79 protein-coding genes and 2 pseudogenes (1 of these 81 running past the window's edge) are annotated in these 115,343 nt (G+C 72.9%); 51 read left to right on the forward strand and 30 right to left on the reverse strand.

Going from position 1 to position 115,343, the window contains the following annotated elements:
* Nucleotides 1-17 precede the first annotated feature (17 nt).
* From ACZ4QV_RS25750 to yczE (ACZ4QV_RS25765), 4 genes are all read right to left on the reverse strand, one after another.
* On the reverse strand, nucleotides 18-401 hold the full coding sequence (locus ACZ4QV_RS25750) for an RNA polymerase-binding protein RbpA (RefSeq protein ID WP_031000331.1): 384 nt from the start codon (nucleotides 399-401) through the stop codon (nucleotides 18-20).
* Nucleotides 402-794: 393 nt separating this feature from the next.
* Nucleotides 795-1,616, reverse strand: coding sequence for a glycerophosphodiester phosphodiesterase family protein (locus tag ACZ4QV_RS25755; protein WP_361153744.1), 822 nt, complete (start codon nucleotides 1,614-1,616; stop codon nucleotides 795-797).
* A gap of 197 nt (nucleotides 1,617-1,813) precedes the next feature.
* Nucleotides 1,814-2,740, reverse strand: coding sequence for an LLM class F420-dependent oxidoreductase (locus ACZ4QV_RS25760; RefSeq protein WP_361153742.1), 927 nt, complete (start codon nucleotides 2,738-2,740; stop codon nucleotides 1,814-1,816).
* Nucleotides 2,741-2,923: 183 nt separating this feature from the next.
* On the reverse strand, nucleotides 2,924-3,634 hold the full coding sequence (yczE, locus tag ACZ4QV_RS25765; RefSeq protein WP_361154000.1) for a membrane protein YczE: 711 nt from the start codon (nucleotides 3,632-3,634) through the stop codon (nucleotides 2,924-2,926).
* Between the two features lie 127 nt (nucleotides 3,635-3,761).
* Here yczE (ACZ4QV_RS25765) and ACZ4QV_RS25770 point away from each other — a divergent pair, with 127 nt between their 5' ends.
* Nucleotides 3,762-5,264, forward strand: coding sequence for an SCO1417 family PLP biosynthesis transcription factor (locus ACZ4QV_RS25770; protein WP_361153739.1), 1,503 nt, complete (start codon nucleotides 3,762-3,764; stop codon nucleotides 5,262-5,264).
* 403 nt (nucleotides 5,265-5,667) lie between these two features.
* Here the strand turns inward: ACZ4QV_RS25770 and ACZ4QV_RS25775 are convergent, their stop codons facing one another.
* Both ACZ4QV_RS25775 and ACZ4QV_RS25780 read right to left on the reverse strand, forming a co-directional pair.
* Nucleotides 5,668-7,452 (reverse strand): ABC transporter ATP-binding protein, encoded by a 1,785-nt coding sequence (locus ACZ4QV_RS25775; RefSeq protein ID WP_361637395.1) that lies wholly within the window; start codon nucleotides 7,450-7,452, stop codon nucleotides 5,668-5,670.
* Between the two features lie 83 nt (nucleotides 7,453-7,535).
* Complete coding sequence (locus ACZ4QV_RS25780; RefSeq protein ID WP_030019622.1) at nucleotides 7,536-7,730, reverse strand: hypothetical protein; 195 nt, start codon at nucleotides 7,728-7,730, stop codon at nucleotides 7,536-7,538.
* 335 nt (nucleotides 7,731-8,065) lie between these two features.
* Here ACZ4QV_RS25780 and ACZ4QV_RS25785 point away from each other — a divergent pair, with 335 nt between their 5' ends.
* Together ACZ4QV_RS25785 and aac(3) are read left to right on the forward strand one after the other, a co-directional pair.
* Nucleotides 8,066-8,977: a DMT family transporter gene (locus ACZ4QV_RS25785; protein WP_467763457.1), complete on the forward strand. Its 912-nt coding sequence runs from the start codon at nucleotides 8,066-8,068 to the stop codon at nucleotides 8,975-8,977.
* 77 nt (nucleotides 8,978-9,054) lie between these two features.
* Nucleotides 9,055-9,921, forward strand: coding sequence for an aminoglycoside 3-N-acetyltransferase (gene aac(3), locus ACZ4QV_RS25790; RefSeq protein WP_467763458.1), 867 nt, complete (start codon nucleotides 9,055-9,057; stop codon nucleotides 9,919-9,921).
* A gap of 578 nt (nucleotides 9,922-10,499) precedes the next feature.
* On the opposite strand, the gene ACZ4QV_RS25795 is transcribed toward aac(3), so the two are convergent.
* Complete coding sequence (locus tag ACZ4QV_RS25795; protein ID WP_361153729.1) at nucleotides 10,500-11,501, reverse strand: alpha/beta fold hydrolase; 1,002 nt, start codon at nucleotides 11,499-11,501, stop codon at nucleotides 10,500-10,502.
* 178 nt (nucleotides 11,502-11,679) lie between these two features.
* Here ACZ4QV_RS25795 and ACZ4QV_RS25800 point away from each other — a divergent pair, with 178 nt between their 5' ends.
* Complete coding sequence (locus ACZ4QV_RS25800) at nucleotides 11,680-12,249, forward strand: TetR/AcrR family transcriptional regulator (RefSeq protein WP_361153726.1); 570 nt, start codon at nucleotides 11,680-11,682, stop codon at nucleotides 12,247-12,249.
* A 46-nt stretch (nucleotides 12,250-12,295) separates the two neighbouring features.
* Here the strand turns inward: ACZ4QV_RS25800 and ACZ4QV_RS25805 are convergent, their stop codons facing one another.
* Both ACZ4QV_RS25805 and ACZ4QV_RS25810 read right to left on the reverse strand, forming a co-directional pair.
* Complete coding sequence (locus ACZ4QV_RS25805; RefSeq protein ID WP_467763459.1) at nucleotides 12,296-13,435, reverse strand: cytochrome P450; 1,140 nt, start codon at nucleotides 13,433-13,435, stop codon at nucleotides 12,296-12,298.
* Nucleotides 13,436-13,683: 248 nt separating this feature from the next.
* A complete protein-coding gene (locus ACZ4QV_RS25810; protein WP_467763460.1) occupies nucleotides 13,684-13,830 on the reverse strand; it encodes a hypothetical protein in 147 nt (48 codons plus the stop codon).
* 77 nt (nucleotides 13,831-13,907) lie between these two features.
* On the opposite strand from ACZ4QV_RS25810, the gene ACZ4QV_RS25815 reads away from it, so the two are divergent.
* From ACZ4QV_RS25815 to ACZ4QV_RS25850, 8 genes are all read left to right on the forward strand, one after another.
* Nucleotides 13,908-14,138: a cold-shock protein gene (locus tag ACZ4QV_RS25815; protein WP_361153720.1), complete on the forward strand. Its 231-nt coding sequence runs from the start codon at nucleotides 13,908-13,910 to the stop codon at nucleotides 14,136-14,138.
* A 264-nt stretch (nucleotides 14,139-14,402) separates the two neighbouring features.
* Nucleotides 14,403-16,361 carry a SpoIIE family protein phosphatase gene (locus tag ACZ4QV_RS25820; protein WP_467763461.1) on the forward strand — a complete coding sequence of 653 codons (1,959 nt, stop codon included), beginning with the start codon at nucleotides 14,403-14,405 and terminating at the stop codon, nucleotides 16,359-16,361.
* A 283-nt stretch (nucleotides 16,362-16,644) separates the two neighbouring features.
* Entirely contained in the window at nucleotides 16,645-17,121 is a 477-nt protein-coding gene (locus ACZ4QV_RS25825) for a DNA-binding protein (protein WP_467763462.1), read from the forward strand.
* A 119-nt stretch (nucleotides 17,122-17,240) separates the two neighbouring features.
* Nucleotides 17,241-19,379, forward strand: a complete 2,139-nt coding sequence (locus ACZ4QV_RS25830) for a hypothetical protein (RefSeq protein ID WP_467763463.1) — start codon at nucleotides 17,241-17,243, stop codon at nucleotides 19,377-19,379.
* 14 nt (nucleotides 19,380-19,393) lie between these two features.
* Entirely contained in the window at nucleotides 19,394-21,022 is a 1,629-nt protein-coding gene (locus ACZ4QV_RS25835; protein WP_361153711.1) for an ABC transporter substrate-binding protein, read from the forward strand.
* A 357-nt stretch (nucleotides 21,023-21,379) separates the two neighbouring features.
* The gene (locus ACZ4QV_RS25840) at nucleotides 21,380-22,207 is read left to right on the forward strand and encodes a 2OG-Fe(II) oxygenase (RefSeq protein ID WP_361637407.1); all 828 of its coding nucleotides are present in this window, start codon (nucleotides 21,380-21,382) and stop codon (nucleotides 22,205-22,207) included.
* Nucleotides 22,208-22,298: 91 nt separating this feature from the next.
* A complete protein-coding gene (locus ACZ4QV_RS25845; RefSeq protein WP_467763464.1) occupies nucleotides 22,299-43,853 on the forward strand; it encodes a non-ribosomal peptide synthase/polyketide synthase in 21,555 nt (7,184 codons plus the stop codon).
* A complete protein-coding gene (locus ACZ4QV_RS25850; protein ID WP_361153705.1) occupies nucleotides 43,850-44,071 on the forward strand; it encodes an MbtH family protein in 222 nt (73 codons plus the stop codon). Before ACZ4QV_RS25845 ends, ACZ4QV_RS25850 begins: the two co-directional genes overlap by 4 nt.
* An 87-nt stretch (nucleotides 44,072-44,158) precedes the next feature.
* On the opposite strand, the gene ACZ4QV_RS25855 is transcribed toward ACZ4QV_RS25850, so the two are convergent.
* Nucleotides 44,159-44,347: a hypothetical protein gene (locus tag ACZ4QV_RS25855; RefSeq protein ID WP_361587870.1), complete on the reverse strand. Its 189-nt coding sequence runs from the start codon at nucleotides 44,345-44,347 to the stop codon at nucleotides 44,159-44,161.
* Between the two features lie 192 nt (nucleotides 44,348-44,539).
* On the opposite strand from ACZ4QV_RS25855, the gene ACZ4QV_RS25860 reads away from it, so the two are divergent.
* A complete protein-coding gene (locus ACZ4QV_RS25860) occupies nucleotides 44,540-44,890 on the forward strand; it encodes a hypothetical protein (RefSeq protein ID WP_361615500.1) in 351 nt (116 codons plus the stop codon).
* A gap of 25 nt (nucleotides 44,891-44,915) precedes the next feature.
* Here the strand turns inward: ACZ4QV_RS25860 and ACZ4QV_RS25865 are convergent, their stop codons facing one another.
* The gene (locus ACZ4QV_RS25865; RefSeq protein ID WP_361153697.1) at nucleotides 44,916-45,116 is read right to left on the reverse strand and encodes a hypothetical protein; all 201 of its coding nucleotides are present in this window, start codon (nucleotides 45,114-45,116) and stop codon (nucleotides 44,916-44,918) included.
* A 431-nt stretch (nucleotides 45,117-45,547) separates the two neighbouring features.
* Here ACZ4QV_RS25865 and ACZ4QV_RS25870 point away from each other — a divergent pair, with 431 nt between their 5' ends.
* The 3 genes from ACZ4QV_RS25870 (at nucleotide 45,548) to ACZ4QV_RS25880 (ending at nucleotide 48,414) form a co-directional block, all read left to right on the forward strand.
* Nucleotides 45,548-46,828, forward strand: a complete 1,281-nt coding sequence (locus tag ACZ4QV_RS25870; protein ID WP_361587874.1) for a serine hydrolase domain-containing protein — start codon at nucleotides 45,548-45,550, stop codon at nucleotides 46,826-46,828.
* 106 nt (nucleotides 46,829-46,934) lie between these two features.
* The gene (locus ACZ4QV_RS25875; RefSeq protein WP_361587876.1) at nucleotides 46,935-47,903 is read left to right on the forward strand and encodes an SGNH/GDSL hydrolase family protein; all 969 of its coding nucleotides are present in this window, start codon (nucleotides 46,935-46,937) and stop codon (nucleotides 47,901-47,903) included.
* A 97-nt stretch (nucleotides 47,904-48,000) separates the two neighbouring features.
* Nucleotides 48,001-48,414 (forward strand): YchJ family protein, encoded by a 414-nt coding sequence (locus tag ACZ4QV_RS25880; protein WP_361153689.1) that lies wholly within the window; start codon nucleotides 48,001-48,003, stop codon nucleotides 48,412-48,414.
* 77 nt (nucleotides 48,415-48,491) lie between these two features.
* Here the strand turns inward: ACZ4QV_RS25880 and ACZ4QV_RS25885 are convergent, their stop codons facing one another.
* The gene (locus ACZ4QV_RS25885; RefSeq protein ID WP_361153686.1) at nucleotides 48,492-48,869 is read right to left on the reverse strand and encodes an RNA-binding S4 domain-containing protein; all 378 of its coding nucleotides are present in this window, start codon (nucleotides 48,867-48,869) and stop codon (nucleotides 48,492-48,494) included.
* A gap of 66 nt (nucleotides 48,870-48,935) precedes the next feature.
* Nucleotides 48,936-50,042, reverse strand: a complete 1,107-nt coding sequence (gene ku / locus ACZ4QV_RS25890) for a non-homologous end joining protein Ku (protein ID WP_361153684.1) — start codon at nucleotides 50,040-50,042, stop codon at nucleotides 48,936-48,938.
* 41 nt (nucleotides 50,043-50,083) lie between these two features.
* Between ku and ligD the strand changes: the two genes are divergently transcribed.
* From ligD to ACZ4QV_RS25910, 4 genes are all read left to right on the forward strand, one after another.
* Complete coding sequence (ligD, locus tag ACZ4QV_RS25895) at nucleotides 50,084-50,971, forward strand: non-homologous end-joining DNA ligase (protein WP_361153681.1); 888 nt, start codon at nucleotides 50,084-50,086, stop codon at nucleotides 50,969-50,971.
* A gap of 275 nt (nucleotides 50,972-51,246) precedes the next feature.
* The gene (gene snpA, locus ACZ4QV_RS25900; RefSeq protein WP_361153678.1) at nucleotides 51,247-51,912 is read left to right on the forward strand and encodes a snapalysin; all 666 of its coding nucleotides are present in this window, start codon (nucleotides 51,247-51,249) and stop codon (nucleotides 51,910-51,912) included.
* Nucleotides 51,913-52,425: 513 nt separating this feature from the next.
* Nucleotides 52,426-53,733, forward strand: coding sequence for a lycopene cyclase family protein (locus ACZ4QV_RS25905; protein ID WP_361587879.1), 1,308 nt, complete (start codon nucleotides 52,426-52,428; stop codon nucleotides 53,731-53,733).
* Nucleotides 53,714-55,330: an FAD-dependent oxidoreductase gene (locus ACZ4QV_RS25910; protein WP_361587881.1), complete on the forward strand. Its 1,617-nt coding sequence runs from the start codon at nucleotides 53,714-53,716 to the stop codon at nucleotides 55,328-55,330. Before ACZ4QV_RS25905 ends, ACZ4QV_RS25910 begins: the two co-directional genes overlap by 20 nt.
* A gap of 54 nt (nucleotides 55,331-55,384) precedes the next feature.
* Here ACZ4QV_RS25910 and ACZ4QV_RS25915 read toward each other — a convergent pair whose 3' ends face one another.
* From ACZ4QV_RS25915 to ACZ4QV_RS25940, 6 genes and pseudogenes are all read right to left on the reverse strand, one after another.
* Nucleotides 55,385-55,945 (reverse strand): cysteine hydrolase family protein, encoded by a 561-nt coding sequence (locus ACZ4QV_RS25915; RefSeq protein ID WP_361153670.1) that lies wholly within the window; start codon nucleotides 55,943-55,945, stop codon nucleotides 55,385-55,387.
* A 106-nt stretch (nucleotides 55,946-56,051) separates the two neighbouring features.
* Nucleotides 56,052-57,059: a DUF5914 domain-containing protein gene (locus ACZ4QV_RS25920; protein WP_361153997.1), complete on the reverse strand. Its 1,008-nt coding sequence runs from the start codon at nucleotides 57,057-57,059 to the stop codon at nucleotides 56,052-56,054.
* A 9-nt stretch (nucleotides 57,060-57,068) separates the two neighbouring features.
* Nucleotides 57,069-58,019 (reverse strand): annotated as a pseudogene (locus tag ACZ4QV_RS25925) (phytoene/squalene synthase family protein); the annotation flags it as partial.
* Complete coding sequence (gene crtI / locus ACZ4QV_RS25930) at nucleotides 58,016-59,605, reverse strand: phytoene desaturase family protein (RefSeq protein WP_361587883.1); 1,590 nt, start codon at nucleotides 59,603-59,605, stop codon at nucleotides 58,016-58,018. The pseudogene ACZ4QV_RS25925 and the gene crtI, both read right to left, overlap by 4 nt.
* Nucleotides 59,602-60,825: a polyprenyl synthetase family protein gene (locus ACZ4QV_RS25935; RefSeq protein ID WP_361153664.1), complete on the reverse strand. Its 1,224-nt coding sequence runs from the start codon at nucleotides 60,823-60,825 to the stop codon at nucleotides 59,602-59,604. The genes crtI and ACZ4QV_RS25935 overlap by 4 nt, the downstream gene beginning before the upstream one ends.
* A 517-nt stretch (nucleotides 60,826-61,342) precedes the next feature.
* Nucleotides 61,343-61,564: a helix-turn-helix domain-containing protein gene (locus tag ACZ4QV_RS25940; protein WP_030021569.1), complete on the reverse strand. Its 222-nt coding sequence runs from the start codon at nucleotides 61,562-61,564 to the stop codon at nucleotides 61,343-61,345.
* 463 nt (nucleotides 61,565-62,027) lie between these two features.
* On the opposite strand from ACZ4QV_RS25940, the gene ACZ4QV_RS25945 reads away from it, so the two are divergent.
* From ACZ4QV_RS25945 to ACZ4QV_RS25960, 4 genes are all read left to right on the forward strand, one after another.
* Nucleotides 62,028-63,314, forward strand: coding sequence for an MFS transporter (locus ACZ4QV_RS25945; protein ID WP_361153662.1), 1,287 nt, complete (start codon nucleotides 62,028-62,030; stop codon nucleotides 63,312-63,314).
* Nucleotides 63,311-66,721, forward strand: a complete 3,411-nt coding sequence (locus ACZ4QV_RS25950) for a type I polyketide synthase (RefSeq protein WP_361587887.1) — start codon at nucleotides 63,311-63,313, stop codon at nucleotides 66,719-66,721. The genes ACZ4QV_RS25945 and ACZ4QV_RS25950 overlap by 4 nt, the downstream gene beginning before the upstream one ends.
* Nucleotides 66,718-74,793 (forward strand): MupA/Atu3671 family FMN-dependent luciferase-like monooxygenase, encoded by an 8,076-nt coding sequence (locus ACZ4QV_RS25955; RefSeq protein ID WP_467763465.1) that lies wholly within the window; start codon nucleotides 66,718-66,720, stop codon nucleotides 74,791-74,793. Before ACZ4QV_RS25950 ends, ACZ4QV_RS25955 begins: the two co-directional genes overlap by 4 nt.
* 305 nt (nucleotides 74,794-75,098) lie before the next feature.
* On the forward strand, nucleotides 75,099-75,524 hold the full coding sequence (locus tag ACZ4QV_RS25960) for a cold-shock protein (protein ID WP_361153654.1): 426 nt from the start codon (nucleotides 75,099-75,101) through the stop codon (nucleotides 75,522-75,524).
* Between the two features lie 406 nt (nucleotides 75,525-75,930).
* Here the strand turns inward: ACZ4QV_RS25960 and ACZ4QV_RS25965 are convergent, their stop codons facing one another.
* Nucleotides 75,931-76,902 (reverse strand): NADP-dependent oxidoreductase, encoded by a 972-nt coding sequence (locus tag ACZ4QV_RS25965; RefSeq protein WP_361153651.1) that lies wholly within the window; start codon nucleotides 76,900-76,902, stop codon nucleotides 75,931-75,933.
* Between the two features lie 109 nt (nucleotides 76,903-77,011).
* Nucleotides 77,012-77,548, reverse strand: a complete 537-nt coding sequence (gene yczE, locus ACZ4QV_RS25970; RefSeq protein ID WP_361587891.1) for a membrane protein YczE — start codon at nucleotides 77,546-77,548, stop codon at nucleotides 77,012-77,014.
* A gap of 431 nt (nucleotides 77,549-77,979) precedes the next feature.
* Between yczE (ACZ4QV_RS25970) and yczR the strand changes: the two genes are divergently transcribed.
* The 6 genes from yczR (at nucleotide 77,980) to ACZ4QV_RS26000 (ending at nucleotide 83,381) form a co-directional block, all read left to right on the forward strand.
* Nucleotides 77,980-79,467: a MocR-like transcription factor YczR gene (yczR, locus tag ACZ4QV_RS25975; protein WP_361153646.1), complete on the forward strand. Its 1,488-nt coding sequence runs from the start codon at nucleotides 77,980-77,982 to the stop codon at nucleotides 79,465-79,467.
* Nucleotides 79,468-80,111: 644 nt separating this feature from the next.
* Nucleotides 80,112-80,603, forward strand: coding sequence for a hypothetical protein (locus ACZ4QV_RS25980; protein ID WP_361615524.1), 492 nt, complete (start codon nucleotides 80,112-80,114; stop codon nucleotides 80,601-80,603).
* Nucleotides 80,600-81,010 (forward strand): transcriptional regulator, encoded by a 411-nt coding sequence (locus ACZ4QV_RS25985; RefSeq protein WP_361587895.1) that lies wholly within the window; start codon nucleotides 80,600-80,602, stop codon nucleotides 81,008-81,010. Before ACZ4QV_RS25980 ends, ACZ4QV_RS25985 begins: the two co-directional genes overlap by 4 nt.
* Before the next feature lie 38 nt (nucleotides 81,011-81,048).
* Complete coding sequence (locus ACZ4QV_RS25990; RefSeq protein WP_361153995.1) at nucleotides 81,049-81,906, forward strand: ABC transporter ATP-binding protein; 858 nt, start codon at nucleotides 81,049-81,051, stop codon at nucleotides 81,904-81,906.
* Nucleotides 81,903-82,778, forward strand: a complete 876-nt coding sequence (locus ACZ4QV_RS25995) for an ABC transporter permease (protein WP_361587897.1) — start codon at nucleotides 81,903-81,905, stop codon at nucleotides 82,776-82,778. The genes ACZ4QV_RS25990 and ACZ4QV_RS25995 overlap by 4 nt, the downstream gene beginning before the upstream one ends.
* 153 nt (nucleotides 82,779-82,931) lie before the next feature.
* On the forward strand, nucleotides 82,932-83,381 hold the full coding sequence (locus ACZ4QV_RS26000) for a nitroreductase family deazaflavin-dependent oxidoreductase (protein WP_361153635.1): 450 nt from the start codon (nucleotides 82,932-82,934) through the stop codon (nucleotides 83,379-83,381).
* 309 nt (nucleotides 83,382-83,690) lie between these two features.
* On the opposite strand, the gene ACZ4QV_RS26005 is transcribed toward ACZ4QV_RS26000, so the two are convergent.
* Entirely contained in the window at nucleotides 83,691-83,960 is a 270-nt protein-coding gene (locus tag ACZ4QV_RS26005; protein WP_361153632.1) for a hypothetical protein, read from the reverse strand.
* 162 nt (nucleotides 83,961-84,122) lie between these two features.
* Nucleotides 84,123-84,917: an aminotransferase class IV gene (locus tag ACZ4QV_RS26010; RefSeq protein ID WP_467763466.1), complete on the reverse strand. Its 795-nt coding sequence runs from the start codon at nucleotides 84,915-84,917 to the stop codon at nucleotides 84,123-84,125.
* 276 nt (nucleotides 84,918-85,193) lie between these two features.
* Here ACZ4QV_RS26010 and hemC point away from each other — a divergent pair, with 276 nt between their 5' ends.
* Together hemC and ACZ4QV_RS26020 are read left to right on the forward strand one after the other, a co-directional pair.
* A complete protein-coding gene (hemC, locus tag ACZ4QV_RS26015) occupies nucleotides 85,194-86,129 on the forward strand; it encodes a hydroxymethylbilane synthase (RefSeq protein WP_361587902.1) in 936 nt (311 codons plus the stop codon).
* 128 nt (nucleotides 86,130-86,257) lie between these two features.
* Entirely contained in the window at nucleotides 86,258-86,812 is a 555-nt protein-coding gene (locus ACZ4QV_RS26020) for a hypothetical protein (RefSeq protein ID WP_361153625.1), read from the forward strand.
* Between the two features lie 43 nt (nucleotides 86,813-86,855).
* Here the strand turns inward: ACZ4QV_RS26020 and ACZ4QV_RS26025 are convergent, their stop codons facing one another.
* Both ACZ4QV_RS26025 and ACZ4QV_RS26030 read right to left on the reverse strand, forming a co-directional pair.
* Complete coding sequence (locus ACZ4QV_RS26025; RefSeq protein WP_467763467.1) at nucleotides 86,856-87,746, reverse strand: CPBP family glutamic-type intramembrane protease; 891 nt, start codon at nucleotides 87,744-87,746, stop codon at nucleotides 86,856-86,858.
* 326 nt (nucleotides 87,747-88,072) lie between these two features.
* Nucleotides 88,073-89,008 (reverse strand): D-alanyl-D-alanine carboxypeptidase family protein, encoded by a 936-nt coding sequence (locus tag ACZ4QV_RS26030; RefSeq protein ID WP_361877481.1) that lies wholly within the window; start codon nucleotides 89,006-89,008, stop codon nucleotides 88,073-88,075.
* A 327-nt stretch (nucleotides 89,009-89,335) separates the two neighbouring features.
* Between ACZ4QV_RS26030 and ACZ4QV_RS26035 the strand changes: the two genes are divergently transcribed.
* From ACZ4QV_RS26035 to ACZ4QV_RS26090, 12 genes are all read left to right on the forward strand, one after another.
* Nucleotides 89,336-91,003 carry a sigma-70 family RNA polymerase sigma factor gene (locus tag ACZ4QV_RS26035; RefSeq protein WP_361877478.1) on the forward strand — a complete coding sequence of 556 codons (1,668 nt, stop codon included), beginning with the start codon at nucleotides 89,336-89,338 and terminating at the stop codon, nucleotides 91,001-91,003.
* A gap of 775 nt (nucleotides 91,004-91,778) precedes the next feature.
* A complete protein-coding gene (locus ACZ4QV_RS26040) occupies nucleotides 91,779-92,795 on the forward strand; it encodes a ParB/RepB/Spo0J family partition protein (RefSeq protein ID WP_361153613.1) in 1,017 nt (338 codons plus the stop codon).
* A 42-nt stretch (nucleotides 92,796-92,837) separates the two neighbouring features.
* Entirely contained in the window at nucleotides 92,838-93,530 is a 693-nt protein-coding gene (locus tag ACZ4QV_RS26045; protein WP_361877475.1) for a nucleotidyltransferase family protein, read from the forward strand.
* Nucleotides 93,523-94,260, forward strand: coding sequence for a phosphotransferase (locus ACZ4QV_RS26050; protein ID WP_361153610.1), 738 nt, complete (start codon nucleotides 93,523-93,525; stop codon nucleotides 94,258-94,260). The genes ACZ4QV_RS26045 and ACZ4QV_RS26050 overlap by 8 nt, the downstream gene beginning before the upstream one ends.
* A gap of 450 nt (nucleotides 94,261-94,710) precedes the next feature.
* Entirely contained in the window at nucleotides 94,711-95,397 is a 687-nt protein-coding gene (locus ACZ4QV_RS26055; protein ID WP_361637095.1) for a TetR/AcrR family transcriptional regulator, read from the forward strand.
* A gap of 155 nt (nucleotides 95,398-95,552) precedes the next feature.
* Nucleotides 95,553-95,765 (forward strand): epoxide hydrolase N-terminal domain-containing protein, encoded by a 213-nt coding sequence (locus tag ACZ4QV_RS26060; RefSeq protein ID WP_361637092.1) that lies wholly within the window; start codon nucleotides 95,553-95,555, stop codon nucleotides 95,763-95,765.
* A 102-nt stretch (nucleotides 95,766-95,867) separates the two neighbouring features.
* On the forward strand, nucleotides 95,868-96,185 hold the full coding sequence (locus ACZ4QV_RS26065; protein ID WP_467763497.1) for an alpha/beta fold hydrolase: 318 nt from the start codon (nucleotides 95,868-95,870) through the stop codon (nucleotides 96,183-96,185).
* Between the two features lie 122 nt (nucleotides 96,186-96,307).
* Nucleotides 96,308-96,583, forward strand: coding sequence for an alpha/beta fold hydrolase (locus ACZ4QV_RS26070; RefSeq protein WP_361637089.1), 276 nt, complete (start codon nucleotides 96,308-96,310; stop codon nucleotides 96,581-96,583).
* A gap of 125 nt (nucleotides 96,584-96,708) precedes the next feature.
* On the forward strand, nucleotides 96,709-97,626 hold the full coding sequence (locus tag ACZ4QV_RS26075; protein WP_361637086.1) for an SGNH/GDSL hydrolase family protein: 918 nt from the start codon (nucleotides 96,709-96,711) through the stop codon (nucleotides 97,624-97,626).
* A 293-nt stretch (nucleotides 97,627-97,919) separates the two neighbouring features.
* Nucleotides 97,920-99,188 carry an acyltransferase family protein gene (locus ACZ4QV_RS26080; RefSeq protein ID WP_361637083.1) on the forward strand — a complete coding sequence of 423 codons (1,269 nt, stop codon included), beginning with the start codon at nucleotides 97,920-97,922 and terminating at the stop codon, nucleotides 99,186-99,188.
* Between the two features lie 238 nt (nucleotides 99,189-99,426).
* A complete protein-coding gene (locus ACZ4QV_RS26085) occupies nucleotides 99,427-100,011 on the forward strand; it encodes a TetR/AcrR family transcriptional regulator (protein ID WP_361153595.1) in 585 nt (194 codons plus the stop codon).
* 54 nt (nucleotides 100,012-100,065) lie between these two features.
* Nucleotides 100,066-100,758, forward strand: a complete 693-nt coding sequence (locus ACZ4QV_RS26090; RefSeq protein WP_467763498.1) for a nitroreductase — start codon at nucleotides 100,066-100,068, stop codon at nucleotides 100,756-100,758.
* On the opposite strand, the gene bla is transcribed toward ACZ4QV_RS26090, so the two are convergent.
* The gene (bla, locus tag ACZ4QV_RS26095) at nucleotides 100,759-101,658 is read right to left on the reverse strand and encodes a class A beta-lactamase (RefSeq protein ID WP_467763499.1); all 900 of its coding nucleotides are present in this window, start codon (nucleotides 101,656-101,658) and stop codon (nucleotides 100,759-100,761) included. It lies immediately after the preceding gene.
* Between the two features lie 678 nt (nucleotides 101,659-102,336).
* Here bla and ACZ4QV_RS26100 point away from each other — a divergent pair.
* The 5 genes from ACZ4QV_RS26100 to ACZ4QV_RS26120 all read left to right on the forward strand — a co-directional run bounded on the left by ACZ4QV_RS26100 (nucleotide 102,337) and on the right by ACZ4QV_RS26120 (nucleotide 106,760).
* Nucleotides 102,337-103,857, forward strand: coding sequence for an ATP-binding protein (locus tag ACZ4QV_RS26100; RefSeq protein WP_361587919.1), 1,521 nt, complete (start codon nucleotides 102,337-102,339; stop codon nucleotides 103,855-103,857).
* 66 nt (nucleotides 103,858-103,923) lie between these two features.
* Nucleotides 103,924-104,310, forward strand: a complete 387-nt coding sequence (locus ACZ4QV_RS26105) for a roadblock/LC7 domain-containing protein (RefSeq protein ID WP_361153986.1) — start codon at nucleotides 103,924-103,926, stop codon at nucleotides 104,308-104,310.
* Nucleotides 104,307-104,678 carry a DUF742 domain-containing protein gene (locus tag ACZ4QV_RS26110; protein ID WP_361587921.1) on the forward strand — a complete coding sequence of 124 codons (372 nt, stop codon included), beginning with the start codon at nucleotides 104,307-104,309 and terminating at the stop codon, nucleotides 104,676-104,678. Before ACZ4QV_RS26105 ends, ACZ4QV_RS26110 begins: the two co-directional genes overlap by 4 nt.
* Complete coding sequence (locus tag ACZ4QV_RS26115; protein WP_361153586.1) at nucleotides 104,659-105,282, forward strand: GTP-binding protein; 624 nt, start codon at nucleotides 104,659-104,661, stop codon at nucleotides 105,280-105,282. The genes ACZ4QV_RS26110 and ACZ4QV_RS26115 overlap by 20 nt, the downstream gene beginning before the upstream one ends.
* Nucleotides 105,279-106,760: a cytochrome P450 gene (locus ACZ4QV_RS26120; protein ID WP_361587924.1), complete on the forward strand. Its 1,482-nt coding sequence runs from the start codon at nucleotides 105,279-105,281 to the stop codon at nucleotides 106,758-106,760. The genes ACZ4QV_RS26115 and ACZ4QV_RS26120 overlap by 4 nt, the downstream gene beginning before the upstream one ends.
* Before the next feature lie 107 nt (nucleotides 106,761-106,867).
* Here ACZ4QV_RS26120 and ACZ4QV_RS26125 read toward each other — a convergent pair.
* The 3 genes and pseudogenes from ACZ4QV_RS26125 to ACZ4QV_RS26135 all read right to left on the reverse strand — a co-directional run.
* A pseudogene (locus ACZ4QV_RS26125) lies at nucleotides 106,868-108,025 on the reverse strand (pyridoxal phosphate-dependent aminotransferase); the annotation flags it as partial.
* A gap of 5 nt (nucleotides 108,026-108,030) precedes the next feature.
* Nucleotides 108,031-109,137: a tryptophan dimethylallyltransferase family protein gene (locus ACZ4QV_RS26130; protein ID WP_361587926.1), complete on the reverse strand. Its 1,107-nt coding sequence runs from the start codon at nucleotides 109,135-109,137 to the stop codon at nucleotides 108,031-108,033.
* A 363-nt stretch (nucleotides 109,138-109,500) separates the two neighbouring features.
* Nucleotides 109,501-110,118, reverse strand: coding sequence for a hypothetical protein (locus ACZ4QV_RS26135; RefSeq protein ID WP_361587928.1), 618 nt, complete (start codon nucleotides 110,116-110,118; stop codon nucleotides 109,501-109,503).
* Between the two features lie 255 nt (nucleotides 110,119-110,373).
* Between ACZ4QV_RS26135 and ACZ4QV_RS26140 the strand changes: the two genes are divergently transcribed.
* Together ACZ4QV_RS26140 and ACZ4QV_RS26145 are read left to right on the forward strand one after the other, a co-directional pair.
* On the forward strand, nucleotides 110,374-111,525 hold the full coding sequence (locus ACZ4QV_RS26140) for a sensor histidine kinase (RefSeq protein ID WP_361587930.1): 1,152 nt from the start codon (nucleotides 110,374-110,376) through the stop codon (nucleotides 111,523-111,525).
* On the forward strand, nucleotides 111,522-112,172 hold the full coding sequence (locus ACZ4QV_RS26145) for a response regulator transcription factor (RefSeq protein WP_361153571.1): 651 nt from the start codon (nucleotides 111,522-111,524) through the stop codon (nucleotides 112,170-112,172). Before ACZ4QV_RS26140 ends, ACZ4QV_RS26145 begins: the two co-directional genes overlap by 4 nt.
* 62 nt (nucleotides 112,173-112,234) lie before the next feature.
* On the opposite strand, the gene dnaE is transcribed toward ACZ4QV_RS26145, so the two are convergent.
* Nucleotides 112,235-115,343 carry the 3' portion of a DNA polymerase III subunit alpha gene (gene dnaE / locus ACZ4QV_RS26150; RefSeq protein WP_361587932.1) on the reverse strand. It continues 491 nt past the right edge of the window, so the window shows 3,109 of its 3,600 coding nt (coding positions 492-3,600); the start codon falls outside the window, past its right edge; it ends in the stop codon at nucleotides 112,235-112,237.

Consider the following 115,343-nt stretch of genomic DNA (forward strand, 5'->3'; position numbering starts at 1 on the left):
GTTCGCGCGTCCGTTCGTCAGGCGGACTTGCGATTGTTGTTGTTGTCGCGCGGATGCACGGCAATGTTCATGGTGCCGGAGCGCAGGACGGCCAGCCGTTCGGCCAGCACTTCCTCCAGCTCCTCGCGGGTGCGCCGCTCCATGAGCATGTCCCAGTGCGTACGCGCGGGCTTGCCCTTCTTTTCCTCAGGGCCATCGCCATCCACCAGGAGGGCTTGTGCACCACAAACCTTGCACTCCCACTCGGATGGAATCTCGGCCTCTACCGAGAACGGCATCTCGAATCGATGTCCGTTCTGGCATGCGTACTCCACCGCCTGGCGCGGGGCCAGGTCGATGCCGCGGTCGGTCTCGTAGCTGGTCACCACAAGTCGCGTGCCGCGAAGAGCTCGCTCACTCATGAATCGTGCCTCCCGGGCTTGTCGCCCACAGGACAGGTGTCGCTGTCGTCGTCATCCGGTCAACGTCCGGTCGGCGGTGAAGATTCCCGTCACCGGGAGATGTGCCCACTCGTCGCCCACCACCGCCTGATGGAGGCGCTGCGCGCCGCTGCCTTCCTTCGTGCCGCCCCTTGTTGTACCCACCAATGCCCGGTTTGTCACATCTGGCAGCAGATGTCACCCAGCGCTTTCCACAGTTCAGCGCGCAGTAACGGTCCGCCTGGTGAGCCAAAGGCGTACACTACCGGCCCGCAGCCCCCACGCCTAAATCAGGGTCCCCCTCGGCGCGACCGCCCCACTCCGGTAACGGCTCGTCAGGGCGGTGCGGACGGCCCTTCCGAGAGGGTGCGGGCCTCACTCCGCGGGCCAGGACCCCCGGGCGGTGAGCACCTCCCGCAGGGCGCCGATGTCGTCGGTCATGATTCCGTCGACGCCGAGGTCCAGCAGGGCCGCCATCTGCCGTGGATCATTCACCGTCCACACGTGCACCTGCAAACGCCACGCGTGCGCGGCCCGGATCAGCAGTGGATCGACCACGCGGATGCCGGACTGCCGCTCCGGCACCTGCACACACACCGCATTGCGCCGGACCGCAGCCCCCAGCAGCCGGTCCAGGGGCACACCCCGGCCGTACGAGCGCATCCGCAGCCCCAGTACGCCGCGCGTGCCGAGCGAGGTCGCCAGCCGCGGGCCGGCCAGCCGCTGGGCCCGCGCGACGCGGGCCTCCGAGAACGAGCCGACGCACACCCGGTCCCAGGCGTCCGTACGGCGCAGCAGGTCCAGCAGTGGCCGGAGCGCCGCCTCCGCCTTGATGTCGACGTTCCACCGGGCCCGCGGAAACTCCTCCAGCAGCTCCTCGAAGAGCGGCAGTGGCTCCCGGCCCGCCACCCGGGCCCGGCGGACGGTCTGCCAGGGGAGCCGGCCGATCGCCCCGCCCCGGTCGGTGACCCGGTCCAGCGTGGCGTCGTGGAACGCCACGAGCCGGCCGTCCGACGTGGCGTGCACGTCGGTCTCCAGGTAGCGGTAGCCGAGCGCCACCGCGCGCCGGAAGGCCGCGGCGGTGTTCTCCAGCCCGTCCGCGGCGCCGCCCCGGTGGGCGAAGGCGAGCGGGGCCGGGTGGTCGAGGAAGGGGTGCCGTACGGGCAACCCGCGGGTGGTCAACTGCTGGGAGCGCATTGGCCAGAGGATATACAGGACGGGCCGGCCGGCCGTCGGCAACCGGCCACGGCCTCGGCCGGTCGGCGGTGGTGCGGCTCGGTGGGCGTACGCCGTGCTGCCTGCGTGGCGTGCTCCCTGCGCGGCGCGGCGTGGCGCACGCGCGGTACGGCGCCGGGGCGCCCGCCGTCCTCGCCCGCCGCCCCGGCCCGCCGCCCTCAGCGCAGCGTCTCACCCGGAAGATCGAGGATGCGCTCCGCCGCCGTCTCCAACTGGGCGAGGTCGTGCCGGGGGCTCTCCTCGGGCGGAACCGGACCGGCGTAGCTGGACAGGAACGTGTCGAGAACGACGTACGGGACGCCCAGCTCCGCCAGCGCCTCCAGGTCGGCGCGTACCTGGTCGACCGTGCCGTGGCCCGGCAGCCGGGACTCCGACTCCACCGGCCGCTCCGTGAGGTGCAGGGCGATCCGGGGTGTCACCGCGGGCGTCGGCCGGCCGGCCGCTTCCGCCGCGGCCTCCAGGACCGGCAGCCGCTCGCGGATCGTGTCCGCGCCCAGCGTGTACGGATGCCAGGCGTCCCCGAACCGCCCGGCCCGGCGCAGCGCGGCGTCGCTGAGGCCGCCGACCCAGACCGGCGGGTGCGGGTCGCGGACCGGGCCGGGTCCTGTGGTGATGTCCGTGTAGGCGACGTGCTCACCCTGGAAGGAGACCACCGGCCGCGTCCAGTGTTCCTTGATGCAGGCGAGGTACTCGTCGGTGATCCGGCCGCGGGACGCGTAGTCGACGCCGAGCGCCGCGTACTCCTGCTGCGACCAGCCGAGGCCCACGCCGAACACCAGCCGCCCGCCGCTGAACCGGTCAAGGTTCGCGGTCACGCGTGCGGTCTGCAAGGGGTGGCGGTACGGGAGGACGACGACCGTCGTGCCCAGCTCGATGGTGCTGGTCCGGCCCGCGAGCCAGGCCAGCGTGGTGAACGGGTCGTAGAACGGCGGCGGGAAGGCGCCCGCGACCTCTGGGGGCAGCGTCACATGGTCGGAGATCATCGCCAGGTGGTAGCCCAGCTCCTCGGCGCCGCGCACCCACGTCTCGATGCTTTCGGGGGTGGTGCCCTCCCCGTAGTTGAGGACGTTGATCCCGATCTTCACAGTCGCTCCCCTCGGTTGCTGCACCCCTCGTCGCCGGGCAGTAAAAGGCCAGGTCAGAGGGGTGGTTGATAGGGGGAGCGTAACAGTCGGCGCGGGCGGGGCCGGGGACGTGAGGCGATAAATCGGTACAAGGGTAAGGGAGTTGCGCCCAGGAGGCTGCGACGGTGGCGGAGGGCCGTGGGGTCAGGGGCGGGGCGCGGGCGCGGAAGCGGCAACGGGCTCGGACGACGCCACCACGCGGCCGCGCTGCCCGCCGATCGTGAAGAAGCGCAGCGAGAACTGGGCCAGCGGCCCGATGGCCAGTGCGTACAGCACGGTGCCCACACCCACCGAGCCCCCGAGGAGGAAGCCGACGGTGAGCACCGCGACCTCGATGCAGGTACGGACGAGCCGCAGCGGCCGGCCCGTACGGCGGTGCAGGCCGGTCATCAGGCCGTCCCGCGGGCCGGGCCCGAAGCGGGCGGAGATGTAGAGCCCCGTCGCCATGCCGTTCAGCAGGATCGCGAAGACGAGCAGGGGGATGCGGGCGGCGAGCGTGGTGATCTCCGGTACGAGGGTGAGCGTCGCGTCCATGACGAGGCCGAGGATCACGACGTTGGACACCGTCCCGAGCCCGGGACGCTGCCGCAGCGGAATCCACAGCAGCAGGATCAGTACGCCGGAGACGATCGTGACAGTGCCGATCGACAGGCCGGTATGCCGGGAAATGCCCTGGTTGAGGACGCTCCACGGCTCCAGGCCGAGTCCGGCGCGCAACTGTAGTCCCATGCTGAGGCCGTACAGGACCAGTCCGGTGTAGAGGTGGACGAGGCGGCGCGGCAGTCGCCGACCGGGCGTGGGGTCCGCGCGGCGGCCGGACGTCGCGTCCGCCTTGCTGTCGCTCGCGCCCTCCATGGCGCCGGACCTCCGGGTGCTGAACAAAATCTTCCCCCTCCTGGCATGATTGGACTGGCTCGTGACACTCTGTGGCTCGGAGATGATCAGTTTCCAGGGCCAATCCGGGAAAGGTGGACTGCTCACGATGGCGCAGTGGACTTCAGCGGTGGGGGCGTCGCAACTCGCCCGGCTGCTCCGGTCGCAGGACACCCGCGACGCCGTGGCACCGGCCGGCCGCCGCATCCCCGCCTACCGCGGCCTCGCGGACGGCGTCCGCCTCCTCGTCCTGGAAGGCCGGGTGCCGGTCGCCGCCCGTCTGCCCGCGGAACGCGAACTGGCCGCCGCGCTCTCCGTGAGCCGCACCACCGTCGCCGCGGCCTATGAAGCGCTGCGCGCCGAAGGGTTCCTGGAGTCCCGCCGAGGCTCCGGCAGCTGGACCGCCGTCCCCGCGGGCAACCCGCTGCCCACCCGCGGCCTGGAACCGCTGCCCCCGGAGGCGGCCAGCTCCATGATCGACCTCGGCTGCGCGGCCCTCCCGGCCCCCGAGCCCTGGCTGACGCGCGGTGTGCAGGGCGCCATGGAACATCTCCCGCTGTACGCGCACACCCACGGCGACTACCCGGCCGGCCTGCCGGCCCTGCGCCAGGCGCTCGCCGACCGCTACACCGCCCGCGGCATCCCCACGATGCCCGAACAGATCATGGTCACCACCGGCGCCATGGGCGCGGTGGCCGCCATCTGCCGCCAGATCACCCGGCCCGGCGAACGGGTCGCGGTCGACTCCCCGTCGTACGCCAACATCCTCCAGCTGATGCGCGACGCCGGCGCCCGGCTCGTCCCCGTCGCCCTCGCCGACCGCCTCGCCGGCTGGGACATCCCGGCCTGGCGCCAGGTCATGCGGGACGCCGCGCCCCGTATGGCGTACGTCGTCGCCGACTTCCACAACCCGACCGGCACCCTCGCCACCGAGGACCAGCGCCGCCGCCTGGTGGACGCCGCCCGCGCGGCCGGCACGGTCCTGGTCGTCGACGAGACCATGGCCGAACTCCGCCTGGACGACATCGGGATGCCGCGGTCCGTCTGCGCCTTCGACCCGGCGGGCAGCAACGTCATCACGGTCGGCTCCGTCAGCAAGGCGTTCTGGGCGGGGATGCGCATCGGCTGGGTACGGGCCGCCCCCGACCTCATCCGCAGCCTCGTCGCCGCCCGCGCCTTCGCCGACCTCGGCTCGCCGGTCCTCGAACAGCTCGCCATCGTCTCGCTCCTGGAGGGCGACGGCTGGGAGCAGGCCGTGGAGATCCGCCGCGACCAGGCCCGCGAGAACCGCGACGCGATCGTCGCCGCGCTCCGACGCCACCTGCCCGACTGGGAGTTCAGCGTGCCGGACGGCGGCCTCACCCTGTGGGCACGCACCGGCGGCCTCTCCGGCTCGCGGATCGCGGAGGCGGGGGAGCGGCTCGGTGTACGGGTGCCCTCGGGGCCGCGGTTCGGCGTGGACGGCGCGTTCGAGGGTTTCGTCCGGCTGCCCTTCACCGTCAGCGGAGCCGTCGCCGACGAGGCCGCGTCCCGACTGGCCGCCGCCGCCCGGCACGTGGCGAGCGGAACGGCCGCCGGCGAGGTGGAGACGCCGCACAGCTTTGTGGCGTGAGGCGGTGCGGGCACGGTCCCGCCCCTGGCGTGGTCAGCGGTCATCTCGTGCCGGTACGCCGGTCCGTGGCCACAGGTCGAGGGCGGTGAAGTCCGCGTCGGACATCCAGGGAGTGGCCCCCGCCGGAGCGCACGGCAGGGCCGTCGGCCGGGGCCCATGAGCCGGATCGATCCTGCTGATCGGCGGATTCGTGCCGGCCCCCCGGGGCCGCCCCGGGCCGTACATCGGACATCCGTGGGGAAAGTCCCGGCGAGAGCGGGACGGCGGGTGCGGTGGGGCGACGGCCGCTTCAGCAGTGCCCGCGCCGTGTGCGGCGGGGCGCCGGTCGCTGGGCGGCGTGGCTGAGGCGCGGTCGCTGACCGGGCCTCGGCGGGCGTCGCCGGCCGTGCTGCCGGCGACGCGCTCAGCCCTCCGCGCGCCCCGCGTCGGCCGTGCGGTGTGCCGGTGCCGGCCCGGACGGCTCGGTGATCTCCTCGGGGGCGGACGGCGCGGCCGGACCGACGGTGCCGAACAGGACGTCCACCCCGACGGCGCCACCCACGCCGGTCCTGCCCTCCGGGCCCGGGACGGTGCCCCCCGTCCCGCCCGCGACGGCGTCATCCGGCCCGCCCGTGCCGTCCGACCTGGCCAGGCCGGCTGCCGCGCTCAGGTCTTCGGTCGCGTCCTCCTCCATCGGAGCCGCGGGTTCCGGAAGCAGGTCCAGTACGGCCTGCCGGTGCGTCTCGCTCGTGGCGTCGTCGTACGGGTCGGGTGTGGCCGGGACCTGGAGGCGGAGCACCGGTCCGGTGCCCAGCCGCGCGTAGCCGCGCCCCGGCGGTACGTCGGTGGCCGGTGTGGTGTTCGGCGGCGCGCCGAGCACCGCCTGCACGTCCTCCGGCGTGGCCGGTCCCAGTACGACTCTGGCCCGGGTGTGCGTCAGCACCGGCTCGCTCAGCAGTCCGGCACTGTCGAGCTGGTCGGCCACCACCACCGTGACGTAGGCCGCCCGGCCGTGCCGCAACGGCACATGCAGCAGGTGCTGCGGGTCGTCCCGCCCCTCGGCCACCGCGAGGTGGGCCAGTGCGGTGGGCCGGTCCAGAAGAATCCACAGCGGCCAGCGGGTGTCGTCCGGAGCCTGCCGCCCGGCCTGCCGCGCGCGGTTGGCGGCGATCAGCCGCCGCTCGGTCTCGTGCGCCGCCCACTCCAGCGTCGCCAGCGCCCCCGACAGCCCGGACTCGACGCCCATCACGCCGGTCCGCCCCGCCAGACACGCGTACTCGCCGGTCCCGCCGCCGTCGATCACCAGGACGTCGCCGTACGGCAGCGCTTGCAGCGCGATGGACCGCAGCAGCGTCGTCACGCCGACGCCCGGCTGCCCCAGTACGAGCAGGTGCGGCTCGGTCGACCGCAGGCCGGTCCGCCACACGACGGGCGGCACGTCACGCGTCTCCTCGCCGGCCTCCACCGGCAGCGTCCGCTGGACGGCGCCGGCATCGGTGAAACCGAGGACCGTCTCGCCGTGCGTCGTCACGAACCGCTGCGCCGCGATGTCGGTCGGCAGCGGCGGCAGCACCGTCAGCGTCAACTGGTTCGACTCCTCGTCCCACGCGAAGTGGTACTCCCTGCCGCGCCCCGACTTCGCGTACAGCACCTGCTCGATACGGGCCCGGGACGCCGCGTCGCCGTCGGTGAAGTACGCCGGGTACCGCAGCGTCAGCCGGGCCGGGCGCCCGGCCTCGTCGAACGCGTACTCGGTGAAGGCGCTCTCCCAGTCCCCGTCGTGGGCGTACAGGGGACTGGGATCGCCCTCGATCGCGAAGTACGGCACCAGCGCCTCGTACAGCGCCTGCAGGCGGCCGGTCTCCGCTTCCCCCGGACCGGCGGCGGGCTCCTCGGCCGGCTGCTGCTCCCGGCCCGCCCAGGCTGCCGCCGCCATCACCGTGACCAGCGCGAGCACCGGCCCGTACGGGACGAGCGCCACCGCCAGGACGCTGCCGGCGGCGACGAACAGCAGCGAGCCGCGCCGCTCCTTGGGCGTGTCGGACCAGCGCCGGCGCCCGGCGGCCAGCAGCCGGCGCAGCCCCCGGCTGATGGTGATCAGCGGGTGGAACACGTCGGCCGCACCGTCCGCCGCGGTACGCGCGAACTCGCGCCCGCGCGCGATCGGCGCGCTGTCGGTCAGGATGCGGGGCAGTGGACGCCGGGCCACATCATCTCCTGGGGGATCGTGCGGAGGCCGCTGCGCCCGCCGGGCGCCGCCCGCCGGACGGGCGCGGGGGAGCGGACCGGAGGTCAGAGCTTGATGCCGCCCAGGAGGTTGGCCAGGCTCGCCCCGCCGGCCTTGATGCTCGGGGCGATCGCGGAGCCCGCGAGGTAGAAACCGAACAGGGCGCAGACCAGGGCGTGGGACACCTTGAGCCCGTCCTTGCGGAAGAACAGGAAAACGATGATGCCGAGCAGAACGACGCCGGAGATGGACAGAATCATGGAGTTCTCTCCTCGGTGGTGGGGACGGTCACCATGAGTCCTTCCAGCCTCACAGCAAGTATCAAGCCGCAAAAAGCCGCGAACGGGTGATTCACCGGCGAAACCCCCCGGCCGGCGCAACACAACTGCCCGGATGGCCCCCAAGGGCCACATAATTGCAGGTCAGGTCGCTAGTGGCGGAGACCGCAGCGGGCTGGACGGGTGGGGCCGTCCGGTGGGCGTGGCGGCGCGGACCCGGGGCTCGCGGTGGCGCGGTACCGGGCCGGGCGGCGGGTCTGGCACCGTGGGGGCAGCGGCGGCCGGTGACCGCCCGCGCCGGACAACAGGAGCCCTCCGTGACAGCTGTGCTCTCCGCGCTGTTCGCCCTGTTGACGGCCGTGGCCAACGCCACCGGCACCGTGCTCCAGCGGATCGCGGCCCGCAAGGTGCCGCCGGGCGACGCCTTCAGCGTCCGGCTGTTCCGGCACCTGTTGCGCAGCCCGGCGTGGCTGGGCGGGATCGCCGTCATCGTCGGCGCCGCGGCGTGCCAGGCCCTGGCGCTGACACTGGGTTCGCTGTCGCTGGTGCAGCCCATCCTCGTCACCGAGCTGCCGTTCACGCTGCTCGTCGCCAGTGCGGTGGCGCGGCGGCGGTTGCCCGCGATCGGCTGGGCGGCCTCGGTCATGGTGGCCGCCGGCCTCGGTCTGGGGCTGGCCGCGGCCGCCCCGTCCGGCGGCAGCACCGAGGTGCCCGCCGGGAAGTGGGTGCTGACGCTGCTCGTCTCCGGGGGCGTCATGGCCGCCTGCGTGCTGGCCGCCCTGCCGAGGCCCCGGGGCAAGGCCCGTGCGGCCCTGTTCAGCTCCGCCTCCGCGATCGGTTACGCCCTGACCGCGACGCTGATGAAGGCGGCGACCGACACCTTCGACCGGCACGGGCCCGGCGCGTTCTTCGCCGGCTGGCAGACGTACGCCTTCGTGGCGGCGGGCGCGTGCGCACTGTTCCTGCTGGCCAACGCCATGGAGTCCGGCCCGCTGGTGGCGTCGCAGCCCGCACTCACCCTGGGTGAGGCGCTGGTCAGTCTGGCCCTCGGGATCGTGGTGTACGGGGAGCGGGTCCGCACCGGCTGGTGGCTGATCCTCGAAGGGCTCGGAGCGGTCATGGTCACGTGGGGTGTCGTGGTGCTGCCCCGGGCCGACACGGAGGGAGGGGACGGGGAAGGGGGCGGCGAAGGGAGAGAGGCGTCCGCGGACGGGCGGTCCGGTGACTGACCGGCGTGCCGGGACGGCCGGGGGCGGACGCGGAAATGCGGTGCCGCGGACCGTGGGGGACGGCTACCTTCCCGTCCATGGACGAACTCGCCTTGCTCAAGCGCTCCGACGGCCCGGTCACCCGGGCCCGCCTCGCCCGGGACCTGACCGCGCTCGGCCTCGGCGAAGGTGACACCGTGATGTTCCATACGCGGATGTCCGCCGTCGGCTACGTGGCAGGCGGGCCGGAGACGGTCATCGGCGCCCTCCGCGACGTCGTGGGCGAGCGGGGAACCCTGATGGTGACCTGCGGCTGGAACGACGCCCCGCCGTACGACTTCACCACCTGGCCGCAGGCCTGGCAGGACGCCCTGAGGGCCGAACACCCGGCGTACGACCCCGTGCTGAGCGAGGCGGACCACAACAACGGGCGCCTTCCGGAAGCGCTGCGCCGCATGCCCGGAGCCGTCCGCAGCCGCCACCCCGACGCGAGCTTCGCGGCGCTCGGCGCGGCGGCCGCCGCGTTGATGGCCGACCACCCGTGGGACGACCCGCACGGCGCCGACAGCCCGCTGGCGCGGCTGGTCGCGACGGGCGGCCGGGTGCTTCTGCTGGGCGCCCCGCTGGACGCTCTCACGCTCCTGCACCACGCCGAGGCCCTGGCCGAAGCGCCCGGCAAGCGGTTCGTGGACTACGAGCAGCCGATCCTCGTCGACGGGGAGCGGGTCTGGCGGCGGTTCCACGACATCGACTCGGAGAACGGGGCGTTCGACTACTCCGCCCTCGTGCCCGAGGGAACGGAAGCGTTCGACATCATCGGGCGGGACATGCGCGCCGCGGGCATCGGACGCAGGGGGACGGTGGGGGCGGCCGACAGTCATCTCTTCGAAGCCCGTGACGTGGTGGCCTTCGGCGTGGCCTGGATGGAGGAGAAGCTGGGCCGGGCGAAGGGGCCCGGCGGATGATCACATGGCGTCGGGTCACCGAAGCGGACTTCCCGTCCTGCGAAACTGACCGGCGCAGCCGCACGTGGCCTGGTGGCGAACCGCGACACCTCGGCGGGGGGCGCGCGACTTCTGCCCGGTGACCAGGGACGAGGAGCTCGCGGAGGACCTGCTCGTCCTCCTCGACGACCGGCCCTGGGCCTGGTCCAGCGGTCCCGGTTCGCCGACTGCCCCGACCACCGGGACGAGTTGGCCGCCGTCACCGAGGTGACCGGCGAGACGACGACTTTCGACCACCTCATCGGCGATCCGGGACAGAGGGGGCGGGGACACGGTCCGCGCATGAACCGGCCCCCTCCGGGCGACCTGGCGCGACCACCCGTACGCCCCGGCCGCCCTGATCCCCGTACCGGTCGCCAGCCGGGCTTCCTGGCGGGCCCGGGAGAAGGCCGGGCTGTGCCGTGCAGCGGAGGGCGAGCCCCGCCGCCGGCCGCGCGCACTGTGTCCACGGTGCGACGCGGCCGGCTCAGCCGACGCGAACGGACCGTGGGTGACGCGCGGACGGGCGGCGGAACTACCCGGCCGGACAGCGGGTGACGTCAGCCCTGGACCGGTGACGGGCCGGGCAGGTGGCCCAGGAAGTCGAGCAGCGCGGCGTTGACTTCGGCGGGCCGTTCCTGCTGGGTCCAGTGTCCGCAGCCGGGGAGGGTGATGCTGCGGTGCAGCTTCGGCGCGACCGTCTTGAGCGAGGCGAGGAGTTCGCCGATGCCGTGCAGCGACATCACCATGTCGCGGTCCCCGCCGACGTACAGCGCGGGCTGGTCGATGCCGCGGCCCCGGAAAGCGGCCAGCAGCTCGTTGTTCCGTCCGATGTTCCGGTACCAGTTGAGGGGGCCGGTGAACGCCCGCTCCCCGTGGCCCGCGTAGTCGCGGACGAACGCGTCGATGTCGTCCGGGGTGAGCCAGGCGGGCAGTCGCTCCGGTTCGGGGACCGAGTCGATGAGGGTCACGCCGTCGGGAACGATCCAGGGGCGCGGAGCGGTGGTGGCGGGGTTGTCGCCCGAGCCGCTGGCCAGGATGCGGCGGAACGTCGAGGCCGGGTCCCGTGCCAGCTCCGCGTCGGCGACGCCCGGCTGCTGGAAGTAGCACTGGTAGAAGCCGTCTCCGTAGAGCCGCCGCGTGACCTCCGGCGGTGCCATGCCCGCGGGCAGGATGGGCGGCACGCTGAGCCCCGCCACGGCCCGTACGACATCCGGGCGGAGCATGGCCGTCACCCAGGCGACGGGCGCGCCCCAGTCGTGGCCGACGACGACGGCCCGTTCCTCGCCGAGGGCGTGGATCAGGGCGATCACGTCGCCGGCCAGGTGCAGCAGGCTGTACGCGTCGGGGTCGTCGGGCTGCTCGCTGCGGGCGTAGCCGCGCTGGTCCGGCGCCACCACCCGGTATCCGGCCGCGGCGAGCGGGCCGAACTGGTGGCGCCAGGAGTACCAGCTCTCCGGGAACCCGTGCAGCAGCAGGACCAGCGGCCCCTCGCCCTGCTCGGCGATGTGCAGTGTGACTCCGTTGACTTCCACGGAGCGGTGCTTGACGGTGACGGTCACGTGTCCTCCGGCAGCTCGGGGCGTCGGCTGACGCCGTCGCCTGTCGTCCAGCGGAGGAAACCGATCGGTTTCCTCAGGAGAACCGTAGACCGTCGGATGCCCTGGTGCTGTACTCGGGGGTATACCGGTCAGTTTCCACGCGGCACGGTCGGCGCGACCGACGCGGTACTCTCCTCGTATGTCCAGTACCGGCACAGCGTCCACCCGGGACCGGCTGCTCGACGCGGCGGCCGAACTCTTCTACCGCGAGGGCGCCTCCATCGGGGTCGAGGCCCTGTGCAGGACGGCCGGGGTCTCCAAGCGCTCGATGTACCAGCTCTTCGACAGCAAGGACGAGGTCTTCGCGGCCAGTCTGCGGCGGCGCGCCCCCGCCTACGAGGAACAGCTCGCCCTGCGTACCGTCGAAGCGGGCCCGCCGCGCACACGGATCCTGTACGTCTTCGAACGGCTCGAAAAGCTGGCGGAGACGGCCGACTACCGGGGCTGCCCCTTCCTGGCCGCACAGGTCGAACTCAAGGACCCCGGACACCCGGCGAGCATCGTCGCCGAGGAAGTGAAGCGGCATCTGACCGACGCCTTCCGTGCCGAGGCCGAGCGGGGCGGGGCGCGCGACCCCGAACTGCTGGCGCGTCAACTGACCCTGGTCTTCGACGGCGCGAGCGCGCGCGCCGGGGCACGGGTGGAGAGCCTGGCCGGGCTGGCCGTGACCACGGCGGCCGCACTGCTCGACGCGGCGGGCGTGGCCTGACCGGCCGAGGCGGGCGGGAGGCGGCGCGCCCGCGCCGGCGGGGACGTCACCAGTCGACCGGCAGGGTGAGCGGCGACTTGGCGGGGGATGTGTCGTCCCAGGTGGGGCTCTGTCCCGCCGCCAGGTGCAGGTGCGGGAAGCGGTCCAGCAGCGCTTCCAGGCCCACGGTCAGCTCCGCACGCGCCAGGTGCGCGCCGATGCAGTTGTGCGCGCCCCGGCCGAACGTGAGGTGCGGGTTCGGCCGCCGGCCCAGGTCGAGCCGCTCCGGAGCGGTGAACACGGTCTCGTCGAGGTTGGCGGAGGCCAGCGCCGGAAGGACCGCGTCCCCCGCCCGGATCGTCTGCCCGCCCACTTCGAAGTCCTCGACGGCCTGCAGCACCACCACACCGTTCATCACCGGTACGTAGCGCAGGAACTCCTCGACCGCACTGGGCAGCAGAGCGCGGTCGTCCCGCAGGCGGGCGTACTGTTCCGGCTCGGCCAGCAGCGCCACGACGGCGTCGGACAGGAACATGGTCGTGGTCCGGTAACCGGCGACGAGCATCGACAGCCCGAAGCCCAGCACGCTCTCCTCGTCCAGCTCACCGTGGTCACACCGGCGGACCAGATCACTGAGGATGTCGCCGGCGGGCTCCCGCCGCTTTCGGACGATCAACGACCGGACGTAGTCCCGCAGCAGCGGGGTGACCCGCCGCGCCTCCGCCAGGGTGAGCAGCGCTCCCAGTGCCACGTCCGCCAGGGGGAGGTAGTAGTCGCGGTCCTCGTACGGAATGCCCACCGACTCGCACATCACCAGGAGCGGGAACGGCTCGGTGTACCCGGCGACCAGATCGGCGGGCGGGCCCCCGTCGGTGAACGTGTCCAGCAACCGCTCGGCGTCCGCGCGGAGCCGCGGCAGACGGCGCCGCACGGACCGGGCGTTGAACGCCTCGGACAGGGCCCTGCGCAGGGCCCTGCGCCGCGGGCCCTCCATCTCCATCATCGTGATCAGTTCCGGGCCGTCCGGCCGGTCCTGCTCCGGCTGGAAGGACCAGCCGTTGATGGTCGGCCTGATCAGCCGCGCGTCCCCGATGACCGCCCGGACGTCGTCGTACCGGGTCAGGAACCAGCTTGGCGTGTCCTCGTCGCGCAGCCGCGCCACGGGGCACTCCCGGCGCAGCCGGACGTACTCCGCGGGCGGTCCCATGGTGCCCGGCGGCGGCAAGGGCAGTTCGATCGAGGGGGGCGGGTGCCGGGGCGGCGCGGGATACCGTCGGACGACTGCGGCGTGCTCTGCACCGGGTTCCGCCTTTCCTCCGTGACGTCTCGCGCTTTCCTCCGTGACGTCTCACGGCGTCGCGTCCACCGCTGCCCCGGCCGCAGCCGCAACCACTCACGCAACGCCCCGTCCCTGACAGCTATTTCCCCTTTGTCGCAGTAGTTCACACAGTCTGTTCACACGCCGGGGGTGTTGCGGACCGTGGGCGGTACGGACATCGCCGCGCTGCGGCGGCCGGGCTCCGGCACAGACTCCGGCGCCAGGACGGCGTGCGCCTGGGTGCGGGCCGTGCCGGGCGCCGGGCCCGAGCTACGTGCGCCCACGAATGCGCCCCCTTAACCACCGGTGAGAGGGCACCCGTGGGATGTCCCGCCCGCTCCACCCGACAGAGGTGATTGCTGTGCCCCATGGCGTCGTCAAGTGGTTCGACCACGAACGAGGTGCCGGCCTGGTCGCCCAGACCGGCGGAGGACCGGACGTCCTCGCCTACCGTTCGGCGATCCAGGGGGACGAACCGGCCCGCACCCTGACGACGGGGGAGCGCGTCTCCTTCAACCTCGTCGAGGACTTCGAGGGCATCCGGGCGGAGAACATCTACCGTCTCCCGGGCCGCTGCCGTTTCCCCGGCTGACGGTGGCCGTCCGGCTGCGCTGTGCGACTGCCTCACGATTTCCAGCGCAACCGGGCGGGAAAGCAGAAAGGTGCAGTCCAGTGTTGTCCAAAAGCGAACAAAGCTGATGGCGCTGGACGGCGCATGCTCCAATATCCGCACTCTCGCAGGCAAGGGTTTGCGGGACACGGCGGCGGGGCGTACTCGGGCCGACTGCGGGTGCCGTGACGGGAGGTCGTCACTCTCGTTGCCCGGGGCGTCGATGCGTCATGAAGTGAGGCACGGATGACGGCAGTGGAGGCCCCGCGGAACGGCGCGGGCGAGCAGGAGCTGTTCCGGGGGCTGGTGGAGTGTTCGCAGGACGCGATCCTGACCAAGACGCTGGACGGGCAGGTCACGTTCTGGAACGCGGCGGCGCAGCGGTTGTACGGGTACCGGGCCGAGGAGATGGTCGGCCGGCACATCGGGCTGCTGATCCCGCCGGGTCTGAAGGACGAGGAGGCCGGTCTGCTGGAGCGGATCGGCCGGGGTGAGCGGATCGAGCACCACAAGACGCGGCGGGTCACGAGCGGCGGCCGGGTGCTGGACGTGGACGTGTCCCTGTGGCCGGTCCGCTCCCGGCGGGGTGTCGTGCACGCCGCCTGTTCCATCACCCGGGACATCACCGACCGCAAGAAGGCGGACGTGCGGAGCGACGAGCTGGCGGTGGTGGTGGAATCGTCCCAGGACGCGATCCTCATCAAGAGGCTCGACGGCCAGATCACCTTCTGGAACACGGCGGCGCAGCGGATGTACGGCTACCTGGCCGGGGAGGTGGTGGGGCAGCACACCGGGCTGCTGATCCCGCCGGAGCTGAAGGACGAGGAGGCCGGTCTGCTGGAGCGGATCGGCCGGGGCGAGCGGATCGAGCACTACGAGACCCGCCGGGCCACCGGCGACGGCCGGATGCTGGACGTCGACGTGACCCTGTGGCCGATCCGCAACCGGGACGGCGTCATCACCGGCGCCTGCTCCACCATGCGGAACATCACCGACCGCAAGAAGGCCGAGCGGGAACTCGCCGAACTGTACGCGCAGCAGCGGCACATCGCCCTGGCCCTGCGGCTGATGGGCGCCTCCGAGCAGATCCCCGGAGCCCGCGCCGCCACCCGCTACCTCCCCTCCACCCAGGGGCAGGGCGTGGGCGGCGACTGGCTCGACCTGATCGACCTGGGCGCCGGACGGGTCGGCGTGATCATCGGGGACGTCATGGGGCGCGGCCTGGACGCGGCCGTGGTCATGGGCCAGCTCCGTTCCGCCGCCCGGGCGCTGGCGCTCGCCGGAACGCCGCCGTGCGAGCTGATCCAGACGCTCGACACGTTCACCCGCGGGCTGCCGGAACAATTCGTCACCTGCACCTACTTGGAAGCCGACCCGGCACTCGGCGAGGTGACCGCCTGCTCGGCCGGGCACCTGCCGGTCTGGCTCGTCGCCCCGGACGCGACGGTCGGCGCGCTGCCGGTGCCGACCGGCATCCCCCTCGGCGTGGGCGGCGTACCGCACCAGGAGGTCCGCCTGCCCCTGCGGGCCGGTACGACGCTGGCCCTGTACACCGACGGCCTGGTGGAGACGCCGCGCAGCGACATCGGGACCCAACTGGACCTGCTCACCGCCACCCTGGGCGAGGTCTTCACCACCACGGTGGACCTGGAGGAGGCCGCCGACCGCGTCCTGCACACCCTGCTCCCGGACACCGCCACGTACGCCGACGACGTCACCCTCCTGTTGGTCGGCTTCCCTGCCGCGCCGCTGGACACTGCCGCGGTGGACCTGCCCGGCACGCCGTCCTCGGTCCCGGAAGGCCGCCGCTTCCTGCTCCGTACCCTGCGGGCGTGGGGCCTGGCGACGCTCGCCGACACGGCGCTGCTGCTGTCGTCGGAACTGCTGACCAATGCCGTCTGCCACGCGCGGGGGCCGCTGACGCTGCGCGTCTGGTACAGCGCCCGGGAGTTGGGCGTGGAGGTCGTGGACGGCAGTACGCCCCGGCCCCGGGCCCGGGTCGCGGACACCGCCGAGGAGAACGGCCGCGGCCTGATGCTCGTCGAAGCCCTCGCCGACGCCTGGGGCACGCGCCCCGACGCCGTCGGCAAGACCGTCTGGTTCACGCTCCGGATTGCTCCGGCCCTGGCCGCCGGTGCCCGGCAACGCGACATGGACGCGGGCGGCGGGCACGAGGTGTCGGGAGTGGCCGAACCCGCCTCCTGAGGGCGGGAGCAGGGCAGTTCGGCGGGCTGCGCCGACCGGGTGATCGTCGCGGTCGTACGCATGGGGCGTGGGGCGGTGGGCAGTATCGACTCGCCTCGTTCCTCGGGGAAGATGAACGAGGCCCCAGGCGGGCCGGGGTCGTTCGGCGGCGGAAGGCCGGTGACGACGGCGCCCCGGCCCGCCCACTCCGTGACAGCGCCGACCGTGCCGGCATCAACGCGGGCAAACAAGTCGTTCACAATAAAGCGTTGACGTGTTTTCGTGTCGGTCCCATGCTGACTCCATGACATCGGCCTCCGAACAGCCCGGACAGCCCGGACAGCATCCCGACACGGACCCCTTCCCGCTGCCGGACGCGCAGCAGGCTCGTGCGCAGCGGGTGCACGCGGCGCTGTTCCGGGTCGCGGAGCGGCACGCGGCCACCGAGGAACAGCGGGCGCGGCAGCGGCATCCGTCCGTCCTCGGCCCGCACGAGGCCGTACGGCTGGTGGCGTTCCTGATGAGCGGGGCGGCACGGCTCGAAGAGGGCGAACCGGAGGTGGACCGGGCGGACATCACCGCGGCGTTGAGCCTGCTGCCGCTGGTGCGCGGCGAGCTGGACGAGCTGGAGGCCGGCCTGCTGCGGATGGCCCGCGGACGCGGCATGACCTGGCCCGAGGTGGCCTTCGGGCTGGGGCTGGGCACCCCGCAGGCGGCCCGGCAACGGTACGAGCGGCTGTCCGGCCGTGTCCGCGACACGGGAGAGACCGAAGAGGAGTAGCGGACGGCGGCGGCCGTGCCGGAGGTTCGGCCGGGAGCAACCCTCCCTGAAGGCCGGGCCTCTGCACTAACCTGACGTGGCATCACCAGCGGTACGGTCGGTGACACATCGGGGGACCCGTGCCTGACGATCTCGGATTCGACAAGCTGCTCGACGACGACGGTTTGGTGGCCAGGCTGCTCGGCAAGACCCGTGCGGGCCGCAACCGCAAGCCGCTGCACGGTCCCGACCTGCCCGTCGTTCTGCTCGTCGGCGGGCCCGGCACGGGCAAGGGCCGGTTCCTGCGGTGTGTACGGGGCGAATTCGGCCGCCACGTACCGACGGCGCACATCGACTGCGGACTCCCGGTGTACCGGGAGCAGGCGGAGCAGCACCCGCAGACGCGCTCGGTGCCGACGGAGGTGCTGCGCGAGGTGGCCCAGCAGTTCGGCGCCTGGCAGGGCGACGGCGGAGCGGTCGCCACCCCGCGCCTGTACGCGGGCCTCGCGGCGGTCGCGGCCAGCGATCCGCTCGCCGACACCGCCACCCTGGTCAGCGAGGTGCAACGGCACGACAAACTGCTGCCGCGCGGCTCCTTCTGGCGGGGGGTGCTGAACCGGGCGGGCAGGGCCTACGTAGGCGTCGTCGCGGGGCTGGTGGCCCACCCGGGGGCCGTACCGTTCATCAACGCTGTACTCGACGAACTGCTCGCCCGCACCTCACAGGAGGGCAAAGCCCTGCTGGCGGCGTGCTACGGCGAGTACACGGGCGCGGGCGGCCATCCGAAGCTGGGGCTGCACTCGCTGGCCTCGCACTTCCAGCAGGGCGGTGAAGCACGCGAGGTCGCCGAGGGCTTTCTCTTCCGCGCGCTGCGGCAGGACATCGAAGCCGCGTACGTGTCGCTGCTGGGCCGGCTGTCCCGGGCCGGGCGGCCCGCCCTGCTGCTCGACCACGCGGACAACGCCCTCGGCAGACGGCTGCTGAGACCGGTGCTGGAAGACCGCGAGCGGGGGCATCACGACCGGCTGGTGGTCATGGCGACCGCCCGGCGGGAGGACGGCGGGCGCTTCCTGCACCACGTCGGAGGCGCCGGGGGTACGGACGACGACGCGCCCGTCAGCTGGCGGCCCTCCGACGGCGGCCTGCCGCGGTGGAGCCGTCCCTCCGGCGGTGTACCCGGTCTGACGCCCCTGTCGCGCGGCGTCCTCCTGGTCCGGATGCCGATGCTCACGCGCGACCAGCAGTCCAGGGAGACGGCCCGCCTCCAGGTCCGGCGGGCGCTGGGTGACAACGCCGCCCAGCTCCGCATCGACAGCGGCATCCACCGGCTGAGCGGCGGGCGCCCGCTGTTCGTGACCCGGCTGGGCGAGGCGACCGCGGCGCTGACGTTCCGGGAGCCCGGCGCGGACACCGACTGGGCCCTGCTGGAGGCGCGGGTGCGCGCCGGGGAGGACGCCGAGGGACGCCCGGTCGCGGACCTCCTGCTGGACGACCTCGTCGTCCGGCAGCCTCCGGAGGATCTCCCGCCGGAGCAGCGCGGGCACTGGCTCGACCTGCTCAGCCACCTGTCGGTGGCCCACGACGCGGAGTGCGCCCAGACCCTGATGCACGAGGTGCAGGCGGGCCGGGACGAGCGCCTGTCCGCCTACCGCATCGCCGAGCTGCTGCGGGACAGTGGCTGGCCGCACTGCCCCCGGCACTTCATCGGCGACCTCGGCCTGCGCCGCTTGCTCATGCGGCGCCTGCACCGGCTGCGCGCGAACGGCGCGGCCTGGCTCGGCGACCACACCCTGCTGCGGGACCACTACCGCGCCCTGGAGGCCGACGAGGCCGACGAACTCTTCGGCTCCGCCGCCGCGCACGGCATGCACCACCACCTGGCGGTCGGCGACGCCGAGGCGGTCACGGACTACCTCGACCGCACCTTCCTCACCCGCAGCGCACGGGTCTGGTGCGACGAACTCCTGGCCATCGCCGAGGCGCCGCTGCTCGGCCGTACCGACGACCGGATCGCGCGGGCACTGGGCGAGGCAGAGGTGGCCGGTGACGTGCGGCACAAGCGCGTCGACCGGCTGCTGCACGCCGTACGGCTCTGTGAGGACCGGACGGAACCGCTCGACGAGGCCGTGGCCGACGCCCTGCCCAAGCTGCTGGAACGGCTGGGGGAGGAACCCGCCGCCGGGGCCGGCACGCTGACGCAGACGGCCCGCGACTGGCGGGACCGGCTCGCCAACAAGCAGCCGCTCAGACCGTGCACCTGCACGAGACACATCGGCTAAGGGAGGGTGCGGCGTTGCTGAACTGGCTGTACAACACGTTCTGGGCCACCTGGATCCGCAAGGCCTGCACGGTGCTCGTCGTACTGGCCGTGGTCGTTCCCCTCGCCGTCATCATTCCGGGCCGGATCGGGGCCCCCGAATTCTGCGCCGAGGGAGTCGAGCGGAGCGCCGGTGAATGCATCGGTGTCAACGGCTCCGGTTACGACTTCGGGACCCCGGAGATCCATCAGGTGGCCGACGCGATCGGCCGGGAGAACAAGCGCATCGCCGGGGAATCGGACATCGTCAGTATCGCGATGATGCTGCCGTTGCAGCCGAAGACCGACGCTGAAAGCGCCCAGCTCCGCAGCGAACTGCAGGGCGCTTATCTGGCGCAGTACCGGGCCAACCGCTCGGAGAACAAACCGCTGCTGCGCCTGGTGCTGGCCAATCCCGGTGCCGATTACGCGCAGCAGGAAAAGGTGGTGGACCGGCTCGCGGCGATGGCGGACTCCCCGCGCGACAACCTGCGTGCCGTCACCGGCTTCAACCTCAGCCTCGACCACACGAAGAAGGCCGTCGCCCGGCTGACCGGCACACTGCGGATTCCGGTGCTCGCCAGCAGGGTCAGCGCCGATGACCTCGCCAATCCCGACGACCGAAGCGGCTCGCTCCCGTATCCGGGACTGGCCCGGGTCATTCCCACCAACCGGCAGCAGGCGGCCGCGCTCGCCAATTTCCACGGCGGACTCCGGGACGCGGAAACCGTCCTGGTCAAGGACCTCCGCCCGAACGACATCTACGACGAGTCGCTCGCCAAGGCGTTCAGCCGGCCGGAACCCGGACCGCCCGGCCCGAAGGACCAGCCGTTCACCTCGCCCGGCATCAACGACCTGGGCGACACCGGAAACGACTTCACGACGATAGGGCACAACATCTGTGCGTCCGACGCGCGGGTCGTCTATTTCGCGGGGCGCCCGGCCCATCTGCGGCTGTTCGCCCTGAAACTGGCCGAGGTCCCGTGCCACGGGAAGAAGTACACCGTCGTCAGCGGATCGGGTGCGGCGACGCTGGACCGGTACATGAGCCGGGGCGACTGGGAGGCACTGCGCGGCGACGACGGGGCGGGCGCCACGATCACCGTGCAGTACGCGGCCCCGGGGCACCCGGACGCCTGGGACGCGTCCCTGCGCACCTGGGAGAAGGAACGGCGGGCGGACACCGGCAAGGCGCCGGCGGCCGGGGACCGGCCGGCGTACCTGACGGAGCCGCAGGGCGAGCTGCGGGAACTCCGCCGCCTGATCGATCGGCAACCCGGCGGTGACATCGGGCCGGTGACCCTGGAGGACTCCCGCACGATGCTGGTCCACGACGGCGTACGCACCATCGCCTCGGCCGTCTTCCTGGCCAACGCCCAGGCCGTCGGCACGGCGGTGCCGACACGGGAACGCGTCGCCGCCCAGTGGCCACGGCTGGAGGCCCGGTACCGGGTGCGGGGCACGAGCGGCTGGATCTGCCTGACCAACGGGGGCAACGCCTACGACAAACCGGTGGCCGTCGTGAAGCTCGACCCGGGCACCCGCCGGGTGGCGTTCGTGGGGCTGGGCTGGCCGGAGAGGAAACCCCAGCCGGCCGACTGCGCGGTGCCCAGCGGCACCGGCTGAGGAGGACCGGCCCGGCCCCGGACGGACCGGGTCGGGCTTTCCTTCATCTCCGCAGTTTGTCGGAACGTCGTTCCACCGGCACTCGTCCAGAGCCGGTTCGCGGGTTCCCCCGATGGGGCGGGCTGCCGGTGAGCGCGGTGTGGCGGGCCGCGCGCCGGGAGAACCTGGTCCCGGACGTGCCCGCGGTTTTCCGGAAGCGGTGTGCAGGCGATCGGGCGCAAAAAGGCCAGGGGCAGTGCTCATATCCTCCCGCACAACCCCGGTATTCCCGTTGCCGGGGCCGGGGCGGCCGTGCGGCGTGGTGCCGGACGGCCGACGGAGTCCCCGGCTGTGCACCGCTGAGTGGAGTGTGACGATGTGACTTCGACTGTTTCCGGGCCCGGCGCAGGCGTCGCGGGTGCCGCCGCGGAAGGTGACTTCGCCCGTGAACTGACCCGGGATTCCCTGCTGCGGCTGGCTCGCCGGGAGATCACCGCCATTCACGTACCCGGCTTCTGCGACCGGCGGATCGCGGCGGAAGCGGCCCGTAAAGCCGTGCGGCACAAAGCGCTGGGAAATTATCACAAGAAATGGACGAGTACGGTGGGACGCGTGCACCTGCCGCACATCGACACGGCGTGGAATCCCGAACTGACGGCCCGTTACCACGATGCCGCGCTGCCCTCGATCCACGAGGTACGCGCGCTGTTCGCGCCGTATCTGTCCCCGGTGGACCAGGTACGTCTGCTGCTCCAGGAATGCTGGCCGGCCGGCGCCGACCTGCTCCACCTGCGCGGCCGGCCGTGTTTCGTCGGCGCGCTGCGGGTGTTCCACCCGACGACCTCGGCCTTCCTTCCGCACAACGACCGCATCGAGCAGGAGACGGACGCCCCGGAGATCGCGGGGGTGACCGAGCAACTGGCCGCCAACGTCTATCTCCGGGTGCCCGAGGAGGGCGGCGACCTCCAGCTCTGGCGGCGCGAGCCCACGAGCGCGGAGACCCGTACGATCCTGGAGGTCGAGGGGCTGGATCCGGCGACCGTGGAACCCCCGGTCCACGTGATCCGCCCACAGGCGGGCGACCTGATCATCTTCAGCTCCCGGATGCTGCACGCCGTCACCCCGGCCCGGGACGGGCACCGCGTCGGCATGGCGGCGTTCATCGCCTGCAAGGGGACCGACGAGCCCCTGCGGTACTGGAGCTGACCGGCCGGGGCCGCGGGCCCCGCCGCGCCCGGCACCGCCGGCGGCGAAGCGCCTTCCCGACACGCGCCCGTTGTGCGAGAGGTCTACCGAAGTGACGTTCGAAGAGCAGGCCGGCCGGCTGCCCGGCGCAGTGCCGGGCGGTGCCTCGGGCACCGGCCAGGGTGCCCCGCCGGCGACGCTGGGCGAGCTGTTCACCCGGCAGGCGGACCGGACGCCCGACGCCGTCGCCGTGGCGGACGAGGCCGTACGGATGACGTACGCGCAGGTGGAAGCCGCCGCCAACCGGCTGTCCCGGGTGCTCCTCGGCCGGGGCGTCGGCCCCCGGCAGGTGGTGGCGCTGGCGCTGCCGCGTACGGCGGACCTGGTCGTGGCCGTCCTGGCGGTGCTCAAGTGCGGTGCGGCCTACCTGCCGGTGGACCCCGGGTACCCGGCCGAGCGGATCGCGTTCCTGCTGCGGGACGCGGCGCCCGCTGCCGTACTGACGGCGCGTGAGGTGGCGGGCGCGCTGCCCGCCACGAGCGGCGTCCCCGTGGTCCTGCTGGACGACGACCGTACGCGGCGTCTCCTGGACCAGGCTTCGCCCGCGCCCGTCACCGACACCGACCGCGGCGGACGGCCGGACCCGCGCGACTGCGCGTACGTCATCCACACATCGGGCTCCACCGGCACCCCCAAGGGCGTCGTGGTCACCCACGCCAACGTCGTCCGGCTGCTCACCTCCACCGCGCACTGGTTCGGCTTCGGCCCGGACGACACCTGGACCCTCTTCCACTCCTGCGCCTTCGACGTCTCGGTGTGGGAGATGTTCGGCGCGCTGCTGACCGGGGGGCGGCTCGTGATCGTGTCGTACCGGGTCGGCCGGGTGCCCGCCGAGTTCCTGGCACTGCTGGCCCGCGAGCGGGTCACCGTCCTGTGCCAGACACCGACCGCCTTCGCCGCGCTGATGACCGCCGACGGCGAGCGCCCCGACGTCCTGCGGGACGCGCCGCTGCGCGTGGTCGTCCTCGCCGGAGAGGCACTCGACCCCGCCCGGCTCGCCGGCTGGTACGACCGGCACCCCGACGACGCGCCGCTGCTCGTCGACATGTACGGCACGACCGAGACCACCGTGCACGCCACCTACGCCGCCTGTGACCGGGCCGGCGCCCGCCCCGGCGCGCCGAGCGTCATCGGGGAGCCGGTTCCGGACCTCACGCTGTACGTGCTGGACGACCGGCTGGGCGAGGTGCCGCCCGGCGGCACGGGCGAACTGTACGTGGCGGGCGGCGGGTTGGCGCGCGGCTACCTGAACCGTCCCGGACTGACCGCCGGACGCTTCGTGGCCTGCCCGTCCGGCCCGCCCGGCGCGCGGATGTACCGGACCGGCGACCTGGTGCGGCGCGGGCCCGGCGGCCGTCTGGAGTTCGCCGGCCGCTCCGACGACCAGCTCAAGATCCGCGGCTTCCGTGTCGAGCCGGGGGAGGTGGAGTCCGCCCTCGCGGCCCACCCGGACGTCGCCCAGGCCGCGGTGGCCGTACGCCGGGACGCGGACGGAGGGCCCAGCCTGGTCGGTTACGTCGTGCCGCAGCCGTACCCGCGTACGAAGTCGTACCACGGGGGCACCGGGCGCGCGGCGGACACCGACGCGGCCCTGGCGGCCTGGCGGCAGGTGTACGACGACCTGTACGCGGCCTCCGGACGCCGGCCCGCTGCCCTGGGCGAGGACTTCGCGGGGTGGCGGAACAGCGCCGACGGACGGCCGATTCCGCCGGAGCAGATGCGTGAATGGCGGGACGCCACCGCCGACCGGGTGCGGGCCCTGCGGCCCCGGCGGATCCTGGAGATCGGCGTCGGCACCGGGCTCCTCCTGGCCCGGCTCGCCCCGCACTGCGAGAGCTACCGGGGCACCGACCTGTCCGCCGAAGCCGTCGCCGGACTGCGCGGCGCGCTCGCGGCGGACCCCGCACTGGCCGCCCGCACCACCCTGACCTGCCAGGCCGCCGACGACCTGCGAGACCTGCCGGAGGGCGGCTTCGACGTCGTCGTACTGAACTCCGTCGCCCAGTACTTCCCCGACGCGGACTACCTCCTCGCCGTGCTGCGCGGCGCCCTCGACCGCCTCGCGCCCGGTGGCGCCCTCTTCGTCGGCGACGTGCGCGACCTCCGGCTGAACCGCCACTTCCACACCGCACTGCAACGGCGACGCGCGGCGGCCCGAGGCGCGGCCCCGGACGACGCGGAACTGGCCGCGGCGGCCCGGCGGAGCCTCGCGCGCGACCAGGAACTGCTGATCGCCCCCGGCTTCTTCACCGCCCTGCCGCACGGGCCGCTGCCCGGGGTGAGCGCGGTGGACGTCCGCGTCAAACGCGGGCGGCACCACAACGAGATGAGCCGCTACCGGTACGACGTGGTGCTGCGCAAAGGCCCGGCCCCCGTGGTCTCCCTCGCCGACGCGCCCCGCGTGCGGTGGGGGAGCGAGGTGCCCGGCCTGCCGTCGCTGGCGAAGCGGCTGCGCACCGGCCGCCCCGGAGCCCTGCGGGTGAGCGGTATCCCCAACGGGCGCTTGGCCGCATACGGTCCGGCCGGCTCCGGACGAGAGCCCGCCGTCGATCCGGAAGAACTGCACGAGCTCGCGGACACGGCGGGTTACCAGGCGCTCGTCACCTGGTCCGAGGCGGACGACGGCAGCCTGGACGCCGTGTTCCTGCGGGGCGGGGAGGAGGGCGGGAGCGCGCCGTCCGGAACGGCACCCGTCGTGGCGTACACCGATGTCCACCTCCCGGCGGTACGCGCCCGCGGCGACCTGCGCTCCCTGCGGGCGCTGACCGGCGAACCGGCCCGGCGCCGGGCCGACGCGGCGCTGGGCACCGCCGTACGCGACACCGTCGCGGCCCGGCTGCCGCACCACCTGGTCCCCTCCACCGTCCTGGTCCTCGACGCGCTGCCGATGACGGTGAACGGCAAGCTGGACCGGCGGGCGCTGCCCCAGCCGGACACGGACGTCACCCACCGTGCCCCCGGCGGACGCGCACCGCGCGACGCCCGCGAGGACATCCTGTGCGGTCTCTTCGCGGAGACCCTGTCCCTCGCCGAAGTCGGCCCCGACCAGGATTTCTTCCGCCTCGGCGGGCATTCGCTGCTGGCCACCGGGCTGGTGAACCGGGTGCGGTCGGCCTTCGGTACGGAGCTGGGCCTGCGCGCGGTGTTCGAGTCACCGACCCCGGCGGGCCTGGCCGCGCGGCTCACCGGCGGGTCTACCTGCCGTCCCGCGCTGACGGCCCGGTCCCCGCGCCCCGCCGAGCTGCCGCTGTCCTTCGCCCAGCGCCGGATGTGGTTCCTGCACCGCCTGGAAGGACCGCGCCCCACCCACCATGTGCCGCTCACCCTCGGACTCTCCGGACGGCTCGACCGGCAGGCACTGGAAGCGGCGCTGCGTGATGTCGTGACGCGCCACGAGGCCCTGCGCACGGTCTTCCCGGAGGACGGCCGGGGGCCGCGTCAGTCCGTACTGCCCCCGGAGGCCGTGCGGCTCAGGCTGACCGTCACCGGGACCACTCCGGATGCCGCGCACCGCCTGGTCGACGAGGCCGCGCGCCAAGGGTTCGACCTCGCGGCCGAACCGCCCGTACGCGCCTGCCTGTTCGTCCTGGGTCCGGAGGAGCACATCCTGTCCCTGACGCTGCACCACATCGCGGCGGACGGCTGGTCCCTGGCCCCGCTGTGGCGCGACCTCTCGCACGCCTACGAGGAGCGCCGGCACGGACGCCCGCCGTCCTGGGCCCCGCTGCGCGTGCAGTACGCCGACTACACGCTGTGGCAGCGCGACCTGCTCGACGCGGACGACGGAACCGGCAGCACCACGGCCGCCACCCAACTCGCCTACTGGACGAAGAAGCTGGCCGGACTACCGGACCGCATCGCCCTGCCCTGCGACCGGCCGCGCCCGGACACGCCCACCGGGCGCAGCGGGACCTGCCGCTTCCAGTGGGACAGCGGGCTTGCGCAAGCGGTGCGCGCGCTGGCGCGGGAGTGCGGCGCGACCCCGTCCATGGTGGTGCAGGCGGGGCTCGCCGCACTCCTGACGCGGCTGGGCGCGGGCGAGGACATCCCGGTCGGCACCCCCGTCGCGGGACGCACCGACGAGGCGCTGCACGACCTGATCGGCTTCTTCGTCAACACGCTGGTGCTGCGCGTCGACACGTCGGGCGCGCCGGACTTCCGTACGCTCCTCACCCGGGTACGCGAGACCGGCCTGGAGGCGTACGCCCACCAGGACGTGCCCGTCGAACGGGTCGTCGAGGCCCTGCGCGCGGACCGTCCGGGCGACCGCCACCCGCTGTTCCGGACGATGCTGGTCTGGCAGCACACCCCGGCCGCCGCCCCCGCCCTGTCCGGTGTCACCGCCGAGGCACGGGAGCTGGACACCGGCACCCTCGTCACCGACCTGGAGATCAGCGTCACGGAGACGCCCGGCGCACCCGCCGGGACGGGCACCCTGACCGGCGTCGCCCACTTCGACGCCGACCTCTTCGACCACGCCACGGTGGAAGCCTTCCTGGAACGGCTGCGGAACCTGCTGGCGGACGGGACAGCCGACCCCGACCGGCCGATCGGTGACCTGGACGTACGCACGGCAGAGGAGTGTGACACCGCCACCGGCCCGTACGGCCGGCACGCCCTGCTGCCGGAGCTGTTCGCGCGCCAGGCGGCCCGTACACCCGGCGCCCCGGCCGTGACCTTCCGCGACACCACCCTGACGTTCGGCGCGCTCGACGCCGCCGCCAACCGGCTGGCACGGGCGCTCATCGAGCGGGGCGCCGGGCCCGAACAGTTCGTGGCACTGGAGCTGCCGCGCTCGGCGGACCTCGTCATCGCCGTACTCGCGGTGCTGAAGACCGGTGCGGCCTACGTGCCCCTGGAACCCGGCCACCCCGCCGAACGCAACGACAAGATCCTGCGTGCCGCCCGCCCGGTGCTGCTGCTCACCACCCGCACCCCGGCGGCCGTGCCACCCGTGCCGCACCTCACCTGGGACGGCCCGGAGCTTACCGACGCCCTCCGCCGGTGCTCCGACGCCCCCGTACACGACCACGAGCGCGCCTGCCCGCTGCTGCCCGCCCACCCCGCCTACGTCATCCACACCTCCGGTTCCACCGGCGAACCCAAGGGCGTGGTGGTCCCGCACCGTGCCGTCGCCCGCCTCTTCCGCGACGCCCCGCACCTGGACTTCCGCGCCGACGACGTCACGGCGCTGCTCCACTCCCACACCTTCGACCTCTCGGTCTGGGAGATGTGGGGACCACTCCTGCACGGCGGACGCCTGGTCGTGGTGCCGTACGAGGAAAGCCGTTCCCCGGGGGAACTGCTGCGACTGCTCGTGCAAGAAGGCGTCACCCAGCTCCACCAGACGCCGACCGCCTTCGGGCAACTGACGCACGCCCTCCGCGAAGAGCCCGGCCTCGCCGGAGAACTGGCCTTGCGCCGGGTGGAACTGGGCGCCGAAGTGCTGCTGCCCCGCACCGCGCGGGAGGGCCGGGAACTGCTGCCCGGCGCGCGCTTCGTCCACGCGTACGGCCCCACCGAGACCACGGTGTTCGCCCTCACCGGATTCCTCGACGGGCCCCTGCCGGACACCCGGGCCCTGCCGCTCGGCCGGCCACTGGGCGGCACCCGTGCCTACGTCCTGGACGACGCGCTGCGCCCGGCCCCACCGGACGCGGCGGCGGCACTGTACCTCGCGGGCACCGGGGTGACGCGCGGCTACCTGGGCCGGAGCGCGCTCACCGCCGAGCGCTTCGTGGCCTGCCCGTACGGGCCGCCGGGGGAGCGGATGTACCGGACCGGGGACGTGGTCCGCCGACGCGCCGACGGTTCGCTGGAGTTCGTGGGCCGCGCGGACGAGCAGGTGAAGGTACGGGGCATTCGCATCGAACCGGGGGAGGTACGGGCCGCGCTGACGTCGCACCCCGCGGTCGGCACGGCAGCGGTCGTCGCCCGCGAGGACCGGCCGGGCGACCGGCGACTGGTCGCGTACGTGACCCCTGCCGCCGGACGGGCCGCCGACCCGCGGGAGCTGCGACGGTACACGGCCGGACGGCTGCCGGACCACATGGTCCCCGCCGCGGTCGTCGTCCTCGACGCGCTGCCGCTGACCACCGCGGGCAAACTGGACCGCGCCCGCCTCCCACGGCCCGACCACACGGCGGCCTCCGCACACCGGGCGCCCCGGGACGACCGCGAGCGGACCCTGTCCCGCCTCTTCGCCGAGGTGCTCGGCCTCGGCACCGGCACGGCAGGCGCGGACGAGGACTTCTTCGAGCTCGGCGGCGACAGCGTCATCGCCGTCCAGCTCGTCGGCCGGGCCCGGCGGGCGGGGCTCGCCCTGACCCCGCGTGACGTCTTCCGCCACCGCACCGTCGCAGGCCTCGCCGCACGGGCGGGCGCGGCGCGGCCCGCACCCGCCGTACCCACCGGCCACGACAGCGGCCCGCTGCCCCTCACTCCCGTCATGCACGCTCTCCGGGAGTCCGGCGGGCCGGTGGCGGGCTGTCACCAGTCGGTCCTGGTGCAGGTGCCGCCCGGTCTCGGCATCCGGCACCTGGCCACCGCGCTGCGCACGGTGATCGGCCACCATGACGCGCTGCGGCTGCGGTTGAGCCGGGTGGGGGGAGTGGCGTGGACCGTGGAGGTCGCCCCGCCGGGAGCGGAGTCCGGTACGGCCGGGAGCACCGGAGCGGGCACCGGCACCGACACGGTTACCGACGCGGATCTCGTCCGCCGCGTCGACGTCACGGAGCTGGACGACGCCGCGCTCGACGCCGCCGTACGCCGCCACAAGGACGCCGCGCGGGACCGCCTGGACCCGGAGTCGGGACGGGCCGGGGGCCTCCTCCAGGCCGTCTGGTTCGACGCCGGTCCCGCCAGGCCGGGGCAACTGCTGCTGACCGTCCACCACCTCGCCGTCGACGGCGTCTCCTGGCGGGTGCTGCTGCCCGACCTGCGCGCCGCCTGGGAAGCCGCCGCGGCCGGCCGCCGCCCCGCGCTCGAACCGGTCGGCACCTCACTGCGTGCCTGGTCCCAGCGGCTCACCGACCTCGCCCAGCAGCACGACCGGCTCGCCGAACTCCCCCTGTGGACCGGCATGACCGGCACCGCCGAACCACCCCTGTCCCGCCTCCCGTACGACCCGTCCCGGGACCTGACGAGCACGGTGCGGCGGCTGACCCTGACCCTGCCGCCGGAGCAGACGGCTCCGCTGCTCGGCCCGGTGCCCGCCGCCCTCCACGGCACGACCGACGACCTTCTGATCACCGCTCTCGGTCTGGCTGTCACCGAGTGGCGCCGACGCCGTACGGGCTGCCCGGACACCACCGTCCTGCTCGACATCGAACGGCACGGCCGTGAGGACCCGGGGGACGGGAGGGAGGCGGACACCGGTACGGCGGAGACCGTCGACCTGGCGCGGACCGTCGGCTGGCTCACCAGCGTCCATCCCGTACGCCTCGACCCGGGCACCACCGACGCCGCCCGGCTCCGCTCCGGCGGACCCGCACTGGACCGGGCCTACCGGCGCGTCAAGGAACAGCTGCGCGCCGTCCCCGGCAACGGCCTCGGCTACGGCCTGCTGCGCCACCTCAACCCCCAGACGGCCCCGGCCCTCGCGGGCGGCGCGCGCCCCCTGATCGCCTTCAACCACCTCGGCCGCCTCCCGCAGCAGCCCGGGGACTGGGCGCCGGTCCCGGGCTCCGGCGGCATCACCGGCGGCGCCGACCCCGGACAGCCCGCCACCCACCTCCTGACGCTGGACGCGCTGACCGAGGGCGGCCCCGGCGGGCCGGTCCTGACGGCGACCTGGTCCTGGCCCGGCGCCCTGTTCACCGAGGACGAGGTACGCGACCTCGCGGACACCTGGTCCGGCCTGCTCACCGCGCTCTCGGAGCGGGCCGCGGCACCGGACGCGGACGGCCGTACGCCCGCCGACTTCCCCCTCGTCCCCCTCACCGAGGACGAGACCGCACGGCTGACGCACGACTGCCCCGGCCTCGCCGACGTCTGGCCCCTCACCCCGCTCCAGGAAGGGCTGCTCTTCCACGCCCTGTACGACGAGCAGGCCCCGGACGCCTACACCAGCCAGCTCGCCGTGGACCTGCACGGCCCCCTCGCTCCGGGCGCGTTGCGCGCGGCGGCACAGGCCGTACTCGACCGGCACCCCGCCCTGCGTGTCGCCTTCCGGCACGACGGTCTGCGCACCCCCGTCCAGGTGGTGCCGCACCCGCGAGCCGTGCCCCTCCCGTGGACCGAGCACGACCTCACGGACCTCACCGGCGACGGACAGGCCGTCCGCGCGGACCGCATCGCCGCCGAGGCCCGCGCCACCCGCTTCGACCCGGCCCGCGGCCCGCTGCTCCGGTTCGCCCTGCTGCGCCTCGGACCCGCCCGGCACCGGCTGCTGCTGACGGTCCAGCACCTGATCCTGGACGGCTGGTCCGGGCCGCTGGTGCTGCGGGACCTGCTCGCGGTCCACAAGGCGGGAGGCGATGCCTCGGGTCTGAGCGACCCGGTGCCGTACCGGGAGTATCTGCGCCGGGTCGCCGGACAGGACCGTACGGCGGCCGAGGCCGCCTGGCGGCAGGCCCTCTCCGGTGTGGAAGGCCCGACCCTCGTGGCGCCCGGACGGGCCGCCGACGCGAGCGCGCGACACGGACACGTCCAGGCCACGCTGTCCACCGGGCTGACCACGTCCCTGCGCGCGCTGGCCCGCCGCCACGGCCTGACGCTGAACACCGTCCTGCAAGGAGCCTGGGCCGTGGTCCTACGCGGCCTCACCGGGCAGGACGACGTCCTCTTCGGCGCCACGGTCTCCGGACGGCCCGCGGACATGCCGGGCGTCGAGGGCATGGTCGGGATGTGCAACAACACCCTGCCGGTACGGGTGCGTCTCGACCCGGCCCGGTCCTTCACCCAGATCCTGACCCGCCTCCAGGACGAACAGGCCGGGCTGCTGCCCCACCAGCACATCGGCCTCACCCGACTGCACCGGCTCTGCGGGCACGACCAGCTCTTCGACACCCTCCTCGTCTTCGAGAACCTCCCGTCCGGCCCCCTCGGCACCGGTACGGGTCCGCTGCGGGCCTCGGCACCCCGGATCACCTCCGGAACCCACTATCCGCTGAGCCTCGCCGTCCTCCCCGGAGAACGGCTGGGCCTCCGGCTGGGCCACCGCTCCGACCTGTTCGACAGCAGGGCCGTGACCGCCACACTGCACCGCCTGGTACGTGTCCTGAAGGCAGCGGCGGACGACCCGGACCGGCCCGTGGGAGAGCTCCCCGTCCTCTCGCCCGGTGAGCACACCCGCGTCCTCCACACCTGGAGCGCCGCCCCGGAACCCGCCCCCGCACCGCGGACCTGGCCCGCTCTCTTCGCGGCTCAGGTGGCACGGACCCCCCGGGCCACGGCGGTACGGAGCGCCGGTACCACCCTCACCTACGCCGAACTCGACGCGGCAGCCAACCGGCTGGCACGTCTGGCCGTCCGGCACGGCGCGGGCCCCGAGCGGGCGGTGGCCCTCGCCCTGCCACGCTCCGCCGGACTGATCGTCGCGGTCCTCGCCGTCCTGAAGGCCGGAGCCGCCTACGTACCCCTGGACCCGGCCCACCCGGCCGAGCGGATCACCTGCCTGCTGCGCGACACCCGGCCGGTGCTGCTGCTCACCGACGCCGCCACCGCCCGAACCCTGCCACCGGGCCCGGAACCCCGTCTCGTCCTGGACGGCCCGGACACGCGAGCTCTGCTCGACAGCCTCCCGGACACCCTCGTCCGGGACTCCGAGCGCACCGCGCCCCTGCGGCCCCGACACCTCGCCTACATCCTCCACACGTCCGGCTCGACCGGCGGGCCGAAGGGCGTGCAGGTCCCGCACGAGGGCATCGCCGCACTCGCGGCAGCACAGACCGCGCGCTTCGGCACCGGACCCGGCAGCGTCGTCCTGCTCTTCGCCTCGCTGAGCTTCGACGCCTCGGTGTCCGACCTGTGCACCGCGCTCCTCTCCGGGGCCACCCTGGCGATCGCCCCCTCCGGCACGCTCCTCGCGGGCGGGGAACTGGCCGGCGCCGTGGCGCGGTTCGGCGTGACCCACCTGAAGCTGCCACCGAGCGTGCTCGCCGGACTGCCGTCCGGTGCGCTGCCGCGGAGCGTCGCGCTCGCGGTGGCCGGTGAGCCGTGTCCCGCGGACCTGGCGGCCCGGTGGGCCGCCACGCATCGCCTGGTGAACGTGTACGGGCCGACGGAGGCGACGGTGTGCGTGACGATGACCGGGCCGCTGACGGTGGGTGGTGCGCCGGCTGTCGGGACGCCGATCGCCGGTACGCGGGTGTATGTGCTGGATGCGGGGTTGCGGCCGGTGGCGCCGGGTGTGGTGGGGGAGTTGTACGTGGCGGGGGCCGGGCTGGCGCGCGGGTATCTGAACCGTCCGGGGTGGACGGCGGAGCGGTTCGTGGCGTGTCCGTTCGGGGTGGCGGGGGAGCGGATGTACCGGACGGGTGATCTGGTGCGGTGGCGTGCCGACGGGCAGGTGGAGTTCGTCGGGCGGGCCGACGATCAGGTGAAGGTGCGGGGTTTCCGGATCGAGCCGGGTGAGGTGGAGGCGGTCCTCACCGCCCATCCCGGTGTCGCGCGTGCCGCCGTCGTGGCGCGCGAGGACCGGCCGGGCGACCGGCGGCTCGTGGCGTACGCGGTGCCCGCGCCCGGGCACACTCCGGCGCCCGGCGCACTGCGCGAGTACGTGGGCGAGCGGCTGCCCGCGTACCTGGTGCCCTCCGCGGTCGTCGTCCTGGACACGCTGCCCCTCACCACCCACGGCAAGCTGGACCGGAGTGCTCTCCCCGCGCCCGGCGGGACCAGCACGGGGCGTGGCCCGCGCGACGCCCGTGAGGAGATCCTGTGCGGTCTGTTCGCCGACGTGCTCGGCCTGCCGGAGGTGGGAGCCGAGGACGACTTCTTCGCACTGGGCGGGCACTCCCTCCTCGCGACCCGGCTCGTCAGCCTGGCCCGCGCGGCGCTGAGCCGGGAGCTGCCCCTCCGCGCCCTGTTCGAAGCGCGTACCCCGGCCGCGCTGGCGCGGCGCGTCGGCGGCGCCGCGGCCGCCCGGCCCGCCGTCGTACGGGCCGAACGCCCTGCCCGGCTGCCGCTGTCGTCGGCGCAGCGACGCCTGTGGTTCCTGCACCGGCTGGACGGGCCCGACGCGACGTACAACGTGCCGCTGGTGCTGCGGCTGCGCGGCGCGGTGGATTCCGGGGCGCTGGCCGCCGCGCTGGGCGACGTGGTGGGGCGGCACGAGGCGTTGCGCACGGTGTTCGCCGAGGCGGCGGACGGCGAGCCGTACCAGGTGGTGCGCGACCACGACGCGGAGCGGCCGTACCTGACGGTGACGTCGGTCGGCAACGTGGCAGCCGACGCGCCCGAGGTGGCCCGTTCGGTGCGGTACGCCTTCGACCTGACCCGTGAACTGCCGTTCCGCGCCGAGCTGTTCCGGGGCCCGCAGGGCGAGTCGCTGCTGGTCCTCCTCGTCCATCACATCGCGGCGGACGGCTGGTCGCTGGCGCCGCTGTGGCGGGACGTGGTGACGGCGTACGAGGCGCGGACGGGCGGGGGAGCGCCGGACTGGCGCGCGCTGCCGGTGCAGTACGCGGACTTCGCGCTGTGGCAGCGGGACGCGCTGGCGTCCGGTGGTGACGTGATGGCGCGGCAGACGGCGTTCTGGCGGCGGGAATTGCACGGCCTGCCGGAGGAACTGGCCTTGCCGTACGACCGCCCGCGCCCGGCGGCCACCGACCACCGGGGCGCGGTGGTCCGGTACCGGTGGGACGCGGAGTTGCACGGCCGGGTGGTGAAGCTGGCCCGGGAGCGCGGGGCGAGTGTGTTCATGGTGGTGCAGGCCGCGCTGGCGGCGCTGTTCACCCGGCTGGGGGCGGGGACGGACATTCCGCTGGGGGTGCCGGTCGCGGGCCGTGGTGACGCGGCGCTGGACGAGGTGGTCGGCTTCTTCGTCAACACACTGGTGCTGCGTACCGACACCTCCGGCGACCCGTCGTTCGGCGCCTTGGTGGACCGGGTGCGGGAGACGGGCCTGCGGGCCTACGACCATCAGGACGTACCGTTCGAGCGGCTGGTCGAGGTGCTGAACCCGGACCGCTCGGCCGGCCGCAACCCGCTCTTCCAGGTCGCCCTCGCGGCGAACGGGACGGATCGTGCCGGGTACGGCCTCCCGGGCGCCGAGGCCGAGGAGGTCCATGTCTCCACCGGCACCGCGAAGATGGATCTGACCGTCACCGTACGGGAGTGCCGGGACGCCGGGCGGGCTCCGGCCGGAATCGAGGGGGAGGCGGAGTTCCGCACGGCCCTGTTCGACCGGGCCACCGTCGAAGGGCTGCTCACGCGCCTGCGCAGACTGCTGGAAGCGGCCGTTACGGATCCTGACCGGCCCATCGGCAGCCTGGAGATCCTGACCTCCGCCGAGCGGGACGCACTGCTGGGTACCGCGGACCACACCTCCCGCGCCCTGCCCGCCGCGACGCTGCCCGAACTCTTCGAGGCCCAGGCGGCCCGCACCCCCGGCGCACCGGCGGTCACCTCACCGGACGCCCGGCTCACCTACGCGGAACTGGACGCCCGCGCCAACCGCCTGGCCCGGCTGCTGGCCGCCCGGGGCGCGGGCCCGGAAGGCGTGGTGGCCCTGGCCTTGCCGCGCTCCGCCGACCTGGTCACAGCCGTGCTCGCCGTCCTCAAGACAGGCGCCGCCCACCTCCCCCTCGACCCCGCCCACCCGCCCGCGCGCATCGCCTTCCTGCTCCGCGACGCGGCCCCCGCCCTCCTGATCACCGACCACGCGACCGGCGCCGCGCTGCCCGGCACGTCCGTACCCCGCCTCCTCCTGGACTCGGACGCCACGGAGCGTGCCCTCGCGGACCTGCCGGACACCGGCCTCACCGACGCCGAGCGGACGGCCCCCGCCCTCCCCGACGGCCCCGCCTACGTGATCCACACCTCCGGCTCCTCCGGGACGCCGAAGGGGGTACTGGTCTCCCACCGCGGCGTCGCCGCCCTCGCCGCGACGCAGCGCGAACGCCTCGGCGCGGGGGTCGGCAGCCGGGTGCTGGCCTTCGCCTCGCCCAGTTTCGACGCGTCGTTCTGGGAACTGTGCCTGGCCCTGCTCACGGGCGCCTGTCTCGTCACCGTGCCCCCGGACCGCCTGCTGCCGGGCACCCCCCTGGCCGCGACCGTGGCCGCGCACGGCGTGACCCACCTGACCCTGCCGCCCTCGTCCCTGGCGGCGCTCGCCCCCGGCAGCCTCCCCGAGGGCGTCACGCTCGTGGCGGCGGGCGAGACCTGTCCCGCCGCACTGGTGGAGCGCTGGGCGCCGGGCCGCTCGATGGTCAACGCGTACGGGCCGACGGAGGCGACGGTGTGCGTGACGATGACCGGGCCGCTGACGGTGGGTGGTGCGCCGGCTGTCGGGACGCCGATCGCCGGTACGCGGGTGTATGTGCTGGATGCGGGGTTGCGGCCGGTGGCGCCGGGTGTGGTGGGGGAGTTGTACGTGGCGGGGGCCGGGCTGGCGCGCGGGTATCTGAACCGTCCGGGGTGGACGGCCGAGCGGTTCGTGGCGTGTCCGTTCGGGGTGGCGGGGGAGCGGATGTACCGGACGGGTGATCTGGTGCGGTGGCGTGCCGACGGGCAGGTGGTCTTCGTCGGGCGGGCCGACGATCAGGTGAAGGTGCGGGGTTTCCGGATCGAGCCGGGTGAGGTGGAGGCGGTCCTCACCGCCCATCCCGGTGTCGCGCGTGCCGCCGTCGTGGCGCGCGAGGACCGGTCGGGCGACCGGCGGCTCGTGGCGTACGCGGTGCCCGCCGACGCCACCCCACGGCAGCCGGACGGCAGCGCGCCGGACCTCCCCGACGTGCACGCCTTCCTCGGCGCCCGGCTTCCCGGCCACCTGCTCCCGGCCGCGATCGTGTTCCTGGACGACCTGCCGCTGACGGCCAGCGGCAAGCTGGACCGCAGGGCCCTGCCGGCCCCGGACGCCGGCGACCGGCCCGCCGGCCGTACCCCCCGTCCTTCCCGCCCGGCCCGCACACCCGAAGAAGAAGTGCTCCGCGGCCTGTTCGCCGAGGTGCTCGGTGTGCCCGAGGTCGGCGCCGAGGACGGCTTCTTCGCGCTCGGCGGCCATTCCCTGCTCGCCACCCGGCTGGTCAACCGGGTCCGCACCGTCCTGGGCGCGGAACTCGGACTCCGCGCCGTCTTCGAGACGCCCACCCCCGCCGCCCTGGCCACCCGGCTCGGCGCCGTGGCCCGGCGCCCGGCGCTCCGCCCGCTGCCCCGGCCCGCCCGCGTGCCGCTGTCGTCCGGCCAGCGGCGGCTCTGGACGCTGCACCGGATGACGGGTCCCGACGCGACGTACAACGTCCCGCTGGTGCTGCGGCTGCGCGGCGCGCTGGACGCCGACGCGCTGGACGCGGCGCTGGGGGACGTACTGGAGCGGCACGAGGTGCTGCGGACGGTGTACGCCGAGGCGGCGGACGGCGAGCCGTACCAGGTGCCGCGCCCGGCCCGCGGCCCTTTCCTCGTCCGGACGCCGGCCGCGCACCGGTCCGCCGACGCGCTGGCGCGAGCGGTACGCCGCGCGACGCGCCACGCGTTCGACCTGGCGAAGGACCACCCGTTCCGCGCCGAGCTGTTCTCGTGCGCCGGAGACGAGTCGGTGCTCGTGGTCGTGGTGCATCACATCGCGGCGGACGGCTGGTCGCTGGCGCCGCTGTGGCGGGACGTGGTGACGGCGTACGAGGCACGGGCGGCCGGCCGCGCCCCGGGCTGGGACAGGTTGCCGGTGCAGTACGCCGACTTCGCACTGTGGCAACGGGAGGCGCTGGAGGACGGCGGGAGCGCGGCACGGCACGTCGAGTTCTGGCGGGAGGAACTGCGCAATGCCCCCCACCAGTTGACGCTGCCTTACGACCGTACGCGTCCGGCTGCCACCGGCCACCGGGGCGCGGTCGTGGCGTTCCGCTGGGACACGGAACTGCACGGCCGCGTCACGGAGCTGGCCCGACAGCACGGGGCGAGCGTGTTCATGGTGGCGCAGGCCGCCGTCGCGGCCCTGCTGACCCGGCTCGGAGCAGGGACGGACGTACCGTTGGGCACCCCCGTCGCCGGCCGGACCGACGCCGCGCTGGACGATCTCGTCGGCTTCTTCGTCAACACGCTGGTGCTGCGCACCGACACCTCCGGCGACCCGTCGTTCCACGAGCTGGTACGGCGGGTACGGGAGCGTGACCTGCGGGCCTACGCGCACCAGGACGTGCCCTTCGAACGGCTCGTCGAGGCGCTGAACCCGGACCGTGCCGCCGGCCGCAACCCGCTCTTCCAGGTCGCCCTGGCCGTGGAGGCGGCATCCGGCGACGCGCTGACCCTCCCCGGAGTCGCGGTCCGGCGCGACGAGGCGCACACCGGCACCGCCAAGTTCGACCTCTCCTTCCGCCTCACCGAACGGCGGGGGCCCGGCGGGCGGCCCGCCGGGATCGACGGTTCGGTGGAGTTCGCCACCGCCCTCTTCGACCACGGCACCGTCGAAACCCTGGCCGTACGGCTGCGCCGGCTCCTGACGGCGGTCCTCGCACGGCCCGAGCGGCCCATCGGCGAGGCGGACATCCTCTCCGCGGGCGAGCGCCGACTGCTGCTGCACCGGTGGAGCGGCCCCGCCCGCGGACTGCCGACGGGGCTGCTCCCCGCGCTGTTCGAGGCACGGGTCGCCGGGGACCCCGACGCGCCGGCCGTCGTCGAAGCGGACCGGACGACGACGTACGCGGCGGCCAACACCGACGCCAACCGCCTTGCCCACCTCCTGATCCGCCACGGCGCGGGCCCGGAGCGCGTCGTCGCCCTCGTCCTGCCGCGGTCCGCCACGGCCGTCCGCGCCGTCCTGGCGGTGGCCAAGACGGGCGCCGCACACCTCCCCGTGGACCCCGCGCTGCCGCACGAGCGGATCGCGTACCTGCTGCGGGACGCCGCCCCCGTACTCGTCGTGACCACCGCCGACGCCGCCCGCAGGCTGCCGCCGGACGGGCCGCCGTGCCTGGTCCTGGACGCCGACGCCACACTCCGGTCCCTCGCCGGGCAGCCGGACCACGACCTCGCCGACGGCGACCGGCGCACACCGCTCCTGCCCGCGCACCCGGCCTACGTCATCCACACCTCCGGCTCGACCGGCCCGCCCAAGGGCGTCGTGGTCACCCACACGGGCCTGCACGCCCTCGCCACCGCCCAGGTGGCCCGCTTCGGCCTGCGACCCGGCAGCCGGGTGCTCCAGCTCGCCTCGCCCGGCTTCGACGCGTCGCTCATGGAGACGCTGATGGCTTTCGCGTCCGGCGCCGCCCTGGTCGTGCCGCCGCCCGGTCCGCTCGGCGGCGACGCGCTCGCGGAGTTCCTGGCCCGGGAGCGCGTCACCCACTGCCTCGTCCCGCCGTCGGTGCTGGACACCGTCCCGTACGCGCCGCTGCCCGACCTGGAGACCCTGGTCATCGGGGGCGAGGCGGGCACGGCCGGGCTGGTGGCCCGCTGGTCGCCCGGCCGCCGCATGATCAACGCGTACGGCCCGACCGAGGCGACGATCTGCGCCACCCTCAGCGAACCCCTCTGCGGCGACGGCATCCCGCCGATCGGCGCGCCCGTCACGCACAGCCGGGCCTACGTGCTGGACGCGGCGCTGCGGCCGGTACCGCCGGGCGTCGCGGGGGAGCTGTACCTGGCGGGCGCCGGACCGGCGCGCGGGTATCTGAACCGTCCCGGGCTGACGGCGGAGCGGTTCGTGGCGTGTCCGTTCGGTGCGGCGGGGGAGCGGATGTACCGGACGGGCGACCTGGCGCGGTGGCGCCTCGACGGTCAGCTCGAGTTCGTCGGGCGGGCCGACGACCAGGTGAAGGTACGGGGCGTCCGGATCGAACCGGGCGAGGTGGAGGCCGCCCTCACCACGCATCCCGCCGTCGCCCGCGCCGCCGTCGCCGTCCGTACGGACGCGTCGGGCACCGCGCGGCTCGTCGGATACGTGGTCGCCGCACCGCGGCACCCGGCTCCCGCACCGGGCGCCCTGCGGGAGTTCCTGCGCGCCCGGCTGCCCGAGCACCTGGTCCCGGCCGCCGTCGTCCTCCTGGACACGCTCCCGCTGACGGCCGCCGGCAAGCTCGACCGGCACGCCCTCCCCGGCCCCGCCTTCCCTCCGTCACTCGCCGGACGTGCGCCGCGCACACCCGAGGAAGAGGTGCTGTGCGGCCTGTTCGCCGAGGTGCTGCGGCTGCCCTCGGTCAGCCCGGACGACAGCTTCTTCGACCTCGGCGGTGACTCCCTGCTGGCCACCCGGCTGGCCGGACGCATCCGCTCCGCCCTCGGCACCGAACTCGACCTCCGCACCTTCTTCGCCTCCCCGACCGTCGCCGGTACGGCCGGACGGCTGCGCACCACCCGTCGGGCCCGGCCCGCACTGCGCCGGATGCCCCGGCCGGAGGCGGTACCGCTGTCCCCCGCACAGCGCCGCCTCTGGTTCCTGCACCGCATGGAGGGACCGAGCGCCACGTACAACATCCCGCTGGCCATGCGGCTCACCGGCCCGCTGGACGCCACCGCGCTGCGCACCGCGCTGGTGGACGTGACGGAACGGCACGAGGTGCTGCGGACCGTACTGCCCGAGACCGACGGCGTACCACGGCAGACGGTGCTCGGCCGGGACGCCGCGCTCGCCGTCGTGACCGTCACGGACGCGACCGGCTGGGACGAAGCCGAGGTGACGGAACGGGTCAGCGCGGCGGCCCGCCGCTCCGCCGACCTGACCCGCGAACTCCCGCTCCGCGCCGACCTGCTCGTCCTCGGCCCCGAGGAGCACGTCCTGCTCCTCGTCCTCCACCACATCGCCGCCGACGGCTGGTCGCTCGGCCCCCTGTGGCGCGACCTGGCCCACGCCTACGCCGCCCGCCGTGTCGGCCGCCCGCCCAGCCTGCCGCGCCTGCCCGTCCAGTACGCCGACTACGCCCTCTGGCAGCACGAACTCCTCGGCGACCCCGCCGATCCGAACAGCCTCCTCGCCGAACAGCTCGCGTACTGGACCGAGCACCTGCGCGGCCTGCCCGACCAGCTCACCCTGCCCACCGACCGGCCGCGCCCGGCCGTCCCCGCGGGACGCGGCGAGGTGCTGGCCTTCTCCTGGGACGCGACCGCTCACCAGCGGCTCGCCGCACTCGCCCGGGACTGCGGGGCGACCGTGTTCATGGTCGTCCAGGCCGCGCTGGCGGCGCTGCTGACCCGGCTGGGTGCCGGTACCGACATCCCCCTCGGCACCCCGGCCGCCGGGCGGACCGACCAGGCGCTCGACGACGTCGTGGGCTTCTTCGTCAACACCCTCGTCCTGCGGACCGACACCTCCGGCGACCCGACCTTCCGCGAACTGATCACCCGGGTACGGGAGGTGAACCTCGCCGCGTACGCCCACCAGGACGTCCCCTTCGACCGTGTCGTGGAAGCGCTCAACCCGCCCCGCACGGCCGCCCGCCACCCGCTCTTCCAGACGCTGCTGACCTGGCAGCCCGCCACCGTCCGTGAACGGGAACTGCCCGGCGTCACCGTCACACCGCTGCCCGCCGGCACCGGGACCGCCCGGCTCGACATGGAGATCAACGCCACCGAACACCGCGCACCCGACGGCACCCCCGCCGGTGTCGAGGCGAAGATCGAGTTCAGCACCGACCTCTTCGACCGCCCCACCGTCGAAGCCTTCGCGGCCCGGCTGCGCCGGATCACCGACACCGCGGCGGACGACCCCGGCCTGCGGATCAGCCGGGCGGAGCTCCTCACCACCCGCGAACGGCACACGCTGCGCGCCCTGAACGACACCGCGCACGGCGTCCCCGACCTGGTCCTGCCGCGCCTCTTCGAGGACCAGGCGGCCGCCACCCCCGACGCGCCCGCCCTGATCTGCGACGACCGCACCCTCACCTACGCCGGGCTGAACGCCTCGGCGAACCGCCTGGCCCGCCTGCTCGTCGCCCGCGGAGCCGGGCCCGAAAGCGTCGTCGGGCTGGCGCTGCCCCGCACCCCCGCCATGGTCACCGCCGTCCTCGCCGTGCTCAAGGCGGGCGCCGCCTACCTGTTCCTGGACCCCGGCTACCCCGCCGGACGCCTCGCCTTCATGCTCGGTGACACCCGTCCCGTCCTCCTGGTCACCGACCGCGCCACCGCGCCGGGGCTGCCCGTCACGGACGTCCCGCGCCTCGTCCTGGACGACGCGGCGGACGGCGATCGCGACGACGGGCCGGCCGGGGACGCCGACCTCACCGACACCGACCGGCGCGCCCCCCTCAAGCCGCTGCATCCCGCGTACGTCATCTACACCTCCGGCTCCACCGGCACCCCCAAGGGCGTCGTCGGCCTGCACCGGGGATGCGTCAACCGCCTGCTGTGGTGCGGCCGCACCTACCCCTGGCATGCCGGGCAGCCGGTGCTCGCCAAGACCACCCTGAGCTTCATCGACGGCACCACCGAACTCCTCGGCGCCCTGCTGCACGGCGCGCCGGTCGTCCTCGCGGACTCCCTCACCGCCCGCAGCCCGGCCGGACTGGCCTCCCTCGCGGCCCGCCACCGCGCCACCCGCATCACTGTCGTGCCCAGCCTGCTGGCTGCCCTCCTGGACGGCGACACCGGCCTGCTGACGACCTGCCGCCTGTGGGTGACCAGCGGCGAGACCCTGCCGCCCGCCCTCTCCCAGCGGTTCGCCGAAGCTCTCCCGGACGCCCGTCTGGTCAATTTCTACGGCGCGTCCGAAGCCAGCGGCGACAGTCTGCACGCCGTCGCGCACGGCCCCGACGTAGCCGCCGGACGGCCCGTCTGGAACACCCGCGTACACGTCCTGGACGCCGCCCTGCGCCCGGTTCCGCCGGGTGTACCGGGCGAGATCCACCTGACCGGCGCCGGTCTGGCCCGCGGCTACCTGCGCCGCCCGGCGCTCACCGCCGAACGCTTCGTCGCCGATCCGTACGGCCCGCCCGGCGCACGCATGTACCGGACCGGCGACCTGGGGCGGTACCGCCCGGACGGTGTCGTGGAGTACCTCGGCCGGGTGGACGACCAGGTGAAGATCAACGGTGTACGGATCGAGCTGGGTGAGGTGCAGGCCGCGGTGCTCGCCCACCCGGACGTGGCGCGTGCCGCCGTGGCCGTCCGCGAGGGCAGCCCCGGCCGCCGGCAGCTCGTCGCGTACGCCGTGCCCGCTCCCGGTACGGAGCCGCACCCCGCCCGGGTACGGAGCTTCCTGCGGGAACGGCTGCCCCGGTTCATGGTTCCGGCCGCCGTCGTCCTCCTGGACGTACTGCCGCTGACCGCCAACGGCAAACTGGACCGGCGCGCGCTGCCCGCCCCCGTCTTCACCGCGACGGAGGGCGGCCGGCCGCCGGGCACGCCGCCCGAGGAGCTGATGAGCGCGCTCTTCGCCGAAGTACTCGGCCTGCCCTCCGTGGGCCCGGACGACGGCTTCTTCGACCTCGGCGGCGACTCGCTGCTGGCGGCCCGCCTCACCAGCCGCGTCCGCGCGGTCTTCGGCGCCGACCCGGGCCTGCGCGCCCTGTTCGCGGCCCAGTCACCCGCCGGACTGGTACGGGCCCTGGACGCGGCGGACGGCGGGGGAACGGCGGTGGACGGGGGCACTGCGGCGGGTGAGGGTACGGCGGCGGACGGCGGGGCCGCCTCGACCGCCGGTGCCCTGGACGTCCTGCTGCCGCTGCGCCCACGTGGCAGCCGCCCGCCGCTGTTCTGCGTCCATCCCGCGTCGGGCATCAGCTGGCCGTACGCCGGACTCATGCGCCACCTGGACGACCGTCCCGTCTACGGACTCCAGGCACGCGGACTGACCGAACCCGGCGCCCGCCCGGCGACCATCGCGGACATGGCCGCCGACTACCTGGAGCAGATCCGCACCGTCCAGCCCACCGGCCCCTACCACCTGCTCGGCTGGTCCTTCGGGGGCGCTGTCGCCCACGCCATGGCCGTCCGCCTCCAGGAACAGGGCGAGAACGTGGCCTTCCTGGCCCTCCTGGACTCCGCGCCCCTTCCCGTCGACCCCGGCCGTGCACTCCCGCACCACACGGCCCAGGACGTGGCCGCCCTGTTCGTCGACTCGGTCGGCTGCGCCGACACGCGGGAGGCGCCCGACGCCGCCCGGGCGGCGGAGATCCTGCGCGGCCAGGGCAGCGCACTGGCCGCCCTGCTGGCGGAACCCCTGGTGACGGCCTTGGCGGAGACCCTGACCGACAACACCCGGCTGCGCTGGTACACCTTCCGGCCCGCCGTCTTCGAGGGCGACCTGCTGCTCTTCAAGGCGGAGCCCGAACGCGGCGAACCGCACTGGTCGGCGGAGGGCTGGCAGCCGTACGTCTCCGGTGCCGTGCTCACCCACGACGCATGCTGCGAGCACGGGCACATGATGCAGCCGCACGCCCTCGCCCGGATCGGGCCCGTGATCGCCACCGCACTGGACAGGGCGACACGGCCGTACGACCACCCGGACGGACCCTGTCCCGAAGAACGACCGGTCCGTGACCGCACCCCGACACACCCGCCAAGGAGCCGCACGCCATGACCAACCCGTTCGAGAACCCGGACGCCGCCTACCTCGTCCTCGTCAACGACGAGAACCAGTTCTCCCTGTGGCCCGCCGCGGCCGAGCTGCCCGGCGGCTGGACCGTCGTGCACGGTGAGGACACGCGGCAGGGCTGCCTGGACCACGTGACGGAGCACTGGACGGACATGCGCCCGAAATCCCTCGCCGACAGGATGGACGCGGCCACGCCGGACTGACCGGTACGGATCCCCGGCGGACCGACCGGTACGGGCCCGCGCCGGACGGCACAGGGGCAGGGGCTCAGCCGCTCGCCGGCCCCCGCCTCACTCCCGCCGCTCCGAGGACTCGTGGTCCTCCCGGGGGTCGAGCCCCAGGGCGTCGATCAGCATCGCCAGGTCCGCCGCACTCTCGGCGCGCCCCGCGAGCACCAGACGTGCCCGCCGCCGCTCCCGGTCGTGCGTACGCCGGGCCGCGTCCGGCGCCGGACCGGTGGTGTGGATGTCCTCGTCCATGCGGGCCATGATCGGTGATCGGACTGCTTCGGCGCGTGTCGGACGGGTCACTCCGGCCGGGTCTCTTCTGCGGCGCATGTCCGTGGGCCACCTTTCCTTCCGCGGTCCCCGCCCGCATTCCCCCGGCCACTGTGAGACACGACTCGGCGCGACCGCTGGCCCGGACCCGTACCCGGTTGTTAGGGAGGGAACATGAATACGGAGAACGAGAACACGACGGGAACCGACATACCGACGACGACCGACGTAAAGACGACGGACGGCACACCGGTCCCCGCCGACGTGCCGCCCACCCTGACCGTGACGGCCGTCAGCACCATCGAGCCGACCGCTCCCGACGACCGCGGTTCCGACGCGTGGATGGTCATCGAGACCGCCGAACAGGGCCAGCTCCTGCTCAACCTGCCGGGTCCGCTGTCCCAGGCCGTCAAGCAGGCCACCTACCTCCCGTCGCACCTCGCGGGCGACGGCCGGCTCCCGCTGAGCCGGGAGGACAGCGCCGCCTACCGTGCGCGCGTCGCCGCCCTGGTGTCACCGAACTGAGCGGTACGCCCCGCTCGCGGCACCGCTACGGCAGATACCGTTCGATCGCCGCGGCCCCCTTCTCCTCGATGAGCTTGCGGGCCTCCTCGACCCGCTCCGGCGTCGGTTCCAGTCCCCTGGCCATGACCAGGTCCTCCGGATCGAACGGGCGCTCTCCGCCCGTGTACAGCTCCCGCAGCCTCGCCGCGCGGGCCTCGTCGGAGCCCGGAGTGCTGTCCTTGCCCATGGCGCCTCCCGAAAGATCGCTCGGGTCCGGAGAGTCCCGCCGGCCGGCAGTGCCTCCGCTGCTTCCATCATGGGGCCGGTCCGGCAGCGCCGCACGGCGTGCCGATCAGGACCGGCCCGGGACCGCGCAGGGGAGAGGCACCCGGCGGGCAGTGCCCGCCGCCGCACCCGCGCGCTCGCCGGCAGGCCGTCGGCCGCGCTGTCCGCACCCCCGTAGCAGGGCGCCCCGCTCCGCTCCGCGTTCCCGGGCTCCCCGCCGACTCCGTACCCGCGCCGTCCACCGGTGAGCTGTCCGGGCTTGTCCGGGACAGGGTCCGCACGCTTCCGGACACGGCGCCGGACGCCGCCCCGCACGGTCAACCTCCGCTGTCCCCTCGGCGTCATTGACGCCGCAGGGGGCGCGTGGCCCCTTCGGCTCCCGGAGGCTGACCGATGACGCAGCGGACCGTACGGACCGTTCTGACCGCCCTGGCCACTACTGCGGCGGTGGGCGTCCCGGGATCGGCGCCCGCGTACGCGGCGGAGTCCGCCGCGCCGGGGCACGGGCATGTGCACGGGCATGCGCACGGGCACGCGGCGACCCAGGAGGCGCTGCGCCGGCTGGTGGACGTGGCCGGGCTGCCCGGTGTGGCGGCCGAGGTCCGGGACGGCGGCCAGCGGTGGTTCGGTTCGGCGGGTGTCGCGGACACCGGTACGGGGCGGGCCCGCTCGGCCGACGACCGTTTCCGGGCGGCGAGCATCACCAAACCGTTCATCGCCACCGTCCTCCTCCAACTGGAGGCGGAGCGGAGACTGCGCCTGGACGACACCGTGGAGACGTGGCTGCCGGGCCTGGTGCGGGGCCGGGGGAACGACGGCCGCACGATCATGCTGCGTCAGTTGCTCCACCACACCAGCGGCCTGCCCGACTTCACCGAGGACCCGGACTTCCGGACCAACTCCTCCGGCAGCCGCTTCCCCGAACACCGCTACGACAACCACACGCCCCAGGAGCTGGTGGCCATAGCGATGACGTACCCGCCGACGTCCGCGCCGGGGACGCGGGCCCGGTACTCGAACACCAACTTCGTCCTCGCCGGCCTGGTCATCGAGAAGGTGACGGGCCGTTCGTACGCCCGGGAGGTGACACGCCGGGTCATCGAGCCGCTGAAGCTGCGCGGTACGTCGTTCCCGGGGAGCCGGGCCACCATGCCGGACCCGCACCCCGTCGCGTACACCCGGCTGCACGACCCGGCCCCCGACGCGCCGGTCCACGACGCCACCGAGCAGAACATGACCTGGCTGGGGGCGGCGGGCGACATGATCTCCACCCTCGGCGACCTCAACCGGTTCCACCGGGCCCTGCTGGGCGGCGCGTTGCTGCCTCGCGCGCAGATGACGGAACTGCTCAGCGAGGTGCCGGCGGGGGAGGGCGTCGGCTTCGGGCTCGGTGTGGAGACCGCCGTGCTGTCCTGTGGCGTACAGGTGGTCGGCAAGACCGGCAGGACCAACGGCTCGATGTCCTTCTCGCTCGGTACGCGGGACGGCGGCCACCAACTGACGTTGAACATGAACGGTGACTGGCTGACGGACGAGACGCTGTACGTGAACGTGATCGAGGCGGAGTTCTGCGGCAAGGCACCCGCATCCGCACCGGCACCCGCACTCGCACCGGCATCCGCGCCGGCCGGGCAGCGGCCGGACCTCCGGCTGCCGGCCGCCCTCTTCGGGTAGCGGTCTTCTCCCGTGGGGCGCGGTGTGCTTGGCTGGTCTGCCCGTGCCGGTTGTGCAGTGCACCTGACATGAGCCACCGGCCGTACGCGCGAACAGGGGCGGCCCGATGACCCAGCGCTGGGTGGTACCGCTGCTCGGTGTGCTGGCCCTGGCCCTGGTCGGAGCCCTCGGCTGGAGTGTCGTCTTCGCCTCCGACCCCACGGACACGCCCTCCGGCCCGCGCCCGGCCGTGACCACCCCGGCACCCGGCGGCAGCGCCACCACGCCGCCGCCGGACGGGGCGGCGCAGAGCGCGCGGCCCGGACCGCCCGCCCGCGCCGTCCCCGCGATCTACCTCGGCGACTCCCTGGCCGTGGAGAGCCAGAAGGCACTCGCGGAACGGCTCCGCGCGAGCGGCCGGGTGCAGTTGCACAGCGCGCCGCACCCCGGCACGACACTGTGCGACTACCTGACGGCCTGGCGGGGAAAGTCGCTGGTCCCCGCCGGGGACAAGGCGGCCGCACTGGTACGGACGGTGCGCCCGCGCGTCGTGATCCTCCAGTTCTGGGGAAACGCCTGGGGCTACACCCCCTGCATGGCGGGCGCCACCTACGGTACGGCGGGCTACTACGACCGGTACGCCGCCGACGCGCGGGCGCTGACCGAGGAGATCGCCACGGCCGCCCGGGCAGTCGGCCTCGCCCGCCCGAAGATCGTCTGGGCCTCCCAGGCACCCGACGCCTTCCATCCGGACCGGATACGCAGGGTGAACGCCGTCTACGCCGACCGCGCCGCCGCGTCCGGCGACCTGTACGCGGACGCGGGCCGCACGCTCAGCCCCGCCGACGACCGCTACCGGTGGACTCGCCAACTGCCCTGCGACGCCTACGAGCGCGCGCAGCCCGCGTACTGCACCCACCCGGCCCCCGGCGGCGGCGTCACCGACCTGCACCGCACCGACGACGCCCTGCACTTCTGCCTGGCCCCGACCACCACCACACCCCGCCCGTGCCCCGTACGGTCGCCGGGCATCGACCGCTTCGCACGCGCCGTGACGGCCACGGTCGACGGCTGGCTGCGGAGCACGGCCGGCTGACGAGAGAGCTGTGCGAGACAGGCGGGAGAGCCGGGTGCGGGGCAGCTCAAGGGGGGGTACCGGTCGTGCGGCCTCCCGTAACGGTCACAATCTAGGAGTGTCCAAGAACCACGCGCGCCGACGAACGGCGATCGACCCCTCCGCCCCCTGCCCCTGCGGACTCCAGGCGTCCTACGGAGAGTGCTGCGCCCGCTTCCACCAGGGACAGGCGGCCGCCCCCACCGCCGAGCGGCTGATGCGCTCGCGCTACAGCGCCTTCGCGGCCGGTGACGCACCGTACCTGCTGCGCACCTGGCACCCCGCGACCCGCCCGGCGGACCTGGACTTCGAGCCGAAGCAGCGGTGGACGCGACTGGAGATCGTCGCCACGACGGGCGGCAGCGCCTTCCACAGCGAAGGCACCGTCCGGTTCCGGGCGCACTACACGCTGAACGGAGAGCCCGGCGTCCAGGAGGAGAACAGCCGCTTCGTGCGGGACGAGGGCGCCTGGGTGTACCTGAGCGAGCTGTGAGCGCGCCGGGCGGCCGTACGGCAAGCCACTGAGCCCTCCCGTACCGCTGCCCGGCGGCGCATCCGTCCCCGCCGGGCTCAGCGGCTGCCGCGCAACTGCTCCAGCTCGCGCCGGTCGCGCTTGGTGGGCCGCCCGGCGCCGCGGTCGCGGTGACCGACCGCGGCGATCTCCTCACGGGGCGGCGGCGGGGGACTGTTGTCGACGAAGCACTCCGCGGCGACCGCGGCGCCGACCCGCTTGCGCACCAGGCGCGAGACCACCACGACGCGCTCGCGCCCGGCGTGCCGCAGCCGGACCTCGTCGCCCGGCCGCACCGCCTGGGCGGCCTTTGCCCGCTCCCCGTTGACCCGTACATGTCCGCCACGGCAGGCCGTCGCGGCCGCCGAACGCGTCTTGGTCAGCCGGACGGACCAGATCCAGCTGTCGACGCGCACCGTTCCCTCGTCTGAAGCCATGCACCGACCTTAAGGCCACCGGGGGCCGCCGGAGGACCCCTGTCGGAACCGCTCGCGCGGGGTGTCTCAGGCCGACGCCTTCTTCCCGCTCCGCTTGGCGCTGCTCTTCTTCGCGGCGGACTTGGCCGTGGACGGCTTCGCCGCGGTCTTCTTGCCGCCCGAGCCGCCGTTCCCGGCCGTCTTCTTCGTGCCGGAACCGCCCGACGCCTTGCCGGAAGCGGTCTTCTTGGCGGCCGGTCCGGACGTCTTACGGGCCGCTGCCGTCTTCTTGGCGCCGCTGCCGGACGCAGCCTTCGCCGCGGTCTTCTTCGCCGTCTTGCGGCTCCCGATCGGCGTGACCGACGCCGACTCCTCGTCCTGCTCCGCCTCGGCCCCGCCGCCCCCGCCCTCCCCGCGCGATTCGCGCGCCGCGCGGACGCTGTTCTCCAGCGCGGCCATCAGGTCGATGACCTTGCCGCCGGCGCCGGGCGCGGCCCGGGGAGCGGTCGGCTCGCCGCCCTCCAGCTTCGCGGAGACCAGCTCCTCGACGGCCTCCCGGTAGTCGTCGTGCAGCTCGGACTCGTCCAGGTCGCCGAGCGAGTCCATCAGGGTCTCGGCGAGGGTCAGCTCGTTCTCCCGGATCTCGACCTTGTCGCTCGGGGCGACGGTGCGCGCCGAGCGGACCTGGTCCGGCCAGAGCAGGGTGTGCATGGCGATCGCCCCGTCGTGCGACCGGAGCATGGCCAGCGTCTCCCGCCCGTGCATGGCGACCTTGCCGATCGCGACCTTCTCCTGGTGCTCCAGCGCGTCCCGCAGCAGGGCGTACGGCTTGGCGGCGGCGACGCCGTTGGGCCCCAGGAAGTAGGACTTGTCGAACTGGAGCGGGTCGATCTCGTCCGCGCCCACGAAGGCCAGGATGGTCAGGGTCTTGGTCGTCGGCAGCGGCAGCTTGGCCAGGTCCTCGTCGGTGATCGGCACGATCGTGTCGTCCGCGGCCTGGTAGCCCTTGCCGACCTCCTCGTTGGGGACCTCCTCGCCGTCCAGCTCGCACACCTTGCGGTAGTGGATCCGGCCGCCGTCCTTCTCGTGGATGCGGACGAACGAGACGGAGGCGGTGCGCTCGGTCGCGCTGTAGGTCTTCACGGGGATGCTGACCAGCCCGAAGGAGATAGACCCGTTCCAAACAGATCGCATGTCTCATCCTTGCCGTGGCATTTGTATGGGATGGTCATCGTATGTCGCCAATCACCGTCGTGGAGGGGCGGCGGCTGTCGCTCACCAACCTGGACAAGGTCCTGTATCCGCGGACCGGCACCACCAAGGGCGAGCTGCTGCACTACTACGCCACCACCGCGGGCGCCCTCCTCGCCCACGTCCACGACCGGCCCGTCTCCTTCCTGCGGTATCCCGACGGGCCCGACGGCCAGCAGTTCTTCACCAAGAACGTGCCGCCCGGGACGCCCGCATGGGTGAAGACCACCGAGGTGCCCGGCAGCACGGCGAAGTCCCGGCAGCAGGTGCTGGTCCGCGACGTACCGACCCTGATGTGGGCCGCCAACCTCGTCGTCGAGCTGCACACCCCGCAGTGGACCGCCGCCGCGCCCCGCATCGCCGACCGCCTGGTGTTCGACCTCGACCCGGGGGAGCCGGCCACGATCGTGGAGTGCTGCGGGGTGGCCCGGTGGCTGCGCGAGCGCCTGGCGGCCGACGGCCTCAACGTCTACGCGAAGACCAGCGGCTCGAAGGGCCTGCACATCCTCGTGCCGATCGAGCCGACGCCCTCGGACGACGTCACGGCGTACGCCAAGGCGATCGCCGTCGAGGCGGAGCAAACCCTGCCCGGCCATGTCGTGCACCGGATGACCAAGGCCCTGCGGCCGGGCAAGGTCTTCATCGACTTCTCGCAGAACTCGGCCTCCAAGACCACCGCCGCTCCCTACACGGTGCGCGCCCGCGAGCTGCCGACCGTCTCCGCCCCCGTGACCTGGGACGAGATCGAGGCCTGTACGGACCCGGAGCAGCTCACGTTCCTCTTCGACGCCGTCGCCGAGCGCCGTGAGCGCCACGGCGACCTGCTCGCGCCCCTGCTCAACCTCAATCGGGCGCGTCCGCTGCCCTGCTGACGTCCGGGCCCGCGCCCGCGTCGAACGCGTACGGAATACGTCATTCGACGTAGCCGGTGATGACATGGGCAGGTGCCACATTCCCATGCCAACGGTGTGAACGGCGCCTTCGCCCTGTCATGAACCTTGGGTGACAAGGGAGTTGCGCCCGCCCGCGCACCCGGACACCCGGGGCGATGTCACGGCACTATCACCAAAAGCTGTCATCCGCAGCGGACCTTGATTCCTTCACAATCCCGGTACCAAATCCCTCCCACGGATGACGAGGTTCCCCCATGAGACCCACCCGTACGGTCCTCACCGCCGTGCTCGGCCTCGGTCTGGCCGCCTCCCTCGGTACCGTCCCCGCCACCGCCGCCTCCGCGCCGGCCGCCCCCTCCGGCGCGAGCGTCTCCACCCCGGCCTCCATAGCCAAGTACACCGGCTCGGCCGAGGAGTCCGCGGCCAACAAGGCGTTCTTTCAGGCTGTCATGAAGGCAGCCGCCGCCAAGCGCGCGGCGACGCCCGGCGTCAAGGCCGTCACCGTCACGTACAACGCGAGCAGCGCCCCCACCTTCCGCAGCCAGATAGCGCGCAGCACGCAGATCTGGAACAGCTCGGTGAACAACGTGAAGCTCCAGGAAGGCTCCAGGGGAGACTTCTCGTACCGGGAGGGCAACGACCCCCGCGGCTCCTACGCGAGCACCGACGGCCACGGCCGGGGCTACATCTTCCTCGACTACCGGCAGAACCAGCAGTACAACTCGACCCGCGTGGTGGCCCACGAGACGGGTCACGTCCTCGGCCTGCCCGACCACTACTCGGGCCCGTGCAGCGAGCTGATGTCGGGTGGCGGCCCCGGCCCCTCCTGCCAGAACACCAACCCGAACGCGCAGGAGCGCGCCCGGGTGGACGCCCTGTGGCGCAACGGCCTGGTGGCGCAGCTCGCCCCGGTCTCCTGACCCCTGACCTGCTGATCTCCTGATCTGCTGACGACTGCCGCGCGGCGGGGACCGGCCCCTGCCGCGCGGCAGACGCATGCGTACGGGACGTACGGGCGTACGGACGGCCGGGTGCACCGGGTGTGACCGGCGGGGAGCGATATGCGTCACAACGATCTGATTTGGTGTAGAGGGCATCGATGCTTTATTGTTCAATTGATCACGGGCCGTGCGGACCCTTCGTCGATTCGTCGACGATGACCGGTGTCCCCGCCCGTTCCGGACCGCCCCGGCCAGCTCCCCCCGTCTGGCCGGGGCTTTCTCCGTTTCCGTACGGACGCCCCGGGCCCGCCGCCGCGCGTGTCACGGACCGGCCGCCGCCCGGCCGGCGTGGTAAGGATCATGACGAAGATCCCCGGCCCGGAGCCGGCGGTCGGAAGGTGGCCCCGGGGCCGGTGGAACCCGGCCGGGCGGGCACCCGCAGACGTGACGGACCCGTCGATGCGGTGCCGGGCGGTACGGGAGGGAGTCGGCGTGTACGACACGGAGGTGGCCGTCGTGGGCGGCGGCGCCGCGGGACTCTCCCTCGCCCACCGGCTCTGCGCCCCGCCGCCCGGTGCCCGCTGCCCCCAGGTGACCGTCGTGGACGCGCCACCGGGACCGCTCAGGCCCCCCGAACGCACCTGGTGCTACTGGGAGCGGCCGGACGGCGAGTACGACGGCGTGCTGGCGGCCTCCTGGGACCGGCTCCGCGTCCACGGGACCGACGGAGCGCCGCTGACCGGGCGCCCGGCACCGCTGCGGTACAAAATGCTGCGCTCCGGCGCGTTCGAGGAACTGGTCGGTGACCGGCTCGCGGACACCCCCTCGGCACGCCGGGTGACGGCCGTCGTGGACGACGTGCGTACGCTGCCGGGCGGCGCCGAGGTCCGCGGTACGACGGCGGAGGGCGCCCCCGTACGGCTCCGGGCCCGCTGGGTCTTCGACTCCCGGCCGCTGCCCGCCCTGCCGCCCGCCCGCACCACCCTGCTCCAGCACTTCCACGGCTGGTTCGTCCGCACCGAACGGCCCGAGTTCGACCCCGCGACCGCCGACCTGATGGACTTCCGCACCCCACAGCCGGACCACGGGCTCTCCTTCGGCTACGTCCTCCCGCTCGGCCCGCACGAGGCGTTGGTCGAGTACACCGAATTCTCCGCCGCCCCGCTCGACGAGGCCGCCTACCACCGTGCGCTGCGCCACTACCTCACGGAGGTCCGCCCGCTCGGCCCGTACCGGATCACCGCCTCCGAACAGGGCGTCATCCCGATGACCGACGCGCGCTTCCCCCGCGGCGCGGGGCCCGGCGTCTTCCGGATCGGTGCCGCGGGCGGCGCCACCCGGCCGTCGACCGGCTACACCTTCGCCGCCGTCCAGCGCCAGACCCGGGCCATCGCCGCCGCCTTCCACCGGGGCCGCGCCCCGGCCCCGCCGCCTCCGCACTCCGCGCGCTCCCGGCTGATGGACGCCGTCCTGCTGCGCGCCCTCGACCGCGGACGCATCGACGGCGCCGACTTCTTCACCGGGCTGTTCCGCGGCGTACCGATGGAACGGCTGCTGCGCTTCCTGGACGGCGGCACCCGGCTGCGCGAGGACCTGTCGATCGGTCTGCACACCCCCGTCCTGCCCATGCTGCGCACCGTGGCCGAGCTGCCGGGGCTGCGCCGCCGTCCGTCCGTACGCCCGGCCCGTACGGAGAGCGGCACGCCGAAGACCGCACCGGCCGTCGCCCCGACCCCCGCGCCGGACACCGCCCCGGCCCCGCACAGGAACGGACCGTCCGATGACGACCCTCCCGGATGAAGCCGCCCCGGCCGTACTCCCGGCCGCCGCCCGGCGTCCCCCCGCCGCGCCGCGCCGGGGCCGGGACCGGCGCGCCCGTGTCGTGCCGCCGGCGCCGGGCCGGGCGAGGATCACCGGCGAGGCGCCGCACGCCGCGGTGATCGGCGGCGGCATCGCCGGACTGGCCGCGGCCACCGGACTCGCCGAACGGGGCGTCCGGGTCACGCTGTACGAGCGGGAACCGGGGCTCGGCGGCCGGCTCGCCGGACGGCCGGTCCGCCTCGCCGACGGCTCCGGGGCGACCATGACCCGCGGCTTCCACGCCTTCTTCCGCCAGTACTACAACCTGCGCGGACTGCTGCGGCGCGCCGACCCGGCGCTGGCCGCGCTCACCGGGCTGCCCGACTATCCGCTGCGCCACAGCAGCGGCCTCCAGGACAGCTTCGCCCACGTCCCGCGCACACCCCCGTGGAGCGCCGTCGGCTTCGCCGCGCTCAGCCCGACGTTCACCCTGCGCGAGATGGCCCGGATGAACCCGCGCGCCGCCCTGCCGTTGCTCGACGTACGGACCCCCGGCGTGTACGAGCGTCTGGACGGCGTCAGCGCGCGCCAACTGCTGGACCGCATCCGCTTTCCCGAGGCCGCGCACCACCTGGCGTTCGAGGTGTTCTCCCGCAGCTTCTTCGCCGACCCCGGGGAACTGTCGGCCGCCGAGATGGCCCTGATGTTCCACATCTACTTCCTCGGCTCCAGCGAAGGGCTGCTGTTCGACGTCCCCGGCGAGCCGTTCCCGCAGGCACTCTGGGAACCGCTGGGACGTTACCTGACCGGGCACGGCGTCACCCTCCGGACCGGATGCGCGGTGGAGTCCGTGGAGTCCGGCCCGGGCAGTGCGGGGGTGACCGTACGAGGCGGCCACGGCGCTACGCGCCACGACGCGGTCGTGCTCGCCCTCGACGTGACCGGGCTGCGCCGCCTGGTCGCCGCCTCACCGGGGCTGGGCGACCCGCGATGGCGCGCACGGATGTCGCGGCTGCGTACCGCACCGCCGTTCCTCGTCTCCCGGCTCTGGCTCGACCGCCCGGTGGCCCCTGACCGGCCCGGTTTCCTCGGCACCAGCGGCTACGGCCCGCTCGACAACGTCAGCGTGCTGGAGCGCTGGGAAGGGGAGGCGGCCCGGTGGACCTCCCGTAACGGCGGCTCGGTGGTGGAACTGCACGCGTACGCGCTCGCCACGGACACCGCCCGGCAGGCGCAACAGGACCGGCTGATCGGCCAACTCCGGCGCGTCTACCCGGAGACGGGCCGGGCGAAGGCCGTCGACGCCCGGCACGAGTGGCACGCGGACTGCCCCCTGTTCCCGGTGGGCGGCTATCACGACCGTCCCACCGTACGCACCCCCGACCCGGCCGTGACGGTCGCCGGCGACCTCGTACGCACCGACCTGCCGGTGGCCCTGATGGAACGCGCGGCCACCACGGGCTTCCTCGCCGCCAACACCCTGCTGGAGCGGTGGGGCGTGCGCGGCCAGACCCTGTGGACGGTCCCGGACCGCGGCCGCTCGGCGGTGCTGCGCGGACTGGCGCGACTGCTGGGCGGGAGGAGCGGGAGACCGTGAACTCGGCAGCGTCCGGTGCCGGAGCGGACCGAAGACGCCCTTCGGCGCCTGCCGCTACCGAGGAGCGATCGCCTTGACCCAGTCGTCGACGGTGACGACATCCGCCCACTGCGGGAACAGCCGCTCGACGAGGACCCGGTGCAGCTCCGGATCGGTGTCCAGACAGGCGTCGGGCAGGACGGTGAGGCCGAAGTCCAGGTCGTTCGCCTGGCACAGGGTGGACAGCACCACGGCGCTGGTGGCGATGCCGGTCAGGACGAGGCTGTCGATGCCACGCGCCCGCAGCACCACGTCGAGATCGCTGCCCGAGAACGCGCTCGCCCGCCGCTTGGTGACCACCACCTCGCCCGGCCGGGGCGCCACCTCGGGGTGGATCTCGGTGCCCGGCGCGCCCTCCACGAACAGGCCGGCCTCCGCGATGGCGGCCAGCGGCCGGTTCCGCGTGCCGACTTCGGGGAAACCGGAACGCAGCGCGATGACCACGTAGATCACGGGTATGTCCGCCGCCCGGGCCCCGTCGATCGCCCTGCGCAGGCGCGGCAGGTAACCGGAGCCGTCGTCGGCGAGGTCCACGATGGCCCGTTGGACGTCCATCACAAGAAGAGCGCTGCTCATGTCGTCTCCGGGAACGAAGTCGGTCCGGCGCCCGAACGGGCCGGCATCGGAACGGGCCGGTGGGGCCCGGCCGTTCGCATCCTACGCGGCCCCTCGACACGGCCCCTCAACCGGGAAAGCGCCCCGAACTGCGCAGCTCCCACCGCCGCTCCGCGTACGCCATGTCGTCGCGCCACAGACGCCCCGCCGTCGCCCGCATCAGCGGACGCAGCAGGGGAGCGGCCGCGCGGGCCACCGCGAATCCCGGGCGGGCGGAGGCGGCGACGACCGCTTCCACGACGGCGGTGCGCGGGCGGCCGCAGGCATCGGCGCCGAGCGGGGTGGCGTGGGTCTCCACGACGGATCCCGCGCCCTCGCCCTCGGTGATGCGCATGACCACGGTGCGCGGCCCGGGCGCGGTGAACTCCGCGCGGACCGGGACGACCAGCCGCCCGGCCACCTTGAAGGAGACGTCCACGGTCAACGCGTCCTCCGGGCCCGCCGGACCGTCCGTCACGGTCAGGTCGACGAAGGAGTACGGGTGGAACCAGGCGCCGTGCCACGGGTCGAGCCGGTTGGCGACCACGTCGTCCGGTTCGCAGCGTCCGACGCCGGTGTACACGGACGCCACGGTGCCGGCGGTGTCCGGACGCCGCGGGACACGGGGCCTGGCCAGCGGCTCCTCGCCGCCCGCCCGGTCCAGACGTACCCAGACCAGTACCCCGTCGTCGTACACCGGGTACGGCTCCCACCCGGCGAAGGGGCCGCCGTCCAGGGCGAGTCCGTGCCAGTGGCAGACGAGGGTGCCGCACCGCACCGGACTGTCCTTCAGGGGCGCGCCCAGATGCGGGCAGGCGCCGGGGCCGCCGCGCAGCCGTCCGTCGGCGGCGCGCCACAGCACCACCTCCGTCCCGGCGACGGTCCGTCCCAGCGGGCGGTCCCGGCCGACCTCCCGCGTGGCGCCCACGGCGTACCAGTTGCCGGACGGCCGGGACCTGGCACGCTCCAGCGCGCCGGCGATCACGCCGGGCGCGGCGTCCCGCCAGGTGGGCCGCTGGCGCTCCCACGCGACGGGGCGCCGGCGCAGGCTCAGCGGGTACCGGCCGCGTCCGGCGGGGCGGCGGGGAGCGTCCAAGGTGATTCCTCCCGGGCGTGTCGCGGTGCGTTCTGCCGTGCGGGCCGCCGTGACCCGTACCAGTCCGTCCAGGGCCACGGTCGCGCGGACCGGGCGCGAGACGACGGCGCGGCGGTGCAGGACCGCGTAGCCGTCGGCCTCCACGGCGTCCAGGATGCCGCGGTAGAGGATGAAGGCGGTACGGATGCACGGCCGGGACACCGGGTCGAGCATGGCGACGCCGGGCGCGGCCCGGCGGTACACGCCACGGGTGAGGTCGGCGGCGGCCCGCAGCGCCGCGGTGATCCGGGCGTCCGCACCGCCGGTCAGCCGGCTCCACCGGAGCAGTTCCCGGTCCACGTCGTGCGCGGCCAGCAGGTCGGCGGGGAGGTAGACGCGGCCCCGGTCCAGGTCCTCGCCCACGTCCCGCAGGAAGTTGGTGAGCTGGAACGCCGCTCCGAGCGCGGCGGCGTGCGGCGCGGCCTCCTCGCGCGGCGTGACCGTGCCGAGGACCGGCAGCATCTGGAGACCGATGACCTCGGCCGAGCCGTACATGTACCGGCGCAGGTCGTCGTAGGTCGGGTAGTCGGTCACCTCCAGGTCGGCGCGCATGGAGGCCATGAAGGCGGTGAAGTACGCCGGGTCGATGCCGTAGACGGCGCTGGTGTGCGCGAGCGCCCGTACGACCGGTTCGTCGCCGCCGCTCCGGGCGAGGCCCGCGTTCAACTGCGTCTCCAGGGCACGCAGGGCGGTGGCGCGTTCCTCGGGCGTGGCGTCGGCGTCCAGGCTGTCGACGATGTCGTCCGCCCAGCGGGCGAACCCGTACAGGGCGTGCACGGCGGGCCGGCGGGCGACCGGCAGCAGCCTGGTGGCCAGGAAGTACGTCTTGCCGTGCCGGGCGTTGAGCCGGCGGCAGTGGGCGTAGGCGGCGCGCAGCGCGGGGTCGGTGATGCCCGCGGCGTCGAGTTCCCGGGCGGTCACGGGGCCTCCTCCGGGGTGCGGGGGCCCTCCGGTGCCGAGGTGCCTCCGGGCGTACGGGCGGGGCGGCGGCGCGCGCCGAGGTCGGTCACCCTGGCGGGCCTCGTGGGACCGCCGCCGGTCACCCGTGCGGCGGCCAGCTTCCCCGATACCAGCACGGTGGGCACCCCGACGCCCGGGGTGGTGCCGCACCCGGCCAGTACGGCGTTCTCGGTGCCGCGCACGAGGTTGCGGGGGCGGAAAGGGCCGGTCTGCGCGAAGGTGTGGGCGGCGGAGAACGGGGTGCCCGCGCCGTGCCCTTGGCGGGTCCAGTCCGCGGGGGTGACCAGGCACTCCTCCTCGGCCGCCGTGTCCAGGCCGGTGAAGCCGCGCCGGTCCAGTTCGGCGAGGAGCGCGGCGCGGTAGCGGGGGCCGAGGTCACGCCAGGCGTGCGCGCCGGGCCCGATGTCGGTGTTGGGGCAGGGCGCGAGGACGTAGTGCAGATGGCGGCCCGGCGGGGCGAGCGACGGGTCGGTGGCGGTCGGCCGGGTCAGCAGCAGCGAGGGGTCGCTCATCAGCGTTCCGGTACGAGTCAGTTCGTGGAACGTCCGGTGCCAGGCGGCGCCGAACGAGAGGGTGTGGTGACCCGGCTCCGGCCAGGTCGCGGGCGTGCCCGCGTGCAGGACGACGGCCGAGGGGGAGCGGCGCAGCGGCAGGGGGCGGCGCGGGGTGCGGCCGAGCAGGCGGTACGCCTCGGGCAGGTCGGCGGTGAGCACCACCGCGTCGCACGGGACGCGTCCGGCGTCGGTGACGACGGCGGTGACCCGGTCGCCTGAACGTTCCAGCGCGCGCACCTCGCACCCGTACCGGAACTCCCCGCCCGCCTCGGCCGCGGCGTCCGCCATGGCGCGGGGCAGCGCGTACATCCCGCCGCGCGGGAAGTACACGCCGGCCACCGTGTCCATGTAGGCGATGACGGCGTACGCGGCGAGCGCACGGGCCGGCGGCACACCCGCGTACAGGGACTGGAAGGAGAAGACGCGGCGCACCCGCTCGTCGGCCAGGAACCGGCCGATACGGGCGTCGAGCCGGCCGAAGCCGCCGAGCGCCGCGAGGCGGGCGAGGTCGGGGTGGAGCAGATGCAGCGGCGAGTCGAAGTTGGCGTCGATGAAGCGCCGCATCTGGACCGTGTACAGGCGGCTCAGCCAGGAGCGCAGCCGCCGGTAGCCCACGGCCTCCCGGGCCCCGGCGAACCGTTCGATCTCGGCCTCCATGGCCTCCGCGCCGGTGTGCACGTCGAGCGTGCTGCCGTCGGCGAACCGGGCGCGGTAGGCGGGGTGCAGGGGCACCAGGTCCAGCCGCCCGGCCATCGAGGCGCCGACCGCGGCGAACGCCTCCTCGGCGAGGTCCGGCATGGTCAGCACGGTCGGCCCGGTGTCGATCAGGTAGCCGCCGCGTTCGAGGCGGCCGCACCGGCCGCCGGGCCGGAGGTCGCGCTCGACCACGGTCACCCGCCGCCCGGCGCCGAGCAGATGCAGCGCGGCGGACAGCCCGGACAGCCCGGCACCGATGACGACGACGTGGTCGGTGCGGCCGGGGACGGACTTCACCGCTCACCTGCGCGGGCCGCCACGACGGGCACCGTTGCGGGAGGGCCGCCCGGCGGGGCGTGCGTACGGGCACCGGCCGTGGCCCGGAGCAGCGCGTGCAGGTGGCGGAGGGCGGCCGGGTCGGCGGCGCGGACGTCGGCCAGGTGCGCCACACTCCGGTCGGCGAGGATCTCGACCTTGTCCTCCAGCGCGGCACGGGCCCCGGTCGAGACGAACACGTCCCGTACGCGGTCCACGGCGGCGGCCGAGAGGCCCGGGTCGCCCAGTGCCGCGTCGAGGACGCCGAGGGCCCCGTCGTCGCCGGCGGCTTCCGCCCGGGCGCGGGCGACCGCGGTGAGGTAGGTCAGCTTGCCTTCGCGAATGTCGTCACCGGACGGTTTCCCGGTCTCCTCCGGGTCGCCGAACACCCCCAGCAGGTCGTCGTGGAGCTGGAAGGCGAGCCCGGCGCAGCGGCCCGCCGAGCGCAGCGCACCGGCGGTCCGGTCGTCGGCGCCGGCCAGCGCGGCGCCCATCAGCAGCGGCCGTTCGACCGAGTAGCGGGCGCTCTTGAGGCGGGCGGTGCGGACCGCGCGGGCGGGGGAGCGGCACGCGGTGGCCTGGCCGTGCAGGTCGAGGTACTGGCCGGCGACCATCTCGGTCCGCATGGTCCGCCACAGCGCGTGCACCGCGGACCGCGCGGGGGCGGGGAAGCGGGTGTCCATGACGGTGTCGTCGGCCCAGGCCAGCGCGAGGTCACCGGCCAGGATCGCCGCGGACCGGCCGAACGTCTCCGCCGGCCGGGCGAACGTTTCCGCCGACCGGTCGGAACGGTCCTGGCCGGGCCGGCGGGCGTACTGCCCCCGCAGCTCGGCGTGCAGAGCGGGCCTGCCCCTGCGCAGCTCGGCGCCGTCCATCACGTCGTCGTGCACCAGCGCACAGGTCTGGACGAGTTCGAGTGCGGCGGCCAGCCGCAGCGCGGCGCCCGCCGTCTCACCGCCGCCACCGCAGACCCGCAGGCCCCACCACACGAACCGGCCGCGCAGCCGCTTGCCGCCGCCCAGCGTGAAGCGCGCGACGCGTTCGGCGATGTCACGGCCGAACAGGGCGTCGGCCGCCGCGGCCTCGGCGAGCCGCGCACCGAGCACCTCGTCCAGCACCCGTTCGACGGCGCCCGCGACGTCCGCGTCCACCGCCCGGGCCCGGTCCGCGCCCTGGTCGTCCGCTGTCCGGATACGGCGCATCACCCGTCCTTCCGTCGAACCGGCCGGTGGGCGCTGCCTCACATGGACCGCGGCCACCCCTCGGACGCGTCGCCGGGCGGGCCGGTCGCGTGTCCGGCGACGCCGGCGCCCGTGCCCGCAGTTCACCACGGGACCCGCGGGTCGTCGGGACGCCACGTCCGGGCCTGGTCCCTTCGGGGGACGCCGGTGACCGCCGTGGAGCACGGCGGCGGTCCGGGGCGGGTGGTGCCCGTCGGCGCGTGCGCGCCCGCTTCCCCTGCTCCGTCCGGCCGTGCCGGTGATGAGCCGTCCATGGCCAACGGGCGCCCTCCGCTCGGCTTCGGCGTCCGGCGGCGGGTACCCGCCGCCGCCCCGCGAAACCGGATGGCGCCCATCGTTCGCACACCGGCTCGTAGCACCGGCGGACGGCAAGGCAGCGGACACACTCCCGTGAGGTTGTCCGGATACCGGCCATTGAACGGGCGAGATTCAGCCAACGCGGGCGCGCCGCCGCGGACGCGCCCGGACCCGCGGACCGTCAGCCGCTGTTCTGCGCCAACTGGAGACGTACGAGATGAGCGAGGGTCGGAGCCGGGTGCTTGGCCCGTATACGGCGCAAGTAGGTGCTGACCGTATGGACGCTGATGCCCAGACGCCTGGCCGTCTGGTCGTACGTCAGGCCGTCCGCGATGTGCGACAGTACCTCTCGCTCCCGGGGGGACAGCAGTGGCGGCATGGTGGGCGCGCTGTGGTCCGACATCTCTTCCTCCAAGGGGGTGATGGTGGAGCAGGGAAGATCCGGCGGCCCGCGGCGTCAGGACGATCGGTCCGGCGGCGCGGGCGGAGCGGATGGAGCGGGGCAAGGCCGTTGTACGGCCGCCGCGCTGCGCGGTGCTCGTCGGCTCAACGCCGGAAAGACGGCCCGAGCGGGACCGGACATGGTGCGCCCTCCCGCGGGTACGGAGCGGAACTGCCGACGGTGCCGCGGGGGCAGCACATCCCCCGTGACATGCGGCTTGATCTAACCACGGACGCGGCAAAACGCAAGGAGGCCGCGGCCGTCCGCACCATGCCCCTACACGCGCGGCCGAGCGCGGGTCAAGTCACCGGATGATGCGTCTCCAGGCGTACCGCGAACCGGGTGACCGTAAGTGCGTACTTTCGTCCTCCGCCGTCCGTGTGGTGGACCAGGCCGGCACAGGGCGTTGAGGGGGAACAAGAGAGTGGGGCACTTCCGGCTGCTCGTCGTCGGCAATGCCGTATCGGCGTACGGCAGTTACCTGAACATGGTGGCGCTGAACGTCTTCGTCTACCAGGTCACGGGCAGCGCGCTGACCGCGGGCCTGTTCATGGCCGTACGGCTGATCACCAGCGTACTGTCCGGTTTCGTCAGCGGCCGGCTGGTGTCGCGTTACGACCGCAAACGGCTGATGGTGTGCGCGGACCTCACCCAGGCGGTCGCCTTGGCGCTGCTGCTCCTGGCACCCGACGGAGCGCGCGTCACCCTGCTGTTCGCGCTCGCCGTGGTGACCGGCGCCTGCTCGACCCTCTCCCAGGTGGCCCTGCGCAGCAGCGTCCCGGAGATCGTCGGAGCCGACCTGCGGACCAGGGCCAACGGCCTGCTGGTCACCGGCCGTTCACTGGCCATGATCGCCGGGTTCGCCTCGGCGGGCGTGGTCGTCGCGGAGTTCGGCTACACCACCGCCTTCGTGCTGGACGCCATCACCTTCACGGTCTCCGCGACGGTCCTCTTCCTGCTGCCCATCCGCACCCGGGCCGTCGCCGAACCGAGCACGGCCGACGGCGCGGCGGCGGACGACGCGGGCACCGGCCGCTGGGCTTCCTTCGCGCTGCTCAAGGCGGCACCGCTGCTGGCGGTCATGGTCGCGGTCCGCGCGGCCGACGGCCTCGGCTCGTCCTCGCACAACGTCGCCCTGCCCATCTACTCCAGCGCCCTGGATCCTTCGCATCCGGCCACCTTCATCAGCCAGTTCTGGGCGACCTGGGCGATCGGCAACATCGTGGCCCAGCAGGTGTGCTCGCGGCGTACCAGCAAGACCGGCTGGTCGCCGGGGGAGCGCGCCTTCGCGATCGGCTCCATCGTGATGTCGGCGGCGTTCATCGTGGTCTTCAGCGGCCTGCCGGCTGTTCCGGCCGCGGCCGCCGCGCTCGTCGCCGGCATGGCCGACGGGTTCACGGAGATCGCGTACGTCTCCCGGCTGCAGGCCGCCCCCGACGAGCAGCGCGGACGCCTCTTCGGGCTCTCCGCTTCGGCCGAGAACAGCGGCTTCGGCCTCGGCATGATCGTCAGCGCGGCGCTGCTGGAGCGCTTCTCGCCCCTACAGGTGGTGAGCGCGTTCCAGGGCTTGGCCATCGTCCTGTGCGTCGCCCTGCTCGTCGTGCTGGCCAGGGGACGCTCCCTGTTCCCGAACCGACCACCGGCCCGGGAGAGCGGCGGCCCGGCGTCCGGCCGGGAGGTCTCCTCCGCCGCGGAGGGCGGCACCTCATGAACGTACCGGCCGACTCGCGCGTCGCGGTCATCGGCATGGCCTTCCGCTTCCCCGGAGCGGACACCCCCGAGGAGTTCTGGCACGTCATCCGGGACGGCCTGGACTGCGTACGGCGCTTCACCGACGAGGAACTGGCCGCGGCCGGCGTCCCCGCCGAGAAGTACCGGGCGGACGACTTCGTCGGCGCCAGCGGCATCCTGTCCGGCATCGACCGGTTCGACGCCGGGTTCTTCGGGATGAGCGTCCGGGAGGCGCAGCTCACCGACCCGCAGCACCGGATGTTCCTGGAATGCGCCTACCACGCCCTGGAGGACTCGGGATATCCGCGCGAACGGGGCGGACTGCGCACCGGTGTCTTCGCCAGCACCGGCTACCACCTCTACACCTTGGAGAACTACCTGCTGAACAACGTCCTGAAGGGACCGGTCGGCGACGACTGGCTCTCCAGGATGCAGGTCCTGGTCGGCAACTACGCCGACTTCACCGCCACCCGCGCCTCCTTCCGCCTCAACCTCACCGGCCCGGCCATCAGCGTCCAGACCGCCTGCTCCAGCTCCCTCGTAGCCGTGCAGCTCGCCGCGCAGTCGGTGATGATCGGCGACAGCGACATCGCGCTGGCCGGCGCCACGGCCATCCATGTGCCGCAGGTGCTGGGCTACCAGTACGTCAAGGGCTCCATCCTCTCCAAGAGCGGCTACCTGCGCGCCTTCGACGCCCGCGCGGACGGCACGGTGGGCGGCACCGGCGTCGCCGCCGTCGTCCTCAAGCGCCTGGACCGGGCCCTCGCCGACGGCGACACCGTCCATGGCGTCATACGCGGCTGGGGCGTCAACAACGACGGCGCGGACAAGCAGACCTACACCGCCCCGAGCGCGGCCGGCCAGCGCGGCGCCATCCGCCGCGCGCTGGACCACGCCGGCATCGGCGCGGACACCGTCGGCTACCTGGAGACACACGGTACGGGTACGCTGAAGGGCGACCCGATCGAGTTCGACGGCGCCGTCTCCGCGTACCGCACCGACACCGACCGGACCGGGTACTGCGCGCTCGGCTCGACCAAGGCCAACATCGGCCACCTCGACGTGTGCTCGGGCATCGCCAGCTTCATCAAGGCCCTGCTCGTCCTCAAACACGGCGTCATCCCGCCGATGGCCAACTTCCGGGAGCCCAACCCCGCCCTCGATCTCGACCACAGCCCCTTCTACATCCCCGAAGAGGCGCGCCTGTGGCCCCAGGGGGACACACCGCGCCGCGCGGGCGTCTCGTCCCTGGGCGTCGGCGGCACCAACGCCCACATCATCGTGGAGCAGGCCCCCGAACCCGCGCCCCGCGCCGCCACCGTGACCGCACCGGACGTCCTGGTCCTGTCCGGCCAGTCCGCCGAGGCCCTCACGGCCAACGCCCACGCCGTACGCGACCACCTGACCCGGCACCCCGGGACCGACCTCGCCGACCTGGTGACCACCGCGGCGGGCCGGGCCCACCACCGGCACCGCCTGGCAGCCCGCGGCACGACCCCCGCGGACCTCGCCGCGGCCCTGGACGGCTGGCTCGCGGGCACCGGCGGCCCCGCCGCAGCCGCCGTGACGACCGGTGAGGCACCCCGGGAGGGACGGCCGGGCGTCGTTTTCCAGTTCACGGGACAGGGCAGCCCGTACCCCGGCATGGCACGACCGCTGTACGAGCGCTTCGCCGTCGTCCGCGACCTGCTCCACACCTGCGACCGCCACCACCAGGAGCTGTACGGCAGCTCCCTGCTCGACGCCCTGCTCGACCCCGGTGCGGACCGTACCGTCACGGAGAACACACGGAACGCCCAGCCGGCCCTCTTCGCCCTGCAGTACGCCCTCACCGGGCTGTGGCGCCACGCCGGCATCACGCCGGACATCGTCGCCGGGCACAGCGTCGGCGAGTACGCCGCCCTCTGCGCGGCGGGCGCGCTGTCCGTCGAAGACGGCCTGCGCATCACCGCGGAGCGCGGACGCCTGATGCAGGACCACTGCGCCCGCGGTGCCATGGCCGCCGTCTCGGCGGACCTGGACACCGTCCAGAACCTGGCCGACGAGATCACCGGCCTCGAACTGGCCGTCGTCAACGGGGCGCAGCGGCACGTGCTCGCCGGCCCCGTCACGGCCGTCGACCGGCTGCTGACCCGGCTGGAGGAGCGCGGCATCCCCGCGGAACGGCTCCCGGTGACGCGCGCCTTCCACACCGCGCTCACCGACCCGATCCTGGACAAGTTCCGGGACCTGCTCGACGGCGTCACCTTCCGCCCGGTCACGACCGGTTTCGTCAGTTGCCTCGACGGGCGCCTGCACGAGCCGGGCTGGGCACCGGACGCCGACTACTTCGTACGGCAGACACGCCGGCCGGTCCGCTACGACGCCGTACTGCGCACACTCGGCGAAACCGGCTCCGCCGCGCTGGTCGAGATCGGCCCGCACACCACACTCAGCGGACTGGCCCGTGCCGCGCTCCCCGGCGTGCGGGCGGTACCGACGCTGCGCCGCGGCGCCGGACCCGGCGCCTTCTGGGGCGCGGTGGCCCAGCTCCACTGCGCGGGCGCGGACCTCGACTGGCCGGCGCTCACCGCCGGCAGCGGAGGCCGCAGGACCTGGCTGCCCGGCTACCGCTTCCAGCACAAGACGTTCTGGACGGGGCCGGAGCCGACAGCCGTCCGGGCCGTCCGGACCGGCGAACCAGCGAGAGAACCAGCGAGAGAAGAGGAAGACGTGGCACAGGACGAGGCAGTGTTCGAGAGGGTGCTCGGGCACGTCATCGAGTTGGTCGCCAAGCACCTCGGGCACGACGCCGACGCGATCACGGGCGACACATCCTTCTTCGACCTCGGTGCGGACTCGCTGCAGATGATCAGCGTGCTGCGCGAGCTGGAGCAGGACCACCAGGTCAAGGTCGCGATGCGGGAGCTGTTCGAGGAGGCGAGCACCCCGGCGCAGCTCACGGAGCTGATCGTGGGGCGGATGGCGGGCGGTGCGGCGGGGCCCGTACGGGACGAACCGGTCGCCGCCGAGCCCGTACGGCACGAGCCGGCCGCTGCGGCGCCCGCCGAGCCCGTGCGTGCGCCGGAACCCGTCAGCAGGCCCGAGCCCATCGGCATGCCGGAGCCCATCGGCATGCCCGAGCCGGTCCGCGCGCCCGCGCCCGAGCCGGTCCGCGCCCCCGAGTCCACGCCCGCGCCCGTTCCCGCGCCTGCCGAGCCGTCCGGCTCGTCGCAGCCCGTGACACGCGCGGAACTGACCGACCTCGTCCGCCAGGTGCAGCAGTTGTCGCAGATCCAGTTGCAGATGATGACCCAGATGAGCCAGCTCTCCCAACTGCTGACCGCGCAGGCGACGAGCGCCCTGACCGGCGGCGTGGTGGCCAACGGGAAGGCGGGCGGGAAATGACCGGGCCGAGCGCCGCCGCCGCTGCGGTGGACCAGAACCTGGCCGCGATGTCCGACCTCTCCCGCAGCATCGCGGAGCGGATCGAGGCCGCGGGCGGGAGCGCGACCGGAAGCGGGAGTGCGACCGGAAGTCCGGCCGGGACCGGGGCCGCGGCTCCGGCCGGGACCGCGGATCAGCCGGCGGCGGGCGATCAGGCCGTCGCCCCGTCGGCGAACGGCGCCGCGCAGGAGCCGTCCGCCGAGCGTCGGCAACGCGTGCACGGCCCCCGGGTGACCGTCTCCCGCGCCTCCGGCATGGTCGGCGGCTCCGCCTCCGCGTCCCAGCAGGCCCACCTCGACGACCTGGTGCGCCGTTACACGGCCAAGACCGCCACCTCCAAGGAGATCGCCCAGCGCTACCGCCGGGTGCTGGCCGACAGCCGGGCCGTCGTCGGGTTCCGCAGCAAGACGAAGGAGATGCTGTACCCGATCGCCGGCCGCCGGGCCCACGGCTCCCGGCTGGAAGACATCGACGGCAATCGCTATGTCGACATCACCATGGGCTTCGGCGTGCTGCTCTTCGGCCACGAGCCGGATTTCGTGAGCGAGGCCGTCCGCGAACACCTCTCCCGGGGCATCCAGCTCGGCCCGCGCAACGTCGAGACCGGCGAGGCCGCCGAGCTGCTGGCGGAGCTGACCGGCATGGAACGCGTGGCGTTCGCCAACTCCGGTACCGAGGCGAACTCCGCCGCGATCCGGCTCGCCCGCGCCGCCACCGGCCGCCGCCGCATCGTCACCTTCCACGGCGCCTACCACGGCCACGCCGACAACGTCCTGGGCCGCTCCGCCGGCACCGGCGCCGACCGGATCACCGTCCCGGTCTCCACCGGCATCCCGTCCGCCAGCGTCGCCGACCTGCTGGTCCTCGACTACGGCAGTGACGCGAGCCTGGAGGTCATCGCCGAGCACGCGGACGACATCGCCGCGGTCATCATCGAACCCGTACAGAGCCGCCACCCGTCGCTGCGCCCCGTCGGTTTCGTACGGCAGTTGCGCGAGCTGACCCGCCGCCACGGCATCGTGCTGATGTTCGACGAGATGCTGACGGGCTTCCGTCCGGCGCCGCGCGGCGCCCAGGAGCTCTACGGGGTCACCCCCGACCTCGCGACGTACGGCAAACTGCTCGGCGGCGGCTTCCCGATCGGCGCCATCGCGGGCCGCGCGGACATCATGGACGGTGTGGACGGCGGCTTCTGGCAGTACGGGGACGCCAGCTACCCGCCCGCCGACACCACCTTCTTCGGCGGTACGTACATCCAGCACCCGGTCTCGATGGTCGCCGCGCGGGCCGTGCTGACGCACCTGAAGGAGCACAGCCCACGACTCCAGGAGCGGCTGAACGCCCGTACCGCCGGCCTCGCGGACTCGCTGAATCGTTTCTTCGAGGACGAGGAGTTCCCGCTGAGCGTGAGCCACTTCGGCTCCCAGTTCCGCTTCGAGCACCGCGCCGACATGGAGCTGCTGTACCACCACCTGATGCTGCGCGGGGTGCACGTCTGGGAATGGCGCAACTTCTTCCTGTCGACCGCCCACTCGGACGGCGACATCGCGTTCATCGCCGACGCGGTCCGCGGGTCGATGCGGGACCTGCGGGCGGCGGGCTTCTTCCCCGGCGGTCCGAAGGTGCTGCCGACGCCGGGCGGGCAGGCTCCGGCGCAGGCACAAACTCCGCCGCAGGCGCAGGCTCCGACGAGGGCGCAGATTCCCGTAGCGACGCAGGGGCCGACGGCCACGCAGGGGCCGGGGATCGTACGGCTTCCTGAGGTCACGCAGCCTCCGGCAGGTGCGCAGGCTCCGGCGGTCGCGCAGGCTCCGGCGCCGAGGACCGAGCCCGGCAGCCGTACGGCCGTGGCCGCACGCCGCGCTCCCGACTTCAGCATCTACTTCTTCGGCGACTACCCCCAGGAGGAAGCCGAAGCCGAAGCCGGTGCCGATGCCGGCTCCCCGGCTGCCGCTCCGGGCAAGTACGACCACATCCTGGAGACCGCCCGCTTCGCCGACCAGCACGGATTCCACGCGCTCTGGATGCCCGAACGGCACTTCCACTCCTTCGGCGGCCTGTTTCCCAACCCGGTCGTGCTCGCCGCCGCCCTCGCCCGTGAGACCCGGCACGTCCGCCTCAACGCGGGATCGGTCGTCCTGCCCCTGCACGACCCGGTCCGGGTCGCGGAGGAGTGGTCGATGGCCGACAACCTCTCCGGCGGCCGGGTCGGCATCGGCTGCGCCAGCGGCTGGCACGCCAACGACTTCGTCTTCTTCCCCGAGCACTTCGGCCGCCACAAGGAGATGATGTACGAGCAGGTGGAGCAGGTCCGCCGGCTCTGGCGCGGCGAGGCCGTGCGGCGCACCGGCGGCGACGGCGAGACCGAGGTACGCCTGTTCCCGCGCCCCGTCCAGGACGCGCCGCCCATGTACACGGCGGTGGTCGGCAACCCCGCCTCGTACGTGGCCGCCGCCCGGAACGACGTCGGCGTGGTCACCAACCTGATGACCCAGAGCGTCGAACAGCTCGCCGAGAACATCGCGCTGTACCGCCGCACCCGCGCCGAGCACGGCCTGGACCCGGACGCCGGGCGGGTGGCCGTCCTGCTGCACACCTACCTAGCGGCCGACCACCGCACCGCGCGCGCCGAGGCGTACGAGCCCCTGGCACGGTACATGCGCGCCTCGCTCTCCCTGTTCGGCAATGTCGCCAACAGCCTCGGCCACAACGTCGACCTGTCCGCGCTCAGCGAGGACGACCTCGACGTGCTCTTCCGCCGCGCCTACGACCGCTACTGCGACCAGCGGGCGCTCATCGGCACGCCCGAAACCGTCGCTTCCGTGGTGGACGCGGTGAGCGCGGCGGGCGCCGACGAGATCGTCTCGCTCGTCGACTTCGGCGTCCAGCCGGGCGCGCTGCGCACCGGCCTCACCCACATCGACGCGCTGCGCCGCCGCTACCACGCGCCGGGCGCGGACGCGCTCACAGCTGCGCAAGCGGGCGCGGATGCGGGCGTGAATACGGATACGAGCACGGGAGCGAGCGCGGGCGCGCGTACGTCCGTGTCACACGAGAGCGCCGCCCCGCTGTCGCCCGGACAGCAGCGCATCTGGTTCCTCGAACGGATGCTGCCGGGCCGTACCGCCTACAACGAGACCAAGGCCATCCGCCTCGACGGCCCGCTCGACGTCCCGGCGCTGCGTACGGCGCTGGGCGAGCTGGTGGCGCGGCACGAGGGCCTGCGGACCGTCTTCCGGGAGATCGACGACGCGCCCTGCCAGCTCGTCCTGCCGCCGTCCGCACCCGACTTCGCGGTGCTCGACCGCACGGGCGCGGGCGCCGACGGCGAGGAGGCCGCGGACGCCGCGGTCCGTGCCGTCCTGGCGGACGAGAGCGCCCGGCGCTTCGACCTCGTCGAGGGGCCGCTGTTCGTCACCCGGCTGGTCAAGCTGGGGGAGGAGCGCCACGTCCTGGTCTTCTCCCTGCACCACATCGTCGTGGACGCCGCCTCCGCCACCGTCCTGGCGCGCGACCTGTCCGCCCTCTACCGGGCCGCGCACCACGGCTCCGACGCGGGACTTCCGGCGCTGACCGGCACGTACGCCGATCACGCCCGCGCCCAGCTCCGCGCGCTGGACGACCCGGCGGGCGCCGTGGACCTGAGGTACTGGCTCGACACGCTCGGCGGCGAGCTCCCCGTACTGGAACTGCCCTGCGACCGCCCCCGCCCCGCGGCCATGACCTCCAACGGACGGGCCGTCTTCCACCGGCTCGCCCCCGAACTGTCCGATCGGCTGCGCGACCTGAGCAGGCAGCGGCGCGGCACCCTCTTCATGACGCTGCTCGCCGGCTTCACCGCGATGCTCCACCGGGTCACGGGCCAGCGGGACATCGTCGTCGGCACCCCGATCTCGGACCGCCCCCAGGGCACCGAGGACCTGCTCGGCTTCTTCGTCAACACCCTCGCGCTCCGCTTCGACCTGTCCGGCGACCCGGAGTTCGGCACGTTCCTCGACCGCGTACGAGGCGTCGCCCTGGACGCGTACGACCACGCGGACGTGCCCTTCGAGGCGGTGGTGCGGGAGCTGGCTCCGGCGCGTACCACCGACCGTACGCCGGTCTTCCAGGTGCTCGCGGAGTTCGAGAGCAGCGACCCGTTCCGCTTCGATCTGCCCGGCGTCCGGGCCACCGTGATCGACGCGGGGCCCGACAAGGCCCTCACGGACCTCGCGGTGTACTTCACCGACCAGCCCGAAGGCATCCGCTGCCACCTGGAGTACAACACCGACCTGTTCGACGCGGACACCGTGGACGGCTTCTTCCGTACCTTCCGTGACCTGCTCGAAGCGGCCGTACGGGAACCGGGGACACCACTGTCCCGCCTCGGCGCCATGCCGGCGCGGCAGGAGACCGCGCAGGCCGTGACGCCCTCGCCCGAACAGCCGGCGACAACCGCGGCCCGACAGCGGGGCATGGTCACCGTCCCGCCGGTCGAGCCGGCAGCCCAGCCGGTGCCCGCCGCATGGCAGCAGGGCCCGGTCCGCCCGGTGGCGCGCGCCACCGTCCACGAACTCGTCGCCCGGCGCGCGGCGGACGCCCCGTACCGGACCGCCGTCCACCACGGTGACGACCGCCTCAGCTACCGCGAACTGGACGCCCGGGCCGAACGGCTGGCCGCCGTCGTCCGCGAACGGTCCGGCACCACGGCGACAGCGACCGCGGACGGTGCGGACGACGTGGTGGCCCTGTGGCTGCCCCGCTCCACCGACCTCGTCGTCGCCATGCTCGCGGTGCTCAAGTCCGGCCTGGCGTACGTCCCCCTGGACCCGTCGCTGGGACGGGCCCGGGCCGCCACGGTGATCGCGGAAAGCGGCGCTCGGCTCCTGCTGAGCACTGGCTCCCGGGCCGATGAGCTGGATCTGCCCGACGGCCTGGCCGTCATCGACGTCGCCGCCGCCGAGAACTGCACCACCGACCGTACGAAGAAGGTGCCGTCGGACGCCGCCGGGCCCGAGTCCCTGTGCTACGTCATCTACACCTCCGGCAGCACGGGCAAGCCCAAGGGCGTCGCGGTGCCCCACAGCGCGGTCGTCGATCTCTGCCAGTGGCACCACAAGCGCTTCGCCTTCACCTCGGCCGACCGCAGCGCGCTGGTGTGCAGCCAGAGCTTCGACGCGTCCGTCCTGGAGATCTGGCCCGCGCTGACCGCAGGAGCGTCACTCGTCATCGCCGACGACACGGTCCGTGCGGACACCGCGGAACTGGCCCGCTGGTACGCGCAGCAGCACGTGACCTTCTCGATCCTGCCCACCGCCCTGGGCGAGGCACTGCTCACCCTGCCGCCGGCCGAACAGCCGCCGCTGCGCCACCTGCTGCTGGGCGGTGACGTGATGCGCACCCGGCCGCACCCGGACGTGCCGTACGAGACGGTCAACGTCTACGGACCGACCGAGACGACCGTGCTGTGCACCACCCAGACCGTCGGCCCGCGCACGCCCGGCACCGGTTCGGGACCGATCCCGATCGGCCGCCCCGCCGACAACGTCAGCGTGCGGGTCCTCGACGCGTCCGGCGCGCCGGTGCCGCTCGGCACGGTGGGCGAGCTGTACGTCGGCGGGCCGGGCATCGCCCGGGGATACCTGGGCGTCCCCGCGTCGGCCGACGACCGCTTCGGTCCGGACCCGGTCGGTGCGGAGTCCGGTGCGAAGGCCCTTGAGGGTGCGACCACGGCTGGGTCGCCCGGGGCGTCCGGCGCGGGCGCACCGTCGGCCGGAACCCGCTTCTACCGCACCGGTGACCTGGTGCGCTGGACCGAGGACGGGGCACTGGAGTTCCGCGGCCGTGCCGACGACCAGGTGAAGATCCGCGGCTACCGCGTAGAACCGGAGGAAGCGGCCCGCACGCTCAACGGTCTGGACGGCGTGCGCGAAGCCGCCGTGGTGGCCCGCCGCGACAGCCGGGGCGAGGCCTACCTCGCCGCGTACGCCGTACCGGCGGACCGGGACGCGGACGACACCACCACCGCGGCCGGCCGCCGGACGTACGCCGACCGGCTGGCCCGCGAACTCGCGGCCCGGCTGCCGGAGTACCTCGTACCGCGGTCCTGGGCGGTCCTCACCGCACTGCCGCTCGGGGGCAACGGGAAGATGGACCGCGCCGCGCTGCCGGACCCGGAGATCGTCACGGCCGCGCGACCCGCGCCCGCGTTCACGCCGGCTTCCGCGCCTGTTCCCGCGCCCGTTTCTGGGAAGCCGGGGCAGGAAGCCCGGCAGACGGCACCCGCTCCCGCCTCGTCCGCCGACGGACCCGAACCCGGCCTCCGGGACCGGATCGAACACCGTCTCCGGGCCCTCTGGGCCGACGCCTTCGACCTCACGGCCGACGCCATCGGACCCGACGCCTCCTTCTTCGACCTCGGCGGTCACTCGATCGCCGCGATCCGGCTGGTCAACCGGGCCCGGGAGGTGTTCGGCCAGGAGTACCCGATGGTGCGCTTCTACCAGGAGCCGACGGTACGGGCCATGGCGGCATACCTGGCCGGCGACACCGGGACCGACGCGCCCTCCGAGGACGCCGAGGCCGGGCGCTCCGAGAGCCCCCGGGTGGACGCTGAGACCCGCGCCGGTGCCGGTGCCGGTACCGGTTCCGACGCCGGTACCGGGGGGCGGAGCGGTGCCGACGCCGGTACTGACACCGGTGCGGACGCGGGACCGGACGGTGCCACGGACGTGGTCGACCGCGCGCCGGCCACCTACCAGCAGCAGGGGTTCATCGCCCAGGACGACCACCCCACGCCGCACGTCTTCAACGTCGCCCTGCGCATCACCCTCACCGGCGGCCTGGACCTGCCGGCGCTGCGTACCGCGCTCAGTCAGCTCATCGCCCGCCACGAGTCGCTGCGCACCCGGTTCGTGAAGGAGGACGGGCAGTGGTGGCAGGAGATCCTGCGGCCGCGGCCGGTCGATCTCCAGGTCGAGGACCTGACCACCGGCCGGAACACCCGTGCCGGAACGGCGGTGGCCGCCGAGGCCATGGACGCCGAGATCGAGCAGATCAGCGCACAGGCCGCCGCCACCCGGTTCGACTTCGGCGAGGGGGTGGCGCCCAAGCTCCGGCTGGTGCGCAGCGGCCCGTCGACCTGGGTGCTGTTCTTCGTGCTGCACCACTCCACCTGCGACGGCTGGGCGGTCAGCGTCCTGCTGAGCGACTTCGCCGCCCTCTACGGTGCCGCGGCGACCGGGACGCCGCACACGCTGGCCAGTACGGTGCCGCAGCCGACCGAATACGCGCGCTGGCAGCGGGAGACCGCACCGGAACGGCCGGACCAGCGCCTCCTGAAGTACTGGGCCAGGGAACTGGACGGAGCGCCCTTCGAGCTGGCGCTGCCGCTGGACCGGCCGCGCCCGGAAACCCTGAGCGGACAGGGCCGTGTCGTGCTCTTCTCCGTGGACTCCGGCCTGCTGACCGACGTGGAACGGCTGGCCAGGAAGTGCGGTACGACACCGTACGCGGTCACGACCGCCGCCCTGGGCCGGCTGATCGGCAAGCTCTCCGGGCGGACGGACGTCGTGGCGAACGTCGCCTACGCCAACCGTGAGCGCCGCGCCTTCGAGTCGCTGATGGCCTGCACGGCCGTGGGCCTCCCGCTGCGTATCCGGCTCGACGGGGTCGGGACCTTCACCGACCTCGTACGGCAGGTCGCGCACACCTCGATCGAGGGCATCGACCACATCGTGTCGCTGCGCAGGCTCGTCGAGCCGCTGCGGGAGGAGATGGGGGTCGAGGTGCCGGACCACGTGCCGTTCGGGTTCGCGTACCAGAGTTCGCTGCAGACGGACATCGAGCTGCCCGGCGTGGCCGCCGTGGTCGAGGACCTGGCCGTCCCGGCCGCCCGTACGGACCTCAGCATCGGGCTGATCCCGGCGGGCGACACGCTGACCGGCTACATGGAGTACTCGACCGACCTGTGGGAGCACAGCACGGTCGAGGGCTGGGCCGACGCCTACGTGAACCTGCTCGCCGAGGAGGTGCGGGCCGCGCTGGCCGACTGACGCGTCGCGTCGGTACGGCATCGTTCCGTCGGGACGGTGCCGTACCGACGGACCGGTACCGTGCCGGCCCGTCCGGATCCGCCCCGACGGCCGCCCGCGTACGCCGGGGCCGCGCGGGGGCGGGCACCGGGCTGGACGTTCCGCCGCCGCTCGGCAATAGTATGGGCGGGACATCCACCGAATCGTCTCCTCCTCGGGCGATGACCTCTGCCGGCCCAGCCGGTGGGAACGGGGCGCCGCCGGGACGACGGTGACGGGGTGCGGAATTTGCGGGCAGTTGTGGAATTGGGGTCTGGGGCACAGTGATGGTTTCGGGCAAGGTCATTCGTTTCGACGAGGTACGCGGCTACGGATTCGTGGTGCCGGACGACGGCGGAGAAGACGTCTTCGTGCATGTGAACGACCTGGAATTCGACAAGGGGCTGATGGCCCCCGGTGTCAAGGTCGAATTCCTGGTGGACGAGGGCGACCGGGGCCCCAAGGCGTCCGAGGTGCGTTTCCTGGAAGGCGCCCCCGGCCGCTCCGGCAGCGCGCACCGCGCGCAGAGCGCCGCGAGCGACGGGAATTTCGAGGACGGTGTCCTGTGTGACACCCTCTCCGCCCAGGAGTTCCTCGACGAGGTGACCGAACTGCTGGTGACCGGCGTGCCGAGCATGACCGGCGAGCAGATCCTCCAGGCCCGCCAGCGTCTTCTCAAGCAGGCGCAGTCCCACGAATGGGTCGACGCGTAGGACGCTCCCGGCAAAGTGCCGGTCTGCCGGACCATCGGACTTCCGGGCCCTTGGTTCGACGGATCGCACTCGCCGCGCGCCGTCGGCTGCGTACCTCCGCCGTTTCGTCCGTACGGCAGACGGCGGAGAGCCGATGAGGTGAACGTCGACGGTATACGTGCAGTCGTATGCCGTGTCGACGGCGGTCGGCGATCTCCATGACGGACGGAGACCGGCGGTGCACCGCACCCTGCTCCCGCCTCCTGTCACCTCCGCCGCCACGAAGAAATGCCGATATCCCGTTGTTGGATCCGCCGGCTCCGGCCTTCGGCGCCCGGCAGTGATGTCCCACGAATTTTTCTTCCGGGCCACCGCCGATATTCCGCATTGCGGCAGCCGGAGAGTTCACTCCGCGGCGCCGCGGTCCTCACGACGCCACGCGCAGCACCAGCTTCCCGCGCGTGCGGCCCTCCTCGCCCCGGCGGTGCGCCTCGGCGGCCTCGGCCAGCGGCAGGACATCCTCGACCTCCACCGACACCGCCCCCTCGTCGATGAGCCCACCGATACGGGCCAGCGCCGCCCCGTCCGGCTCCACCAGGAAGCCGCTCGCCCGCACCCCCTGGGCACGGGCGGCCTCCACCAGCTCGGGCGAGGCCCCGGAGGGAACGGCGATCAGCGTGCCGCCGGACCGCAGCGTACGCAGCGAACGGGTGCTGGTCGCGTCGTGCTCGTCCCCCACGAGGTCGATGACGACATCCACGTCACGCACCACCTCCTCGAAGCGCTCCTGGGTGTAATCGACCAGTTCGTCCGCGCCGAGCGCGTGCAGCCAGTCGTGTTTGGCCGCCCGGGCCGTACCGATGACCTGCGCGCCCAGGTGCTTGGCGAACTGCACCGCGAAGTGCCCGACGCCACCCGCCGCCGCGTGGATCAGTACCCGCCGGCCCGCCTCGACGTGCGCCGCGTCCACCAGGCACTGCCAGGCCGTCAGCGCGGCCAGTGGCACGGCGGCCGCGTGGTCGTGGTCGAGCGCGGCCGGCTTGCGCGCGAAGTGCCGCGAGGGCGCGGTCACGTACTCGCCGTAGGCCCCGGCCTGCCGTGGGAACCACGGCATGCCGTACACCTCGTCGCCCACCTTGAGCGTGTGCACGCCGAAGCCGACCTCCTCCACGACCCCGCTGACGTCCCAGCCCACCGAGAACGGCGGGTCGCCGAGGACCGCGGCCATACCGCCGCCCTGGCGGGTCTTCCAGTCGACCGGGTTCACTCCGGCGGACCGCACCCGTACGAGGACCTCGGTGGGCAGCGGCGCCGGCCGGGGCGCCTGGGTCGGGTACAGCACCTCGGGACCGCCGACGGTGTCCTGAGTGATGATGCGCATGGTCGGTTCGCTGCTCATGCCGGGTCTCCTGGGGGCGGGGGCGGGCCGTTCCGCACGGCCGGATCGATTGATCATCGCCGTACGGAAAGTACCGGAGCAGCCGCGAACGGGCGCGCGCACACCTCCGTCATCCGCACGTCCGGTCTCGGGCCGGGCTCCGGTAGGCGCACCGGGGGACGAAGAACTGCGTGACCGGGCCGACCGCGAGGGCGTACAGCACGGTGCCGGCCCCCACGCCGCCGCCCAGCAGCCAGCCCACGGCCAGTACGGCGACCTCGATCAGCGTACGGACGGAACGGAGGGAGCGCCCGGTCGCGGCCGACATGCCGGTCATCAGGCCGTCCCGGGGGCCGGGACCGTACCGCGCGCCCACGTAGAGGGCGACGGACAGACCGTTCAGCAGGATGCCGCCGGCGAGCAGCCCGATACGTGCGGGAAACCCCGGATGCTGGGGGAGGACGTGCAGCCCGAGGTCGGACGCGCAGGCCAGGACGACGATGTTGGCCCCGGTGCCGAACGTCGGCCGCTGCCTCAACGGGACCCACAGCAGCAGTACGAGCACGCCCACGACGGCACTGATCGTGCCGAAGCTCAGCGACGTGTGGCGGGCCAGCCCCTCGTACAGGACGCTCCACGGATTGACGCCCAGCGAGGCCCTGATCATGACCGACAGGCTGAATCCGTACAGGGCCAGGCCGGCGAAGAGCTGAGGCAGGCGCCTCAGTGGACGTTCGCCGAACGGCACGTACGTGAGGGAGTGCGGGGGCCTGCTCGCCCTCGCCCTGAGCCCGGAGGGCGAGCGCTCCCGTCGCCCCTGCCCGGGCCGATGCCGCCCGGCCCGTTCTCCGTCCACCGAGCCCATCGAGCTCACCGAGCCCCCTTCACCCACCGAATCCGTCCGTTCGAGCCGCATGCCCGGCCGCCTCCACCTTTTCGTCCTGCTCGCCGTGTGCCGGCCCGAGTGTTCTCCAGGCCACCGGAGCGACTCTGTACAGTGATCGGCTGGCAGAACATGGCCATTGCCGGGGAAGTGGTCTGGCTGAGCGGAGCGACAGGACGGCCCCAGGAGGTGCCGGGGAGGCGAGGGCGAGGGGCATGGCAGGTTCCGGGCCGTCCCAACCCCTGAACGGCACAGGGCACGCGGGCCGCACTCTGGGCAGCGGGCACCTGGCCGCGCTGCTCCCCGACCCCGCGCGGGCCCGGCCCGCCTACCGCCACTTGGCGCAGGCGATCAGTGAGCTGATCCTGGACGGGCGCATCGCGCTGCACGTCAGACTCCCCGCCGAACGCGAACTCGCCCCGGCCCTCGGCGTCAGCCGGGCCACCGTCACGGCCGTCTACGACCTGCTGCGCGAGAGCGGGTTCGCGCACAGCCGACAGGGCTCGGGCACCTGGACGGCCCTGCCCGCAGGCCGTACGCCCCACGGCGTGACACGGCTCCTCGGGCCCCGGGACACCGCGATCGACCTGGCCAGGGCCGCGCCCGCCCTGCCGCACCGGACCCTCGCCGACGCCCTCGCCAGGGTGTCACCCCAGCTCGCCGAGCACGTCGGCACGCCCGGCTACCACCCGTACGGCCTGCCGGAACTGCGCGCCGCCATCGCCGCACGCTTCACCCGACGGGGCCTGGCCACCGTGCCCGACCAAATCCTGGTGACCTCCGGCGCGCAGCACGCGCTCACGCTCGTCCTCGGCCTGCTGTGCCGCCCCGGCGACCGGGTCCTGGTCGAGAACCCGTCCTACCCGAACGCCCTGGAAGCCCTGCGGCGCGCCCGGCTGCGTACCGTGCCGCTCCCCGTGACCGAGGCCGGCTGGGACACCGAGACCGTCACCTCGTCCCTGCGCCGGTCCGTGCACCGCCTGGCCTACCTGATCCCCGACTTCCACAACCCGACCGGCTGCCTCATGCCCGCGGGGCAGCGCACCGCCATCCTGCACGCCGCCCAGCACTCCGCGACCTGGCTGGTCGTCGACGAGACCCTGAGCGACCTCGCCCTCGACGGCCCCGCCCCGCAGCCCTTCGCCTCCTTCGCCGCCCCGGGAGGGAGCGGCCAGGTCATCACCACCGGTTCGATGAGCAAGACCCACTGGGCGGGCCTGCGCATCGGCTGGCTGCGCGCACCCGCCCAGCTCGTCACCGAACTCGCCGGGCAGCGGATCGCCACCGACATGGGCGGCTCGGTCCTGGACCAACTCGTGGCCCTGGACCTGCTGGACCGGTCCGCCGAGCTGCTGCCGACCCGCTTGGAGCAGTTGCGTACCCAACGCGCCGCCCTCACCGCCGCCCTGGCCGAACACCTCCCGCACTGGACCTGGCAACAGCCGCCCGGCGGCCTGTCCCTGTGGGCCGACCTGGGCGAACCCATAGCCGCGGAGCTGGCCGAACGAGCACTGGACTACGGGGTACGGATCGAGGGCGGCGCCTACTTCGCCACCGACCCGGGCGTCTTCACGCAGCGCCTCCGCATCCCTTACACCGCCCCTCCCGACACCCTCCGTGAGGCAGTGCACCGCATGGCCACGGCGCTCGCGGACGGCCTCCCGTCCTCGGCGGCCACCAGCCGACCGCACTGGATCGCCTGAGCCGCATCGGCGAAGCCGACCGTCCACGGCGTCGACCGGACCGTCGTCTGACGGCAGCGGCTCCGACGGGCCCGGGGGCCGTCCCGCGCGGTGAGAGCAGGTCGTCCTCCCGGAACTCCACCTGCGCGAACCGCCGACGACCGGCCTCGACCATGCCCGCGGACAGGTCGTTGCCGACTGTGTGTACACCGTGCCCGGCGAGCCAGGCCGCCACGTGCCCGGGCCGCAGCCCAGTCCGGCAACCGTTCCGCCCGGTTCCGTCCGCTCCAGGAGAACGGCGAGAAGCGCGCGGTCGAGGGGGTTTCCGGCGAGTTCGTCGCGCATCCGGGCCGCGTACTCCTCGGCCACGATGTCGTAGCTGCGGCGTGCCGATGCGTGATGTGGGTGATCTCCTATACGCGTCAGCCTGGCATGGGCGGCGGTTCGGCCGGGCTCGGATTCGCGGGCGGTCGGCGGGCGCGTGCTCGAAGGGCAGTCCGCGTGAACTACCTCGTCGCCTGCGGTCCTTGCCGTGACGGGCCCTTCCGCACGGCTCATCCGTCGACATCGCCGTTTCGACTTGCCCGCTGGGAAAGTCTGCGCTAACTTTCCTAGTGGGAAAGTCGGCGGCCGGAGATTCGGCACGTCAAGGTTTCAGGGGGGCGATGTGCGTGGGCACACCGATGGACGCCGAGCAGGCATGGGCTGACCTGCAGAGAATCCGCGTCCCGCAGGAGCGGGTCTACGACGAATTGGAACGCTGCACCGTGACAGGGCGTCGGGGGTACCTGCCGATCGCGGCGGTGATGTGGGTCTACCTGGCCGTCAGCGGGCTCGACCTCCCAAGCTGGTCGCTCTGGGTGATCCTGGTGGCGTATGTGGGCGCCCTGGCCGCCTTGGGGGTGCGGTCGAGCCGCAAGTCGCGGGTGCGGCTGCACCGCTCGCGCTACACCTGGCGCGTGTACGCCGTGTTCGTCGTGGCCGCCGCCCTGGGCGGGACGAGCATCGGGCTCACCTCCTGGCTGGTCGAGTGGGCGGACATGCCGTACGGCAGCCTGGTGCAGGCCACGATATGCGCCGGCCTCTTCCTGCTCGTCACCGCGCCCGCCAACCGATGGGCCTTCGCCCCGATGCGCCACTATGGGAGCCGTCGATGAGTACCCCCACCGGATTCGACGAACTGATCCACCCGTCCACCCGGCTCTCGGTGGTCGCGCTGCTCGCCGCCACCGAATGGGCGGACTTCCCGTTCATCCGGGACAGCCTCTCGCTCAGCGACTCGGCGCTCTCCAAACAGCTCCACACGCTGGAGGAGGCCCAGTACCTGGAGATCCAGAAGGAGGGCGGCGGACGCAAGCGCCGGACGAAGGTCCGGCTCACCGACCGGGGCCGGACCGCATTCGAGGGACATGTGGCAGCACTGCGGGCCATCGTCGAAGGAGCCGCCAAGGGCCCGTCTCCCGGGGATGCGACCCCTCCGCCCGAAGACGCCACGCCCCGTACCCGCTCCGCCGGTACGGGCCCGGCGAACAACCAGTCCATGCGAACGGAGGCCCGCCGGTGACCGCGCCCGAACCCGTGGTGCAGGTCCGCGACCTGCGCATGACCTACGGCCCCAGGGAAGTGCTGCAAGGCGTCGACCTGGACATCCACCGCGGCGAAATCTTCGCCCTGCTCGGGCCGAACGGCGCCGGGAAGACCACCACCGTCGAGATACTCGAAGGCTTCCGCCGGCGCTCGTCGGGCGACGTGCACGTGCTCGGCACGGACCCGGTGCGCGGCGACGACGCCTGGCGCGGACGGCTCGGCCTCGTCCTGCAGTCCTGGCGTGACCACGGCAGATGGCGGGTGGGCGAGCTGGTCGGACACTTCGCCGAGTACTACCCCGACCCGCGCGACCCGAAGGACCTGCTCGACGTCGTCGGCCTCACCGCGCAGACGGACCAACTGGTGAGCAGGCTCTCCGGCGGCCAACGCCGCCGCCTCGACGTCGCCCTCGGCATCGTCGGCCGCCCCGAGCTGCTCTTCCTCGACGAGCCCACCACCGGCTTCGACCCGGAGGCGCGCTACGACTTCCACGTCCTGGTCGAGAAGCTCGCCGTCGACGAAGGCGTCACGGTCCTGCTCACCACCCACGACCTCATCGAGGCCGAACGCCTCGCCGACCGCATCGCCGTGCTGGTCGACGGGCGCATCCGCGTCTGCGGCACCCCGGCCGAACTGGCCCGGCAGGCCGCGGCGCGCGCCGAGGTGCGCTGGACGGCCCGGGACGGCACCCCGCGCAGGGAACGCACCGAAGACCCTTCCCGGTTGGTGTGGGAACTGCACCGCGACATCGGCGGACCGATAGCCGACCTGGAGGTGCGCCGCCCGACACTGGAGGACACCTACCTGCACATGGTGAACACCGAGAACCGACACCCGGGGGACTCCGGGGACCGAGAGGACAGTGCCGCATGAGGGGGACGGGACCGCAGCGCATTCTGCGGGCGGGGGTCCGGCGCGGAGGCATCGAGCTGCGCCAACTCCTGCGCAGCAAGAAGGAGCTGAGCGGCCATCTGGCGAACGTCGTGGTGGCCGTCGTGCTCGCCATGACCATCAGCGACACCGTACCCGGCACGGAGCTGTCGATGGGCCACCTGATGATGGTCGGGTTCTGCGCCTATCTGCTCTTCCAGCTCGGCGTGCTGACCGTCCCGCAGATGCTCGTCACGGAACGTGAAGAGGGCGCGCTGCTGCGGCTGCGGGCCACACCGGGCGGCATACCGGCGTACCTGGTGGCCAAGGCGCTGCTGATCCTGGGCACGGCCGTCGGCAGTCTCGTCGTGCTGCTCGCGGCGGGCGCGGCGCTGGCCGACGGCCCGCTGCCGGCCGGCCCCGCACAGTGGCTCACCCTGCTCTGGGTCACCGGCCTCGGACTGCTCGCGGTCGTGCCGCTCGGCGCCGCCATCGGCGCCGTCCTGCCCAACCCGCGTGAGGCGCTGGCCCTGATCGTGCTGCCCTCCATGGCGCTGCTCATGATCTCCGGGACGATGTTCCCGCTGTCCCGGATGCCGCAGCTCGTGCAGCAGATAGCCTCGGTGTTCCCGCTCAAGTGGATGGCCCAGGGGCTGCGGTCGGCGTTGCTGCCGGAGAGCGCGGTCGCCGCCGAGGTGTCGGGCTCCTGGCAGCTTCCCACGGTCGCCCTGGTCCTCACCGCGTGGGCCGTCGTCGGCTTCCTCCTCGCCGTACCGCTGTTGCGCAGGACCACCCGACGCGAATCCGGTTCCCGCCTGGCGGGCCGCCAGCACAAGGCAGCCATGAGCGGAGCGGGGGCGTCGGTGGCGCGGTAGCTCTCCGGGCCCGCCACCGGCCACGACACCCCGCGGGAAGATTGCGTACGCCCCCTGTGTTGAGGAAAGGTCAGGTCGGTTCCGCCCGTGGGCGGAACCGTACGACACCACGCCCGCTCGGGCGGACGACGATGCGACGATGGGACGGATGCCATGCCACTTGAGGGCGAGTACGAGCCGAGCCCGGAGAAGTGGGTACGTGACCAGGTCGAGCTGTACGAGAGCAGCGGCGGTACCAAGGGGACGACGATGCGGGGCCTGCCGGTCATCGTCCTGACGACCCGTGGCGCCAAGTCGGGCAAGCTCCGCAAGTCCCCGCTGATGCGGGTGGAGCACGAGGGCAGCTACGCCGTCGTCGCCTCGCTGGGCGGTGCTCCCAAGCATCCGGTCTGGTACCACAACATCGTGGCGGACCCCCGGGTGGAGTTGCAGGACGGGCCCGTCCGCATGGACCTGGTGGCCCGTGAGGTGACGGGCGAGGAGAAGGCGTTGTGGTGGGGACGCGCGGTCGAGGCGTTCCCCGACTACGCCGACTACCAGCAGAAGACCGACCGTGAGATTCCCGTCCTGGTCCTGGAGACCCCGGAGCGGAGCCACAGCTGACGGTGCACGGGAACGGCTGACCGGCGCCGATGCCCGGGCAGCGGAGCGGCCCCCGCCGAAAGCTTCCGGCAGGGGCCGCTCCGTCTGCGTTCCGTCATCCGCTACGGAGTGCTGGAGCCGTGCGGCAGGCTTGGCGTGTGGCAGCGGCCGCCGTCGGGATGCCCGGTGAAGGGCGTCCGGACACGTGCGTGAAGGGGAGGTGACAGCCGGTGCCACGGGGCCGTCGGCGTGCGACCGGACGGTGCCTGCGCGCCCCCGCGCCGTGGAAGGACGCGGGGCGCGTCCGTCGGCGGCCGACGTGTGTCCGGGTCAGCGCCAGACGGCCTTGAAGTAGCGGCCGTAGTCGAACTCGCCGCTCGCCTTGCTGTGGGCGTAGGCGGCGCCGGTGGCGGTGACACCCGTGGGGCCGCCGACGTTGTAGTGGCGGTACCCGCCGAGGGTGTTCTCCGACGAGTAGCCGCCGGAGCCGTACGCGCCTGCCGCGGCGGCGCCACCGCCCGAGTCGGCGGCGGCGGGCCCGGCGGCCAGGAAACCGGCCGCCGTGACACCGGCGAGGGTGATCGCGACGTTACGAAGCATGTGACTCTCCTGAGACTGAGGTGGGTGGACCTGACGAGATGACCTTGACCCAGCCTTCGCCGGTCCGCACGCCGGGACGGGCGAACGGGGTGACGACGCCCCTGCGGCCCGCTCTCCACGGCCCCGCCTCACCACCCGTCAGAGCCTCACCAACCGTCAGTTTCAGATGACGTCCCACGGCGCGGCCGCATACAAGCCCGTGACGGTACCGACCAGCCCGGCGTCCACGGGGAAAGGGACGTGGTCGACGAGCGCGACAGCGGCGACGCCACGCGAGTTGCTGACGAAGGCGCCGTCGAAGGACGCCAGGTCGTCGAGGTGCACGGCTTGCTCGCGCCAGGGCACGCCGGCCCGTTCCAGCTCCTGACGGAGTACCAGCATCGCGGTGCCTGCCAGAGCGGGCGCGTCCGGCCAGACGACCGTGTCGCCCGCGACGAAACCGACGTTGGTGATGGTGCCCTCGGCGACCGTGCCGTCCGACGCCACCAGCAGGCCCTCGTCGAACCCGGCCGCCGTGACCCGCCGCAGGTGGAGGCCCTGCCCGAACTCACCCAGGTGCTTGATGCGGGCGGCCGGCCGCTGGTACGGAACGCTGCGGAGCCGTTGCGCGGCTGCGGGCTCGGGCGCGGGCGGCTGTACGGTCACCAGCGTGACCGGCCCGTCACCCGGCTGCGGGCGGTAGACGTACACCCGGACGGAAGCGTCGCGCAAGACTTCCCGGCCCGGTGCGTGCCGGACCCGTTCGCGGACCGGGTCACCGTCCAGCCGCTCACCGAAGAGTTCACGGGTGGCCGCGTCCAACCGGGCGAGGTGGAACCCCAGCCCGCGCACCCGGCCGTCCCTGACCTGCATGGCGGTGAAGTGCCCGTACCCGCTCATCAGCGCGAACAGCAGCGGCGTCCCGGCCTCGGCCCCGTGACCGTCGATGTCTATGTAGGGATCGGGAAAAGCGTCCACGATCGTCGCCCTAGGCGGCGCCGCGGTGGCCTGATCAGCACAGAGCGGGCGCCGGACGAGGACTGCGCCGGGCGAGGAGTGCGCCGGACGAGGACAGCGCCGGACGAGGACGACGACGAGGACACGATGCCCGGCATCTCTCGCCGTCCCCTACCCGCCGTACCCACCCGGCCCGCTCCGTTCCGCCTCCTGCCCCCGATTCCCCCTTCCGTCCCCGCCCCGTGTCCAAGTGTCCGCCGAGCCGGACCCGGGCCCCGACGCCCTAGGGTGTACGCCATGTCCGCCCCTGAACTGATCCGCATCGTCTCGCGTTCCTCGCCCATGGCGCTCGCCCAAGTGGAGCGCGTCCGCGGTGAACTGGCCGCTCGGCACCCCGGAATCCGTACGGAGGTCGTGCCCGTCACGACGTCCGGCGACCGCTGGATGGGCGACCTGTCCGCACTCGGCGGCAAGGGCGCCTTCACCAAGGAAGTGGACGCCGCGCTGCTGGCCGGGGAGGCGGACCTCGCCGTGCACTGCGTCAAGGACATCCCGGCCGACCGCCCCCTGCCCGCCGGTACGACCTTCGCGGCCTTCCTCAAGCGCGACGACATCCGCGACGCCCTCGTCCACCCCGGCGGGAGCACCCTCGACCGGCTGCCCGACGGCACGCGCGTCGGCACGTCCTCCGTACGCCGTGTCGCGCAGCTCGCCGCCTCGTATCCGCACCTGGAGTGCGTGCCGATGCGCGGCAACGCCAACCGTCGTCTGGAGAAACTGCACGCGGGGGACGCCGACGCCCTTCTGCTGGCCGTCTCCGGCCTGGAGCGCATCGGCCGCCGCGACGTCATCACCGAGATCCTGTCGGCCGAGACGATGTGCCCGCCCATCGGCGCCGGCATCCTCGCCCTCCAGTGCCGCGAGGACGACACCGGCACCATTGACGCGGTCAGCGCGCTCGGCGACCGCGACGCCTTCCGGGAGGCGACCGCCGAACGCATGTTCCTGCACGTGCTGCAGGGCCACTGCAACTCGCCGATCGCCGGGTACGCGAAGACCGAACGTCGCGGCGAACTGTCGCTGCGCGCCTGCGTGTTCACCCCCGACGGCAAGACCGTGCTCAATGCCCACGAGTGGGCCGGGCCGCTCGACCCGGCCACTCTGGGCACGTCCGTCGCCGTCGCGCTGCTGCGCCAGGGAGCACGCGACCTCATCGACTCCATCGCGCACTGACGGGCCGTCGGCGTACCGGAGGAGGTCCGTCCGTAACTCCAATGGGTCTGCTTTTGGCGGATCGGGTCATGTATGGGACCGGCCGTCCCTACGGTGCCGTTGTACGCACACGGCACGGGAGGACCGCCATGACCCACTCCATCGACCTGGAAGAGCTGGCCTTCGTCGCGACCGTCATGGAACGGGCGCACCGGCTGCTCGACGCCGAGGAGAAAAAGCTTCCGCCCCGCACGGCGGACGGACTCGAAGGGCCCGGCAGCCCGCACCAGACGCTCCTGGGCGCCGGCGAGCTGACCCGCGGGGTGGACGACGCGGTGCGGCGGATCGCCCTGGCGGTCGGTTACGCGTGCGCCGGCCTGCACAGCCACGCGCTGCGGGCGGCGCACCACGCGCACGTCGCCCCGCGCAGTGTGCCGGGCGGCACCGACCGGATGGCCAGGCCCCTCAGCTCGGGCACCATCGAGGCGCTGAAGCTGGTACGGCAGGTGTCCGACTTCTTCGGTGAGGGGCTGCGGGAGCACATCGACCGTTCGCTCGCGGCCCCCGAGGCGACCTGGCCGCCCGCCGACTGGAAGCAGTACGACGAGGAACGCATGAAATCCGCTGCCTCCGTGGCCTCCGGCCGACCCGTCGCCTCCCGCCTCGGCCACCACGGGTCCGTGCCGGCCACCCCCGACCAGTGACAGCTCTCCCGGCCCATGATTGACGGCTTCGCCCCGAGCCTGCTCACCGGGCCACGGCGGCTCCGGCACCCGGGTACGGGCGGGGCGCGGAGGGGTGCCGGCGGCCGCCCGGGGCGTACGCGGACGGCCGGAGCCGCCCGGTCAGCGCGAGGAAGCCGACGAACGCGGCCGTGACGATCCAGCCGGGCCAGCCGGTCAGCCCCATGTGCAGGGGGTCCAAGGGAGCGTCCGGCGAGGCGAACACCTTGACCATGCCCACGCCCGCCGTGCTCACGAAGGTGTGGCCGAGGACCGCGGGCACCACCGACGCGGAGCGCAGCCGCAGCCAGGTGAAGACCGGAAGGATGAGTGCACAGGTGATCACCATGGCGGGTACGGACACGTACCAGGGCCGGCCGGGATACTGTCCGCCCATCAGCAGGGTCGGCAGGTGCCACAGCGCGAAGGCGGCGCCGGTGCCCACGTACGCCCACACCAGGCGCGCGCCCCTGCCGTCCCGTGCCAGACGGGGGAAGAGGTAGCCCTGCCAGCCCAGTTCCTCGCCGAAGAACAGCGGCAGGGAGACCAGCATCTGGAGCAGCATGGCGGCGGCCCAGGGAGCGAGCCCCTCCCACCGCACACCGAAGGGATAGTGCCCGGCCACGGTTCCGACGCCGAGCGCTACGGCGGTCAGCGCCGCCGGGATCGCGAGAGCCAGCAGGCAGGAGCGCACGGTGCGGCCGTGGGGCCGGGGCCACCGTAAGGCGAGGACGTCCCGTAGCCGGCCGGCGCGGTCCACGTACCGGACGACGAGGACCGCGGCGAGCGCCGGGGCGAACATCGCGGCCGAGATGCACACCTCCTCCAGCGTGCCGGTCACCGACCGGGCGCTCTCCCGCCGGAATCCCGTGAGCAGGAGGGGCGCCATGGCTGCCCACATGCCCAGGTTGGCCACGGCGAGGAACACCAGGAGCCCGCGACGGCGCGGAGCCGGGGAGGAGGGGCGGGCCGGGAGCGAAGGCGGCTCCGGAGTCGAAGGCGAGTCCGGTGGCGGGGGCGGGCCCGGTGGCGGAGGGGGCGAGGGAGGAAGCGTCCGTGCGGAGTTGGTCATGAGCAAGGACGCTAGAGGTGCGCCCCCGCGCGGAGAATGCGGCCCGCCCCCGTCCCCGCCTGGGGGCACCCCCACCACCGGAGGACACCACCGGGTCCCGCCGTCCCGGAGGGCGGCATGGGAAAGGGCCTGCCCGCGGCAGGAAGCCGCGGGCAGGCCCTCTCCCTACGTCACACCTTGAAGCCGTAGTCCAGCAGCTTCTTCGCGTCGGCGGTGCGGTTGGCCACCGAGGAGGAGGCGAGGACCGTACCGATGACCGTCTTGCCCTTCCGGGTGGCCGCGAAGACCAGGCAGTACTTGGCCTCCGGACCCGAGCCCGTCTTGACGCCGATGGTGCCGGCGTAGCTGCCGAGCAGGTTGTTGGTGTTGGTCCACGACATGAAGCGGTAGCCGCCGCTCTTCGTCGTGACCTTCTGCTTGGTGGACTTGGTGCCCACGACGCTGCGGAACGTGGCGTTCTTCATCGCGCTGGAGGCCAGCTTCGTCAGATCACGCGGCGTCGAGTAGTTCGCACCGTTGCCGATGCCGTCGAACGAGTCGAAGTGCGTGTTCTTCAGACCGAGGTTCTTCGCCGCGGTGTTCATCTGGCCGATGAACGACTTCACCCGCGCCGCCCGCGTGGGCCCGCTGCCGAACTTGTCGGCCAGCGCGTACGCCGCGTCGCAGCCGGACGGAAGCATCAGCCCGTACAGGAGCTGGCGGACGGTGACCTTGTCACCGACGATGAGCCGGGCCGACGAGGCGGTCTTGGCGACGATGTAGTCGCTGTACGCCTTGTCGATCGTGACCTTGGTGTCCAGGTTGAGCTTCTTCTGGGACAGCACCACCTGAGCCGTCATGATCTTGGTGGTGGAACCCATGGAACGGCGGCTGTCCGCCGCCTTGGCGAAGGCTGTCTTGCCGTTGCCGTTGTTCATCACGAAACCGCCCGCCGCGGTGATCGCGGGGGCCTTGGGGGCCGCGGCCTTGACCGCGGCCTTCGCCGGGGCGGCCTGGGGCGCCGCGGCCTGGGCCGGGGCGGCGAACGTCCCGGTCAGCAGAACGGCTCCCGCGGCGGTGACGGCCGTCGCGGACAGGCGACGTACGCCCTTGATGCCAGTTTTCAACGTGTTTTCTCCAAATGCCGCTTCTGTACGGCCACATGAGAGGGTGGCTTTCTCGTGAGACGCACGAGTTACGCCGAAGGATGCACCCGGCGACGCATTTCCCCCAACCTTTCCCCCGACATTTCGGGAGCGGGTGGGGCAAGGCCGCTCCTGGCGGTGTACCTCCGGCGCATCCCTTCGCCCCTCCCGGAGGACAGCGCGCCCGCCCTGTGCGACCGCGTACGCATCTGACGGACGATTGCTCGATTTCTGTTATCGGCCTCGCCCCCGCAGCATCTCCTGTACGTGGGACGGAACAAGCCCGAGCCGAAAGAGAGTGGACAGAGCGTGAGCAGCGAACTCGATCCTGCGGTGATTGCGGCCGCGCAGGCGGGGGACGGGCAGGCCAGGGACCAGCTCGTCACCGCGTCCATGCCCCTGGTGTACAACATCGTGGGACGCGCGTTGCACGGCCACGCGGACGTTGACGACGTGGCGCAGGAGACGATGCTCCGGGCCCTCGGCAGCCTCGGCGACCTCCGTGACCCGGGCAGCTTCCGGTCCTGGCTGGTGGCCATCACGATGAACCAGATACGGGCGCACTGGCGGCAGGACCAGGCCGCCCCCGTCGCCGGTGGCCTGGACGACGCGTACGAGATCCCCGACCCCCGCGCCGACTTCGTGGGACTGACCATCGTCCGCCTCGGCCTTTCCGGACAGCGCCGGGAGGTCGCCGAAGCCACCCGCTGGCTCGACGAGGGAGACCGCGCCCTGCTCTCCCTGTGGTGGCTGGAAGCGGCCGGCGAACTGTCCCGCGCGGAGGTCGCCGCCGCGATGGAGCTGACACCCCAGCACACGGCCGTACGGGTACAGCGGATGAAGTCCCAGCTCGAAGCCTCCCGCGTGGTCGTCCGCGCGCTGTCCGCCACGCCGCGGTGCGTGCTGCTGGACACGGTGACCGAACAGTGGGACGGGGTGCCCTCCGCGCTGTGGCGCAAGCGCATCGCGCGGCACGCCCGCGAATGCACGGTCTGTTCCTCTTTCTCGTCCGGGCTGGTCCCCGCCGACCGGCTGCTCGTCGGCCTGGCCCTGGTGCCGCTGGCCGCCGCCCTCGCGCCGGACACCATGGAGGCCCCGGTCCTCGCGGCCGCCGCTTCCCAGCAGTCCGCCTCCGCCATGCCGGCGACCGCAGGCGGCGCGGCGCCGTCTCCGGCCACCGGCCCGGCCACGGGAGGCGGCCGGGCCCAGCTCCGTGACGCACTACGGGAGAGCCGCCGGGTCCGCCGCCGTCGCGCCGTCACCGCGGCCGCCGTGGCGGCGGCCGCCCTCGCCACGGTGGGCGGCGCGCTGCCGTTGATCACCGGCGGCCCGGACGACGAACCCGGCACCTCACGTGCCGCGACGGAACCCCGGTCGGCCCCCCTGGGCACGCCCTCGGCGACCACACCCACCCCGTCTCCCTCCGAGGCGAGCCACAGTCCGAGCCCCACCCCGACTCCGTCCGCGTCGTCCTCCAAGGAGCCGCACACCCCGAGGAAGAAGCGGGCGCCCTCCGAACCGGCCGCCCCGGCACCGCGCCCGTCCTCCGCCGCCCCCGCCCCCGTCCCGGCCTCGGGTTCCGGAAGCGGCGGGTCGGCGTTCGCCCAGCAGGTCACCACGCTGGTCAATTCCGAGCGCGCCAAACAGGGCTGTTCACCCGTCCGCGCCAACGACCAGCTCGTCACCGCCGCCCGGCGCCACTCCCAGGACATGGACGCCAGAAACTATTTCGACCACACCAGCCCGGACGGTACGGACCCGGGGGACCGCATCACGGCCGCCGGATACCGGTGGAGCACGTACGGCGAGAACATCGCCAGGGGGCAGCGTTCCGCCGACGAGGTGATGAAGAGCTGGATGAGCAGTCCCGGTCACCGGGCGAACATCCTCAACTGCGACTTCAAGGAAATCGGCATAGGCACCCACGACACGTCCGGCGGGCCGACGTGGACGCAGGTGTTCGGCGCGCGGAGCTAGCCGAGTACGGAGGCGAAGACGTATCCGTACGGGCGCGGGGCCGACCGGCCGCCCTCCCCGCCCCGTACGGAGTCGTCCGGCTGTGGACCCGTGCGGATGGGGACCCGTGCGGCTCCGGGAGACTTCAAGGAAATTCTCATCGGACAAGTCCCCACGGAATTGTCCGAATACAGGGCTGCTCCCCGCCCTGAGCAGTCCGGACAAGTGCTGGACAAGTCCTGGACAAGAGCCCCCTTCCCCGCTCCGGCGCACCGGCTCAGCATCAGCAGCACAACGGCATCTTCGAGCCATGTACGCCCGGCACGGGAAGCCGGGCGGGTTCCGGCCGGAGATGTCGTACGACCACGGCCACCTGGGACAACCCGGCCGTGGCGGTGCGGCGTCGGGCCGTCGGCTTGGGGACGGGCCACCGGTTTCCGGCCCGCCGCGCCGAGCGGGGCCGGAGCGGGGGAGCGCGTACGAGCGGATGCGCTCTGTCGCTCCGGAACCGTTCCCGCCCTCCGTCTTTTCGCAATTTCCGGCCAAAAGGTCAAGGTCAAGACCACAAGGCCACAAGGCTGGAAGGTCCGCAGATCGAAAAGCCGACAGTCGGAAAGATGCAATGGGCTGAAAGGCGCAAAAGCCCGAAAGGTGTAAGAGCCCGAAAGGCAGAAACGGTACGGCACCCAACCGGTCACCCTTCCGGCAGTACGGGGGCGGGACCGGGCCCACCCGTGAACCGTCCGCCGCTCCGGAGCCGGAGAGCGAACGGGAATTACGGACCGAGGAGGGGCAAGTGGAACCTGGGCAGTCGCAGGTCGACCTGCACACGGTCGTCGACGTCGAGATCAGTGCCTTGTCGGTGAGCGATTCGCCGAGGATTTCGGGGGAGAACCAGGAGCACATCGAACTGCTGGCGGTCGCCGACGCACCGCTGCCACCCATCATCGTCCACCGTGGCACGCTGCGCGTCATCGACGGCGCACACCGGGTACGGGCTGCCGAGCGGCGCGGCTGGTCCACCATCCCCGTACGGTTCTTCGACGGCGACGACGCGGACGCCTTCGTCCTCGCCGTCGAGTCCAACACGGGCCACGGCCTGCCGCTGACCAAGGCCGACCGCAAGCGCGCGGCCGAGCGCATCATCGCCTCGCACCCGATCTGGTCGAACCGGATGATCGCCTCGATCACGGGAGTGGCACCGGCGACGGTGGCCAAGGTCCGCCGTCGGATGCCGGGCGGCGCGGCCGAACGCGGACGCGTCGGCCAGGACGGCCGCTTCCGCCCGCTCGACGGCGCCCAGGGCCGCAGGCTGGCCGCCGAACTCATCGCCGCGGACCCGGACCTGTCACTCCGGCAGATCGCGCAGCGGACCGGCATCTCCCCGGAGACGGCGCGCGACGTACGCAACCGGATCCGCCGCGGTGAAGAGCCCCTGCTCGCGGCGCGTGGCAAGCGCGGCGGGCAGCAGGGGCGCGGTCCCGGCAGTCCCCCAGGGCAAGGGCTCCGCCCGGCATCCGGGGGTCCGGCGGCGCGCACCAGGATGCCCGTGGCGGACCGGCGCCGGGTCGTGAACCGGCTCATGGGCGACCCGGCCCTGCGCTACAGCGACACCGGCCGCACCCTGCTGCGGCTGCTCGGCATCCACACCGTCAGCCCGGAGGAGTGGGAGAAGATCACGGACGGCCTCCCGCAGGGCCATCGGCGAACCGTCGCCCAGTTGGCCCGCGCCTACGCCGACAACTGGTCGGAACTGGCCCATCGCGCCGCCGAACGCGATGCCGCCGCGCCGGCCGGGGTGCGAGGGATGTAAGGGCCTGGGCGTGAGCCGGGCGCAATGTGGTAGGCAAGGCCGGTGATCAGCAGACTCCCTCGCGACCGGCAACTCGACTCCCTGCGTGCGACGCTCTCCCGCAACGACGTGTTGACGGAGGTGCTGTCGCGTACCGCGACGCTGGGCCTGCCCGGGTGGTACGTGACGGCGGGATGCCTTTTCCAGACCGTGTGGAACGTGGTCACGGGCAGGCCGCCGACGGCCGGCATCAAGGACTACGACGTCTTCTACTTCGACGACACGGACCTGTCCTGGGAGGCGGAGGACGCGGTCATCGAGGCCGGACGCGAGGTCTTCACCGGGCTGCCCGCCGAGGTCGAGATCCGCAACGAGGCGCGCGTCCACCTCTGGTACGAGGACAAGTTCGGCGTGGCCTGCCCGCCGCACGGCTCCACCGAGGACGCCATCGACCGTTTCGCCGCGACGACCTGCTGCCTGGGCGTGCGCACGGAGCAGGACGGCCGGTGGCGGGTGTACGCGCCGCACGGACTGTCGGACGTGTTCAACCTCGTCGTCCGCCCCAACCCCGTCCTCGCGCCGCGGTCGGTCTACGAGGCGAAGGCGGCCCGGTGGCAGGAGCAGTGGCCCGAACTGACCGTCCTCGAATGGCCCGCGTCGAGCGGCACGGGTGGCACGAGCACGGCGGATGCCACAGGTATCCCGGACGCCACGGGCGTAACGACCGGCAGCCCTCCGCAGCGGCAGAATGTCTGAAACGCCGCTGCCGGGCGGCTTCGTCCAGCACGTCGTACGGGTCGGCGCCACGGTGCGCCGTCCTGCCTCGGCCGCCACCGTCTTCGTCGGCGAACTGTTGAAGCTCTTCGAGGCCCACGGCTGGCCCGGCGCGCCGCGGTACCTCGGCATCGACGAGGACGGGCGCGAAACCCTGACCTACCTGGACGGACACGTGGCCTGGGCACGCGAGCAGCCGCCGGCCGTGCACGCGGCGGAGTCCCTGGAGCGGGTCACCCGGCTCGTACGCGAGTTCCACGACCTGACGGCCGGCACCGCACTGGCCGGAGCGCACGAAGTCGTCTGCCACAACGACCTCGCGCCCAGGAACACGGTCTACCGCCCTGCCGGCGGCACCCTGCGCCCGGTGGCCTTCATCGACTGGGACCTGGCGGCGCCGGGCGAACGCGTCCACGATGTCGCTCACGTGTGCTGGCAGTACATCCGCCTCGGGCCGCGAGTCAAGGATGTCGCCGACAGCGCGCGGCGGTTGCGGCTGGTCGCCGACACGTACGGCCTGACCGACCGGGACGGGCTCATCCCCGCGATCCTGTGGTGGCAGGACCGGTGCCGACGGGGCATCGAGGCCGCCGCCCGGGCGGGAGACCCGGCGATGGTCCGCCTCCGCGACGCCGGCGCGGTCACGGAGGTCCGGGACGCCTTCGCGTGGGTCGGTGCTCACCGCGACCTGCTGGCCCGCGCGCTCCGCTGACGGAGCCGCGTCTCGACGGAGGCGCGCTTGCCTCCCGATCGGCGGCCGCAGACTCGGGATCGGCTCGCGTCGCCGGAATCGACGTGGCGGCCCACCCGGACCGGCTACGCCGGGCGATCGGACCCGTGGCCCAGAAACCCGGCACCGACCCGATGCCACCGCGGCCGAGAAACCTGCTGCTCGCGGGCCGCCTCCAAGGGTTGCCCGGACGGGGCGCCAGGGGGCGCGGGTCCGTGAATTCGTGCGGCGGTTCGGCCTGGCCGCCGCCGCGGACCGCCTGGTGCGCACGTACTCCGGTGGCATGGCGTCCGGGCGCCCCGGCCCTGCTCGCCGCTGTGGCTCTCGCGATGAATCCTGGTCACGCGAGCGTTCCGGGGCTGCCGCAGGTCGGCGTAGGGAGAGCGTTGCGGTAGGGGCCGAGGAGCAAGGAGGAGGCGTACGGCTCTGCTCGTGCGTTGTACGCATACTGCATACGATCTGCCGTCGACGGGCCCGCCCGAAGGCAAGACCGCCGAGGAAGCGGCGGTCAGTGGTGAATGCCGGCCCGCCGAACCAGGTGGCGGGCGGCGGACCCGTCGCAACGACCCCGACCGCAGGACACGCATCCTGGACGTCACCCTCTACGTCATCGCGGAGTACGGAGTGGTGGGGACGACGCATCGGCACATCGCCGCCCGGGCGGACGTGCCGCTCGGGTCGGTCACCTACCACTTCGCCAACCTGACCGATCTCCAGGCGCAGGCGTTCGCCCGGCATGTCGAGCGGCAGGCCAGGGTGTTCGAGAACCGGTTCAAGGACATCGAAACGCACGAGCACTTCGTCGACGTCCTGGTCGGCCTCGTCCATGAAGGCCCCGCCCGGCACCGCAGCGCGGTCCTCGGCTTCGAGTCGCACCTGGCCGCCCTCCGCGACCCCGGACCGCGCACCCTGACACAGACGTGGACGGAGGACAGCCGCAGCGTTCTCGCCCGTTTCGCCGGTCCGGACGGGACAGCCCGCCTCGACGCCCTGCTGGAGGGGGGATCATGCATGCGCTCCTCATGGCCGCGCCGGAGTCGCGCGAGGCGACGCGCGACGCGATCGCCCGGACACTCGGCCCGGCCGACCGGCCAGGAATATGACCGACCGGGAATGTGACCGGGGCGCCTGTCATCACCCCCGTCAGGTGAGAACGGAGCCATGGAGGCCCCTGTGACCCGCCACACGCCCATCCGCCCGCCCATGCTCGCCGTCACCGAGGCGGAGCTGGACGACCTGCGCTCACGACTGCTCCACACCCGCTGGCCGACCCCTTGGCCCACCGACGAGGGGGAGGCCGGCACCGACCCCGGCGAACTGCGGCGCCTCGTCACCCACGGGCCTCCACGGACGACTGGCGGGCTCACGAAGCCACCATCAACGCGCTGCCGTCGCACCTCGCGGACATCGACGGCACCCCCGTCCACCACCTCCGCTTCGACGGCGAACGCCCTGGCGCCCTGCCGCTCGTCCTGACCAACGGGTAGCCCAGCTCCTTCCTCGAACTGACCGCCATCGCCCACCGCCTGGCCACGCCGTCGCGATACGGGGGCGACGCCGCCGACGCGTTCACCGTCATCGTCCCCTCGCTGCCCGGGTTCGCCTTCTCACCCCAGCGGCCCTCGCTCACGGAGTCCCCACAGACGCATGAGATCTGGCACCGTCTCCTGCGCGACGAACTCGGATACGAGCGCTACGCGGCGCACGGGCGCGACCTGGGCGCCGGCATCACCTCCCGGCTCGGCGAGGCGCACCCCGAGGCCGTGGTGGGCATCCATCTGACGGCGGTCGCCTACGACGCGGCCGGTTCACTCCCGAGGAGCGGGAGTACCTCGATTCCGTCGCGGCGTGGTCCGCGGCGGAGGGCGGGCACCTGTACCAGCAGAGCACCCGCCCGCTCACACTGAGCTACGGTCTTGCCGACTCGTCGGCCGGGCTGCCGGCCTGGCTCGTCGAGAAGTACCGTGCGTCGAGCGACTGCGGTGGAGACCTGTCATCCCGGTTCAGTGACGACTTCCTCCTCACGCAGGTGTCGCTCTACTGGTTCACCCGTACCGTCTCGACGTCCTTCCGGCCCTGCTACGAGTACGCCCAGGGACTGACGAGGAGGGTCGAGCGGGTCGACGTCCCCACCGCCGTCGCCCTGTTCCCGGCCGACCTCACCCGGCCGCCCCGCAGCCGGACCGAGCGCACGTACAACGTCACCAGGTACACCCGCATGCCCCGGGGCGGACACTTCGCCGCCCACGAGGAACCCGAACTCCTCGCGCACGACCTCACCGAGTCCTTCCGCACCCACCGGTGATCGAAGAGACGGCCGGACCCGGATTGCGGTCACCGTGTGAGCGCCGTATGACGGGCGTTTCCGCGGTATGTGAGCGGCAGATGACAGGCGCCGGTATCGCCTGTGCGCCGTGATTGCCTCGAAGCATGCACAGCAAGCACATGGACCAGACCCCGTCCCCCTCGCAGCAGCCCGCCACGCCCGCCACATCCACCCCGTCCGCCGCACTCGCCGCCCCGGTGCGGCGCTCCGGAGGGCTCAAGTCGCCGGGCATGGCCGCCGGGGCCGTCCTCGTCGTGGGCGCCTCCCTTCTCGCCCTCACCGGCTGCGGCACCGCGGAGTCCGGCAAGGACGACGGTGCCGCGGCGTCCGCCGCCGCGTCGCCCGCGGAGAACAAGGGCGGGAAGCACCTCTCCAAGCTGCTCTGGATGGGCGACTCGATAGCCGAGGCGGAGGCGCCCGCCCTGGGGGCCGCCATGAAGGCCGGCGGCGTGGAGTTCAAGTCCATCGCTTCCGCGGGCGGCGGCACGGTCGTCAAGGGGGAGGGGCCCACCGCCGACTTCGCCGACAGCACCTTCAAGGACCTGTCCAAGGCGGTCGGCTCCTTCCACCCGGACGTCATCGCCTACCAGGTCACCACCTACGACTGGGGAACCCCCGCCCAGCAGAGCAGCTCGTACGAGCGCCTCGCGAAGGCCGCGAAGAACGCGGGCGCCGAACTCGTCATCGTCTCGGCCCCACCGTTCAAGATCGACGAGTTCTACAAGGGGCACGAGGCGGCCATCGCGTCGGCGCCGAAGGCGGCCAAGGAGGCGGCCGGGAAGAACCCGGGTCAGATCCGTTTCCTCGACGCCTCCGCGCTGTGGGGCACCGACGGCGCCGCGGCGAAGGCCCAGCGCAGCAAGGACGGCATCCACTCCTGCCAGCAGGGCTCCGCGGCGTTCGCCAACTGGTTCGGGCAGCAGCTGAGCAAGCAGTACTCCTTCACGCCCGCTTCCGCGGACCGGTGGGCGAAGGGCTCGTGGACCGGCGACAAGGTCTACGGCCAGCTCAAGTGCGGGTGAGCCCGTACGGCTCCAGGTATGTGACTGCCGCCGCGGCCCCTGCCCTGCCGCAGCGGCTGCGGCTGCCGCTGCGTCAGCCGGTCCCGGTGTTGCTGCTGCCGCCGCTTCCATAGGCCGTTCTTCGTGCCGTAGCCGAGGCTGCGCGGCGGCCGGTTCGTTGCTCCGGGCGACAGCCCTGCCGCCGGCCGCCGCCTGCCCGGAGCGACGACTGGCTTCGGCCGACCTCCGCCTGCCCCGAGCGCCAGCCTCCCGCACCTCGCTGCCCTCCTAGCCACCCCCAGAAGGACCCGTTCATGCCGACGTCTGCGGCCACACCGCCCTCCCCGCCGCCCTCTCCGCTGCCTTCCCGCCGCCACGGCCGCCCCGGACCGCGCGCGACCGGGCGGCACATCACCCCCCTGGACGGTCTGCGCGGCCTCGCCGTCCTGGGGGTGCTGTTCTTCCACGCCGGGCACTTCGGCGGCGGTTTCCTCGGCGTGGACCTCTTCTTCGTCCTGTCCGGCTTCCTCATCACCGGCCTGTTGCTCAAGGAGGCCGCGAACCGGAACGGTACGGTCGGCCTCGCGGCCTTCTGGGAACGCCGGGTACGCCGTCTGCTGCCCGCGCTGACCGTGATGATCGTCGCCGTCCTGCTCCTCGTCCGGGCGGCCGGGCCCTCGTACCTGCTGGGCTTCGCCCTGGAGGACGGCCCGTGGGCCGCGCTCCAAGCGACGAACTGGCACTTCATCAGCGACCAGGTCGGCTACTGGAACGACGGCGACACCCGCGTCTTCAGTCACCTGTGGAGCATCGGGGTCGAGTGGCAGTTCTACGTCGTCTGGCCGGTGGTGGTCGCGGTCCTCGCCAGAAGGCGCGCCACCCGCCGTCTCGTGCCCGTGGTCGCCGCCGCCGGTGCCGTCCTCTCCCTGGTGGTCATGGTCGCCCTCGCGCACGGTCCGGACACCACGCGCGTGTACGAGGGCACCGACACCCGGGCCTTCTCGCTGCTGCTGGGTGCCCTGATGGCGACCGATCCGGTACGCCGTCTGCTGTCGAGGACGCCCGGCCGCCTGGCCGACGGCCTCTGTGCCGCCCTGGTGTGCGGCCTCGGCGCCTACTGGTGCCTGACCGGCGGTCCGGGCGACTCCTTCCTCTTCCGTGGCGGCCTCTTCCTCCACGCTCTGGCCGCCGCCCTGCTGATCGCCCTGCTCGCGCACACCCCGGCCGGACCGGTCGGCCGTCTCCTGGGAAGCAAGCCCTTGCGCTCACTGGGCGCCGTCTCCTACAGCCTCTACCTCTGGCACTGGCCGATCTACCTGCTCCTCACCGAGGACGTCCTCGGTTTCGGCGGTTGGGCCCGTACGGCGGTCCTCCTCGCGGTCTCCCTCGCCGCCGGGTGGCTGTCCAAGGTGCTGGTGGAGGACCCGGTACGGTTCAAGGCCCGCTGGGCCAGGGGGCGTACGGGTGCGGCCGGCCTGGCCGCGGTGCTCGCAGCCGTAGCCGGTGTCTGCCTCCTTGTGCCGGCACCGGCCCCGGGCGCCGACTCGGTGGATCTCACGCAACTCACCGCCGGTTCAGGCTGACCGCCACCCGGCTGTCACCGGTGACAGGTGACCGGTCATCTGTCACCGGCCACCTGTCACTGCAACCCGCCTCTGTCGCTTGCCCCACCACCGCTGTCCGCGGAAATCGGCTCACCGTCCGCGCAACGCTCCCTCCTTCGCCTTCTCCGGCACCGTTTGACGCCCCGCGTACCGATCGGTACCGTCTAGCGCGTACCGATCGGTACGCCTGCGTTGTCGAGCGTGAACCGGAGTTCCGATGGCAGACGAACAGCAGCAGCGCTCGCCGGCGGGCCGGCGTGTGTGGGAGACCGCGTGCGAGCTCTTCTACCAGGAAGGCATCCGTTCGGCGGGGGTGGCCGAGATCGCGGAGCGGTCGGGCGTCGGAAAGCCGAGCATCTACCGCAACTTCGCGTCCAAGGACGGCCTCGCGCTGGCTTATGTGAAAGCGAAGGCGGTGCCCTCCCGCGTCTGGCTGGAGACGGCACGCGCCGCCTGCCCGGACGACCCCGCGGCGCAACTCCGTCACGTCATCGCGGCCATCGCCGACCAGATCAGTGAGCCCGGATACCGGGGCTGCCCGCTGGTGAACGCGTCCGTCGAGTTCCCCGACCGCACCCACCCGGTACGCGTCGCCGTCGAAGAACTGAAGGTCGATTACCTGGAACTGCTGACGGAAATCGTCTCGCAGTTGCCTGTGCGCGATCACCGCACCCTGGGCTACATGCTCCAGATGCTGGTGGAAGGCGCCAGCGTCACCACCCAGTTCTACGCGCCCGAGAAGTCGGCCACCGCGCTGAAAGAAGCGGCCGATCGCCTCATCGACTCCTTTCTGGAGCAGTGACCACCGAATCGGTCGCGAGCATCCGCACCCGTACGAAAAGAGAAACCCATGAGCATGGCCACCTGTGCGCCCGCCCACGCCGAACACCTGATACGCGCCCGGCGCGCGACCCGTGCCTTCACCCCGGAAGCCGTGCCCGAGGACACCGTGCGCGCCGTCTTCTCCCTGGCCGGCGCGGCTCCCTCCAATTCCAACACACAGCCCTGGCAGGTCGAAGTGGTCAGCGGCACGGCCAGGGACCGGCTGAGCGCGGACCTGACCGCCGCACACGCCGATCAGCGCATGTCACTGGACTTCCCTTACCGGGACGACTTGTACACCGGTGCGTACGCGCAGCGTCGCCACGAGGCGGGCGCGGCGATGTACGGCGCACTCGGCATCGGCCGAGACGACCATGAAGAGCGCGCGGCATTCACCGCGGAAAGCCTGAACTTCTACGGGGCTCCGCATGTCGCGCTGCTGTTTCTGCCGCCCAACGCCGAAGAACGTATGGCCGCCGATCTCGGCATGTACGGGCAGACGCTCCTGCTGGCCATGACGGCGTACGGGATCGCCAGCTGCCCGCAAGGCCTCCTGAGCTTTTACGCCGATACCGTCCGTGAATCACTGGGCCTCGACAGCGACGGCACGCGTCACAACAAGCTGCTGTTCGGCATCTCCTTCGGATACGCGGACACCTCCGCCCCCATCAACAACATCACCGTCCGCCGCGCCGAACTGTACGAGACCACCCGCTTCCACGGTTGATCACGTAAGCGCGGCCACCACGTATTCCGCGGCCCGGGCAAGGAGGTTCTGGTCGTACGCGGCGTCCTTCTCGGGCTTGCTGGACAGGATCGAGATGACGAGCGGCGGTACGGATTCAGCAGGCCACGCGATGGCGATGTCGTTGAGCGTGCCGTAGTCCCCGGTCCCGGTCTTGTCAGCCACGGTCCAGCCCTTCGGGACGCCGGCCCGAATACGCTGTGCTCCGGTGGTGTTCCGTACCAACAGATCGCGGAGAAACCCGCGTTTGCCGGCCGATAGTACGCTCCCCAGCACGAGCTTTCGGTAGTCCGTGCCGAATGCGCGGGGAGATGTGGTGTCGCGCGGGTCTCCCGGAGTGGCTTCCGTGATCGCGGGCTCGATCCGGTCCATCCGGGTGACCGGATCGCCGATACCGCGGGCGAACGCCGTCAGTTTCCCCGGCCCGCCGAGATCCCGGAGCAGCAGGTTCCCGGCCGTTCCGTCGCTGTGGCGGACCGCCGCATCGCACAGTCGACGGATCGACATTCCCGTGGCCACGTGCTTCCCGGTGACGGGGGAGTGCTTCAGCAGATCGTCTTCGCCGTACGTGACGACCGTGTCCAGATGCGACAGCGGATTACCGTGCAGGACCGCCGCGGCCGCCAGCCCCTTGAACGTGGAGCAGAACGCGAACCGTTCGTCCGCCCGGTGCGTCACGGTCGCACCCGTGCCGGTGGCCAGTGCGTACACCCCCAGACGCGCGCCGTACTCCCGCTCCAACTCGTCCAGGGGCCGGTGCTGTCGGCGTTCGGGAGCCATGGAGGGCGGGGCGGGAGCGGTCGGGGATGCGTCGGCCCCGCCGCTCGTGCATCCGGCCAGCGGCACGAACGCCGCCGCTCCCAGGAGCGCGCGGCGCGACAGGGGTGATCGCGAAACCGTCACAGTTTTCCTCCGCAGATGCGTTCGGCGACTTGCGGCGATGGTACGGCCGCGAGGGGGCGGCGGCCCGGCCACGTCGATCGTTCCCGGAACGGGCAGGAGGGGCCAGGGCGTTGGGCATGGCCGCCGAGCGTCAGGTGTGAGCAGGCGTGACGGTCATCGGCTTGCCACCGGTCGTCCTCTCGGACGAGGGCAGAGCGTCGCTACCGACGGCGCTCTCCGTGCGGCGCTGCCGTTGATCGAAATTCCGGGCCGTACAAGTAAATCCGGGCATTCACTTCGCAATCGCCACGCCTTACCGCGATTCCTTGGAATGGCTAGCGCCAAACGATTCTGCTGACGTTCGTACGTGAGTGCATTCATGTGTGCTGTGCACATGCCCCTCGGAGCCAATCGGGCCCCGCTATGCTCACTGCCGCGCAGCGAGTTGTGGCAGTTGCGGCATGAAGCCGGTGACTGTCGTGAGGTCGCCACCGTGCGGGGTGTCCGGGGTTCAGGAACCCGGAAACCGCGCGCGGCAGGTCGGCTCGGCGTGCCCTGCGGTGATTGTTCGGTGTGTGCGAACCAACGGTCGCCCGTCGCATTTCCCGCCGCCTTTCCTGCGTAAGTGAATTCCGTGTACGACGTCCTGTCCCTTCCCTTAGTGCTCTGAGGCTGCCGATGGTTCGTGCTGATGCGTCACCTGGAAGGCCGGGGCCGGCCTCCACCGCGAGGTGGCCGCTGCCGCCCCTGCTCCTGGCCATATGTGTGGCCGTGGCTGTTCCGTTGCTGCCTTCGGCAACCCGTGCCCACGTCGTCTGGATCGGCGTCCTGGCGACTGCGGCCGTGGCTGCCGCGGACTTCAAGGCCGCGCGCCGGGGCCGCGCGATGGACGCGCTGCGCAAGCAGTACGCCGAGAGAGAGGCCGCCCTGCAACGGCAGTTGGCCGAGCAGGAGGTCGAGACGGTACGGATGGCCAAGGAGACCCTGCCTGCGGCCATGGCGCGGCTCCAGCAGGGAAATTCGGTCGAGGACGTACTGCGCAGCACCGCCCAGGCGTCCCGGGTGAGCCCCCGGTTCGAAGCCGCGCACCACGCGGTGCTGCGCTACGTCCTCCAGGCCGTGGAGGCCGAGGAGGACCTGCGTGACGCCGCCCAGCGGGCCTTCGTCAACATCGCCCGGCGCGTCCAGGCCATCGTGCACCAACAGGCGCTGGAACTGCGCGAGATGGAGGACCGGCACGGCCAGGACCCGCACGTCTTCGGCGACCTGCTGCACCTCGATCACCGGACCGCGCTGATCGGCCGGCTGGCGGACAGCATCGCCGTCCTCGGCGGTGCCCGGCCGGGGCGGCAGTGGCAGAAGGACATCCCGCTGTTCAACGTGTTGCGCGGTGCCATGTCCCGGATCACCGACTACCAGCGCGTCGACCTGCACTCGGTGGCCGATGTCGGCGTTCTCGGCCGTGCGGCCGAGCCGCTGATCCACGCCGTGGCCGAGCTGCTGGACAACGCCACCCGCTACTCACCGCCGCAGACCCGCGTCCACCTGACCGCGACCGAGGTGCAGTCCGGTGTGGCCGTCGAGATCGAGGACGCCGGGCTCGGTCTGACCGACGAGGCCCGCATCCGCGCCGAGCGGGCCCTGGCACAACGCTCCGGCGGCGGACTGGACCTGGACGACCTGGGGGAGTCCCCGCGACTCGGCCTGGCCGTGGTCGGCCGGCTGTCCCACACGAATCACTTCAAGGTCTCGCTGCGCGTCTCCGCGTACGGCGGCGTACGGGTGGTCCTGGTCGTACCGCCGGAGCTGATCACCGTGACCCCGGTGCCCGGCGGAGCTTTGGCCAAGGCCCCCAGCCTGCCGCCGCCCCGCCGCCCCAGCGGCCCGAAGCACCGGGCCGAAGCGGCCGCCGAGGAGCCGGTGCCCGCCGACGGGCCCCGCACCCCCAACGGGCTTCCGCAGCGCAGGCGGCGCACCCGGTCCGTGATCCCGTCCGCACGGCCGCAGCAGGCAACGCCCTCCGCCGCTGCCCCCCGCCCCCCGGCGTCGGGCGGCCGTTCCGCACCGGCCGGGCTGTGGATGTCCGCATTCCTCGACGGTGCCTCCGACGGCGCATCCGGCGGTGATACCGGCGCGTCTCCGGCGGAGGCCCCGGCGCGGCGCTCCCGAAGTACGGGCGACGAAGAGCCCGAGCAGTGACCGAGCGGGCAGATGAGCCAGCAGACAAGGAAGAGTGAGCAAGTGGCGACAAAGCAGCGGCTCAACATGGACTGGATGCTGGAGGAGTTGGCGTCCAGCGTGCCGCAGACCCGTAATGTCGTGGTGCTGTCCTCGGACGGCTTGTGCATGGCGCAGTTCGGTACGGAGAACGACACCGCCGACCGCCTCGCCGCCGCCTGTGCCGGACTGCAGAGCCTGTCGGCGGCCATCGCCTCGGAGTTCCCGCGGGGCGACGGCCGGATGAAACTCGTCGTCGTCGAGGTCGACGGCGGATTCTTCTACCTGATGGCGGCCGGCGCGGGAGCCTATCTGGCGGTGCTCGCCGACGACGACGTGGACGCCGGCCTCATAGGGCAGCGGATGCGTGACCTGGTCGCCCGGATCGGCCAGCACCTCAGCAGCCCGCCGCGGGCGGACCGGCAGGTCCCATGAGCGACCCGGAGCAGGAACAGCACCGGGCCTGGGAAGAGGGCGGCCCCGAGCGGCTCTACGTCATCACGTCCGGCCGGCAGGTGCCCGAGCGGCACTCCTCCCTGGACATGGTCACGCTGATCGTGAGCCGCAACGAGCCCGGCCCGGGCATGCAGCCCGAACTCGCCGCCATCGTCCGCATATGCGACTACCCGCTGTCCGTGGCCGAACTCTCCGCGTACCTCCATCTGCCGGTCTCCGTGATCACCGTGCTGCTCACGGACCTCCTGGCGAGCGGGCACGTCGAAGCCCGGGCGTCGGCGCTGACCCAGTCGCTGCCCGACATCGAACTCTTGGAGGCGGTGATGCATGGACTACAGAATCTCTGAACCCGTCGTCGGCCCCCGGCACGAAGACACCTTGCCGGCCTCGGTCACCACCGCCGTGAAAGTGGTGATCGTCGGCGGCTTCGGGGTCGGCAAGACCACCCTGGTGGGATCGGTCAGCGAGATCAGGCCGCTCACCACCGAGGAGATCATGACGCAGGCCGGCGCCGGGGTGGACGACCTCGCCGGTGTCGAGCGCAAGAACGAGACCACCGTGGCGATGGACTTCGGCCGGATCACCCTCAGCGACGAGCTGGTGCTCTACGTCTTCGGCACTCCGGGCCAGCAACGGTTCTGGTTCCTGTGGAACGGGCTCTTCGAAGGCGCACTGGGCGCCGTGGTCCTCATCGACACCCGGCGGCTGGAGGACAGTTTCGACGTGATGGGCCGGCTGGAGGAACGCGGGGTGCCCTTCATCGTCGCCATCAACGCCTTTCCGGACGCCCCCTCGTACCCGGCGTCCGAGCTCCGGCAGGCCCTGGACATCCCCGACGGCGTGCCGGTGATCGACTGCGATGCCCGCGAACGCGTCTCCAGCCGCGACGGCCTGCTGACCCTCATGCGCTATCTGCACGCCCTCACCACGACGACCCCGGAGCGACGGTGACCTCCTCTCCCCACGAACATTCCCGCACCGCGTGGGCACCCACCCCGCCGCCGCAGTGCCCGGCCCACGCCCGGTTCGGCGCCACGGACGGACTGGCGCGGCTCTTCGGACCCGAGGCGGCCGAAGACCCCATGGGCCTGTACGAGCGGCTGCGCGCCCGGCACGGGTCCGTCGCGCCCGTCCTGCTCGACGGCGACCTCCCGGCCTGGCTCGTCCTCGGGTACCGCGAGATCCTGGAGGTCGCCGGTACCCCCGCCCGCTTCAGCCGCGACTCCCGCAACTGGCGCTGGTTCAGGGAAGGGCGGGTCCCCCCGGACTCCCCGCTGCTCCCGATGATCGCCTGGCAGCCGGTCTGCCTGTTCCTGGACGGCGAGGAGCGCAGCCGGCTGCGCCTGGCGGTCACCGACAGCCTGGAGCGCTTCAACCGCCGCGGTATCCGGCGGCACATCACCCGCTTCACGCACCAACTGATCGACGGCTTCGCCGAGCGCGGGGAGGCGGACCTGGCCGAGGAGTTCTGCGAACACCTGCCCATGCTCGTCCTGACGCAGTTGCTGGGCATGCCCGACGAGTACGGGCCGCGGCTGGTCGCGGCCAGCCGGGACATGGTGGCGGGCACCGAGACCTCGGTGGCCAGCAACGCGTTCATCGTGGAGACCCTCACCGAACTCGTGCGGCGCAAGCGCGGGAGTCATGGTCACGACATCACGTCCTGGCTGATCGAACACTCCTCGGGGCTGACCGACGAGGAGGTGTGGAACCACCTGCGGGTCATCCTCATCGCCGCCAACGAGACCACGGTCAATCTCCTCAAGAGCACCCTGCGGATGGTGCTGACCGACCCCCGGTGCCACGCGTCGCTGGCCGGCGGGCAGATGACCTTGCCCGACGTGGTGGAGCAGGTGCTGTGGAGCGAACCGCCGCTGATGACCATCCCCGGCCGCTGGGCCGCCGTGGCCACGGAGGTCGGGGGCCAGAAGATCGAGGCGGGGGACATGCTGCTGCTCGGCCTGGCCGCCGGGAACCACGACCCGGCCGTCCGCCCGGACCCCTCGGTCCCGCTGCTCGGGAACCGCTCGCATCTCGCCTTCAGCAGCGGTCCCCAGGAGTGCCCCGGCCAGAACATCGGCCGCGCCATCGCCGACACCGGTATCGACACGCTGCTGGCGAGGCTCCCCGACGTACGGCTGTGCATTCCCGAGGATCAACTGCGCTGGACATCAGGGTGGATGACACGGCACCTGACCAGCCTCCCGGTGACGTTCGCCGCGTCCCGGTCGCGGAATTCCGCCGCGTCCGCCGGCCCGGCGCGTGCCCTCGCGGAGACCGGGCGCGATCAGGGGAGCGGCCCGGACGGTGGTGCGGCGCCCGCGGCCGAGCCCGCTGTTCCGTTGCCGTCGGTGGTGTCCTTGCCGGTTCCCGCCCGAAGGAGGCGTACGGGATGGTGGAACTCGTTGAAGGCGTGGCTGCGGGGCTGACTTCCCCGGGGTAGGGGAGGGACGCCCTGACGCTGCGTTCCGGTGGCCTGGAGCGGGACCGGGCCACCGGTGACGTGTTGTCCAACGGCCCTCGCGATGCGCTGCAAGGCCTCTTCCATGACGGCCCGGGACGTGGCGAAACTGATCCGGACATTGCCCTCGGCAGCCGGGCCGAACCATTCCGGTGTGCCGGGCACCACCGCCACCCGGGCCCGGGACAGCAGGAATTCGCCCATTGCCCGACTGGTCATTCCGGTCGCGGACACGTCGGGGAACAGGACGTACGTTCCTTCCGGGCGGGTGCACGAAATTCCGGGAATGGCGTTCAACCGGTCCACGCTGTAATCCCGTACCTTGTGCAGATGTTCCAGGAAGGCGTCTCTCCAGGGCCACCCGTGGCGCAGGGCGGCCAGGGCGCCGGCCTGGGTGAGAGGGGCCATGCTGTACGTGGCGCCCAGCCGCTCGAACGTGAGCCGCAGTGCGTCCGCCGCCCGCCGGGTCGGGGCGATCACGAACCCCGTCCGCAGCCCCGGTAACGCGAACGTCTTGGACAGGCCGGTCACCGTGTAGACGCGTCGGCTGGTCTCCGTGTCCAGGCTCGCCAGGCTGACGTGTTTCCCGGGCGGATACACGATCTCGCTCCACACCTCGTCGCAGAGGACCGGGATGCGGTGGGCACCCGCCGTCTCCGCCACCGCCCGGAGGGTCGATTCGGTGAACACCGTGCCCAGCGGGTTGTGCGGATTGCACAGGCAGATCAAGGCGGTGCGCTCAGTGATCAGAGAGGCGAGCCGGTCCGGGTCCAGCCGCCCGGTGCTCTTGTCCATCGGGCAGTGCACCCGCCGGGCCCCCGCGGCATCGACGGCTTGCCCGAACAACAGGTCGACCGGGTCCAGCACCACGCACTCGTCCCCTTTTCCGCACAGGAGGTGCACCACCCCCCAGAGTGCGGCCGCGGTGCCCGGGGCCGGCACCACACGGTCGGGGTGATGGCCGATCCCGTAACGGGTCTCGGCCACGTCGGAGAAGGCTTCTTGAAGCTCACCGCATTCCGTGGGCGACGCGTAAGGGAAGTAACCGTCGGCGACAGCCGACATGATGGCGTCCGTGACCACCGGAGGGCCGGGAAAATCCGGCTCGGCCGCCGTCAGCGGGATGACACCGGGCGGATGAGCACCCCAGCGCAGCGGCGATCGCCGGCGCAGCAGAGCGGGCCGGACCTGCGTGTCGTCGAACAGCGGCCGGGGCGCGTCGGGCAGCGCCATGGCGTTCACCCCCGTTGATAGCGGGCAGGCGGGTACCGGTCGTAGAGTTCCGGCGACCAGTACGTGGTCAGGCGGGGCCGGCCGTGCTGCACACGCGCTGACGCGTACGTGTGGATGCCACGGCCGGACGAGAGCGGGCGCCGGGCCATCCGGTTCAGCAGCGTCCGATAGCGGTCGGCGGGAAGACCCATTCCGCTCATGACCGAGCTGACGCGGTCCCGGACGGTCCGGTCGCTCGCCGCGTGCAGCCACAGCGGGACGTACAGCGTCGCGGACACCGGCTGATGTCCGCCGGCGGTCGTGAACGTCAGATTGCTGACGAGCGGCTGGGCCCGCACCTCGCCGTCGCTGTCGGTGAGCTGACGGCAGAACGCCCCCAGGAACCCGGCCTCGTGCTGGAGCGAGATCTCCATACGGGCGTCGAGTTCCGCCGGCGAGGCGTCGTAGTGCCGGAAGTACACCTTCACGCGGGACTGGGGGCCGTCGGTCAGGTCGAGACCGAAGTAGACGATTCTGTCGAGGTCGAATCCCCGGCCCGCGTATTCCCTGACCGCCGTCCACGCCTTGGCGAACCCCAGCCGGTCCAGTGCCGCACGCGTCCGCTCGATGCCGGTCAGGCCGGCATCGGCGTTCGGATTGAGGTAGACCTTGAACTCGGGGCCACCGGCCGGCGTGAGGGTGGCGGCGTGCATCATGGCGAAGCCGGTGGGGTCCTCGTCCGGCAGGAACAGGTCCGACACCTCCGCCAGCCGGTCGCCGACGGCGCCGAAATCCCGGATCAGCCCACGGGTGAGAGCGAGCGCCGCTCGCTGCGCCGACGACGGACTCGGCCGGTCGGGCAATGCCTCCACGAGCACCCGGAGCTGCAGGCCCTCTCGCGAAAAGGCCGCGGAGAACTCGATCGGCGATCCGTCGGCGCAGACGTCCGAGTGCCAGCCGGGACGCGTCCCTATCCGCCTCGCGCCCCACGGCGACAGCATTCTCCGCAGCGCCCTGGTGCCCTGCTCGACGTCCAGGTCCGCGCTGCGGAGAAGACGTGTTGCGGTGGTGATTGCGTAGTCTGAGAACGTCGTGCTCGCAGAGATGGGTGGCGCCGACCGCAGAGACGACATGTCATTCCTCCCCTGGCACTCGCCGGTTCCCGCCGTACCGCACGCTTGCTCCGCCGGCCGATCGGCCAGTACCAATAGGGGAAGAAGCTCCTGACTCACCGTGTGACAAGGGATTGACGGCCCGATCAGCCGCCCGTGTACCCCGGCACCTTTTTGTGCCCTGGGGCGGTCACCCGTGTACCGCCCCTTACCTCCGTCGGTTGCGGGCCTTTTCCTGCGCCCGGGGTACTTTCACCATTAACTATCTTTCCGCCGGCCGCCACCGGCGCACAAGGGGCGTGCGCGGCGTCCGTCCACCGATGGCGCACGCCTCCGACGGACGGATGCGTGCGCCGGCGCTCGCCAGGGCTGCCGTCACCGGGTTCAGCCGGGACCGGGGCGCCCGGTGAGGACCCCCGCTCGTGGGGCGGTCACCCCGGCGGGCTGCCACAGGGCGGAGGCGAGCCAGATCAAGGTGGCGCCGACCGCGATGTGCAGGACGCCGGTGAGCGCGGAATCGGACAGGGCGGTCAGGAAGGCGAAAAGGGGCAGCACGGTCGCGTACGCCCATGACGGGACCCGCGGAAACACCCGGGCCCGGACCATCGCCGCCCCGAACAGCGCGCAGCTCACGGCGAAGACAGCCGCGGAGCCGATGAACGCCGGGACCGTGGGGCCTGTCAGTGCCTTCTCGACGACCGCGTCGTCGAAGAAGAACAGCACGAGGTTCGAGGCGAACGCAGCGCCGCCGAACAGGCCGAGTCCGATGAGGCTGACGGCGTAGGCCGTCTCCCCGAAGCGACCGGTGACCGCGCCCTGACGCCGGTGCAGCGCGGCCAGCAACGGCAGGGAGAGTGCGGGGGACAGGGCGAGGAAGAAGCTGGTCGTCGCGGTCTCCCCGGTGAAGAGCTCGACGAGTGCGGGCAGGGCGACGAAGAGCCCGGCCAGGGTGCCGGACAGTGCGCCGACGCAGGTGAGCCGGTCGGAAAGGGGTGTGGGCACGGTGCGCTCCCATCGTCGAAGGGCCGTCCCGGCCCAGCACTTCGCAGGCCGGGACCGAGAACGTTAAGGAGCCGCCGAGCGTCCTCGGCAGGTGAAGAACGGCGAGAAGCACCGCCGGAAGTCACCTGACGCACCGCCGCCGTACAACTGGTCGGCACGTGCCGCACGGCCACGTCCGCCGGAGGCCGCCCCGCGCCCCTCGCCCCCCGGCCGCCGCCCGCCTAGCCTGGTCAGCAGGCACGAAGGGGAGGGCGCATGGCCACGTACGTACCGGTGCCGTGGGTGTCGCCCCTGCTGTACGCCGCGGTGCTGGTCGGCGGTCTCTACTACACGGTGGCCGGCCTCGCCCCCGGCCCCGGCCCGCCGCTGTGGCGCCCGGCCGGTTTCGCCGCGGGGCTCGCGGCGCTGGCCGCCCTGGAGACCGTGGAACGGCGCACCGCCCCCGTCCGGGCATGCCTGCCGATGCTCGCGCGGGCCGGACTGATCGCGGGAGTGGTCGCCCTCGACGAGTCGGGGCTGGCCCAGGCCCTCTTCGTACTCCTGCCGTTCACCGCCTACTTCGTCTACGGGCGCGGCCTCGCCCTCGCGCTGGCGGCGCTGTGCGTGGCCGGGCTCCTCACCGGGCACGTGCTGACCGAGCCCGGCTGGCACCGCGACGTGGAGCGCCTGTCCGACCTGCTGATGCTCTGCGCCGGCCTCGTCCTCGCGCTCTCCATGGCGGCCGTCGCCGTCGGTGAACAGCGCGGACGGCGCGCCTTGGAGCGGTACGCCGCGCAGGTCGCCGAACTGTCCGCGGCGGCCGAGCGCAACCGCCTCGCGCGGGACATCCACGACAGCCTCGCGCACCACCTCACCGCCGTCTCCGTACAGTTGCAGATCGCCTCCGAGTTCCGGGTCCTGCAGCCCGACTCCGCCCAGCGAGCGGTCGACGAGGCGCGCCTGTCGGTGAAGCGCGCGCTGGGCGACGTACGGCAGTCCGTGCGGGCACTGCGGGACGAGGAGCCGCACAGGCCGCTGACGGCGTTGCTCACAGGCCTGGCGCGCGACGGCGAGGCCCGGCCCCACGTCACCGTGCAGGTGGACGGCACCGAGGACGGCTACGGCCCGGCGGAGCTGACCGCGCTCTACCGGACCGCACAGGAGGGCCTGACCAACGCGCGCCGGCACGCGCAGGCATCGCGGGTCACGGTGGCGGTGGTCCTGACAGCGGACGCGGCACGCCTCGTGGTGTCCGACGACGGCCACGGCTTCACCCCGGACGGGGCCGCCACCGGGTTCGGACTGATCGGCATGCGGGAACGGGTGCGCCTGGTGGGCGGGAGTGTGCACATCGACAGCGGTCCGGGCCAGGGGACCCGGCTGACGGTGACGGTGCCGCGGGGCCACCGCGAGGAAGGCGTGACATGAGCGAGGCGACGGCGCCGGTCCGCGTACTGGTCGTGGACGACCAGCGGCTCATCCGGGACGGCATCGCCTCGCTGCTCTCCATCCGGCCGGGCATCTCGGTCGTCGGCACGGCGGTGGACGGCCGCGAAGCCGTCGCCAAGGTGCTCGAACTGGGCCCGGACGTCGTGCTGATGGACGTCCGGATGCCCGGGATGGGCGGCGTCGAGGCGGTCGCCGTCCTGCGCGGCGAGGCGCCGGAGTGCCGTGCGGTGATGCTGACGACGTTCGACGACAAGGAGTACGTCGTCCAGGCGCTGCGCGCGGGCGCCTGCGGTTACCTGCTCAAGGACCTGCCGGCCGATGAACTGGCCCACGCGGTCCGGCTCGCACACGCGGGCGTCACCCAGCTCGACGCCTCCGTGACCCGCCACCTCGCCGCCTGCCTGCCCGGCCCGGGCCCTGGGGCGGAGCCGGGCGTCGCCCTCAGCCCACGCGAGATCGACATCCTGCGCCTGGTGGCCCAGGGCCGGACCAACCGGGAGATCGCCGCCCAGCTCCACCTCAGCGAAGGCACCGTGAAGAACCACGTCTCCCGCATCCTCGGCCGCCTCGGCCTGCGCGACCGCACCCAGGCCGCCCTGCGCGCCCGGGACCTGGGCCTGGTGTGACCGGAAGTCCGCGGAGGGACGGCCCCATGGGTGGATCTCTTCGTCCGTGCGGTCCGGCCCGCTCACACCACGCCTTGCCACGCGTCCGGCCCGAAGGAGCCCTTGATCTCGGAGGCGAGCGTGGCCGGGTTCACCCTGGTGTGGAGCTGGTACACGATCGTCTTCTGTACTCCGCGTACCGCGAGGTGGACGGGGTTGTCCCCGGGGTGCGCCCCCATGATGCGCTTCAGTTCCTTGAGCGTGGGCCCGTTGACGCGGTGATAGGGCAGGCTGAGCTGCACGGGTGCCGCTCCGGTGCGTTCCGCCGAGGTGATGTCGAGGACGTTCAGCTCCTGCCCGAAGATGCTGATCGCGCCGTCACGGTCGTTGACACGTCCCTGGACCGACACCACGCTGTCCTCGACCAGGGCGCCCACGACCAGTTGGTAGGTGGCGGGAAAGAACAGCACCTCGATGGTGCCGTCACGGTCGGCCAGATTGACGATCGCCCAGGCGTTGCCCTGCTTGGTCGTCTTCGGCTGGACGCTGGTGATCAGTCCGGCCAGGCGCACCACGCCTTCGGTGCGGCCGGAGGCCACCAGCTCGGGAATGGTGGTGTCCCGGTTGGCGGAAAGGATGTGCTCGGTGCCGTCCAGAGGGTGCGCCGAGACATACATGCCGAGCATCTCCCGCTCGGTGGAGAGCAGCTGTTTACGCGGCCATTCACTCTCGTCGATCTTCACGTCGAGGCCGAATCCGGTGTCCCCGCCGCCTTCGTCACCTCCCAGTCCGGCGAACAGGTCGTCCTGTCCGTAGGCGGCGGCCTTCTTGAGCGGCACGACCGCGTCGATGGCCGGTTCGTGCGCGGCGGTCAGACCTTTACGGGTATGGCCGAGGGAGTCGAACGCGCCGGCCTTGATGAGGGATTCGACCGCCCGCTTGTTGAGCGCGGGCAGCTCGGCCTTGTCGAGGAAATCGGCGAAGGAGGCGAACTTTCCCTTGGTCTTACGGGCCGCGATGATGGTTTCGATGACGTGGTCGCCGACATTGCGTACCGAGCGGAGACCGAAACGCACGTCGTCACCGATGGCCGCGAACTCCGCGACGGACTCGTTGACGTCGGGCGGCATGACGGTGACGCCCAGCTTGCGCGCGTCGGCCAGGTAGATGCCCGCCTTGTCCTTGTCGTCTCCGACGGAGGTCAGCAGTGCGGCCATGTATTCGGCCGGGTAGTTCGCCTTCAGGTAGGCGGTCCAGTAGGAGACCAGACCGTACCCGGCGGTGTGGGACTTGTTGAACGCGTATCCGGAGAACGGGAGCATGACGTCCCAGATGGCCTTGACGGCCTCCTCGGAGTAGCCGTTCGTCCGCATGCCGGCGTGGAACTTCTCCCACTCCGCGGCCAGCACTTCGGGCTTTTTCTTGCCCATCGCGCGGCGCAGCATGTCGGCGCCGCCGAGGGTGTACCCGGCCAGGGTCCTGGCGATGGCCATGATCTGCTCCTGGAAGATGAGCAGGTGGTGGGTGGAGCCCAGGATCGGGTCGAGGATTTCCTTCAGCTCGGGGTGGATCGGGTCCGGCTCCTGCTTGCCGTTCTGCCGCAGCGCGTAGTTGGTGTGCGCGTTGGCGGCCATCGGGCCGGGCCGGTACAGGGCGAGGGCCGCCGCGATGTCTTCGAATCGCGAGGGTTCCATCAGTTTCAGCAGGGCGCGCATGCCGCCGCCGTCGAGCTGGAAGACGCCGAAGGTGTCGCCGCGGCCGAGGAGTTCGAAGGTCTTCTCGTCGTCGAGGGGGATGACGACTTTCCCGGGATCGCCGTCCATCGGGTCGACGGTGGCCAGCTCGACGCCGCGGTTCTCGCGGATGTTCTGCAGCGCGTGGTCGATGACGCCCAGGTTGCGCAGTCCCAGGAAATCCATCTTGACCAGGCCCATGGCCTCGCAGGACGGATAGTCGAAGCCGGTGATCTTCACGCCGTCGGCGGCCCGCATGTGCAGCGGGATGCGGTCCGTCAGCTTGGTCTTGGAAAGGATCACCGCGGCCGCGTGCACGCCGGTGCCGCGGGTCAGGCCCTCGACGCCTTTGGCCGTGTCGATGACCTTCTTGACGTCCGGCTCGTTCTCGTACATCTGCCGGATCTCGCCGGCCTCGCCGTACCGCGGGTGCTCGGGGTCGAAGATGCCGTCCAGGGGGATGGACTTGCCCATGATGTCCGGCGGCAGTGCTTTGGTGATCCGCTCGCCGTGGCTGAACGGGTAGCCGAGGATGCGCGAGGAGTCTTTGATCGCGTTCTTGGCCTTGATCTTGCCGAACGTGTTCACCATGGCGGTGAACGCGTCGCCGTACTTGTCGGTGACGTAGCGCACCATCTTGTCGCGCTGGCGGTCGTCGAAGTCGAGGTCGACATCCGGCGGGTTGATGCGCTCGGGGTTCAGGAACCGTTCGAAGAGCAGCCCGTGTTCCAGGGGACACAGCTCGGTGATGCGGGTGGCGTAGGCGACGATGGAACCGGTGGCCGAACCGCGTCCCGGGCCGACCGGCACGCCGTTGTCACGCGCGTATTTGCAGATGTCCGCGACCACGAGGAAGTAGCTGGAGAATCCCATGGGCCCGATGACCGTCATCTCGGTCTCGAAACGTTCCATGACCTCGGCGGGGACGGGATCGCCGTAGCGTGTGGCGAGGCCCTTCAGGACCTCCTTGCGCAGCCACGACTCCTGGGTTTCCCCCTCGGGCACGTCGGGGTACTGCGGCATCTCGTCGACGTAGTCGAAGACTTCGTTGTACGACTCGATGCGTTCCGCGATCAGCAGGGTGTTGTCGCACGCTGCGGGAATTTCGGAGAACAGGGCGCGCATCTCCTGTGCGGTCTTCAGGTAATAACCGCCGCCCTGGAACCTGAAGCGTTTCTCGTCGGCCTTGTTCTTTCCGACGCCGATGCACAGCAGGTTGTCGTGGGCGTCCGCCTGGTCCTCGTGGATGTAGTGCGCGTCATTGGTGGCCAGCAGGGGGATGTCCAGGTCCTCGGCCAGGCGCAGCAGCCCGTCCCGGACGTCCCGTTCGATGGACAGGCCGTGGTCCATCAGCTCCAGGAAGTAGTTCTCGCGGCCGAAGATGTCCTGGTAGGCGGCGGCGACCTCGCGGGCCTCGGCGTACTGGTTCAGCCGCAGCCGGGTCTGGATCGCGCCGGAC

Source organism: Streptomyces sp. NPDC026394 (genome assembly GCF_055567735.1).

What these genes read in the sequence shown, in the direction of transcription:
- ACZ4QV_RS25865 (WP_361153697.1), bottom strand. Translation starts at nt 45,116, where the DNA reads ATGGGCAAGGACAGCACTCCGGGCTCCGACGAGGCCCGCGCGGCGAGG.
- ACZ4QV_RS26115 (WP_361153586.1), top strand. Translation starts at nt 104,659, where the DNA reads ATGGACTACAGAATCTCTGAACCCGTCGTCGGCCCCCGGCACGAAGAC.
- ACZ4QV_RS26090 (WP_467763498.1), top strand. Translation starts at nt 100,066, where the DNA reads ATGGCCACCTGTGCGCCCGCCCACGCCGAACACCTGATACGCGCCCGG.
- yczR (WP_361153646.1), top strand. Translation starts at nt 77,980, where the DNA reads ATGGCAGGTTCCGGGCCGTCCCAACCCCTGAACGGCACAGGGCACGCG.
- snpA (WP_361153678.1), top strand. Translation starts at nt 51,247, where the DNA reads ATGAGACCCACCCGTACGGTCCTCACCGCCGTGCTCGGCCTCGGTCTG.
- ACZ4QV_RS25935 (WP_361153664.1), bottom strand. Translation starts at nt 60,825, where the DNA reads ATGCGCCGTATCCGGACAGCGGACGACCAGGGCGCGGACCGGGCCCGG.
- ACZ4QV_RS25860 (WP_361615500.1), top strand. Translation starts at nt 44,540, where the DNA reads ATGAATACGGAGAACGAGAACACGACGGGAACCGACATACCGACGACG.
- ACZ4QV_RS25985 (WP_361587895.1), top strand. Translation starts at nt 80,600, where the DNA reads ATGAGTACCCCCACCGGATTCGACGAACTGATCCACCCGTCCACCCGG.
- ligD (WP_361153681.1), top strand. Translation starts at nt 50,084, where the DNA reads ATGTCGCCAATCACCGTCGTGGAGGGGCGGCGGCTGTCGCTCACCAAC.
- ACZ4QV_RS26005 (WP_361153632.1), bottom strand. Translation starts at nt 83,960, where the DNA reads ATGCTTCGTAACGTCGCGATCACCCTCGCCGGTGTCACGGCGGCCGGT.
- ACZ4QV_RS25770 (WP_361153739.1), top strand. Translation starts at nt 3,762, where the DNA reads ATGGCGCAGTGGACTTCAGCGGTGGGGGCGTCGCAACTCGCCCGGCTG.
- ACZ4QV_RS25995 (WP_361587897.1), top strand. Translation starts at nt 81,903, where the DNA reads ATGAGGGGGACGGGACCGCAGCGCATTCTGCGGGCGGGGGTCCGGCGC.
- ACZ4QV_RS25780 (WP_030019622.1), bottom strand. Translation starts at nt 7,730, where the DNA reads ATGATTCTGTCCATCTCCGGCGTCGTTCTGCTCGGCATCATCGTTTTC.
- ACZ4QV_RS26145 (WP_361153571.1), top strand. Translation starts at nt 111,522, where the DNA reads ATGAGCGAGGCGACGGCGCCGGTCCGCGTACTGGTCGTGGACGACCAG.
- ACZ4QV_RS25980 (WP_361615524.1), top strand. Translation starts at nt 80,112, where the DNA reads ATGTGCGTGGGCACACCGATGGACGCCGAGCAGGCATGGGCTGACCTG.
- ACZ4QV_RS25755 (WP_361153744.1), bottom strand. Translation starts at nt 1,616, where the DNA reads ATGCGCTCCCAGCAGTTGACCACCCGCGGGTTGCCCGTACGGCACCCC.
- ACZ4QV_RS25805 (WP_467763459.1), bottom strand. Translation starts at nt 13,435, where the DNA reads ATGGGACCGCCCGCGGAGTACGTCCGGCTGCGCCGGGAGTGCCCCGTG.
- ACZ4QV_RS25875 (WP_361587876.1), top strand. Translation starts at nt 46,935, where the DNA reads ATGACCCAGCGCTGGGTGGTACCGCTGCTCGGTGTGCTGGCCCTGGCC.
- ACZ4QV_RS25990 (WP_361153995.1), top strand. Translation starts at nt 81,049, where the DNA reads ATGACCTACGGCCCCAGGGAAGTGCTGCAAGGCGTCGACCTGGACATC.
- ACZ4QV_RS25750 (WP_031000331.1), bottom strand. Translation starts at nt 401, where the DNA reads ATGAGTGAGCGAGCTCTTCGCGGCACGCGACTTGTGGTGACCAGCTAC.
- ku (WP_361153684.1), bottom strand. Translation starts at nt 50,042, where the DNA reads ATGCGATCTGTTTGGAACGGGTCTATCTCCTTCGGGCTGGTCAGCATC.
- ACZ4QV_RS26000 (WP_361153635.1), top strand. Translation starts at nt 82,932, where the DNA reads ATGCCACTTGAGGGCGAGTACGAGCCGAGCCCGGAGAAGTGGGTACGT.
- ACZ4QV_RS25885 (WP_361153686.1), bottom strand. Translation starts at nt 48,869, where the DNA reads ATGGCTTCAGACGAGGGAACGGTGCGCGTCGACAGCTGGATCTGGTCC.
- ACZ4QV_RS25915 (WP_361153670.1), bottom strand. Translation starts at nt 55,945, where the DNA reads ATGAGCAGCGCTCTTCTTGTGATGGACGTCCAACGGGCCATCGTGGAC.
- ACZ4QV_RS26130 (WP_361587926.1), bottom strand. Translation starts at nt 109,137, where the DNA reads ATGTCGTCTCTGCGGTCGGCGCCACCCATCTCTGCGAGCACGACGTTC.
- ACZ4QV_RS25950 (WP_361587887.1), top strand. Translation starts at nt 63,311, where the DNA reads ATGAACGTACCGGCCGACTCGCGCGTCGCGGTCATCGGCATGGCCTTC.
- ACZ4QV_RS25825 (WP_467763462.1), top strand. Translation starts at nt 16,645, where the DNA reads ATGACATCGGCCTCCGAACAGCCCGGACAGCCCGGACAGCATCCCGAC.
- ACZ4QV_RS26020 (WP_361153625.1), top strand. Translation starts at nt 86,258, where the DNA reads ATGACCCACTCCATCGACCTGGAAGAGCTGGCCTTCGTCGCGACCGTC.
- ACZ4QV_RS26085 (WP_361153595.1), top strand. Translation starts at nt 99,427, where the DNA reads ATGGCAGACGAACAGCAGCAGCGCTCGCCGGCGGGCCGGCGTGTGTGG.
- ACZ4QV_RS25910 (WP_361587881.1), top strand. Translation starts at nt 53,714, where the DNA reads ATGACGACCCTCCCGGATGAAGCCGCCCCGGCCGTACTCCCGGCCGCC.
- ACZ4QV_RS26100 (WP_361587919.1), top strand. Translation starts at nt 102,337, where the DNA reads ATGGTTCGTGCTGATGCGTCACCTGGAAGGCCGGGGCCGGCCTCCACC.
- ACZ4QV_RS25960 (WP_361153654.1), top strand. Translation starts at nt 75,099, where the DNA reads ATGGTTTCGGGCAAGGTCATTCGTTTCGACGAGGTACGCGGCTACGGA.
- yczE (WP_361587891.1), bottom strand. Translation starts at nt 77,548, where the DNA reads ATGATCAGGGCCTCGCTGGGCGTCAATCCGTGGAGCGTCCTGTACGAG.
- ACZ4QV_RS25940 (WP_030021569.1), bottom strand. Translation starts at nt 61,564, where the DNA reads ATGTCGGACCACAGCGCGCCCACCATGCCGCCACTGCTGTCCCCCCGG.
- ACZ4QV_RS26140 (WP_361587930.1), top strand. Translation starts at nt 110,374, where the DNA reads ATGGCCACGTACGTACCGGTGCCGTGGGTGTCGCCCCTGCTGTACGCC.
- ACZ4QV_RS25850 (WP_361153705.1), top strand. Translation starts at nt 43,850, where the DNA reads ATGACCAACCCGTTCGAGAACCCGGACGCCGCCTACCTCGTCCTCGTC.
- ACZ4QV_RS25965 (WP_361153651.1), bottom strand. Translation starts at nt 76,902, where the DNA reads ATGAGCAGCGAACCGACCATGCGCATCATCACTCAGGACACCGTCGGC.
- ACZ4QV_RS25870 (WP_361587874.1), top strand. Translation starts at nt 45,548, where the DNA reads ATGACGCAGCGGACCGTACGGACCGTTCTGACCGCCCTGGCCACTACT.
- ACZ4QV_RS26075 (WP_361637086.1), top strand. Translation starts at nt 96,709, where the DNA reads ATGCACAGCAAGCACATGGACCAGACCCCGTCCCCCTCGCAGCAGCCC.
- ACZ4QV_RS26050 (WP_361153610.1), top strand. Translation starts at nt 93,523, where the DNA reads ATGTCTGAAACGCCGCTGCCGGGCGGCTTCGTCCAGCACGTCGTACGG.
- ACZ4QV_RS25955 (WP_467763465.1), top strand. Translation starts at nt 66,718, where the DNA reads ATGACCGGGCCGAGCGCCGCCGCCGCTGCGGTGGACCAGAACCTGGCC.
- yczE (WP_361154000.1), bottom strand. Translation starts at nt 3,634, where the DNA reads ATGGAGGGCGCGAGCGACAGCAAGGCGGACGCGACGTCCGGCCGCCGC.
- ACZ4QV_RS26080 (WP_361637083.1), top strand. Translation starts at nt 97,920, where the DNA reads ATGCCGACGTCTGCGGCCACACCGCCCTCCCCGCCGCCCTCTCCGCTG.
- hemC (WP_361587902.1), top strand. Translation starts at nt 85,194, where the DNA reads ATGTCCGCCCCTGAACTGATCCGCATCGTCTCGCGTTCCTCGCCCATG.
- ACZ4QV_RS25855 (WP_361587870.1), bottom strand. Translation starts at nt 44,347, where the DNA reads ATGGACGAGGACATCCACACCACCGGTCCGGCGCCGGACGCGGCCCGG.
- ACZ4QV_RS25800 (WP_361153726.1), top strand. Translation starts at nt 11,680, where the DNA reads ATGTCCAGTACCGGCACAGCGTCCACCCGGGACCGGCTGCTCGACGCG.
- ACZ4QV_RS25820 (WP_467763461.1), top strand. Translation starts at nt 14,403, where the DNA reads ATGACGGCAGTGGAGGCCCCGCGGAACGGCGCGGGCGAGCAGGAGCTG.
- ACZ4QV_RS26110 (WP_361587921.1), top strand. Translation starts at nt 104,307, where the DNA reads ATGAGCGACCCGGAGCAGGAACAGCACCGGGCCTGGGAAGAGGGCGGC.
- ACZ4QV_RS26105 (WP_361153986.1), top strand. Translation starts at nt 103,924, where the DNA reads ATGGACTGGATGCTGGAGGAGTTGGCGTCCAGCGTGCCGCAGACCCGT.